The organism is Vibrio sp. Vb339 (assembly GCF_902751245.1).
GTDB classification, from domain to species: Bacteria; Pseudomonadota; Gammaproteobacteria; order Enterobacterales; family Vibrionaceae; genus Vibrio; species Vibrio coralliirubri.
The window spans coordinates 634,253-749,595 of sequence record NZ_CADDIS010000002.1 but is presented as its reverse complement, the minus strand read 5'-3'; the positions used below and the strand labels follow the sequence as shown (position 1 = coordinate 749,595).

The following is a 115,343-nucleotide window of genomic DNA, read 5'->3' as shown; positions in this document are numbered from 1 at the left end:
GTCGCGTACCTACCCTCAAGTGGTTGCCTCTGAATGCAGTCGACTGTTTACGTTTGGTTTGTCTGAGTCTGGTATCTCTGATGTTTTGGACCAACTAAAGCTGCCAGAAGGTTATGAGTTGGGTTATCGCTCTTATCTGCCATTCATTGAGGTTAAACTGTTTGGTCCTAAGGCAGACCTAGAAACTCGCGTTAAGCTTCTGCAGATGGTTTACAAGCTGCTAGAGAGTAATGTCGTTAGTGTCGATGAGCCGATGATTGACCATATTGGACACATCATGGCGGAAAAAAAGAAGACGTTATCTGTGTCTGAAGTGTCGACCAAAGGTTCACTGTCAGCGTGGCTGCAGTTGAATGAGCAGATAGAAGATTGCTTCGGACACTCGTGGGTGATGGCTGAGCCAAAAGAGAGCGAGCTTGAAAAAAGCGATCCATTAGCCGCGACCTTTGCTCTGGCTGGAGCAACAAGAGAGAAGTGCGGAACCGAATTGGCTTTGGTGACTGGTAAGCTGGAAGGCAACACATTCAGCGTTGCATTGTCGACTGAAGCAGGCGAGTGGGGTCAGGTACTTGAGTTTTATCGTCAGTACTCGCGTGAAGACCAACGCAACGTGATTAAGACCGTCGCCGCCGATATGCTGAGAAGGCATCTAGACAATAAGCCGATGTTTGGTACTTACTCTTCGGTTAAGCGATTGAAAGATATGTTTATTCCAGCGGCTATCATTAAGTAGCTATGTAAGCTAACGATGTAAGTGAACTCGTTAAGTCTGTACTAAAAACGCTAGAAAAAATGAAATAAAAAGGCCCAACATCTAAATAGGTGTTGGGCCTTTTGTTTATCTAGCCTTCTAGATAACCAAACAAGCAGCGATGTTTATACGCAACTCATATCTCTAAGAACTCGATTACAAACCGCTTGTCATATGTAGGCTGTAGAACAAACCACGGCCGATTAACTCTGAAGCCAAGAACAATACTAGTGCTAAGCCAAGGTTAACTGGGTTCACTTTTGCTTTGTTCAGCATAGGTAGAATCCAAATCAACAAGCTTGCCATTAGCAGTGCCACTTGAAGAATCACATAGCTACCTAAACCATCGACTAACTCCGACGCTTTTGCCGCTGAAGTTTGGATGTCACCGATTAGGTTCAGTTTTCCTACTGTCACAAGCAAGCTGATAGCAACTGCGATAACAGCCAGCATGGTGATGTTACGGTCAACCGTAAAGCGACTGTCGTTTGCGAACACAATCACGAACTGAGATAGCAGCAAGCCACCCACAACCATCGTCATGATGAAGCTCAGTGGTGTGTAGATGTTGTCCCACGTCGGTACTGTGTTGATCATGTATACGTTGATCATCGCGTACATGAAGATAACACCCAGTACCATCGCGCCAACCATCAGTGCTTTCTGGATAGCTACGCCACCTTTCTTAAGCACAGACAGTAACCATTGCAGGCCGCCTACTGCGAAGAATGCCGCACCGAAGAATACTTCGTTAGACAACCAAGCAGAACCTAACTGGTTAAAGGCATTGAACGCGCGCAGTGGCGAACCAAGGTGCGTTGTCGAGAACATGAAACCAAGACCCATTAATGCCCATAGAATGAACATTGGAACCTTGTAGCTGTTCAGCTTCTCTTCGTCATGACCAAGTACCAGCGCGCGTGCGCCAATCAGTAAGTAACCACCAACCGCAGTTTGCGCCAGCACCGTAAAGAAGATTAAAGACCACTCATGAAAAATCATCTTAAACCTCCTTCGGGTTTGCTAGGTGACCACTGGTATCGCCAGTAGGCTTCGCGTTTTTGTTCAGTTTAATCACGATGTTTGGTAGCGTTTCTGTTGAAGATGGCAGTGGAGCCACATCCGCCCCAGAGCCGTACTTCTCGCGAAGTGTATTGATTTCACCAAACTCCAATGCACGAAGTGGGCAAGACTCAACACAGATAGGTTGCTTGCCTTCAGAAACACGTTGGTAACAACCATCGCATTTGGTCATGTGACCTTTCTTCGCATTGTATTGCGGTGCGCCGTAAGGGCATGCGTTACTACAGTGCTGACAACCAATACACACGCTCTCATCAACCACAACCAAACCGTCTTCATCACGCTTGTGCATCGCGCCCGAAGGGCATACTTTCACACACGCAGGGTTAGTACAGTGGTTACAAGCGATAGATAGGTAGTAAGAAAAGACATCTTTCTGAACCCAGGTATCACCATCTTGAGTGAAGCCACCACCTGCGTATTCGTACACGCGACGGTAGTTCGTTTTGATGTCTAGATCGTTATAATCTTTACAAGCAAGCTGACAGGTTTTACAACCCGTGCATTTACTTGAATCAATGTAAAAGCCGTATTGTTTCATTCCAACCTACCTTATGCTTTCGTTAGCGCTTTGATTTGAACTAGGTTTGTATGCTGAGGGTTGCCCTTAGCAAGTGGGCTCGGGCGCTGAGTGGTCAGCACGTTGATAGAGCCTGCATGGTCGACCTTCTGACCATCTGGTGCGTACCATGCACCTTCGCCTAGTGCGACAACTCGAGGAAGGATCCTAGGTGTCACTTTCGCTGGAATATGAACTTCGCCACGGTCGTTAAAAATACTCACCATGTCGCCATTTTTAATACCGCGCTCTTGAGCATCAATAGGGTTGATCCACAACTCTTGTGGTGCTGCTGCTTTGATTTCTGCAACGTTGCCGTAAGTCGAGTGAGTACGAGCCTTGTAGTGGAAACCAGTTAGCTGAAGTGGGTACTTCTCTGCTAGTGGGTCGTTGTGGCCTTCAAAAGAATCGGCGTAAATCGGAAGAGGGTGAATCACTTCGTCTTCTTTCAGTTTCCAAGTCTTCGCGATATCAGCCAGTTGCTCTGAGTAGATCTCGATCTTGCCACTTGGTGTGGTCAGTGGATTCGCTTCAGGATCTTTGCGGAAATCTTCGTAAGCGATGTAGTGGTGGTCATAGCTACGTTTGTAGATACCCAACTCTTTCATCTCCTCGAAGGTTGGCAGTGTTGGATCGTTCTTACGAGTTTCTGCGTAAAGGTGCTCAATCCATTGCTCTTGAGTACGGCCTTCGGTGAACTCTTTTTCTACGCCCATTCGTTTCGCAAGCTGAGTACACATCTCGTAGATAGATTTCGCTTCAAACTGAGGCTCAATCGCTTTCTGCGCGTAGATGAAGTAAGGCATGTTCGCCGCTTTACCGTCCATACACCAGTCATCTTGCTCAGACGTTGTTAAGTCTGGCAGGATGATATCGGCGTATTTCGCTGAAGAAGTCATATGGTTATCAACCACGACAATCATTTCACACGCACTTTCATCTTGAAGAATCGCGTGAGTCTTGTTGATGTCTGAGTGTTGGTTAATGATGCAGTTACCTGCGTAGTTCCAGATCATCTTGATTGGGTTCTTAAGGCGCTCTGCACCGCGAACACCATCAGTGATGTCGGTCATTTCATGGTGACGGTAAATCGCGTCTGTCCACATGAACATTGAAATAGACGTTTCAACTGGGTTTGGCACAGTAGGGAAGCGCACAAACGGAATGTTGATGTCACTTTCACGAGCACCTGTAGAACCACCTGATACACCCACAGAACCGGTGAGTAGCGACAGCATTGCGATTGCACGACACGCTAGCTCGCCGTTCGCAGTACGTTGTAAGCCCCAACCTTGGTGGATAGCACACGGTTTTGCTGTGCCCATTTCACGACCAAGCTTAACGATGGTATCAACTGGAATACCAGTGATCTTAGAAGCCCACTCTGGTGTCTTCTCTACGCCATCTTCACCTAAACCTAGGATGTAAGATTTGTAGTCGCTGTTTTTAGGCGCTGATGCAGGCAGAGTCTTCTCGTCGTAACCTACGCAGTATTTGTCTAGGAACGGTTGGTCGACAAGGTCTTCAGTGATCATCACGTGTGCAAGACCTGCTACCAATGCAGCATCCGTAGATGGACGAATTGGAATCCATTGATCTTCACGACCACCGGCAGTATCGGTGTAGCGAGGGTCGATGATGATCGTTCTTGCGTTCGATTTGTTTTTGCTTTCTACATAGTGGTGGATCAGACCGCCGCCAGACATACGAGTCTCAGCAGGGTTGTTACCAAATTGGATATTAAGCTTTGTGTTCTCTAGGTCAGAGAAAGAGTTGTTGTTTGCCCAACCACCGTAGGTGTAGCTCAAGCCTTTCGCGATTTGCGCTGTTGAGTAGTCACCGTAGTGGTTTAGGTAACCACCACTTAGGTTCATTAGACGAGCAATTAGCGTTTGTGCTGGTGGCCAAGATTTAGTAACCGTACCGCCAAGGGTGCCTGTACCATAGTTTAGGTAGATAGTGTCGTTGCCGTAGTCTTTGATAAGGCGTTGCATAGTACCAGCGACTTCATCATAAGCTTCTTCCCAGCTAATGCGTTTAAATTTGCCTTCACCACGTTTACCAACACGTTTCATTGGGTATTTTAGGCGATCTGGGTTGTAAACACGGCGGCGCATTGAGCGACCACGTAGACATGCACGAACTTGGTGATGACCGTATTCGTCAGTACCTGTGTTGTCGGTTTCTACGTATTTGATTTCACCGTTTTGTACATGCATACGTAACGGGCAGCGAGAGCCACAGTTTACTGTACATGCACTCCATACGATTTTCTCATCCACATTCTCAGCAACTGCAGCCGCTACAGGTTTGGATTTGAAAGGTAAAGCGATACCGCCCGCAAGTGCGGCTGCACTACCTACCGCAGAAGAAGCTTTCATGAAGCCTCTTCGAGTAAGATTCATTACCCCAGATTCTTTCTTATTCGTCATTCTAAGATGCCTATTGTTATTGATGACTAGCACTTTATAGGTAGTTTTGGTTTTGTCTTTTAATATATAAATGTTGATTGATTAACATCAAATAAGATCGAAATTTAAATCTTATAAATCGAATGTATAAAATAGATCAAAGAATGAAATGGATTAATTAATATAATTATCTTTAAACCTATAACGGTATAAATAATAATGATTATCGATACGCATAAATTATTGGGTTCGCTATTTTATCAAGCGACAAGTAAAGAACAGTTAATCACCATTGTCGAAGCTTTGGTTGAGAGCGAAGTGCTCTCTGAAGAGTGCCAGCAGGCATTGAGAAGCGAAGACGAAGATGCGCTCGCAGCAGAGTTTAGCCGCCTGTTTGAAGGGGTTGGGGATATGCCAGCTCCGCCTTGGGGTTCTGTGTACCTAGATAAAGACCGCGTTGTGTTCGGCGCTTCTACGGTTGAGTATCGTCAGTTTTTAGAATTGAATCAGATTGAATTAGACACTGGGTTAAGAGAGCCGGAAGATCAATTTGGTTTAATGTTATTCGCTCATGCGTATTTGTTAGAAAATAATAATATTAATTCAGCTGGTGAATTGCTCGAAGGTCACTTATTAAATTGGTCTTCTGTTTATTTAGAAAAACTAAATAAAGCATCAGAGCTATCTTTTTATAAAAAGCTATCGGTTGATGTAATAGATTGGTTTAAGTACTTAACATCTGAATATAATTTAAACGTTACTACTAAAAAGTTATATGTCGACTAATGTCTGAACAAATAAATTCAAATAGACGCGGTTTCTTAACTCGACTTTCTAAACCGGTTAAAGCAGCCGCGAATTATGAAGAGATATCACAGCGCTTGCATGCAAGACCGCCAAGAGCGGTCGATGAGGTGCTGTTTGAGCGTCTTTGCGACGGCTGTGGGCTGTGTGAGCAAGCGTGTCCGAATAGCGTTATTGAGATGCTAGAGGGCAGTGCGCTGCTGAATTTGGATTACAACAGTTGTTCTATGTGTAACAAATGCACTGAAGTGTGCCTGACTGGTGCACTTCATCCAACGGTCACGCCTTATATCGACCTCAAGCCGAGCTTTGCGGATAGCTGCAATAATTACATGCAAATGGACTGTTCAGCATGCCAAACGGCGTGTTCAGCTGGTGCGATACACATCGAAGTAGGAGAGTTGCCTACAGTGGATAAAGATAAGTGTAACGGCTGTGGAGAGTGCCGAAGCGCTTGTTATATTGGCTCTGTGACTCTTAACCTGACTCAACAATAAACGTTTGGTTTTGTATGGACTAACCAACGGGAAGACGTTGGTTGAGCGATAGACGAGTCGTCTTACGATACCTAAAGACATAAATAGAAAAGGGTCCGCATTCCTAAAGGAAGCGGACCCTTTTTAATTCTTATTGACGATATTCGAATAAGGTGACTTAAAGCCAGTTGGCTTACGCGCGTTTTTGCTTGCTTCTATGAATAACGTTACTCAGCGATAGCTCAGTCTTTGCTTTACAGATACAAGGCAATATTTCATTACCTTGCGTGTAAGCCATAGCAAAACCAACGTACTCGACCTCTCCAGAATCCAACGTGCAACGGCAAGCGCCACAGTGGCCATCTCGGCAGTTGTATTCTGGCTCTAACCCCGCTTGTTCCATTGTTTCCAATAGAGTGTTTGAAGGGTTAGATTCAATAGAAGTCAGCTTGTTGATTTTGATTGTTGGCATTACAGCTCAAATCCTTCAAAGTCGTCAGCTTTTACTTCGTTGTCAATTTGGCCAACTAGGTAAGAACTGATTTCTGCTTCTTGTGGAGCAACTTGAACGTTATCTGAAGACAACCAAGCGTTGATCCATGGAATCGGGTTCGACGTTGCTGCTGGGTAAGCAGTACCTAGACCAACAGCCTGCATACGGATGTTGGTAATGTACTCAACGTATTGGCAAAGTATGTCTTTGTTTAGACCAATCATAGAGCCATCTTTGAATAGGTATTCTGCCCACTCTTTTTCTTGCTCAGCCGCTTCTTTGAATAGGTCGAAACACTCTTGCTTACACTCTTCAGCGATCTGCATGAATTCGAAGTCATCTTGACCGTTACGAAGCAAGTTGATCATGTGCTGTGTACCAGTAAGGTGAAGTGCTTCATCACGAGCGATTAGCTTGATGATCTTCGCGTTACCTTCCATTAGCTCACGTTCAGCGAATGCAAATGAACATGCGAAACTTACGTAGAAACGAATCGCTTCTAGTGCGTTTACAGACATTAGACATAGGTAAAGTTTCTTCTTCAGGTCGTGAAGTGAAATCTTAACGTCTTCGCCGTTGATGCTGTGGTTGCCTTCACCGTAGCGGTGGTAGTCAGCCGTCAGCTTGATTAGGTCGTCGTAGTAGAAAGCGATGTCTTTAGCACGCTTTAGAATCTCTTCGTTTTCAACGATGTCGTCGAATACTACGCCTGGATCATTCACGATGTTACGGATGATGTGCGTGTAAGAACGAGAGTGAATCGTTTCAGAGAAAGACCAAGTCTCAATCCAAGTTTCAACTTCTGGTAGAGATACCAATGGAAGTAGGGCAACGTTAGGGCTGCGGCCTTGGATTGAATCTAGAAGCGTTTGGTACTTCAAGTTAGAGATGAAGATGTGCTTTTCATGCTCAGGAAGCTTGTTGTAGTCGATACGGTCGCTAGACACGTCTACTTCTTCTGGACGCCAGAAGAAAGAAAGCTGCTTCTCGATAAGCTTTTCGAAGATTTCGAATTTCTGTTGGTCGTAACGTGCAACGTTTACCGACTGACCCAAGAACATTGGTTCTTTTAGTTGGTCATTTTTTTGCTGAGAAAAAGTACTGTAAGCCATAAATGCCTCAAATCCTTTAAAGACCCGTAATAAAACGGACCCTGTTAATGCTTTAAACCCAGAGAAGATAACTCTTCTCTGGGGTCTTAATGTTTATTGCGGTTTAGATCTTACAACCGCCGCCTTCACAATCTTCTTCCGGCACTTGAACTGCATCGCCTTGGTCGTCTTTAGCACCATCACGAGTGTTATGGTAGTAAAGCGTCTTAACACCGTACTTGTACGCTGTTAGTAGGTCTTGAAGCAGCTTCTTCATTGGTACTTTACCGCTGTCGTAAACACTTGGATCATAGTTAGTGTTTGCAGAGATAGCTTGGTCAACGAATTTTTGCATGATACCCACTAGGTGTAGGTAACCGTCGTTAGAACCAATGTTCCAAAGTAGCTCGTAGTTCTCTTTAAGATTTAGGAAATCAGGAACCACTTGCTTAAGGATGCCGTCTTTCGATGCTTTCACTGATACGTAACCACGTGGTGGCTCGATACCGTTAGTCGCGTTCGAGATTTGAGACGATGTCTCAGAAGGCATAAGCGCTGTTAGCGTAGAGTTACGCAGACCGTGCTCCATGATCTCTTCACGTAGAGAATCCCAATCGTAATGCAGTGGCTCTTCACATACTAAGTCGATATCTTTTTTGTAAGTATCGATTGGCAGTAGGCCTTTCGCGTAGTTGGTCTCGTGGAAAGATGGGCAACGGCCTTGCTCTTTCGCTAGTTCAACAGATGCTTTTAGCAAGTGGTATTGAATTGCTTCAAAAGTACGGTGAGTCAGGCCATTCGCGCTGCCATCAGAGTACTTAACACCATTCTTCGCTAGGTAGTATGCGTAGTTGATTACACCTACACCTAAAGTACGACGGTTCATTGTCGACTTGTATGCAGCTGGAAGCGGGTAGTCTTGGTAATCAAGAAGAGCATCTAGAGCACGAACAACCAGCTCAGAAAGCTCTGCTAGGTCGTCCAGTTCATTGATTGCGCCAAGGTTGAATGCTGAAAGCGTACATAGTGCAATTTCGCCTTCGTCATCTTCTACGTTAGAAAGTGGCTTAGTAGGAAGCGCGATTTCTAGACATAGGTTCGATTGACGAACAGGTGCAACTTCAGAATCAAATGGGCTGTGTGTATTACAGTGGTCTACGTTCTGAATGTAGATACGACCAGTAGAAGCACGTTCTTGCATTAGCAGAGAGAACAGCTCAACGGCTTTAACCGTTTCACGCTTCACTGAAGGATCGTTTTCGTACTTAACGTATAGCTCTTCAAAACGGTCTTGGTTTTCGAAGAACGCATCGTAAAGGCCAGGTACGTCTGAAGGTGAGAACAGGCTGATGTTGCCACCTTGAACTAGGCGAGAGTACATAAGCTTGTTCAGCTGTACGCCGTAATCCATGTGACGAACACGGTTCTCTTCAACGCCGCGGTTGTTTTTCAGTACTAATAGAGACTGAACTTCACCGTGCCATAGTGGGTAGAACACTGTTGCTGCACCGCCACGAACACCACCTTGAGAACAACACTTTACTGCTGTTTGGAAGTATTTGTAGAAAGGGATACAGCCGGTGTGGAACGCTTCACCATTACGGATTTCAGAACCAAGCGCACGGATACGACCTGCGTTGATACCAATACCAGCACGTTGAGATACGTAACGAACAATTGAGCTTGCTGTTGCGTTGATTGAATCAAGGCTGTCACCACACTCGATCAGTACACAAGAACTGAATTGACGAGTAGGCGTACGTACACCAGACATGATCGGTGTAGGCAGAGAAATCTTAAACGTAGACGATGCGTCGTAAAAACGTTTGATGTAGTCAAGACGAGTCGATTTCGGGTATTTAGCGAATAGACACGCAGCAACTAAAATGTAAAGGAACTGAGCACTCTCGTAGATTTCTTTCGTTACACGGTTTTGCACGAAGTATTTACCTTCGAGCTGCTTAACCGCTGCGTAAGAGAAGTCTAAGTCACGTTTGTGGTCGATGTACTCGTCAAGCTCTTCGAATTCAGCTTTCGTGTAGTCTTCCATAAGGTGGCTATCGTATTTACCCATATCAACCAGTTTTGCAACGTGGTCATACAGTGCAGGCGGCTCGTATTCGCCGTACGCTTTTTTACGTAGGTGGAATACAGACAGACGTGCTGCTAGATATTGGTAATCAGGAGTCTCTTCAGAGATTAAATCCGCTGCTGACTTGATGATAGTTTCATGAATGTCAGTAGTGGTGATGCCATCGTAAAACTGAATGTGAGCTTTCAATTCTACTTGTGATACAGAAACATTGTGCAAGCCTTCAGCTGCCCATGTAATCACGCGATGGATCTTCTCTAGATCGATCGTTTCTTTGCGCCCGTTACGCTTGGTAACAGTAAGTTGTTGGTTCATTCTGCTTAATTTCCCTAACAAAACTGAACAAGGCCGTGTTTTTGTGTATTTCTGTGTAATTTTGTAAATTACGTTTCGGCTTTGTGATCTTGGTCTACCCATACATTGTAGTTCAAACACAACATATAGGGGTCATTTGTTTGTTGGGTTACAAGATAGTGCTACAACTGATATTTTTCAAGGTAAAGAAATGGGGTTGCTTGTGGATAAGTGGTGGATTGAAAAAAAACTGTAAGTGACCACTAACTGATGAGGTTAGATGTGACTTGATTGTATAAAAGTCGGCTTTTAATGATGCTTTATTTTTGCACGCCCATAAAAAAAAATCCCTTGATCTTTGAGCAAAATGGGCGATGGATTTTAGGCGATTAAATTTAAATCGAGGTGGTCAAAATGGAAGCTAGCGCACGAAATTTAGACTGAAAAAAGTCGCAAAGTTATGGTAATTGCAACTCTTTTCATTCGTCTTTTTTACAAAAGGTTTTACGGTAGGGCTACCGATATTTTTTAGCCAAAGTTTTGTGTGTGAACGATGTAGTTCACATCGACTTTTTGGCCTAAACGGTAAGTGTTCGTCAACGGGTTATAGTGCAGGCCTGTAATGCCTAATTCTTGCAGCGGAGTGTTATCAACCATCTTGATAAGTTCAGCAGGGCGAATGAACTTCTCGTGTTCATGAGTGCCTTCTGGAACGATCTTCAATAGCTTCTCTGCACCAACAATCGCAAACAAGTAAGATTTGAAGTTACGGTTCAATGTAGAAAAGAACACGTGGCCGCCCGGTTTTACCAATTTTGAACAGGCAGTGATAACAGATTGCGGGTCAGGAACGTGTTCAAGCATTTCCATGCACGTTACCACATCGTACGTCTGTGGGTTCTGTTCTGCGTGGTCTTCGATAGTGCTCTGGATGTAATCGAGCTTAGTGCCAGTTTCCAATGCGTGAAGGCGCGCAACTTCTAGCGGTTCTTTACCCATGTCTAGGCCTGTTACTATCGCACCTTCAACCGCCATGCTTTCTGCAAGAATACCGCCGCCGCAGCCAACATCGAGGACTTTCTTGCCAAACAGGCCTTCAGTCTTCTCTAATACGTAATTTAGGCGCAGTGGGTTGATTTGATGTAGCGGCTTAAATTCGCCTTCTAGATCCCACCAGCGTGACGCCATGTCTTCGAATTTCTTGATTTCTGCTGGGTCTACGTTCTGTGATTTAGTCATAATCGGCATTTCCAAGTTAAATAATGCATCCATGAAATTGCAGGCATTATAACTTGCCTTTTCGCGCTGACCAGAAGATCTACAATTTTGCTAGTTTATTGGATGTAAAGTGACCATGTTTCAGCAAGATATGATGCGGAGGTGCAATTTCTCATCAATTGATTGGCTACAAGGGTCACAAGATGGTAAAAGGAGAGGGAAAGTGATGCCTCCGTAGGTAAATTTGTGTTATATTTTTCGGTCTTATACGTATTCAAAAATACGATCTGACTATAGAGGGAAAATGGCTCTATGAGCGATCTAGCGAAAGAGATCACGCCCGTAAATATTGAAGATGAGCTTAGAGGTTCATACCTAGACTACGCGATGTCCGTCATCGTTGGTCGTGCCCTTCCAGATGTGCGTGATGGCCTAAAACCAGTACACCGCCGCGTTTTGTTCGCGATGAATGTACTAGGTAATGATTGGAACAAACCATATAAAAAGTCTGCTCGTGTAGTAGGTGATGTAATCGGTAAATACCACCCGCATGGTGATAGTGCTGTATACGATACAATTGTTCGTATGGCTCAACCGTTCTCACTGCGTTACATGCTAGTTGATGGCCAAGGTAACTTTGGTTCTATCGATGGCGACTCCGCGGCTGCAATGCGTTATACCGAAGTTCGTATGGCGAAAATTGCTCACGAGCTACTGGCTGACCTTGATAAGGAAACTGTGGATTACGTACCGAACTACGATGGTACAGAACAAATTCCAGCAGTACTTCCTACAAAAATTCCTAACCTATTGGTAAACGGTGCTTCTGGTATCGCAGTAGGTATGGCTACCAACATTCCACCACATAACCTTGGTGAAGTTGTTGATGGCTGTTTGGCTTACATCAATAATGAAGAGATCACTATTGATGAGCTAATGGACTACATTCCTGGTCCTGACTTCCCAACAGCAGCACTTATCAGTGGTCGTAAAGGCATCGTTGATGCTTATAAGACTGGCCGCGGTAAGGTTTACATGCGTTCAAAAGCGGATATCGAAGTAGAGAAGAATGGTAAAGAAACCATTATCGTTACTGAGATCCCTTACCAAGTAAACAAAGCTCGTTTGATCGAGAAGATTGCTGAACTGGTTAAAGATAAGAAAGTAGAAGGCATCAGTGCACTGCGTGACGAATCTGATAAAGATGGTATGCGTATTGTTATTGAATGTAAGCGTGATGCAGTAGGCGAAGTGGTTCTAAACAACCTATACGCTCAAACGCAACTGCAAACGACTTTCGGTATCAACATGGTTGCGTTGAACAACGGTCAACCACAGTTGTTCAACATCAAAGACATGCTTAAGTGCTTCGTAGACCACCGTCGCGAAGTTGTGACACGTCGTACTATCTTCGAACTGAAGAAAGCGCGCGATCGTGCACACATCCTTGAAGCACTGTCTCTAGCACTTGCTAACATCGATGAAATTATTGAGCTTATCCGTAACGCTCCAACACCAGCTGAAGCAAAAGCTGGCTTAGTTGCACGCGGTTGGGATCTTGGTAACGTTGCTTCAATGCTTGAGCGTGCTGGTACTGATGCGGCTCGTCCTGATTGGTTGGAAGACCAATACGGCATCCGCGATGGCCAATACTTCCTAACGGAAACACAAGCACAAGCTATTCTAGAACTTCGTCTTCACCGCCTAACTGGCCTTGAGCACGAGAAGATTCTAGACGAGTACAAAGCACTTCTAGAAGAAATCGCTGAGCTAATGCACATTCTTGCAAGCACTGAGCGTTTGATGGAAGTTATCCGTGAAGAACTTGAAGCGGTACGTGAAATCTATGGCGACGAGCGTCGTACAGAAATCACAGCGGCAGTTCATGACATCGACATGGAAGAGCTGATTGCTCAAGAAGACGTTGTAGTAACGCTTTCTAACGCAGGTTACGTTAAGTACCAAATCCTAAGCGACTACGAATCTCAACGTCGTGGTGGTAAAGGTAAGAGTGCAACTAAGATGAAAGATGAGGATTACATTGAGCGTCTGCTTGTTGCTAATACTCACGATAACATCCTATGTTTCTCTACTCGTGGTAAGACATACCGTCTGAAAGTTTACCAACTACCATTAGCAAGTCGTACTGCTCGTGGTAAGCCTATCGTTAACATTCTTCCTCTAGAAGAAGGTGAACGTATTACGGCTATCCTGCCTGTTTCTGAGTTCTCTAACGAGAAATTCATCTTCATGGCAACGGGTGACGGTACAGTTAAGAAGACATCACTGGATCAATTCGCAAACGTACGTGCTAACGGCCTAATCGCAGTTAACCTACGTGACGACGATTCACTGATTGGCGTTGATATTACTAACGGTGATAGCGACATCATGCTGTTCTCTAAATCGGGCAAAGTTGTTCGCTTTAACGAGGACAAAGTACGTGCAATGGGCCGTACTGCCTCTGGTGTTCGTGGCATGAAGCTTCCAGAAGACGATCAAGTGGTTTCACTGATTGTTCCTTCTAACGAAGGCGATATCCTAACTGTGACTGAAAATGGTTACGGTAAGCGTACTGAGCTAGCTGAATACCCAACGAAAGGCCGTGCAACGCAAGGTGTAGTATCTATCAAAGTCTCTGAACGTAATGGCCCAGTTGTTGGCGCTGTTCAAGTTGAAGAAGGCGATGAAATGATGATGATCACCGACGCAGGTACGCTAGTACGTACTCGCGTTGCGGAAGTTAGCCAAGTTGGTCGTAACACTCAAGGTGTAACACTGATTCGTACTGCTGAAGACGAGAATGTTGTAGGTCTACAACGTATCGACGAAGTAGAAGAAGCTGAGATTGTAGAAGGCGAAGCTGAAGAAGCTGGTGCAGAAACTATCAACGCTGACGTTGCTGAATCAAGTGAAGAGCAAGCATCAGATGCTTCTGACTCTGAAAGTGATAGCGAGCAAGACACTGAGTAATCTCGATTACGCTAAGTAATTAAGCTTACCATTGAAAAAACCGAGCCTAAGTGCTCGGTTTTTTATTACCTGTTATTTGTGGAGCTTGGTGTGACTTTATAACAGAGCTGTGATCGCTAAAATCTCGATAGCTAAACCTTGATCAATATAGAGGAGAGATGAAAACGATAGAGTAGGGAGTGAATAGAAAGGAGTGTGGAATGGACATCTGGTTGTTGGTTGCGTTGGTACTAATGAGCTTGTTTTTGATTGTGGTCGTTATTGCGGCGAACAAAAACAGCGGTCACCTAAAAAGCAATGTAGTGATTTCGATTACTGCGGTAGCTTTGAGTGTGTTTGTTTGGTCTCAACTGAAACAAGAGATACCTCAACTTCCTTTAGATGATAACAATAGTTACACGGCAACAGATTTCGAAGATGAGCTTCAGCAAAGCCTCAAACAAGATCCGAATCAATCCGATTTGTGGTTTAAGCTTGGTGGTGTGTATATGCAGAAAGGGGAGTTTGATGCTGCGTTCACCTGTTACGACTACGCGATTCGATTAGACCCTCAAGCACCTTCTGGGCTCTATGCTGCTAAAGCAACCGCACTTTATTACCTTAGCTCTCAAGCGATGAGTGATGACGTGAATGCGTTATTGGATCACTCAATGCAGCTTGATCCCAATGATCGTACGGCATTGATGCTGATTGCGACCGATCACTTCATCAGCATGCGCTATCAACAAGCGATTGATGCATGGACTCAAATCCTCGATTCCAATCAAAAGGGGATAGATCGTGTTTCGATTATTCACTCGATCAACCAAGCCAAACAGATGATCCGTTAAGCTTGGCATAATCGCTAGTTGTTAATCGTTTGTTTTTAGTTATTTACTTTCCTGCATTTCAATCAACCCACCGGCGTTATGGATTTGGGTAAACCCTTGAGCTTGCAAGAATTGATAGGCTTGACCCGAGCGATTACCACTGCGGCAATACAAAACGATGGGTTGGTCTTTATCTATCTTAGCGAAGTGAGTAGCCACTTCAGAAAGAGGGTAGTTGATGGCGTTGTCTAGATGCCCTTGTTCGAACTCTGCAGGTGTTCTGACATCAACCACTAATGCGCCTTTCTCTATTAATTCCCACCCGGTCTCAGCACGCTCAGAGGCGTAAACGCCTGAACTGAGTAGTGTGATACATAATGTTGAAAGTGAAAGTAAGGTTTTCATTATCTATTCCTTGAATTGGCGAGTGGATTGGGGAGGAGATATTGATGTGTATTACCCCAAACCTGAAAAACCAGCCACACAATAATAGTGTGACTGGTTTTTACGTAATGGTCTAATTGAAGAAACTAGTATTCGTAGTTGGCTTCACGCTTTTCAGCTTGCTCTTCCCATTTAGGAACAACCGTGTCTAAGAAGTGTTGTTTTTCAGCGTTCATCTTATCCATGTCCATTCCAAGTGCTTTTTGAGCCGCCTCTTTGGTTGAGATGTCTGGAATCTCGATTGGATCAGTGATGCCTTTCTTCGCCAGTAGACGAACAATCTTAGTACGAGCATCGGCTGCGCGGTCAACGGCAGTGCCTAGCACTTCTAGAGCGATTTCAGGCGCATGCATATGTACGCCGTGAGACGCAATAGCGTAGTCCCAACGCCATTGAGCGTGACGGATATCCAGTAGGATAGGCTCCATCTCTTGCTCTGTCGCACCTGCTTCCCATGCCGCGCCTGCTTCAAAGTGAGCGGCAACGATTTGTTTCTCAGCGGTCAGCTTCATGTTTAGCACTTGAGCTTTACGGCTTGAAACGATGTTACGCATGGTTTCTTTAGATTGAGTGTGACAGTTTGCACACGTATCTTCGAAGCGGTCGAATGGGTTACCCACTTTATGGTCGGTATAAACGGTGCCATCTTCTTTGGTTACTTTCGGCATATGACAGTCAGCACAAACGACTTTGTTCTTACCGTGGATGCCTTCACGCCATGTTTCGAAACCTGGGTGCTGCGCTTTCAGCATGGGTGCTTTCGATACTTTGTGCGTCCAATCTTTAAAGTTGATTGCATCATAGTAGCGTTCCATATCGCCAACCGTTGTGCCTTGATCCCAAGGGAACTTCACGCCTTTGGTTGGGCCGGTGAAGTAATATTCCACGTGGCACTGAGCACAAACAGAAGCTTGCTGGTCTAAACGGCTTTGCTCATCAAACTTTTTACCAATCGCTTCAAATGCACGTTCAACATAAGGACGTGTCACCTTCAGTGCTGGCTCACCATTTTTAAAGCCTTCGCTTTGGGTATCGTGACAATCTGCACAGCCAATAGGATTCACAATCTCGTTGCCAAGACGTGCCCATTTACCTTCAAAGTAACCGTCTTCACCACGCTCTTCGATAACACGTGCTACGTCTGGGCTTTTACAGCTCCAGCACGCCATTGGCATAGGGCCAGAGTTTTCGTCCGTTGGGCCGCCAGTACGAAGTGTTTGTCGTACATCGTCAATCGCATAAAAGTGACCACGTGCCTTGTTGTAATCTTTTGCGAAGCCGTAGCCAGCCCACATGATAACCATGTTGGGATCTTCTTTTAGTGCGTCTTCAATGGTTTCGCTTTCTGAAGTCTGTCTCCATGAATGATATTGATCTGGGTGGTTTTGCTCGAACTGGTCGTTACGAGGGTCGCCAATTTCTTTTTGTTCAGACGCAGCAAAACTGGTTGCGCTTGCTAGTGATGCGCTAACCATTAATATTGCTGTGACCGAATTACGTATCCAATGCTTTTTCACAGTGATATCTCCAATATACTGATTCTTATACCAAGCGTTGTGAGTTTGCTATTCAAATTAAGAACTGGAGAATTCCTGTTTATATTAATTCATAAACAAACACATTTTGTTACGTGTTGGATATAGCTTGTCTTAGATCAATTAATGATAGTGACTTCAATCACGTTGAAGTTTATATAACCCTAAAGGGGTACTGCTGGGTAGGGGTATTAAAGTTCAATTGATAATTATTATCATATATAACAATCAATTACCTAGATTGACCATGATATAAATAGGGTGATTGCGTTCACAGATTAACCCATTCAAATTTCGTATTACCCAATTAGAGGTATATTCTAACTATAGAAAGCGTTGTGGCTTATCCAAAATAAGAATTGATATCATTTAAGCGGTAATAATATCGTTTAAGGGTACTTTTGTTTAACCGGAATATTATTTAGTTGAGAGTTAAATAATGCCGGTATAAGGAAAGGATAAAATGGGCAATATTAAATTGGCCATAGTCATAATGCTTAAATCCCTTCTAGCATTCTGCCTCTATGGTTATTCCATTCATGCTGTTGCTGAGCCTGCTGTTACGCCAGTAGGGGAATCAACAAGACATGAAGTCGAATTAATCCGTGACAAAGACTACAAGTGTGTTCAGTGCCATAAAGATTCAAAAGAAACGGTATTGGGTTCACATGGTGAAAGTGCACACGCTTTGCTTGGCCGTGAAGTAAATTGTACCGACTGTCATAGTTCTATTAGCCCCGACCACCGCGAAGGCGCGCCTAAAGTGGTGAAGTATCGTGAGGCTCAATCACAACCAGGTACCGACAAGGTTTACCTAGATCCTAGCTTAATTTTAGATGCCAATAGCCAGTGTATCGATTGTCACAAGCCTGATGAGCTGCGCGAAGCGAGCTGGACCCACGACGTTCATGCGCAAAACTTAACGTGTTCAAACTGCCATGATGTTCATGCGACAGAAGCAAAGGTGTTGGGCTTAGATAAGAAGCAAACCATCAAGCTGTGTGTGGATTGCCATTCAGACTTCAACCAGAAGAAAGAAGGGGAGTAATCTATGAGCTGCTCAAGAAGAAACTTTTTAGCTGGCGCGGGTGCCGTTATTTTTACTACAGGTGTTGCGGGGACGGCGGCGGTGACAAGTCGTAAAACGTTGGCCAATGTTCAAGAGGATGGGGCTAAACGTTATGGAATGATTCATGACGAGACCGCGTGTATTGGTTGTACCGCTTGTACAGAAGCTTGTCGTGAAGTGAACAAAGTGCCTGAAGGCGTATCGCGCTTAGAGATTATTAAGAGCGAACCCCAAGGCGAATATCCAAATGTTGATTACCGTTTTACTCGTAACTCTTGCCAACATTGTGATAACGCGCCCTGCGTGATGGTTTGCCCAACAGGGGCGGCTTACAAAGATGAAAAAACCGGCATTGTTGATGTTCATCAAGAGAAGTGTGTCGGTTGTGGCTACTGCTTATTAGCTTGCCCATATCAAGTGCGCTTTTTCCATCCAGAGAACAAATCCGCAGATAAATGTAACTTCTGCCGTGATACCAATCTTGCACAAGGGAAGTTACCGGCTTGTGTCGAATCTTGCCCGACCAATGCGCTAGTATTTGGCGATCTAAATGACCCTAAGAGTGAGATAAATCAGGTGCTTAAATCTGAGGTGGTTTACAGAGATAAAGCTTATCTCGGTACTCAACCAAAACTCTATAAAGTGCCACACCAAAAAGGGGAGATTTGATTATGAGTGCATGGGACGCAGCTTTTCAGTCTGGTACCGTGGTATGGGACTGGATTATAGCTATCTATCTATTTCTCGCGGGGATGTCGGCAGGTGCCGTAATGATCTCCATTTACCTAAAACGTAAGGTCATTGAAGGCGATCCTGCTCATAATGGTGTGTTAAAGGCGACCGCTTTTCTTGCGCCATTTGGGATCATTTCAGGCCTACTGATCTTGGTTTTCCATCTGACAAAACCGTTATCCTTTTGGAAGATCATGATCTTCTATAATCCAACGTCTGTGATGTCGATGGGTGTGATCTTATTCCAAGTGTATATGGTGATCTTATTTCTTTGGATCGGCATTATATTTAGAGATCAAATCGTCGTATTTTTAAATGACCAAACATGGTTAAAAGGACGACTCGATTTCGTCGGTAACTGGATTGGCAAATTAGAAGTGTTTGAGAATGCTCTGGAAATATTCTTAGCTGTTCTTGCTCTAATGCTTGCCGCTTATACCGGGTTCTTGCTGTCAGCTTTAAATACCTTCCCACTGTTGAATAACCCCGTGCTGCCGATTTTGTTCTTATTCTCGAGCTTATCTTCGGGAGCGGCGGCGTGTATTTTATTTGGTGTGTTGGTCTTTAAAGAATCACCTCATAGCCCGAGCATTTCATGGATCCACGGGTTCGAACGTCCGGTCGTGATGTTTGAGTTGTTTGTTCTGATTACTTTCTTTACTGGGCTTATCTTCGCTGGTGGTCAAAGTGAGCAAGCCGTATGGAACGCAATCGGCAGTGGTTTCTGGGCGAGTTGGTTCTGGTACGGCGTTATCGGTGTTGGCATGGTTCTACCGTTGTTGCTGAATGCCGTTACACCAACCTCGATCCGCCATAGCTCGGTGTATATTTTCTCGGTGACTTCGTTAAGCCTAATGGGCGTATTAATGCTGCGAACTTTTGTCCTTTATGCAGGGCAGTTAACGATAGCTTAATTTCGCTCAAGTTTATTAGTGAGCAGATGTTGGATACTAAATATCTGCTTATTAATGAACATGTTCTTAATAAACATGAGATGCGTGTTTAGATCGGCTCTGCTCAGGTAGAGCCTTATTGAGGTGATATGGTCGGTTCTTTGGGGCTGTTTAGTTTGGTGTTGGTTGCTGTACTCAGCAGCATTATTGGTGTGCATTCGTTTTACCTAATGCTAAATAAACGGCCGCAAAATCTAGGTTTAATCCGCAGTTTCTCTCTTTCAAGCGCGTTGTTTTCTCTCACTTCTGTCGCGTTGCTTGGCTATGCCTTTGTCAGTGATGATTTCTCTATCTTATACGTCGCTGAACATTCAAATACTCAATTACCCTCATTTTTTAAGTTAGCAGCCGTATGGGCAGGCCATGAAGGTTCGTTGCTGTTTTGGGTACTGACGATCAGCGTCTGGTCTGGCGTTATCGCCTTACAAAAACACTATTCGAATGAATACCAAAGCCGAGTGCTATGGGTGATGAATCTACTGCTCGCGATATTTGCTTGGTTCACGCTATTCGCATCAAACCCATTTGAAATGAACACGACATTACCGCTAGAAGGGCGTGACCTTAACCCAATGCTGCAAGATGTCGGGCTGATTTTTCACCCTCCATTGCTTTACCTTGGCTATGTCGGCTTTTCTGTGGTGCTGGCATTTGCTGTCGCCGCTTTGCTGGTTGATCCTATTGAGTTTGATTGGGTTGCCCATTGTCGCAGTTGGTGTTTAGTTGCTTGGATCTTTTTAACCGCAGGGATCATTCTTGGTTCTTGGTGGGCGTATTACGAATTAGGTTGGGGCGGCTGGTGGTTCTGGGACCCGGTTGAGAATGCCAGCTTGTTGCCGTGGCTTACTTCGACCGCTTTGCTCCACAGCCTAGGCGTTGCTAAGGGCAAACAACAGTTACTGAAATGGTCTCTCAGTCTCGCTTTCATTACGTTTTGTTTGAGTATCTTAGGCACCTTTATTGTTCGTTCTGGCGTACTCACATCGGTACACGCTTTTGCCGTCGACCCAACCAAAGGTATCGCACTGCTTCTTATATTAGTTCTGGTACTGGTGAGTTCATTTTCTCTGCTTATCGTCAGAGGAGAGTCTTTTGAATCTAATCCGATTACCAGCTTCGCCAGCAAAAGCTTTTTGAGCTTAGTTGCGGTGCTTATTTTTGTTCTGGCGACTGCTGTCGTGGTGTTCGGCACGTTTTATCCAATGGTCTTTGAGTTGCTAGGCCTAGGAAACATCTCGGTCGGTGCACCTTACTTTAATCTCTTGATTGCACCTTTGGCTTTGCTCGCGTTAGCCGTCGTCGGCCTTGCCCCATTGCTGAGCATTAAGCCTCAAGCATCGAAAGGCGTTATTACGTTGATCGCTCTAGTATCTATTTGTCTGGGGTTCGCCTGTTACGCTTTGCAAGTAGAGAAGATTCAAGTGATGGCACTAGTGACATGGTCACTCGCATTGTGGGTTTTACTCACTCATGTGTATGGCTTGGTGGTAACGCGCAGTTCCAAGTTCCAACGCAAAGTCTGGGTGATGACCTTTGCCCATGTTGGGGTTTCGGTGTTAGCGGTAGGTGCTGCCATGAATAGCTACCACTCGTTTGAGCGCAGCTATAAGTTAAGCCCAGGCGTAGAAGTCGAATTCATGGATTGGACGCTTTCTCATCGTGATACTGAGCTGTATGTCGCTTCAAACTTTACCGCAGAAAAAGCGATACTCAGCCTAGAGTCTGGCGAGCAAAGTTTTTCTATTTCTCCGGAAAGAAGACATTACCAAGTTCGAGTCATGAACATGAGTGAGCCCGCAATGAAATGGTTCTGGCATGGTGATGTTTATATCACCATGGGCGAGAAAGTCGATTCCACCGCTTACGCGTTTCGTGTTCAGTACAAGGCGTATGCGCGCTGGATCTGGTTTGGTGGACTGTTCTCTATTATCGGCGCTTTGCTCTCATTGACTCATCGTAAAAAGAAAACTGTTAAGGCGTCACAGTATGCATACCAGCGTTCGTAACAAGCTAATTAGTCTAATTGCCTTAGCATTCATTGTGGTGCTGGGGTTTGTCTTTGCGCTTGATAACAAACAGCAAATCACCACAGTATCGACACAACAAAGAGTTTTTCCTGTATTCACCTCTACAGCGTTAGTGGATAGCGAAGGCATCAGAAGTAAACAGGAACTGACGCGAAAGGACGTAACTCAGCACCCTTACCAGTTAGTGAATGTATGGGCTTCATGGTGCGGGATCTGTAAAACCGAACACGCCTTTTTGCTTCAACTTCACGATAAAGGCATTCCCATCGTTGGGCTCAATTATCGAGATAACTCTGCGGCAGCAATTAACGTGTTATCGAGCGACGGCAACCCGTACTTAACCGTGATCAGTGACCCGCAAGGTAAGTTAGCGTTAGAGTTGGGCGTAATCGGCACACCTGAAACGTATTTGGTTGATGCCAATGGCCAGATCATTAAGAAGCTATTGGGCGTGATTAATGAAATGGTATGGAAAGATGAGCTTGCGATGTATTTTGATGGTGTGAATGGATGATGAAGTCTCTAATACAAGCACTCGTTGTGCTGTCTACGCTTATGGTTATTAGTTTTCCGACTTTGGCAGAAGATCTGTTTACTGCCAGTAATAAAGAGACGAGTATTCAAGTTGAACTGTTTGAGTTTGAAAACCCAGAACAACAGCAACGTGCTATTAGCTTGGCGAAAACGTTACGCTGCCCACAATGTCAAAACCAAAATCTGATTGAATCCAACTCACCGATAGCAAAAGACTTACGCCTTGTCGTGTTCAATATGGTGAAAGCAGGTAAGAGTAATAGTGAAATCACTCAATATATGACGGAAAGATTTGGTGAATTTGTACTTTATAAGCCGGCGATGAAGGTTTCAAATCTATTACTTTGGTTGCTACCGAGCCTATTATTTCTCTTATTTATATATTTATCAGTAAAAAGTGTTAGGAATGGCTCATAAAAATTGTGTATTACTGTTTACCAATTGACCTGTATTTTGTAACATTAACCGATTATAAAGGCTAAGCACTGCTATATAAGGATGTATCTGTGGATAACGTAATCTCAAATTTAAAGAAAGAGTTCCATACTCGTGTCCAGTCAGATAAATGGGCAGAGAGATACAGTGCTAAGTCGAGCATTTCTACGCTTACGCAAGAAGAGCTAACCGAATTAGAGAATGCTTGGGTGCAACTTGTCATCTGGAAGCAAACTCAAGTAAGTTGAGCGTTCTGTAAAAAAGTGTAGTTTTAGCCGCAACTGTTTACTTTATAACCCCATGTTGGTCATCCCAATGTGGGGTTTTTTCTTATCTGAAAAATAATTGTTATATTATAACAATTTGTACAAGGTCGACCTTGAAAAAAATTGTTAACAGCCTCATAGTGTCTATCATTAGATAGTTAGCTACAAAATATTGCCTAGACATATAATGTAGCGTCGTTAAATACATCGAATTTTCAAGTGAGTATAGCTATGGCGGAAGTACGTGCCAGAATAGATTTCAAAGTAGGGGCAACAAGCAGTATTGATGCTGAACTTCTGTCTTTTCATGGGTTGAAAACAGATAAAGAGCATGTTGCTGTGATATTTAAATCAGCAGACAAGACACAAGACATACCTCTTGTTCGTATGCACTCTGAGTGTCTTACTGGTGATGTTTTCCATTCTTCTCGCTGTGACTGTGGTGAGCAGCTAGACGAAACCATTAGAATTATGGGTGAGACGGGTGGCGTGATCCTTTATCTTCGTCAAGAAGGTCGTGGTATTGGTTTGTACAACAAAATCGATGCGTACCGTCTGCAAAGCGAAGGCATGAACACTTATGAAGCCAACAACCACCTAGGTTTTGGCGATGACCTACGCGATTTTACTGAAGCTGCTGAAATGCTACGCGCTTTAGGTACCACAAAAATCCGCTTAGTCACCAACAACCCTAAGAAGATCAATGAGCTAAAATCCTTTGGTATTGAGATTGAAGAAGTGGTGAATACCTCTGCTCATATCAAATCGGGTAATGAAAGCTACCTAAAGGCGAAAGTCTCACACGGTAAGCATAACCTGGATATCTGATTAGCCTCCTTTGTTGCGCATAACACAAAAATGTTCAAAGACCTCACAAATGTGAGGTTTTTTTGTATTTATCTTGCAATAAAATTGTAAGTTTGTATTATTCCAATCCGTAGTGTAAATGATAATAGTTTGCACTATTACTACGAATAATAATTTAAAGCTCAACAAGGATGCTTCATGACCATTAAATCTTTAGTGACAAAAGCCGTAACTTCGTCACTCATTTTTGCCTCTGCTTCTTCTTTCGCAGCAGTAACTCAAGATCAAGTTGTAGAACATTACGCAGATATTGCGCATGCAGTGTTTGCAGATTCAGTAATTACAGCAAAAGCGTTGAACTCTTCTATTGATACCTTCTTAGCTTCTCCTTCTGCTGGCAACTTCGAACAAGTAAAACAAGCTTGGCTTGAGTCTCGCGTACCATACCAACAGTCAGAAGTATTCCGCTTCGGCAACGCTGTTGTTGATGATTGGGAAGGCCAACTAAACGCATGGCCACTAGATGAAGGCCTGATTGATTACGTTTCGACTGATTACCAATATGAACTTGGTAACGAAGGCGCTAGCGCAAACATCGTGGCTAATAAGACTTTCCAAATTGGTCAGACTACGGTTGATGCAACTAACATTACTCCAGAGCTAATCGCAGACTTGAACGAGATCGGCGGTTCTGAAGCGAACGTAGCGTCTGGCTACCACGCAATTGAATTCCTACTTTGGGGCCAAGATTTAAACGGTACAAACAGCGGTGCAGGTGAGCGTGCTTACACTGATTTCGTTGTTGGTGCTGAGTGTACTAACGGCAACTGTGACCGTCGTGGCGCATACCTAAAAGCATCAGCTGAGCTACTTATTCAAGACCTAGAGTGGATGGAAAAGCAGTGGGCTGAAGGCGAGAAAGGCAACTACCGTCAAGAGCTTCTTTCTGAATCTAGCGAGAATGGTCTTCGTAAAATGCTGTTCGGCATGGGTTCACTGTCTCTAGGTGAGCTAGCGGGTGAGCGTATGAAGGTTGCACTAGAAGCAAACTCTACTGAAGACGAGCACGATTGTTTCTCTGATAACACGCACAACTCTCACTACTACAACGAGCAAGGCATCTACAACGTTTACACGGGTCTATACAAGCGTGAAGACGGTACTCTGCTTTCAGGTCCAAGCCTGTTCGACCTAGTAGAGCAAAAAGATGAGCAAGCTGCGAAAGAGATTCAAAAGCAGTTTGACTTAGCGCGTGCACAAGTAGGCGAACTAGTAACGTCTGCAGAGAAAAACAACCAGCACTTCGATCAGCTAATCGCTGCTGACAACGCTGCGGGTAACGCACTAGTTAACAAAACAATTGTTGCGCTAGTATCTCAAACAGCTGCTATTGAGCGTGCTGCGGGTGTGATTGGCATTGATAGCCTAAACCCAGACACAGCGGATCACGAGTTCTAAGAACCCGAGCGAACACAAATATAAGGGCTCTCATAGGGCCCTTAATTGTTTGCTAATTAAGAAAGTCATTTCCACATAAAAACTAAAATCAAAAACACAGCAAGGCAATGTATGAAGTCGTATCTCTCAGCCTCACTATTAACCGCACTGTTTTTCTTATCTCCGCTACACGCCCATGAAACCTACTCTGGTGGCAAAACGACCGTGAAGAAAGAGGGAGCGAACGCTTTTTCTCTTCCTGCTGCCAATTTACCCATGAGTAAACGCTTAGATTTCAGCGTAGGTAACAGCTTTTTTAGAAACCCTTGGGTACCCGCGCCTTCATCAACCGATGCTCGTGATGGACTTGGCCCACTGTTCAACACCAACGGCTGTCAAAATTGCCACATCAAAGATGGCCGTGGTCACGCGCCAGAAAAAGGCGATGAGAATGCGGTTTCAATGCTGGTTCGCTTAAGCATTCCAGCAGAAACGCCAGAGCAGAGACAAGCCTTCATTCGTGATGGCGGTATTCCAGAACCGACCTACGGTGGCCAGCTACAAGATTTTGCGCTTCAAGGTGTAAAACCAGAGGGCAAAGTGAATATTAGCTACACGGATGTTCCTGTTGAGTTCAAAGACGGCACTGTCGTTACTCTGCGTAAACCCATTTTAAAGATTACTGAACTTGCTTTCGGTGAAATACACCCTAAAACAGAATTCTCAGCTCGAGTCGCGCCGCCAATGATTGGCCTTGGTCTGCTTGAAAGTATCCCACAAGAAACGATTCTAGGATTTGCAGAGCAGCAATTGGCTGACAAGCAAGGCGTGTCGGGTAAAGCTAACTATGTTCTTGATGTTCAAACCAATGAAATGGTGCTAGGTCGTTTTGGTTGGAAAGCTGGGCAGCCAAACTTAATGCAGCAAAACGCGGCGGCATTTAACGGCGACTTAGGCCTGACAAGCAGTTTATTCCCGAATGAAAACTGCACATCAGCGCAATCAACCTGTGATGATTTCCCAAATGGTGGCGAGCCAGAAGTTAGCGACAACATCTTAGATTTTGTTGAGTTCTATTCGCAGCATCTCGCGGTACCTATTCGTCGTAATGTCGAGAACCCAGCGGTTGTTCAAGGTAAAAAGCTGTTTAAAGAGATTGGTTGTCAAAGCTGTCACCAAGCTGAAATTCGCACAGCAGAACGTGAGGGTCTGCCTGCTCTTTCGAAACAGTTGATTAGCCCATACACCGATATGCTTTTGCATGATATGGGTGAAGGTTTAGCCGACAATCGCCCAGAATATCTTGCTAATGGTCAAGAGTGGCGTACCACACCACTTTGGGGATTAGGCTATACCAAAGAAGTTAATGGTCATACGTTCTTACTTCATGACGGTCGCGCAAGAAACGTTATGGAAGCGGTACTTTGGCATGGTGGCGAAGCAGAAATGGCAAAACAAAAAGTATTAGCTTTGAGTAGCAGTGAACGCGAAGCACTACTAGCGTTTTTGGACTCATTATAGGCTGTCTTGAATTCAGTTAAGCCAACGGCTTAGTTACTTAAGAAAGCCGCTAACAAAAGACTGACTACCGCTGAACTTGTAGCAATACGAGGTCAGCGGTCGTTTCATATTTATTGAACTCATATAATTAAAAGAAAAACTAGGAAGTAAGGTAACAGCATGGCACATAAATTTTTGTTAATGCCTTTATCGGTATTAGTCATAGCAGGCTGTCAATCATCGGGTGAGCAAGCCGCTTCATCTGAGGTTAACGGTGTCTCTTATCAAGCAGACACGACGAATCATATTAGTCGCAGTGTTTATCAGCAGGAGTTTAATTCTGCCGTCCTATTCGCCAAGCAAGCCAACGAGCTGGAAGTCTTGATGCAAGGGTACTGCCAAACTAATGATGTTGAGTTAGATGCTTTGAAAAATCAGTGGCAGCTCACTATGAACAGTTGGATGGCACTGCAAGGACAAGAAAGAGGCCCAACAGCGGCATTAGAAGAGAGCTGGAATGTTCAATTCTGGCCAGACAAAAAGAACACTACCGGCCTAAAAATGCGCCAGCTGACTCAGCAAGATAAAGCTTGGTCTCAAGATGAAATTGCTCAGCAGAGTGTGACTGTTCAAGGGTTAGGTGCGTTGGAGTGGTCTCTGTACGACGAGCAATCTCCACTACTGCAAGATAAAGCGTCTGGCTGTCTATCTTCACAAGCTATCGCACAAAACTTGGCGATGAAATCGGCCTCTATTGCTGAGGCTTGGCAGGTTAACCCTTGGTTAGCGTTAGACGAGATGCGTTGGGAATCTGAATACATCGCTTTACTAACTAACCAACTTGATTACAGCATGAAAAAGCTGAGTCGCCCAATGGCTAAAATTGGTCACCCACGCCCTTATTTCTCTGAATCTTGGCGAGCTCAAACCTCAATGACTCAGTTGAAAGCGAACGTAGCCGCGCTAGAGAAATTGTACTTAGCTGATGGTAATGGTCTTGATGGTTTATTGAGAGACAAGGACTTAAATGACCTTGCCGATCGTGTAGCAGCCCAGTTCGCTCTAACGTTAGATACTTGGCCTACAGATTCTAGCTTGTTTACTCTACTACAGAGCAAAGAAGGCTACCGAGATGTGCTGACTCAATACAACAAACTAGAACGTTTGAAGTACCTGATTCATGAAGAAGTAGCGATAGAGCTTGGCGTGGTAATAGGATTTAATGCTACCGATGGTGACTGATACTACACGAAGAACGTTACTCAAGGCCGTACTGGGTTGCGCAGCTGTTCCGGTTCTTCCATTTGGGTGTGCAAGTCAAAAGGATGGCATGAGCACATCTAATGATCCCCAGTTGATTGGTTGTGCTCTTAATGGTCGTGGTCAATATTCAGCGGTTGTGGCTGACGAATTTGGTATGCCACTGAGCCAACTTCCGATCCCCGATCGTGGTCATGGCGTAGCAATTTGCCCAACATCATCACATGCGGTGGTTTTTGCTCGTCGTCCTGGTGACTATTTTATGGTGTTTGACTATAAAAGTGGTCAGCAGATCAAAATGGTCGTCAAAGGTAACAACCGCCACTTCTATGGTCATGGCGTTTACTCATTGGATGGTAAGTTACTGTATGCCACCGAAGGGAAAGCGGACAGCAGCCAAGGCGTAATTGGCGTGTACGATGTCGCGCAAGGCTATCGTAAGGTTGAGGAGTTCACTGGTTTCGGTATCGGCCCACATGAAGTGATCATCATGCCTGATGGTAATCTCGCGATTGGCGTTGGTGGCGTTCATACTGATGGCAGAACACCGAAAAATTTGGACTCCATGCAACCGAGTTTGAGTTATGTTTCTCCTGAAGGTGTGTTGCTTGATCAGGTTGAATTGCTAGACAAGAAGCTGAGTATTCGACACTTAGCCCATGATGGTGCTGAAACCGTGCTTTGTGGTCAGCAATATCGTGGTGAGCCAGACGAGTATCCTTCGCTTTTGGCGATGCATACCAAAGGCGGGCAGTTTGAATCACTGAACGCTGAGCCTGAGCAATGGGCAAGATTTAATCACTATATCGCAAGCATTGCGGCGTCAGATGATTGGATTATCGCGACCTCGCCAAGAGGGAGTTGCTACGGTATTTGGTCTAAAGAGAGCAAAGAATTAGTCGAGCTTTCTGCGCTGTCAGATGCCTCTGGTGCCGTGTTACTTGATGGAGAGTTTCGACTCAGCTCTGGGGCGGGTAGTGTGGTCAGCCAACGCAAGCCTTATGAGAAATCAACTCAGCAATCCTCGGTCCAGTGGGATAACCATTGGAGTTCTATCTGATTTATAAAGCCGCTTAAAAATAACATGCTTACTCCTATATCTTTGCCATACTTATGGGATGATTGATGATGGAGTTAAGCATGTTCGCGAAATACTTCTGTGGATTACTAGTTTTAGTCTCTGTGCATGCATGGAGCTATACGAGTTCTGACGAGAGCCGTTTCATTCCGGCTGATTCAGAGCTCTCTTTTATGCTGATTTATCCAGAGCTGACACAGAGTATCTATCAAGACACTTCTCTGCCTATCCTTTGGGATTCTCCTGAGCTGGTTAAAGCGTTTGAGTTCCAATTGTCGCTTCTTGAACAAGCGCAAATGGCACCGCTTTTTGAACGACAACTCAAGCAAATCCGCCAGTATCAATCTCGTCGTCAATGGCAAGAGTTAGACATCTTACTCACTGATACCTTTATCTATTATCTTAGCTACGTTGAAAACGCGCCGCTTGCCGGTAAAGAGTGGTACTTCTCGGGTAAGTTGCATTCTAAATTGCCTCAACCTTCGCCACATATTTTGATGAGACTGAAAAGCAGCGTTGCTAATGATTACTTATTAGAGATGGTGTTGTCTTACGCGCCGCCTGTTGGGGACTTTGACCAATTTAAGGCGACCTATTCCGTGTTGGAAACCGCGTCTGAACTCAATATTGAACGATACAGACAGAAAGGATTGAAACGCTTGGGAGACTCGCTCTCGGACAAAGCGACTTTGGTTGAGCGTATTGCATTGGTCGGCGTTGATACCTCGATGATCGCGGTCGATTTCCCTGAGTTCGATCGAGATCTGCAAAAGGCGATTAAATCTTTCCAACGCATGCACGGCCTTACGGATGATGGGATCATCGGGCCAGACACGATCAAGTGGATCAATATGGGTTTTGATGAGCGGTTGAGTTCTTTGGCTCTGAATGCAGAACGCGTTCGTTTGTGGCCAAGAGACAGAGACTCTCTCATCGTGGTCAATGTCCCTAGCTTTGACATGAAGTACTGGGAAGATGGCGAGGAGGTGTTTGAGTCGAAAGTCGTGGTCGGCAGAAAATCGCGAAAAACGCCGCTTTTAGAGATAAACCTAGATTCGGTCATTCTAAACCCGACTTGGAACGTGCCATGGAAAATCATGGTCAAAGACATCCTGCCCAAAGTAAAAGCCGACGAAAGCTATCTTGAAACGAACAACTTCCAAGTGATTGACGGTTGGCGTTCAATGGAAACCGTCGACACCACAGAGATCGATTGGCAGACCATCAACTTCAATTCTTTCCCATATCGAATGCGTCAGCAGGCAGGCTCACGCAACGCACTAGGCTTGTACAAATTCAACACTCCCAATAAGCGCGCGATCTATCTGCACGATACACCAAGTAAAGGTCTGTTTAATGACGACTTCCGAGCTTATAGTTCAGGTTGCATACGTGTTGAGCATGCAGAAGAACTGGCTGAGTTGTTGTTTGCGACCAAGGTAAGGAAGGTACCGAACCAAAATAGCGACCTTGCACCGAATACCAAGGTTCGTCTCAAGAAGCGAATTCCAGTGCATATCATCTATCAAACCGTGTTGTTTGAAGAAGGAGGTATACAATACCGTGGTGACATCTACCAATATGACAAAGAGGGCGGTTGATTAAAATACGACCAATAAAGGTGATCTTGACCGAAAAATGACAACCAAGCTTCTATTGATAAAATTATAATGAGTATCAATAACTAACCGTGTAAAGGTTACAAATACTAACGTTTTGCACGGTTTTTGTACGTTGACGCAGCAAATTCCATTATGTATCGTGCATTTTTCGTTCGATCTAATTGGTTTTTTTGCTGTATGTCTCAAAGTTTATTTTCACGCCGTCAGTTTCTGACTTACGCTGGTGGTACTGCTGTTGTCGCCTCTCTTACTCCTTCTATCGCTTTTGCTTCATACCCGGATCAACCAAGAACGATTAGCATGAACAATCTTCACACTGGTGAACGATTAGAGACTTGTTATTTCGATGGCACTAACTATGTTGGTGACGAGATGGCACGCCTTAGCAAACTGTGTCGCGATTTCCGTCGCAATGAAATCCACCCAATGGATAAGAACCTGTTTGATCAGATCACTCAGATTCAAAACGTGTTGGGTATTCAAAAAGAAGTTCAGGTGATCTCTGGCTATCGTTCTCCGGCGACTAATGAAGCCCTTCGTTCTAAGTCGAGTGGTGTCGCTAAGAAGAGTTACCACATGCTAGGTAAAGCGATCGATTTCCGTATCGATGGTGTTGACCTTAAAGAGTTGAGAGACGTAGCGAAAAGCTTGAACGCGGGTGGTGTCGGTTATTATGCGCGTAGCAACTTTATCCATATCGATACTGGTCCAGTCCGCAGCTGGTAGCGCTAAGTTGAGTTATTGAGTGATACGGTAGGCACTTGTCAAAGTAGACATCCAATGTCATAGTTTGCCCAAATTTCAGTTTGTTCTAATAACTCGGTTTATTGCTGCTCAGTTTGTTGCTGTTTAGTTTGTTATTGTAGGGTTTGTTACCAATAACATAGCGATATTCGAGTTGTTCACCAGATTCGCTCTTTAAGGTTTGTATATGTCTCTTAAGTATCAAGTTGTACCTGTTACCTCTTTCTCTCAGAACTGCTCGATTGTGTGGTGTGATGAAACCATGGAAGGCATCGTTGTCGATCCAGGCGGTGACGTTCAACAACTCGCGGCTATCATTGAAGAACTCGGTGTTAAGGTTGTGAACTTGGTACTGACGCACGGTCACTTAGATCATGTTGGCGGTACGGTACCACTTGCTGAGATCTTGAAGGTGAATATTGTTGGCCCACATAAGGCTGATAACTTCTGGCTACAAGGTCTAGAGAATCAAAGTCAGATGTTTGGTTTCCCACTGTGTAAAGCTTTTGAACCAAACACTTGGTTAGAAGAGGGCGATAAAGTCACTTTTGGTCATCAAGTGATTGATGTGATTCACACGCCGGGCCACACGCCAGGTCACGTTGTATTGTTCAGCGAGCAAGCTCGTTTAGCGTTTGTGGGTGATGTGTTGTTTAACGGCGCAATTGGCCGTACTGATTTCCCACAAGGTGATTTCAACACGCTTATCTCTTCAATCAAGACTAAGCTTTGGCCGCTAGGCAGTGACGTAACATTCGTTCCGGGCCATGGCCCTGAATCGACATTCGGTCGCGAGCGTTCATCAAACCCGTTCGTCGCAGATGAAATGCCTCTGTACTAATTAAGCCTTTGATTAGCTGACCAATTATTTGTGTCGATTGATTGAAAATGAAGCTTAGCTTTTGTTCTGAAAGCTAAGCTTTTTTATTGCGTGTTAACTTACTGGTAAACCTTAATCAGAAAGACGTTCAGCGGCAGCCAAGTAGCGTCGAGCCAGCCCTACAAACTCTTCTCCACTCATATTCAAATCATGGGTTGATATGAAAATGTCATATCCGTGGAAGCCTCTTTGATATTTCATTCTGTTGGCAAGCATCGCCTGTAATCCAGAATAGTCTTTAATCACCGCGTTTTGACTGTTTGTCTCACTCGGTGAATCAAGGTTGTCTTGTAATTGGTTATCGTTGAAATTAACGTCGTCGGTATTCTGCGACTCTTTGTATTGGCTTAGTTCGACACAGCCACTTTCAGTACAACGCGCATGGTAATGCGATGAGTCGAGAACCATATCCTCAAAGTTGGACTCTTTGCCCGCTTGCTTGGCTCCTAAGTACAAAAGTGCTCGTTGGCTGAGCAGTAATTCACAAGTTATTTTAGGGCAAATCGAATCGAGGTAGGGAGAGTAGTCTTTTACCTTAATTCCGACCCAAGGCAGGGGCTGATGCCAACCATCTTGTTCATAAGTGCAAAGACCAATCTTTTGGATGTTACTCCATTTTAAAACCCAACCCCCTTTGTAAAAGTGCTGCTGAAAATGAGTCGGGGTGAGTGTGAACATCACTCGACTGCGCAGCATCAAATAGTAGCCGGTTCCCAGAAGCGCAATACTGCAAAAAGCACCCACGATCAGTAACTTTGGATTGTCACTGTAGAGCGCAACGATCAAGCAAATGAAGCCTAAAATAACCGCGAGGATACGGTACGAGCGAGTGAATGAAGGCAAAGAGAAATTAGTAAGGTGACGAGTGTCCATAGGCAACACCAAGTTTTCATATTTTTGTCTGGATGGATAACCAGTGTATATGACCCTGAATTGATAAGTCGATGTTTAAATAATAGACGCTAGTAGACAATATCGGTATTTTTCGTCGACTTTCGACGCTTCACTCTACAAATAGCTCCTGTTTTTTGGTATAAATCGCGCTTCAAATTTTCACCACTGCGAAAAGAGCAGTGAACTGGAGAAATATTCAATGAGACTTGCTCATAAGCGTAAGGTGCAGGCTAAACTGCAGAAACGCACTAAAGCGGCTGTAGTTAAAGCAGTGGCAACGCCGAAAAAAGCGAAGCCTGTCGCAGAGAAAGTTGTAGCAGAAAAAACTGTAGCAGCAAAACCAGCGGTAGAGAAAGCAGTAGCAGCAACTAAAGAAGTTGCAGTAGCACTGACTCCTAAGCAACAACAAGTTCTAGACATCGTTGTTAGCAATGCTGAAGGCATTAACCCTAAAGGTATCGGCCTAGCAGCTGGTCAAGAAGACGCGAAAGCAGCTTCATGGGCAACAGGCGCATTGAAAAAACTTCTTGAAGAAAACCTAGTAGCGAAAGAGCAGCTAGCAGGTAACAAGGTTATCTACAAAGCTATCTAATCCTGTGGGATTACATTCGCTTCGTTAAGTTTTTAAGCCTCGATTTTCGAGGCTTTTTTGTATCTGGCACATTATTCCAAGGCCAAGGCCAAGGCCAAGGCCAAGGCCAAGGCCTAAATCTAAACTCAAGCCAAAACCTAGGCTCTATAATCTCAATTCCAATTCGATATACGGCTTAACTGATTACTCTTGTCTCGTGTTTGAGCTTCGAATCAGCAAGCACTAAAGTAGGGCGTTAGCTAGGTAGATTAAGAGAGCAAAGCCTTGATTGTTTTCCCTAAAATACAGCAATGAATAGAGCTTTATCACGAAATGGCAATCAATTGTTAATAGTATTTAATTATTAATACTTAGGTATTTATCAATAAGCATTTTCATTATGAATGATCTCAATCCTTTAAAATCGACATTACCCACGCATCTCCTACGTAGTTCTACGTAATCCTTTGGTCTAATACGCAGTTGGTGTGCGCCCGTCGTGCGTGCTCTCCCTGATATCTTGTTGCCTCATCACGGTGCACTCTTATGTTGAATCATAAAAAATGCTCATAGAAAGAGTGTTAACCCAACAAAGGACGTGAACATGAGTCTCATTTCTAACTCCCTCACACGAGTTTTTAAAAACGTTGCAGTAACTGCTGCGGCTTGTTTAGCTTTGGTCGCTACTGGTGCTACAGCCGCTGATAAGGTTTACCGTTTAAAACTTGCGGAAACTTGGGGACCAAATTTCCCAGTTTTCGGTGATGCAACCAAAAACATGGCGGCGATGGCTGAGAAGATGTCGAATGGTCGACTGCAAATCAGAATCGATTCAGCAAACAAACACAAAGCACCTCTTGGCGTTTTTGACATGGTTAAATCTGGTCAATACGACATGGGTCACTCAGGCTCTTACTACTGGAAAGGTAAAGTTCCAAACACTCTTTACTTCACTTCTATGCCTTTCGGTATGACGCCAGCAGAACAATACGCGTGGTTCTATCACGGTGGTGGTATGGAGTTGATGGAGCAGGTTTACTCTCCACATAACTTGATGTCTTTCCCAGGTGGTAACACGGATATCCAGATGGGTGGTTGGTTTCAAAAAGAGATCAACAGCGTCGAAGATCTACAAGGTCTGAAAATGCGAATCCCAGGCTTTGCGGGTGAGATTCTTGCAGAGCTAGGTGCTAAACCGACAAACATTGCTCCGGGTGAGCTTTACACCTCTTTGGAGCGTCGCACAATCGATGCACTGGAGTGGGTAGGTCCATCACTTGATCTACGTATGGGTTTCCACAAAATCGCGCCTTACTACTACACAGGTTGGCATGAGCCGGGTTCAGAGCTTCAATTCCTAGTGAATAAGCGTACATGGAACAAGCTTCCTGAAGACCTACAAGAGATCTTGCGTGTTGCCATGCGTACAGCGGCTTACGACATGTACACACAAGCTACGCACGAAAGTGGTAAGAACTGGGTTTCAATGAAGACAGAGTACCCAGATGTACAAGTAAAAGATTTCCCGCCAGAGGTAATGTCGGCACTGAAAGAAGCGAACGATCGTCTTCTTGCTGAGCACGCTGAGAAAGATGCATTGGCAAAAGAGATTCAAGCTTCACAAGCAAGCTACCTAGAGCAAGTGCGCTCATGGACGGATATTTCACACAGAGCTTATCTAAATAGCCAAGCGAAATAATCGACAGTTGTTGAACTGAAGTTAAATGAACCCAAAGCTTTTCTTATTGAGTATTTAAGAGTGAATAAGCTGAGGGTTCATTTTAAACATAATAACTAAGCAGGATAAATCCTGTATTACGCTCAAGAACCCTTTCTACGTCGTGCCTATTGCTAGCTATAAACTGAATCGTTTTTAGTTGGGTTAGCTGTACTGCAAGATGTCTTTTCAAATTCCATGGAGTCGGGAATGCGAAGTCTAATTTATATTGAACGCGTGTTTAATCGTATTGGTGATGCACTGGGATGGCTTTCCAGTATGTTGTTTATTCTACTTATCGCTAACGTTGTGTATGACGTTGTCATGAGATATGCCTTCAATGATGTCTCAATCGCTTTCCAAGAAATGGAATGGCACCTCTTCTCAGCCGTTTTCCTATTAGGTGTTCCTTATGCCATCAAGGCTGGTGGTCATGTGCGAGTGGATGTGTTCTACGAGCAACTGAGCTTCAAGGCACAAGCCATTATTGACCTGCTCGGCACACTGATCTTTCTGATGCCTTTCTGTTTACTGGTTGCTTGGTTTGGAATTGATGTGGCCAAAGAGAGTTATAACCTTGGCGAAACCTCAGGGGATCCGGGTGGCTTGCCATATCGCTGGATCATCAAAGCCATGATCCCGCTGTCATTCTTCTTAATGGCACTCAGTGGCTTGGGTTTAATCCTGCACTCACTGAACAAGATTTTTAATCCGCACCTTATCCATGCAAACAATACTCATACAAAGAATAAGTAGAGGCTGAACATGATTGGAATAGTAATGTTTTTCGTAGCCTTGTTTGCACTTTTACTTGGCTTCCCAGTGGCGTTCACCTTTGGTGGTATCGCGTTAATCTTTGGTGTTTGGGCTGAGGGCATCGAAATGTTTGCCTTTATGCCATATCGAATTCAATCAATCATGGAAAACACGGTGCTGATGGCCGTTCCATTGTTTGTCTTCATGGGGCTTGTTCTGCAAAAGACCAAGCTTGCTGAGCAGTTGCTTGAGTCTATGGGACGACTGTTTGGTGGTGTTCGTGGTGGTATCGCAATCTCGACGGTACTGGTAGGTTCACTGCTTGCCGCTTCAACTGGCGTAGTAGGGGCTTCGGTAGTGGCGATGGGTCTTATCTCGTTACCCGTAATGCTCAAGTACAATTACGACAAAGGCTTAGCCTGCGGCACTATTTGTGCGTCTGGTACGCTAGGGCAGATCATTCCACCCTCCATCGTATTGATTCTATTGGGTGACGTACTAGGTGTTCCAGTAGGCGACTTGTTCCAAGCGGCGATTTGGCCGGGTGTGATGCTGGTCGGCGCGTACATCGTTTATATCTTAATATACGCGAAGCTACACCCTGAAGCGGCTCAACCGATTGAACGTGATGACTCCATCAGCCGTAAGCAAGAAGTGTTTAATGCACTGAAAGCGATTCTTCCGCCTTTAGCGCTCATTATTGTTGTACTGGGCTCTATCTTCGCAGGTGTTGCTACGCCAACAGAGTCAGCGGCATTAGGTGGCGCGGGTGCGATGATACTTGCACTGCTTTACGGTCAGTTTAGTTGGTCGATGGTGTACGAGGCGTCGAAAGAGACGGTGAAAGTAACCGCGATGGTATTTGCTATCTTGTTGGGTGCAACGGCATTCTCAATGGCGTTTACCTACACTGGTGGTGATTATCTGGTTGAAGAGTGGATGCTACAACTGCCAGGTGAGAAATGGGGCTTCCTGATCATTACCATGTTGGTGATTCTGATTCTGGGTTTCTTCATCGACTTCGTAGAGATTTGTTTCATCATCGTGCCGATCATTGCGCCAGTTGCTGAACTGATGGGCATCAACATGACATGGTTCGCTATCCTGATTGCGATGAACCTACAAACCTCCTTCTTAACGCCGCCATTTGGTTTTAGTTTGTTCTATTTAAAAGGCGTAGCACCTAAAGGTGTGACAACTAAGGACATCTACCGAGGCGTGATGCCGTTCATCTTGATTCAAATCCTCGTACTTGGATCACTTCTCGCTTTCCCATCTTTCTATGGAATGTGAGTGAAGCCAAGAATGTGAATGATATGTTTCAACGGCTATCTATAAATTGCTAAAGTAAAACGGCTTATTGATGTTCAGTAAGCCGTTTTTTGTGAGGGAAAGGAATGCCTCTAAAAGCCAAGCTGATTTTGCTGACGCTGCTCCCGTTGCTGCTCGTAACGGCGAGTATTAGCTGGATCTCGCTGCACCAGACTAAGACGTTAGGCGCTAAAGAAGTCGAGATCTTTAGAGATAGCCTAATCAAGTCGCGTGAAAACGCTCTCAAAGACACGGTTGACCTCGCGTTCGACGCCATAGAACACGTCTATAACGATCCAAATATCCAAGAAGCCCAAGCCAAAAAAAAAGTTCGAACCATATTGTCTAAACTTAGATATGGCTCTGATGGGTATTTCTTCGCATACGATCGCCACGGGACCAACTTGGTTCATCCAATTCAGCCAGAATTGATAGGCCAAAACCTACTCCAACTGCAAGATGAAGATGGCGACTTTCTGATAGAAGCTCTGTTAAGAGAAGCGCAAACCGGAGGCGGGTTTCACCAGTATTTGTGGCAAAAGCCTTCGACGGGTGAGGTGGTATCTAAGCTGAGCTACGCCGCTTGGTTAGAACGTTGGGACTGGATGATTGGCACAGGCTTGTATATTGAAGATGTACACCAAGAAGTGGCTTCGATGCAGGCCGCGATTAACAATAATATTGAAACCACGTTCTTTTCGATTGTGGTGATTCTGAGCGTGACGGTCGCGGTCATCATCGTGCTGACCTTGGCCATTAACATGCATGAACATCGGATTGCGGATAACAACCTAAAGGAACTGGCGCATAAGACGGTGATGTTCCAAGAAGACGAGAAGAAGCATTTAGCGCGTGAGCTACATGATGGTATTAACCAATTATTAGTGTCGAGTCGTTGCCACTTAGAACTGCTCGGTAATAAGCTACAAAATGAAGACCTTAAAGCACATTTGAATAAGTCGCAGCATTCACTGATGCGAGCGATCGAGGAAGTGAGGCACATCTCGCATCAACTTCGTCCAAGTTCATTGGATGACATAGGCTTAGAAGCGGCGTTGTCTTCGTTGTTATTAGATTTTCAGGCGCACTCGGGTATTGAAGTAGAAACCTTGTTTAGCACTCAACAGGGCAAGTTGAAATCTGAGGCCGCGACAACCTTGTATCGAGTAGTGCAAGAGTCGCTGAATAATATCGAGAAACACGCGCAAGCGACCAAAGTAACGGTTATCGCGCAGCAAATTGGTAATGTGCTGCAGCTATTGATTCAAGATAACGGTGTCGGTTTCAACACCTATAAAGCGATGGAAAAACGAGGGATCGGGCTGCGTAACATGAGAGAGCGAGTGGAGTTCATCGGTGGTGACTTTGAATTGATGAGTGAGATTGGCCTCGGAACGGAAATTACAGTGTTACTGACACTAGAGGGATTAATGAATGAGTGAAGTTATTCGAGTTGTGATTGCTGATGATCACCAAGTGGTACTGGATGGCTTTATGGCGAGATTGGAACTCGAGCCTGATATTAGCGTTATAGGTACCGCCAGTAATGGGCTAGAAGCGGTAGAGGTGGTTAAGTCTCTGCGCCCTGATGTGGTGTTGATGGATATCAGCATGCCTATCATGAATGGCATTGATGCCACCCATCTGATCAAAGAAGAAGACCCAGAAGCCAAGGTGTTGATGTTGACCATGCATAACAACCGTGAATACATCATGAAGGTGATGCAGTCGGGTGCTGTCGGCTACATGTTGAAAGAGATTTCGGCTGAAAAAATGGTGCAGGCAATCAAAACGGTCAATCAAGGATCGACCTATTTCTGTGAAAAAGTCACGCAGAATTTGTTTACTCAGCCGATTACTCCCACGCCATCGGTCAAGAATCCATTGAGCAGACGTGAAGAGGCTGTGCTGAAATTAGTCGCAAAAGGGGAGAGCAGTAAAGAGGTCGCGAAGGCGCTGAATATCAGCTATCGAACGGTAGAAACCCATAGGCAAAATATTAAGCATAAGCTCGATATTCACTCTACGGCAGAGCTTGCAAAATATGCGGTCAGCTCCGGCCTTGTGGACTGATCTTACGCTAAATAACGTTAAATGTGTAATTTAATTACTAAATGTGTAATTTACACCTCCTTTATGGAGGTTTTTTTAGTATTTTTGCGACAGGTTGATATTCTTCTTTTCGAAATTTAAGCGCCGAATGCAATGTTGCAAACTGTGCGCTGCAAATTAGAGAGGAAGCATGGAGCCTGTAAAAGATAGGTATAGTATTGAAAATACCGATTATACAGTAGGACAAGATAACGTTCAGAAATGGGGTTTTGATGTTCATAACCCAGTATTTGGAATCAGTGCAGGGGCGATCATTATCTTCCTGTTGGCACTTCTAGTCGCAGACCCTGAAACCGCAAAAGCGGCGCTTGATGGAATCAAATGGAAAGTCATTGGTAACTTCGATGGTTTCTTCATGTGGGCAGCAAACATCTTCGTAATTTTCTGTTTTGCCCTCATTGTCTCCCCGTATGGCAAGATGCGTATTGGTGGCAATGATGCCAAAGCAGAGCACTCAAACCTATCTTGGATGTCGATGTTATTCGCCGCAGGAATGGGTATTGGCTTAATGTTCTGGGGTGTGGCTGAGCCAGTGGCTTACTTCACTGGCTGGTATGAAACGCCATTAGGTGTTGAAGCTTACTCTCCTGAAGCGGCTAAGTTGGCTCTTGGTGCAACCATCTACAACTGGGGTCTTCACGGTTGGGCGATTTACGCGGTTGTTGCTCTAGCGCTTGCCTTCTTCACCTTCAATAAAGGTTTACCTCTATCAATCCGCTCTATTTTCTACCCTATCTTGGGTGATAGAACTTGGGGGTGGTTTGGTCATATTGTTGATATCGTCGCTGTGCTTGCGACGCTATTTGGCCTTGCAACTTCATTGGGCTTAGGTGCTCAACAAGCAACAAGTGGTATTAACCATGTATTTGGTACCGATGGCGGTATTGGCATGCAGCTGATTGTTATCGCAGTGGTTACTTTCTTAGCAACAATGTCAGTGGTTCGTGGTATCAACGGTGGCGTAAAGCTTCTGAGTAATGTGAACATGCTGGTTGCTTTGGGCTTGCTTATCTTCGTTACCATCGCTGGTGGCATGGCGGGCATTAAAGCAATCCCAACCGCGCTAATGGGCTACATTGAAAACTTCATTCCTTTAAGTAATCCTCATGGTCGTGATGATGAAACGTGGATGCAAGGTTGGACGGTATTCTACTGGGCATGGTGGATGTCTTGGTCTCCATTCGTAGGCATGTTCATTGCTCGTATCTCTAAAGGTCGTACGATTCGTGAATTCATCGTTGCTGTATTGTTCATCCCAACGACTGTAATCATCATCTGGATGGCTATTTTTGGTGGTATTGCGATTGATCAAGTGGCGAATAAGGTGGGTGAGATTGGTGTGAATGGTCTGCAAGATATTACACTTTCTCTTTTCCATACTTACGATGCACTGCCAATGAGCTCTGTGCTTTCCGTTGTATCGATTGGTTTGATTATGGTGTTCTTTATCACCTCGTCTGATTCAGGCTCATTGGTTATCGATAGCATTACCTCTGGCGGCAAAGTGGATGCACCGGTTCCACAACGCGTATTTTGGGCGTTGATGGGCGGCGCGATTGCAGCGGTTCTACTGTGGGTTGGTGGTACGGAATCTATTCAAGCACTGCAAGCTGGAACGGTATCAATGGCGCTACCATTTGCCTTCATATTATTGCTTATGTGCCTAAGCTTATTGCTAGGTTTACGAACTGAAAATCAATTGGTTAAGCACCAAAATGCTTTGAGTTAAAAGTATTTTTGATAAAAAGGTCGACAGGGTCGACCTTTTTTTCGTCATAAACTTGAGTAATTACGTGAATATTGTTTGAAATTCCATCGAACCGATTCTGGTTTACTGAAAACAACAAGTTAACCTGCTAAACTTCAGACATCCAAGTATTTGAATTATTGTGACAACAGCTTGTACTACTTGGATCGTAGGTTCGAGTTTGTGATTAAGTCGCAGGTAAGTAAGGAATACGAGGTCAATAGACCCTAATAGTATTCCGTAGAGAGGGATAATGACTAAAGGTATAGATAAATACAGTATCGACAGTACGGATTACACTGTCGGTCAAGATAACGTCCAAAAATGGGGTTTTGATGTTCATAACCCAGTATTTGGTATCAGTGCGGGACTTATCGCTTTGTTCCTGATCGGTGTTCTTATTACAGATACCGCTTCAGCAAAGGCTGCACTAGATGGCGTTAAAGGCCAGATTATCAATTCGTTTGATTGGCTTTTCATCTGGTCGGGTAATATTTTCGTAATTTTCTGCTTGGGCTTGATTGTTTCTCCATACGGCAAAATCCGCCTTGGTGGTGTTGATGCGACGGCAGATTACTCATTCATCTCTTGGCTATCGATGCTGTTTGCCGCAGGTATGGGTATCGGCTTGATGTTCTGGAGTGTGGCTGAGCCTGCTGCTTACTTCACGGGTTGGTTTGAAACTCCGTTAGGTGTTGAACCAAACACACCAGAAGCTGCAAAACTGGCATTGGGTGCAACCATGTATCACTGGGGTCTACACCCTTGGGCTATTTATGGCGTAGTAGCACTGTCACTTGCGTTTTTCTCTTACAACAAGGGATTGCCTCTTTCTATCCGTTCTATCTTTTACCCAATTTTAGGTGATAGAGCTTGGGGCTGGGCTGGTCACATTGTTGATATTCTTGCTGTACTTGCAACGCTATTTGGTCTGGCGACATCGTTAGGTCTTGGTGCACAACAAGCGGCAAGTGGTATTCAGCATGTATTCGGCATTGAAGCGGGCCTAGGTCTGCAAGTTATTGTGATTACAGCGGTGACTTTATTGGCGGTAGTATCAGTACTTCGTGGTATTGATGGTGGCGTTAAAGTTATCAGTAACATCAACATGTTGGTTGCTTTCCTACTGCTTATCTTAGTGGCTCTAATCGGCTACGCGGTGACTTTAGGTTCTATCCCAACAACATTGATGGCATACATTGAAAACATCATTCCGCTAAGTAACCCTCACGGTCGTGAAGATGAAACGTGGATGCACGGTTGGACTGTATTCTACTGGGCTTGGTGGATCTCATGGTCTCCATTCGTAGGTATGTTTATCGCACGTGTTTCTAAAGGTCGTACCGTTCGTGAGTTCATCACAGCAGTACTGATTGTACCGACTACAGTGACTATCATTTGGATGTCAGTATTCGGTGGCATGGCGATTGACCAAATCGTGAATAACGTTGGTATTCTTGGTCAAGACGGCCTAACAGATGTATCACTAGCAATGTTCCAAATGTTTGATGCACTGCCGTTCGGTACTCTGCTTTCAATCATTGCGGTTGTATTGGTTCTAGTATTCTTCATTACATCGTCTGACTCAGGCTCTCTAGTAATCGACAGCATCACCGCGGGTGGTAAAGTTGATACGCCTGTGCCTCAACGTGTGTTCTGGGCGTTCCTAGAAGGTGCTATTGCTGTTGCTCTATTGTGGGTTGGTGGTACTGAAGCAGTACAAGCTCTACAAGCGGGTGCAATCTCGACGGCATTACCATTCACCATCATTCTATTACTGATGTGTGTGAGCTTGCTAATGGGTATGCGTACAGAAAAACGCTAGGCTTTTAAGCTGAAATCTACTGCAATTTATACGCAGTAGAGCGGTAAATAATATGAAGGCAGAAGAGGACACTCTTCTGCCTTTTTTGTTTCTTTTTCACCATGTTTTCTGACCATCTTTATCGTGTGAGGTGCGATAAAAATTCTAATAACCGTAGAGATAATGCCGCCTTAAATTTGGCGACAAGCCAAGGAATTGACATTAGGTAAGCTTATGGTTTGATTAAAATTATATTCCGATATTAAATTGTGAAATCGCTCGAATTTAATACTGATATTGGGTAGTATGCGCGGGATTTCCCACCACTCGTGAAACTTTGACATGAAACTAACACTAAAGCAGAAGTTGATAGGTGCTAGCCTATCTGCTGTTGTCGTTATGGCTACAGCGTTGACTTGGTTATCAGCAAACCAATTATTTGAACAGACTCGTAATGGCGTATACCTACGAGCTGAAAGCGTATCTGAAGCAGCATCTGAAGGTATTAAAAACTGGATTGATATCCGCACGGATATCGCATCAGCATTTAATGAGTTTTCACGAGAAGGTGATGTTGTCCCTTTCCTGAGACAAGCTCGTGTAGCGGGTGGCTTTGACGATATCTTTTTAGGTACTCCAGAAGGTGGAATGTACCGTTCACATCCTGAACGTAATCGTGCAGATTACGATCCTCGTCAACGTCCTTGGTACCAAGAAGCAAACGCTGCAGGTAAGCAAATCATTACTACGGCTTACCAAGATGCAATCACTAAAGCACTGCTAGTAACGATCGCAGAACCTGTTCGCCACAACGGCCAACTTGTTGGTGTTGTTGGTGCAGACGTACTTATCGACCAATTGGTTAACGATGTAATCAGCCTTGATGTTGGTGACAACGCTTACGCAATGCTAATTGATGCCTCTGACGGCACATTCCTAGCACACCCAGATTCAGCACTAAGCTTGAAGCCAGTAAGCCAGCTTTCAAACGATATCTCTATGCCTATCATCGAAAACGCAGTGCGTACGGGTAGCATCGAGATCATCAAAGAGCGCGGCGCAGACAAGCTGCTTTACTTCACGAAGGTGCCTAACACTAACTGGATCTTCGCGGTTCAGATGGACAAAGCAACAGAAGAAGCGAACCACTCAACGCTACTTACTCAGCTGATCATCACTGCTGTCATTATTACGCTAATCGTAATCGTACTTGTGTCTTGGTTAGTAAGCTTCCTATTCCGCGACCTAAACCGCGTTTCAGCAGCACTTGAAGAAATTGCTTCAGGTGAGGGCGACCTTACTCAACGTCTTGAGCCTAAGAGCGACGACGAAATTGGTCAGCTTGCTGCAAACTTCAACCGTTTTGTAGGCAACATGCACACCATGGTGATCAAGCTAAGCGAAGTATCTGCTGCGCTGGGCAACCAAGCACGTCAAACGGCTTCTCAAGCTGAAGAACGTAGTGCTCGTATCCAAATGCAACAAGACGAGATCAACATGGTAGCAACAGCCGTTAACGAAATGGCTGCAGCAACACAAGAGATCGCGGGTAACGCAGACCATACTGCACAGAACTCATCTGAAGCGGTTGGCGCGTGTGAGCACGGTACTGGTCAAGTGACACAGACTCAAAGCTCTATCCAAAACCTTGCTCAAGAAGTTCAAATCGCAACCAACGTGATTCTAGAACTTGAAGAGCACGGCAACAGCATCAACGCTATCTTGTCTAACATTCAAGGTATTGCAGAACAAACGAACCTACTTGCACTTAACGCCGCTATTGAAGCTGCACGTGCCGGTGAGCAAGGTCGTGGTTTCGCAGTAGTAGCGGATGAAGTTCGAGTTCTGAGCCAACGTACACACGGTTCAACGCAAGAAATTCAACAAACGATTGAGTTGCTGCAAGGTACAACAGGCAAAGCGGTTAACATCATGAACGATAGCCGTACTCTTGCTGAAACCAGTGTTGATGACGCGAACTCAGCGGCTGCAAGCCTAACGCAAATCCATGCTGCTGTTGAACGCATCAGCGACATGGCAACACAGATTGCTTCTGCTGCAGAAGAGCAAGCGTCAGTAACGTCTGAGATTACTCGTAACACTGAAGGAATCCGTGACGTATCTAACGAGCTAGCAGACGAAGCACACCAAGCTGCAGAGCAAGCTGCTCAACTTTCTGAGCTGTCTCACGAGCTAGAAAGCGAAATCAGCCGCTTCAAGCTGTAAGCGCTAACTGATAATTTGAAAGCCGAATGTGAATATCACATTCGGCTTTTTTGTGCGTGCTAATTAGAGTTGTGACCCAAACTAGTTATTCGGGTAACCTGGAAACTTAGCTTTAAGGGCCGCACGAGTCGGGAAGTACTGCTCCATAAATTTCACCATCGCAGGGTCGTTCGCTTGTAGCTCTGTGAACGTTGCTGAACTTAACTCTTGCGCGTTGTAACCCTTATAGTTCAGGTCGTAGTAGGCATACAAAGAATAGGCTAGGTACTCTTGGTCGTATGACTCTGCGTCTAAATCCGCTTCGACAATCGTAGAGTCTTTACCGTTTGGAAAGTAAGAGCCTGAAAGAATCGCTTTCTCATTGAGCACATCTAATTCTTTTTGCATCGTAGCCCATTTCGATGAAGATGATTGTACCGCTAGGTTCATCACACCGTAATCGTGAACAAAGTGAATGATCTCTTCAAACGCAGCGTCTCGTTGAGTCACTAGACCTGGCTTATTCTCGCCTGTTGTCGTGTCTGTGGTTTCAGTCGCGAATAGATCTTGGAAGCGGTAATTTTCTTCTAAGAAGTCACCAACTCTCTTGTCCCAGTTGCCATCTGATAGAAATGCCATCGCAGCTTTGCTGTCGTAAATTGCCTTAGTCACTTCAGCGGGGAAGTTATCAAGGTAGTATTGCATGATGTTTTTAACGTGAGCGACCTTTGCTTCCGAATTGTTTTGAGATTTATCTTCGATCAACAGTGGGATCTTATAGCCATGAGCTTCTACGCAAGTTCGTTGCTTGATGCCGTTTGCAAGCAGGTCACCCGTTGTATTTGAGATTACAGAACAGTCAGTTGCAGGCACTCGTGCGAATGCCTCTGAGGCACTTTGCGCGAAGGATGGAACAAATTGGATACCATTGCTTAGAGTGTTGCCAACACGAACATAGAGGTTCATAGGCCTCATTTGGTCGATATTAAATTTGACGCCTATGCTATCAATAATGAATTGCTTATTGATGGTCACTGTGTCCGATTTTTTCCATCGAATGACGTTGTTTATGTTGTTTTCAACTTCTGCAATCGCAAGCTTTTCAAGGGTGGTCGTTGAGTTAAAGTTTTCGTAGTAAATACTGAAGTTTTCAACGTCGAACGTCTTACCCGCTGAGTCTGTTGCCGTTACAGAGAAGGTAATATCAGCATCATTTTGGGTTTTATAATTGCGCTCAGGAATGCCGTGAACTTGTGCGAAGCTGCCGCTAGATTTTAGATTATTACCATACTGAGTAATATCAATGTTCACGTTTTTGTCTGTACCCGCAGCAATCGATTTCACGCTGAATTTTAGTGAGTAATTGCTTCCTAAACTAACCACTGAGCTAGCGCTTGATGCATCGATTACATTCTTTGACGCGCTCGTGTTATTGCTGTCGCTGCCGCCGCATGCAGTGAGCATCGTAGTCAGAACAAGAGTTGGAATTGTGAGTTTGTATACCATAGGGGACCAAGTTATCTGCAAGCTATAAAGCCTGCATGTTACAAGAAATGGCATTTGTTCTTAGTAAGCTTTTGTAAGCAATGTATTAGCGTGACTTACAAATTAGTAGATTGTTATTTGTTTAGGTTATTGGTTGAGGGTTGTTCGGACTAGAATTACAGGCATAAAAAAGCCCGAGTATGAACTCGGGCTTTGAATGGTTTTCTTTATAGCTTAAAGAGAAGCTATAAAGGGGTTAGATTGCCTGACGAAGTTGGAAATAGCGTCCTTCTTCGTTCAACAGTGTCTCGTGAGAGCCGTTTTCTACAATCTCGCCTTGTTCAATCAGAACGATAGAATCCATCGATTCCAGACCAATCAAACGGTGCGTAATGAAGATAACTGTCTTGCCTTCAAAGTGCTTCTCGAACAGCGCCATGATGCTCTGCTCAGTTTGCTTATCTAAGCCTTCTGTTGGCTCATCAAGAAGCAGGATAGGGGCGTCATGAAGGATTGCACGCGCAATACCAATACGGCGCTTCTCACCACCAGACAGTTGACGACCGCCGTCACCTAACCAGCTATCAAGTGCGTTATTCTCAAGCAGCTTTTCTAGGCCAACGTCTTTAAGGATGTTAGCTAGGTGATCATCATTGGCGTCTGGTTTTGCAATCAACAAGTTGTCACGCAGAGTGCCGTTTAAGATGTCGACACGCTGGCTTACCACACTGATAGATTCACGAAGTTGTGATTCGTTCCATTGTGTCAGCTCAATGCCCGCGATAGAGATGTAACCCTTTTTCGGATCCCAGTAGCGAGTTAGAAGCTGAATCAGTGTCGATTTACCAGAACCCGTTTGACCCACAATCGCAACCTTGTTCGTTGCTGGGATAGTTAGGTCAACAGCGTTCAGAACACTGCGCTCAGAGTCAGGGTAGTTGAACGTCACGTTTGAGAACGTAATATCAAGCGGCTTGTTGATGTCGAGCTTCTCTTCAGCGAACTGAACTTCAGGCTCTGACAGAATAACCTCGTTCAAGCGACGTGCTGAAGACAGAGTTTGACCTAAATGCTGGAACGCACCTGCAATTGGCATCAACAATTCAAAACTTGCCATAGTAGCGAACGCCATTAGCGCGATGAACGGGTCTGGTGCATTACCACCCACACCGTCAGCCGCAAGCCAAAGCATAAGAACAAGCGTCAAACCATTGAAAAGCATTAGCGCTGCTGAAGCCATACCGGTTAGGTTAGCGTTCACAAACTGATTCGCCATCAGCTTGTGTTGTGTTTCTAGAATCGCATTACGGTAACGCTCTTCCGCACCGAACAGAGTCAGTTCGCTGTAGCCTTCAATCCAATCTAGCGTAGTCACACGAAGATCCGCTTTGTTCTGTGTCAGTTCGCCGCCGTTACGCTTGCCCAGTTTGTAGAACAAGATTGGCCAAACCAACAGCATGATCAGAAGGATAGAACCTAAGATCAAACCTAGTGAGCTATCGAACCACATCAAGAACAGAGTCAGGAAGAAGATACCCAACACACCCACTGTCACAGGGCTTACTAAGCGCAAGTAAACGTGGTCCATTGCGTCGACGTCAGCAACTAAGCGGTTAAGTAGGTCAGCGTCACGAAGGTTTGAGATACGACCTGGGATCAGCGGAGCCAGCTTCTTGAAGAAGAAGATACGCAGATCCGTCAGTAGTTTGAATGTCGCATTGTGGCTCACAACACGTTCACCCCAACGACCAGCAGTACGGCTCATTGCCAAACCACGTACACCACCGCCCGGTAGCATGTAGTTGAAGGTTTCACGCGCAATCGTAAGACCAGCAACCGCTGAAGCTGAAATGAACCAACCCGATAGCGTTAACAAGCCGATAGAAGCCGACAAAGTAGCAAAAGCCAATAGCATGCCTAGCGATAGGCCAAACCAATGCTTTTTATAGAGTTTCAGGTAAGGCAGTAAATCACGCATCTAAATTACCCTTATTGTCTTGTTGAGCTAAGTTCGCGTTTAGCATCTCTTCGAATAAACCACCCGCAGTCGAGAGCTGAGAGTAATGACCTTGTTCCACAAGACCACCATCGCGCATAACCAGAATGTTATCGACCGATTGAAGAGGAGCAAGTTGGTGCGTCACAAGCAGGGCAGTGCGACTTTCGATGTTGCTGTTGATGCCTTTCATCACGAGCTGCTCACTGCGAGTATCTAGGCTGGCAGTGGGTTCATCTAACAACCAGAATTGGCCGTCTTGAATCATTGCACGAGCCAAAGCCAAACGCTGAGATTGACCAACAGATAGGCCACCTGAACGGTCAGAAATCATGTAATCCAAGCCATGCTCATTTACGAATTCGTTAGCAAAAGACTGCTCAAGCGCATTCTCGACAACTTGGTCAGTGATATCGTGCTTCCCTAGAGTGACGTTGTCACGAATTGTGCCATGCAGTAGCAACGGGTTTTGACCAACCCAGCTAATGGTTTTACGCCAAGAGGCCAAGTCTAGGTCACGCAGTTCAACGCCATTGATTTTCAAGCTTCCTTCATAAGGCATGAAACCAAGAATAGCGTTGATCAAACTCGTTTTACCCGCACCACTTGGGCCAACTAACGCAGTCGATTGGCGAGTATTCAGTGCAAACGAAATAGGGCCAACTAGTTGAACACCGTCAGGGCTCAATACTTTCAGATCTTGAGCTTCAATATTGATGCCTTGAGCCGGATCGAGTTGAGTGTCGCCTGATTTAACCTTAGTGATGTCGGTTTCTAGGAACTCGACAATACTTTCGGCTGCGCCAACCGCTTGTTGCTTCGCGTGGTAGAAAGTACCTAAGTCACGTAGAGGTTGGTAAAACTCTGGCGCTAAGATAAGGATAAACAAACCAGCGAATAGCGTAATGCCTGCACCGTAGTGGCCAAAGTTCAGCTCTCCAATGTAGGTGAAACCAAAGTAAACTGCCGTCATCGCAATAGAGATCGACGTGAAGAACTCAAGCACAGCAGAAGACAAGAAAGCGATTTTCAACACATCCATGGTGCGCGTTCTGAACACTTCAGATGCACCTTTCAATACTTCTGTTTCAGCGTTGGTACGATCAAATAGACGGATGGTTGTCATTGATTGCAAACGGTCGTAAAAGTGACCTGAAAGACGCTGAAGCGCTTTGAAGTTTTTACGGTTTGCATCGGCTGCTTTCATACCAACCAATGCCATGAACATCGGCACCAGTGGCGCAGTAATCAAGAAGATCAGACCCGCTGCCCAGTTTACAGGGAATACTACGACCAAAATAATGAACGGAATCATTACCGACAGAGACATCTGAGGCAGGTAACGAGAGAAGAAATCTTGCATGTCTTCTACTTGTTCTAACAATAGCGTTGCCCACGTACCGGCAGGTTTACCTTTAATGTAAGCAGGACCTAACTCGCGTAACTTATCAAGGATGAGTTGCCTGATGTAGACACGGATTTGTTCACCACAGCGATAACCTGCGATTTCACGTCCCCATGTACAGCCAGCACGGCCAACGACCGATAATGCCAAGCCTGCGAAATGACCAACCAGTTCAGATTTATCGACATTCTCGATGATAAGCTGGTGAAGAATAGAGGCGAGAAGAGCTGCTTGAGCAATTAAAAACACGCTTGAAAGTACGCCAAGGCTAATCGCAATCATAAGCCAGCGCTTCGCTAACTTACTCTGTTGCTTAAGCCACTTGTTCAAGCTGCGTTGTTTTTTCTTATCCATTATGAAGGCTTAATGATAATTATTATTTGTTGAGGGCGGCTAGTATACAAAAGAAAGCCCAGTGGATATACCACTGGGCTCTAGGGATTTACAACAAAATGTGATGACGCCCTGCATCTACTGAGGCGAGAGCACCGATAATCAAATCTGCAATCTCAGATTTACTTATCGTTAAGGCCATCTAGGAAGCGTTCAGCATCCAGTGCAGCCATACAACCTGTACCAGCAGAAGTGATAGCTTGGCGGTAGTTGTGGTCCATTACATCACCCGCAGCGAATACGCCAGGGATGCTTGTCTGCGTCGCGTTACCTTCAAGGCCAGACTGAACGATGATGTAGTCATCTTTCATGTCCACTTGGCCTTTGAAGATTTCAGTGTTCGGCTGGTGACCGATAGCAATGAACGCGCCCATTACTTCGATGTCTTCTGTTTTATCAGACTGAGTATCTTTAATACGAACGCCCGTTACGCCCATGTCGTCACCTAAAACTTCGTCTAGCGTGCGATCAGTGTGAAGAACAATGTTGCCGTTCTCTACTTTGTCCATTAAACGCTTAACTAGAATCTTTTCAGCGCGGAACGTGTCACGGCGGTGAACTAGGTGAACTTCAGACGCGATGTTAGATAGGTAAAGTGCTTCTTCAACAGCCGTGTTACCGCCACCAACAACTGCAACTTTCTGGTTGCGGTAGAAGAAACCATCACACGTTGCACAAGCAGAAACGCCGCGGCCTTTGAATGCTTCTTCAGAATCTAAACCTAAGTACTTAGCTGATGCACCCGTTGAGATGATCAACGCATCACAAGTGTACTCGCCAGAATCGCCTTTAAGACGGAAAGGGCGGTTTGAAAGGTCGACTTCGTTAATGTGGTCGAACAGGATCTCTGTTTCAAAGCGCTCTGCATGCTCTTTCATGCGTTCCATCAGTGCAGGACCCGTTAAACCTTCAGCATCACCCGGCCAGTTTTCCACTTCAGTTGTGGTTGTAAGCTGACCACCTTGCTGCATACCAGTAACCAGAACTGGGTTTAGGTTTGCACGAGCAGCGTAAACTGCAGCTGTATAGCCAGCAGGGCCAGAACCAAGAATCAATAAATTACAGTGCTTTACGTCGCTCATGAGGACTCCGAAATTGAATTTGTTTTAATTTATAATTGCTTAGGATTGTATGGAAAATATGGAGGCAATAAAAGTGTAAACAAGGGCTGAAGTGTAATTAATCGTTATAGTTTAGAACTTAATCGAGACAAACGTTTTCGTGGCTGGAAGATCAGCGAAACCACCGTCTTCTTTATGGGTTACTGCTGCCGCCTTTTCGATTTCGAACCGCCATATCAAAATACGCCAAAATAACTGTATATAAAAACAGTATCTAGTTGTAAGATTGCATGCATGTTTGATAGGCAACGTTAGAAAGATGAGGAACGAGCGATGAACTTACTCCCAACAGGCACACAGCTAGGTAAATTGGAACTACTGGAAGTGTATCAAGACATCTTAGGGCCGAAGTGCTTCACGGTTAAGAATGAAAATACCCAAAGGTTCATGGTGTATTGGAGTGGGGACTATGACAACGGGCAGTGCATCAAGTGGGCTTACATTCCGGTAACCAAACCATTGCTGGCCAGCTTGTTAAATAAAGATGTGAGTTTTCACGATGCGTTCCACCGTTCAGACAAGCTTTATTTAGCGACTATCTACACAAACGAAGTAGGGAAGCCAGCGAAAGTCGATTTACTGAATGATACGAGCAAGCACTTAGTAAACCTGCCGCCCATTGATTTTGAAATCGATCTTGAAGAAGCCTGTGTGTTTTAGCGGGTGCAGGCGAGTTGCGGGTTCTGAAGCTCACAATTGGATAGAAGCTTGTTACAAGCTAGAAGAAATTTTTACTCTTCGGATAACTTCGGTGGGGGCTCTGAATAAGTAAATTGTCTCAGTCAATCCTAGTTAGGTGACTCCCCATGCTTTAAATAAGAAATAAACCTTTAAAATCAACTGCTTATTTATAATCTAAAAGTTGCAGAGAGATAGGGGTTGATCTGCCCCAGCTACACTGGACACACGGTTAAGCGACATTCTGTTTTTCAAAGTTGATTGGACTTAGATACTCAAGAACACTGTGCCTTCTTGTTTGGTTATAACCAACTTCATATATTCAAATACGGTTTGACGCACCTTTTCTCGGGTTAATATTGGATAGCTTCTACTTTCAATGAATGGAAGAAGCTTTCAATACAAGCGTTATCCCAGCAATTACCTTTTCGACTCATACTTTGTCTTAGTCCATTGTTTGCCGGTGTTCTAGCTTGTTATAAACTCTATCATCAAGCAGTATAGCTTTTAGCTTCGAGCACATCTCGTCTGTGAGGATTAATCGGGGCACGGCAATGTCGTTTGGTATGTTTTTGGCGAAATAAATTATACGAGATTGCCATCAATGACCCAAATTCAAACAAAGATCAACATCCCCTAGTCAACTTGAGTTTTTAACTTCATCTCGAACTGAGGCTTTTAAAGCTGCATGTATTCAAAGAATTGCCCGGTTTATTGAACGCTATGGGTAATTATTCCTGTCTGAACTATTGGTTAGAAGCTTTTTAATGCTAAGTTTTACTCTACCTATGCCATAGCCCAAATAAATGAAAACTGCTCGTTGGCTGACGAGCAGTTTTTTATATAAGACAAGCTATAGAGTTTAATAACTAAGCGTTAGGTGTTCGATAGTGGCGTTAATATTTGCAATCTAGCTTCGTTACAGGCTGTTTCTAGTTTATGGGGTAAAGCGTCATCAGAAATCAGATAATGGAAATCGAGTAAATCCCCAATCTTGTACGTTGCCGTTTGATTTATGGTCTTTTTTTCTACGATGAGATACTTCTTCATGCTTCGCTCCATAACCAAATTGGCGATATTCGAAACCAATCTGTCTGAAGCGGTTACACCAAACTTATCGTGCACGCCAGCTGACGAAATAAACACCTTTTGAAAGATCATTGAGGTTAATACGTCATTAGATGTTGAAATGAAAATATCATGCAACGCATTGTAATCGCCACCTTGTAAGGTTGCTTTGCAGTTAGGCTTATTCTTCAGAGCAAGAAAAACATTCATTGACGCCGTAACGCCGGTGAACTTAACGTGATCGGGAATTGAACCTATAATATCTGCATTAAGCACACCGTTATCAAAATAAACAACATCATTCATCTCAATAAAATCTGAGACGACAGTTGATATGTAGTTGTTAACCTTTGCTGGTGGATAAACGTTAACTGAGTTAACTCTATCTTTTGAAGGCATGTTACTTGACGTAATCGAAAAAGTTGAAGGTGATCGATCTTCATTGATCGGCTCTTGATCTTCCCATGTGTCGTCATGGACGATCGGATTACCACGGCGGATGTATCCACCGTAGTATTCTAGAGGAAATGAATGCGCAGCATTGGAGCTTAAATCCCGACGAACGGTCATTTCTGACACCTCTAAAAGGCGAGCGACTTCTTTTAAGTGAATTTTATCGCTGTGTTTTAGGCATGCTTCAATTCGTCGAAGTCTTTCTAACTGCTTCGTAACCATGTTTCTCCATTTCCGACCTTTTACAGCCGAATGTTTCTTGCTATTAGTAACCATCATTCGTTGGAGTTGTGCCAGAGGTTATACCAACACTTGCACTGGCACCGATTCGGGATGCCCCGGCATCAATCATTGCTTGTGCTGTTTCTCTTGTGCGAACGCCACCAGATGCTTTCACTCCCATTTGTTGGCCAACAGTATCACGCATTAATCTAATATGCTCAACTGTTGCACCTCCTGTCGAAAAACCTGTTGAGGTTTTCACAAAATTGGCGCCCGCACGTTTGCTAATGTTACATAACTGAACAATTTGCTCATTAGTGAGCAAGCAAGTTTCGAAGATCACTTTGAGCAATATTGACCCACAGGCCTCCTTAATTGCTCTTATCTCTTTTTCAACGCTATCCCAGCTCCCATCAAGCACATCACTAATGTTCACTACCATATCAATCTCATTAGCTCCTAGCGCAATAGCATTTTGAGTTTCGAATACTTTGGTTGCCATTGTGTTTGCGCCAAGTGGAAAGCCAATTACTGTGCAAATTTTCACATTTGATGTTATTAACCGTTCAGCACAATGCTCGACAAACCTAGGGCTTATACACACAGAGAAAAACTGATGTTCATGTGCTTCATCACATAACTTATTGATTTGATACGTGGTTGCGTTAGCTAGTAGAAGAGTGTGGTCAATGTAGTGATTCATGTTATTACCTTATGTTTAATCCTAAGATGGATATTATGTTACTTTTCTAACATTTTAAAGGTGTAATGTTTCCATGTTAACTTGAGTTTGTGATCAACTACTTGATTTCTCACTTTGCAGCCGATAATAACATCATTTGAGTGACAAAGATCTCGGAAAAGAGATGTTAAAATAGATTAATGTTAGTTTCATAACATTGATGAGGAATAAAAAATGAAAACAATTGCTGTTATCGGCTCAAATATGGTCGATCTCATTTCATACACGGAACGTATGCCAAAAGAGGGGGAAACACTAGAAGCCCCATCATTCAAAATGGGTTGTGGTGGGAAAGGAGCGAACCAAGCTGTTGCTGCGGCAAAGATGGGAGCTGATGTCGTAATGGTTAGTAAGGTAGGTGATGATATGTTCGCCGACAATACGATCAGAAATTTCCAGTCTTATGGAATTAACACCCAATACGTCAGTAAAGTGCCACAGACTTCAAGCGGAGTTGCTCCAATATTTGTTAATCCAACATCTCAGAACTCAATCTTGATCATTAAAGGAGCAAATGAGTTTCTGAAACCTGCTGATATTGATAAAGCGGAGAGTACGCTTGTTGAATGTAGTTTGATTGTTCTGCAACTCGAAGTACCACTTGAAACGGTTTACGCTGCCATTGAATTTGGCAATAAACACAATATCCCCGTGCTTCTTAACCCTGCGCCAGCTGTACCTGAACTTGATATTGAATATGCATGCCGATGTGATTTTTTTGTTCCGAATGAAACAGAGTTAGAAATTCTAGTGAACAAGCCTGTTGAGACGGTCGAGCAAATAAAAGAAGCCGCGAAGATCCTTCTTAATAAAGGCCTAAACAACATCATTGTGACTATGGGTTCAAAAGGCGCATTGTGGTTAAGTAAAGACGGTAAAGAAGTATTTATTGAGCCAACAAAAGTGAATGCTGTGGATACGAGTGGAGCCGGAGATGCATTTATAGGTTGTTTCTCGCACTACTTTATGCAAACCCGAGACGTGAAAGAGTCACTAGAAAAAGCCTCGCTATTTGCTGCATTCAGTGTCACCGAAAAAGGAACCCAATTCTCTTACCCTAGTATCGAACAATTTGAAGAGTTCGAAGCTAAAAATAAAAAATAATATAATGGACTGAAATAACAATTAATCTGGCTCATTATATTTAATGAGCCAAAAATAACTTGTTCTAAAAGGAACCCTACAATGATAAAAAATAATACAATCCAAGGCTCTGATGGATATTTAGATAAAACACCCGTATTCCAATTTATATTATTATCCTGTCTATTCCCTTTATGGGGGTGTGCTGCGGCGCTTAATGATATTCTAATTACTCAGTTTAAGTCCGTTTTTGAATTATCTAACTTTGCCAGTGCTCTTGTGCAGAGTGCATTTTATGGTGGATATTTCTTAATAGCGATTCCTGCTTCTATCGTGATCAAAAAATCATCATATAAAGTAGCGATTATGATTGGTTTATCACTTTATATATTTGGGTGCGCGGCTTTCTTCCCAGCTTCTCACATGGCTACTTATACAATGTTCTTGGCTGCGATTTTTGCTATTGCAGTAGGCTTGTCATTCTTAGAAACCGCAGCGAACACTTATTCTTCAATGCTTGGGCCTAAGTCACACGCAACACTGCGTCTAAATATCAGCCAAACTTTTTATCCTGTAGGGGCGATTGCCGGTATCCTTCTTGGTAAGTACCTGATTTTCCAAGAAGGTGCTAGTCTAGAGTCACAAATGGCCGCAATGTCTCCTGATCAAATTCATGCGTTTCGTTTAGAAATGCTAGAGCACACCCTAAAACCTTATAAGTACATTATTTTTATTCTTATTGGTGTTCTCACTTTGTTTGCTTTTACGCAATACCCTAAATGTAAAGTGGCTCAACAAAGCGGTAAAAAGGCACCTTCTATTGGTGAAACTCTGAAGTACCTATCGACTAACTCTCGATTCAAAAAAGGTATCGTTGCACAGTTTTTATATGTTGGTATGCAAGTTGCCGTATGGTCATTCACAATACGCTTAGCGTTAGAAATGGCCGATATTAACGAACGTGCAGCATCGAACTATATGGTGTACTCCTTCGTTTGTTTCTTTATCGGTAAGTTTATTGCCAATATCTTGATGACTAAATTCTCGGCTGAGAAAGTGTTAATTGCTTATTCGGTTATTGGGATGGCGTTCTTAGCTTACGTATCTTTAGTTCATGATTTCAGCGCGGTATACGTTGCGGTAGGTGTGAGTGTTCTCTTTGGTCCTTGTTGGGCGACTATTTATGCTGGCACATTGGATACAGTTGATAATAAATACACAGAAACGGCGGGTGCGGTCATTGTTATGGCTATTGTGGGTGCCGCAGTTGTACCTGCAATTCAAGGCTTAGTCGCTGACGTTGTTGGCATGCAATTATCTTTCTTAGTGAACTTTGTCTGCTTTGGTTATGTTGGTTATTACTTTGTTGGTGAAATGAAAAACAAAAACCAACAGCAACCTGAATTAACAGAACAAGCTAATTAATATAATAAAGCCACTGTTATAGTGGCTTTTCTCTTTTGGAGATCTAAAATGTATACTCTACCGCTAAAAAGAAACCAGTTTAATAGCCAAGAAAACATTATTATTCAATCTGAAGGGTTTAAAGTCTCTGGTTTTAAATATAATTCAGAAATTGAAGCATTAAAAATAGAAAACTCTCAGGGTTATTTGGTTATTTTACCTTATATGGGGCAAATGATATGGGATGCAAAATTTCTTGGTGAAGATTTATGCATGGAAAATATGTTTTCTGAACCAAAACCAGGCAAGGAAATTGTCGCGACATATGGGTGTTTTGCTTTTCACTCGGGGCTAATTCGTAATGGTTGTCCTAGCCCTGAAGATGATCATCCTCTTCATGGCGAAATGCCGTGTGCGAATATGGATAAGGCTTGGTTAGAGATAGATGAGCAGAAAATTACCATTAAAGGTGAGTATGAATATGTCATGGGGTTTGGTGACCATTACCTGGCGATACCGTCGGTCACGTTGGGTAAAGATGCCTCTTTATTTGATATTAAAATGAAAGTGCAAAACCTCGCATCGGTTCCTATGCCACTCCAGTATATGTGTCATATGAATACAGCTTATTTTGCTGATGCTAAACTGAAGCAAAACATTCCCGATGGCGCCGTAACATTGCGCGAGTCTATTCCTGGTCACGTTAAACCAACACCAAAGTGGCTAGATTTTAATGAATCTTTAAAAGCACAAGAAAAACCAATACAGCAGTTATCAACCCCAGGCATGTATGACCCTGAAATCGTCTACTTTATGGATGACTTGTCTCAGTACACTGAGAATGCTCAATTTGAAATGGAGATCGCCAACGGGAAAACATTAGTTACTAAGTTTGATACATCCATGCTGAATTATGCTACCCGTTGGATTTTGTATAATGGCGACCAAAAGGTAGGAGCTTACGTACTACCAGCAACATGTCGTCCAGAGGGCTACCTTGCAGCTGAAAGAAACAACACATTGATTCACCTACAACCACAAGAAATCAGAGAGTTTTCAGTGACTACGGGGATTGTTCTATAACATGAAACCATGTCAGGTATATTGCAGCTAAAGCAGGGTCAGAAACAGTCGGTTATAAAGGACTGTTTCTGATTTGGGTGTGGTTCTTTTGAATCGACGTGCTAAATATTAGCCATACAGTCTTTGTTTAGCCTCCTGAAGTAACGCCTGTTGTTATGATTGACTTCAAATGCTTCATGTTTTTAGTTGTCAGAAACCATTAAGTAAATTCCTTTCGCAATATTCCACTTCAAGCACTGCACATAAACCAAATCACCGATTCGAATTAGGCGCATGCCATTTGAAGTTGTGCGTCGTCGGCAATTAGCTATTTTATTGATTAGAGAGATGATAGTTGCTTTGGGTTGGAACTTAATAGGGAAAGAAGGCTTGGTGTCGGAAAGTTAAGTGTTTAAAGAAAGTCAGTTGATTTGAGGGCGGCCGAGTTCCCCCCGAACTCGACCTGTTCCAGACGCGCAAGCAAAGGCGTTTGGTTTCTGGCGTACTCATAAATTAACCAATTTCAGTTTGTTGTGTAAATAATCAATAGCTTGCCAATTGATAGGTAGGTCGTATTTCGTTATGCAAAAGCATAGAAATGAATGATGGCGAGTGTGATGCCTGAACTCAGGCAAGGAGGCTGGCGTATTAAAGGGAAAGGGCTGACACAATATGAAACTTGGCTTTCTAGTTTATAATATCGTTAAATTTAAATTTGCAGGGATTTATAACTAGCTAGTGGAGTGTGCTAGTTTTAAGAGTTGGTCATCTTTTATTCTGGTGTTATACACTGCTTTTTATTTCTCGATTGGATTTAGTGTCTGAATTATTAAATCTGACGGGATAAATGATTGTTTAATGTTGATTTGGCAAGATCTTCAAGTATCCTTTATGTAAATAAAACGTTAAATATCGAAAGTTAATTAACAATCATTAAGGAGTCGATGATGTTACATGCTCACGAAAATACCCTACATATTACCCACCTCAGTAACCACGCGGTTAAGGAGTTGTCACCTTCATTCTCTAAGCTACCAAGCACAGAGCATGCGGATGGCCAGTTCCGATTGAGAAGGTACTCAGTGGTTGAATTCAGTAATGGACAAGTCGTTGAGCTAGACAAACATAACTTTGTTCAGTCTGAAGACATTAATCACTTTCAAGGTGACGTTGTTCGTCAATTCGAGCCGATTGAAGCACAAATCCTAAGCAGCGAAGGCATGCAAGAGATGTGTGAACTGTTTATTGAAACCAACGGGCTTGAAGACGGACAAGAAATCGAAATCCATCAAATCCGCATTGCCGCTATTTTTGAAGAAACTCAAGTTGCACCAGAAGGTGTTCACCAGGACGGTTTTGACCACATCGCGATCATTGGTGTTACTCGCCACAACATTGTGGGTGGTGAAGTGATGCTTTATCAAGATAGCCACGAAGCACCGTTCTTCAGAAAAGTGTTAGGCGATGGTGAAGTGGCAATGCTTGCTGATAGTAAGCTTTGGCACAATGCACAACCGATTCGTACCATAGACCACGGCGAGATGGGCTACATGGATGTGTTTGTTCTAACGGCTAAGGATGCGCGCAATGTCCTTCACTCTTAATGATGTGCGCCAACAGTTTAGCGCGTTAGGTCAATATCATAATGGCAAGCCTGTGACCTTTTTTGATGGGCCGGGTGGCTCTCAGGTGCCTGAAAATGTTTTAGCTTCAATGACCGAATACCTAGGGCATTTCAATTCAAACTTAGGCGGCCACTATTTTTCTAGTCAAAAGACCACAAGCTTAATGCAGCAAGCGCGAGAAGCGGCGCAAGCACTGCTTAATGCGGAGTCTTCTGGCAACGTTGTGTTCGGCGCGAACATGACATCGCTGACCTTCCAACTTAGCCGAGCGATCAGCCGCGATTGGAAAGAGGGCGATGAAGTTATCGTCACGGCGTTAGACCATTACTCAAATGTATCGAGCTGGCAGCAAGCGGCAGACGACAAAGGCGCGATTGTTCGCCAAGTTCGCGTAGACGAGTCGGATTGCAGTTTGGATATGGCGCATTTTGAGTCGCTGCTGAACGAGAAAACCAAACTTGTCGCGGTGACGTTTGCTTCGAACACGACTGGCTCTATTGTCGACATGGCAAAAGTTATTGAGCTTGCACATCAGCATGGTGCGCAGGTTTATGTCGATGCCGTGCATTACGCACCGCATCATTTGATTGATGTTCAGCAACTGAATTGTGATTTCTTAGCGTGTTCAGCTTATAAGTTCTTCGGCCCGCATGTGGGCATTGCTTATGTTGCGCCTCAATGGCTACACACGTTAAAACCTTACAAGGTAGAACCTGCTACAAACATTGGCCCAGGCCGTTTTGAAACAGGTACGCAAAGCTTTGAAGGCCTTGCCGGTGTGATTGCTGCGGTGGATTACTTGGCGCAGTTTGGTGAGCCAACCGATTCATTGCGTTCTCGTTTAGAGCAAAGCTACGCGCTGTATAATAAGCACGAGAGCCAACTGAGTGAGTACTTCCTTAAACGCTTGTCTGATCTTGAAGGGGCAAAGCTTTACGGAAAAACTGAGTTTGACTCGAATCTAAGAACGCCAACCTTTGCGGTTACCTTTGAAAACCATTCTCCAGAGTTCATCGCTAAGAAGCTGGGTGAGCATAATATCTGTGTGTGGAATGGTCACTTCTACGCATTAGGGTTGGTGAAGCAGTTGGGTATTGAAGAGCAGGGTGTGGTGCGTATTGGTTGTATGCATTACAACTCTATTGAAGAGATTGACTTGCTGTTCAATGTGCTTGAAGGGATCTTGCGAAGTAACTAGCCACTAGCACTTAATAGCGACAGAATTAGAAAAGAGCATACTTCTCTCATGAATATTGAGGTGTAAGTATGCTCTTTTTGTTTGATTGAGCTTGTTTGTTCAACGGCAGTTATTCCATTAAGCTATTGATTTAACAAAGCGATTCATTTAACTAAGAAAGTTGTTTAACCAGAGCTGCGCCTATAGCGTGTGCGCTAGTCGGGTTCTGGCCTGTAATCACTCGCTCATCAACAATCACAAGCTCTTGCCAAGGTTGAACCTTGTTGAAACGCGCTGCGCTGCGAGCTAGCGACTCTTCCAGTAGGAATGGAATGTCGTTTATGGTGCCAAAGTCGATCTCTTCTTCACGTGTAAAGCCAGTCACCGATTTAGAACTTAGTAACTTCTCACCGTTGCTCAATACAATCGGAAGCAGCGCCGCTGGGCCGTGACATACTGATGCGATCACACCGCCATCTTCATAGTGCTTTGCTGCGATGCTAGCGAACTGTTCATTGGTTGCTAAATCTGAAAGCAAACCGAATCCACCTGGGTAGAAGATAGCATAGTAGCTTTCAGTATTGATTTGGCTTACTGGAATCGTATTGTTGATGCGGTTCTGGAAGTCATCATCCGCCAAGATATCAGCGTTAACCACATCTCCTTCAATATCCGTTCCGTAGAGTGGGGCTTTGCCACCATTGATAGAAGCGATGTCGTATTCGAATCCAGCAGCCATGATCTCTTTCAGAGCGTGGGTTAGTTCTGGAGCGTAAGTACCGTTCGCTTGGTCTGTATCGCCAAGTGTTGCGTGGTTAGTTACTGGAATTAGTATTTTTTTCATGATTCATCCCTTTGAGCTGCTGTTTTTTTATTTAGAAACGATGCCTGTAATTAGATGCTGACGCTTTTCGTTAAGCGCTAGGTATCGTGTTGTTACTTAGCTATCGCCGTCTTGTTGTATCTAATACTAGTTCCAAACCAATTAGGTGATAATATACTAAACAGGCAAAACATTGTTGCTATATAGCAAAGATAAGATACGGGTAGATTAAGTATGGACAGCTTTGAAGGTATTAATGAGTTTGTTGCGGTAGCCGAGTGTCACGGCTTTTCTGCAGCAGCAAAACAGTTGGGTTGCAGTACTAGTCATGTCAGTCGCCAAGTTTCAAGGTTGGAAGAGAGAGTTGGCGTGGCGTTGCTTGCGCGTTCAACACGGATGGTGAGCCTGACCGAATCGGGTCATACCTATTATCAGCAGTGCAAAGACTTGGTCATTGGGCTGCAACAAGCGAATGAACAAGTCACGTCTCAACAAACTCAGCTTAGCGGTACATTACGTGTTAGTGCTGCGGGTGCATTTGCAGAAAATCATGTTGCGACAGCGCTGATGGAATTTGCCAAAGATCATCCTGAACTCACCATAGAAATGAACTTCAATACTAAGATGGTGAACTTCATCGAAGATGGTATCGACTTTGCCATTCGTTATGGTCGATTAGACGATTCAGGGCTGGTGGCAAGAAAGTTGGTCGATCGTCCAATGGCGGCTGCAGCCAGTAAAGACTATATAGAGCAATTTGGTTCGCCTACTCATCCAGAGCAGTTGAAAATGCATAGCTGTATTATCGCTAACAGTGATCAGTGGTTATTTGAGAAAGAGGGAAAATCGTTAAATGCAGTACGAGTACATGGGCGCTGGCGCAGTAACAATTCGAGCGCAGTACTCAAAGCATGTGAAGAGGGACTTGGTGTTGTCTACCTACCCAAAAGCAGTTTCAATGGCGGTCTGACTAATGGAAAGCTTGTCCCGGTGCTTGAAGAGTATTGGGGAGCAGGAACCAGCAGTTGGATCGTATATCAAAATCGTCGTTTTTTACCCCAGAGAGCACGGCTAGCAATCGACTTCTTAGTCGCTTATTTTTCGGATTGGAATGAATAATCGACTAGGTTTCAAGCGGACAGCCAACAAGATAGAAGTGAATAATGAACGGGTTTGAAAAGAGTCGTGATTAGCGCTAGCTACCTAAGTTAACGCCCAAAACAGAAAAGCTAATACTTACATAGATATACGTTATCTTTTTTTGTTTTTTGACGCGCGTAATCGGATTGAGAGACTTGTCTACTTTTGATAACTCGTGTTAGCGATTGAATTGTAGAGAAGCCCGCAACAGTACGATATACTAGATACCATATTAATGTCCCTAACGCGTGATAGATTCTGTGGAAGCGTTGGCAGGATGTGTTGTTATGCTCCAGTTTATGAAGTATAGCTAGAGTGCGGAGTTGGCAATGTCTTCAATAAATTTCGAATCCACGTACGGTGTAATAACTATTCAAGATATGAATGTAGTTAGTGTTGACGCTAACTATGCTCGCATCTATGGATACCAATCGCCCGAAGAACTACTTTCTAATATCGATAGCTTTCTAGATCTAATCTCAGAAGATTATCATGTTCTCGCCTATCAAAATTACCTTGAAACGGTCAGTGGTCAACGCGACCCCCAGGTTCACACCTATACCAATGTTGATCGCAATGGCAGAGAGTTCACCGTGTTTTCTATCGACCATGTGACGGAGTGGCAGGGAAGACCTGCACTGCAAGTCACGGTGATCGATCTTTCTCCTGCGATTCAGCTGCAAAATGCGGTGCGTGAGCAAGATAAGATGTATCACGATATGATCATGCAATCTGGGCAGGGCATCTTGGTTCACCGAGATTTCAAACCGCTGATGGTCAATCAATCTTGGGTCAACATGCAAGGCGCTGCTTCTATCGAGCAAGTATTAGAGTTGGACTCTATCCTTGAACTGGTACCAAAACAGAATACTGATGGTATCAGCAAGCACTATCACGCGATCGTGTCGGGTGAGTTGTCTGGAACGAGTACCGTGGTTGAAAACATTGGCTTTGACGGCGTTCATCGGTTCTTCAATATTTACGACAATGCGATTACTTGGAAAGGTCAGCCAGCCGTTCAGGTTGTACTCGAAGATGTGACGCAAAAGGTGATGTTGGAAAAGCAGTTGGTTCACCAAGCGAACTACGATGAAATGACCGACTTACTTAACCGTAGAGCGATTTATGAGTGGTTGAGAGAGCATATGTCATCTAAGAGCTACCTTGTGTGTATGCTGCTTGATATCGATGATTTTAAGTCGATTAATGACACTTACGGTCATATGGTCGGTGATGAGGTCATTTGTGCTTTGGCTAATATTACCAAGCGCAATGCTGAGAAAGTCGGCGGAGTAGTAGGCCGTTGGGGTGGTGAAGAGTTCATTATATTTATCCCAAATGCGTCTCTTGAAACTGCACACGAGGTGTCAGAAGGGGTTCGCCAACAGTTCCATCAAGTCGAGTTCAAAATCGATGAACAGATTCGATTTAATTCGAGTGTCAGTATCGGAATCAGTGATAGCCGAGCCTGTGAAGACGGTGTCACGATTGATGCTCTCGTGAATTTAACCGATCAGTCTCTCTATCGCGCGAAAGCCAAAGGTAAGAATTGTGTAGACGGAGATGTGGTTGCGCTTTAATGCTATAACCATGATCCATTGGCCAATAGAATCGACAACGAAAAATGCCCTCAAGTCATCACTTGAGGGCATTTTAGTTTTTGGCGATTAACTAAACGCTTCTCACAATGAGAAACGCTTAAGTTCTACAATTTATGCAGACACTTCCACTTCGTAAGAACCAAATTTACGGATGTTAATCACACCAGTATCTAGGATAAGGTATTGACCTTTAATGCCTTGAAGTACGCCAGTCACCTCAGGGTTCTTATCAAAGTTATGCGATACAATCTTCACTGGGTGCTGCTCAACTGGGTAGCTCAATGAAGTAATGTTTTCGCTCAGAATCTCGATAGCATCGTCGCCAAACTTCGCTCTGATCTCTTGGATTTTATCTTCAACCAATGGCAATAGCTCTTTGGCTTTTTCTACCAACTCCATATCGTCGCCGTCGCCTTTTAGCAGCGTGCGCCAGTTGGTTTTGTCAGCAATGTGCTTCGCTAATTCAACTTCGATCAGGCCAGAAATCTGACGTGTTTTTACCTTCAAGATCGGTAAGCCTTGAGTCGCGCCTTGGTCAATCCAACGGGTAGGGATTTGAGTGTGACGAGTGATACCTACTTTTAGGCTTGATGTGTTCGATAGGTAAACGAAGTGATCAACCATGCAGTTCTCTTCACCCCATTGAGGCTCACGACAAGTGCCTTCATCGTAATGGCAAGTCTCTGGTTTCATGATGCACATGTCGCAGCTTGCTAGCTTTTTCATGCACACAAAGCAGTGGCCTTGAGAGTAGCTTTTCTTGGTTTTCTTACCACACGAACAACAAAAAATATTGCCGGTATGGGTAAGGTTGATGGTTTTACCAATCAGAGGGTTTAGCTCTACAAACTCTTCACCTACAGGTAAACGGTAAGTAACCGCACCATCAAGGGAAGCACTCATCTTCTTGAGTGTACCTTTTGCTAATAAAGACATGACATTACTCGTTGTATTTTGATTATTATTTCGTCCACTCGCTCGCCTTGTGAACAGGCGATACGGTGAACGATGATTTGCGATGAGTATAACAAATAGAGTCTGCTTTTATACGCAATATTGCTCGATTATTGCGATGGATAATTGATGGTAAACACTCAGTTTAAATTATGGTATGACATTTTTTTCAGGCGTGATATAACGCTTTTTAGTGGATTATTGGCATCAATATCACTAATCCACTCAGATTATTTTTTATCATGAAATCCCAACGATAGGGACCTTAAGCCGGAAGCTTAGACGTGAAGTGGATCCATAAGATTGTTATCTTTCTAGTTATCGCAACACTTGCCATTGTGCAGTATTACCGTGTGAGCGGAAATCGTGTGATAACGGCAATTACCCCTGATAAATATGAATTTATCGCGACCAGTGATCAAGTTGATAAGGGAGTCAGTACGTCCCAGTTATCCTATGAAAATGGACAGTACATTCTCGATTGTGAGCTTAAAGAATCTGAGTATCCATGGCCTTACTGTGGTCTGTCGATTCGTATCGACCGAGACATCACCGCGGGTCTTGACCTTTCTCAGTACCACACCTTTAGAGTAAACATTGATTACCATGCGGAGGCTGACTCTAGCGGCCGTTTGAGAACCTACCTACGTAACTACAACCCTGCTTATTCGGTGCCTGATAACGAGTACACACATAAGTACAATGGGATGGAATTTTCTCCAGGAATCGATGGTGGTGTGATTGAGATTCCGATCAAAAATCTGCAAGTGATGACGTGGTGGTTAGCTGATAACGATATTGCGTTAGAGCATTCGGCCCCTGAGTTTTCGAATGTGAATATGGTTGAGTTTGCGACTGCGTCTGGGGCGAAACTCGGTCACCACAGAATCGTCATCCGCAGTATTGAGTTCGAAGGTTCGTATATCACCGCAGAAAGCTTGTTCATGATCCTACTGTTTGTGTGGGTGGGCACGGGCACCGTATTCTTGCTGTCAGAGTTAAACCGTTCAAGAAAACGCATGGTGATCGCAGAGAAAAGACATCACCACTTAAAGAACGTCAATCGCGCACTGAGAGAACAGAATTTTGAGTTTTCAGAGATGGCCCATCGTGATGAGTTAACCGGAATACTAAACCGCCACGCGATTCGTGATTGGTTGAAAATGCAGTCACAGTATGTGAAGCAAGGGCATGGCAAGCTGGGTATGTTGTATCTCGATATCGACTACTTCAAGAGCGTGAATGACAAGTACGGGCACCAAATGGGTGACCATATTCTACGTGAGTTCAGCATGGTGGTGGGCAGCTCAATCAGCGCTACCGACAAGTTGGTGAGATGGGGTGGTGAAGAGTTCATTGTTTTTTGCCCTGAGACTGATCTTGGCGAAGCACAAAGAAAGGCCGAGAAAATCCGGCTTTTAGTCAGCCAGCACCTTTGGGTTCATGGCGATCCACTGACATGCAGTATTGGTGTTGCCGAGATGAAGCAAGAGCGGGTGACAGAAACTATTGCTCGCGCTGATGAAGCTTTATATCAAGCAAAGCATTCAGGTCGAAATCAGGTGATCTTGAGTCACTAATCTGAAAATTGTTTTGATTAGTTTATAAGCCACACGTGCATATGTGACGTGTGGCGTTTTTATGGCTGCTCGATGAGTTTACCCTCTAGAGCCTTTGTTGGTTTGCTTGGATAACGTATAAAAAATGATTTCACTGTTCTTTAAATGTCTGCTGGGTGCCGCGGCAGTTTTGTTGATTGCGCTGTTGTCGAAGAGTAAGAGTTTCTACATCTCTGGTTTAGTGCCGCTGTTTCCTACCTTTGCTCTGATTGCTCACTACATTGTCGGCACGGAACAAACCATGGTCGAGTTGCGCACCACAGCGCTGTTTGGTCTGTTTTCGCTTGTGCCATACGCCGCTTATCTTGGCGCAGTGTACGTGTTCAGTTATCGCTATAACTTGGTATCGACTCTCTCGTTAGCGACTTTAGTGTGGGTATTGTGTGCTTCTATGTTGTTGCTAGGTTGGACGCGTTTGGTGCCAAGTGTGGCGTGAGAACCAGATCTTAAAGTGGTAATGATAGGTTGATGGCAAGCTGAAACAAAAAAGGTGGCGCGGGGCCACCAAAAGGGAAAAGCGTTTCTTGTTTTTATGTGCCCGTTCAGTGCTTGCTTACGCTGAACGGGCATTTTTTGTATTGGTTGAACCGGGGGAAGTTCAACCAGTTTAGGGGAGTATTCCTGTAAGCATGCGCTTATAGAAGGTTAGTGTTTACCAGAAGATCCAAGCGAACAGAGTTAGGACTAGGATACAAACTAGGTTCAACACCATACCGATTCGCATCATCTCTTTCTGCTTGATATGACCCGAGCCAAACACGATTGCATTAGGTGGTGTCGCTACTGGCAGCATGAAGGCACAAGATGCAGCAACTGCAATCAGTGCAGACAAGATAACCGGAGACATACCCAGCGCTTCAGCAATGGTCGCAAATACAGGAACAAGCAATGCCGCACTCGCCGTGTTACTCGCAAATTCCGTTAGGAATACCACGAACGCTACCACGGCTAGAATCGTAAGCAGTACGCCAGCTGTTTCTAAAAATCCGCTTAGTGAGTGTGCTAGGAATACGCTGGTTCCTGTTGCTTTCAGAATGTTACTTAAACAGATACCACCACCGAACAGGATAAGAACACCCCAGTCTGTTGTCTTCTCAACGTCTTTCCATTCCACCGCTCTAGAAGCGCCAAGCAGTACAATTGCGCCAATCGCGACCAAGCTATCAAATTTAGAGAATCCGCCAATCATTGCGTTGATTGGTTTGCCGAATATCCAAAGCGTTACGGTTAGAAGGAAGATAGACAGTGTGATTTTCTTGCTGTTTGTCCACTCAACGGGAGCGTGGTCTAGCTCGAATTTGTGGTCTAGTTTCGGCTTAGTCATCACGTAAAGAATGATCATAGCGATTGGCAGTAAGATCATTGAGATAGGTAGGCCAAGTGCCATCCACTCTGTGAAGCTCAAGCCAACTTCTGCCGCCGCAATTGCGTTTGGTGGGCTACCAACCAAGGTTGCGATGCCGCCGATTGAAGCACAGTAAGCGATACCCAGTAGCACGAACACGTAGGTGTTGCGGTCTTCACTTTGGTCAACCTTGTTCATGATGCCAAGAACAAGAGGAAGCATCATTGCTGTGGTGGCTGTGTTTGAGATCCACATTGATAGACCCGCACTCACACCGAACAACATGAACACAGCGACCGACATTCTGCCTTTTGCTATCAGCAGTACTTTGTCAGCAATTGCTTTGTCTAGTTCTTGCTTGTTCAGTGCGGCTGCTAATGCGAAGCCACCCATGAATAAGAAGATGATTGGGTTTGAGAAGTTAGCCAGCGCTGCGGGCGTGTTGAATACACCAAACAAGACAGCCAATAGGGGAACGAGCAAAGCGGTGATGCTGACGTGGATAGCTTCTGTTAACCATAGAATGGCAACGAACACGAGAATACTTAAACCTGTATTCACTTGCGCTTCGAATGGCAGGGTATTGAGCAAAACTGCAAATAGCGTGAAATTACCAATTAATATCATGCTGTTGCGGGTAAACAACCAGTGTTTCAGTGTAGTAACAAGTGCCGTCATAAGACGCTCCTTCTGTTTATCCTCGTTGTATTGGTGCACGACTTCATTGAGTTGTGCTTATTATTTTCGAGGTATATAGCTTGATGTAGGGTCAGACTTTGTTGGAAGAATGTTACTCAAGTTAATAAAGGAGTGTTGGTGTGTTTTTGCTTAACAATGGGGAAGTGTGAGGCAACAAATTCAAAATGTGTAGTTTTCTACACATCGGTCTCTGATGGGTCTGCAATCGGGCTTGTTGCAGGGTCTACAATAGGGTTTACAGTGGGGTCAGTGATAGGGTTTGGAATCGGAAATGATTCCGGTTTTGGACTCGGTTGAATGGGCTCTTTAGGTCCAAGGAACTTTGGCGTTGTCCCCATAATATACAGATCAAGGAATGCTTTGGTGCGCGCAAACACTTCACGCAAACGTATTGAGCTTCCCGAGTGATGGGTTGGCCCTGAAACGGCTAAACACTGCGCGTGAATATCGTAAGAGTTGGCGATGAACAGCGCTCTTTCACAGTGGAATTTTTGAGTGATGATCAGAAAGTTATCGGTATCGAATATCTTTTTGGCGCGAACAATCGAGTCTAAGGTTCTGAAACCCGCATAATCTAGATTGATACGTTCCTCGGGGACGCCCGCTTTTAACAAGTCGCGTTTCATTGTCCACGGTTCATTGTAAGAGCGATGAGCGTTATCGCCACTCAGTAGAAATTGGTCCACTTTTTCACGATCGAACAGCTCAATCGCGGCTTCGATTCGGTGTTTATAATAGTCGTTGAGTGTTCGACCCAAATATTTGCTCGTGCCAAGCACAACGGCGACCTCAAGCTCGGGTACTTCATCTATATCGTAGATGATGCGATCCTCCGCTTGCCATGAAACCCAATAATCGATCGCAATAACCGCAGCGCTGCCTACTAAGAACACGAGGAAAGCGCCAAACAGAAAACCTTGCAGTTTTTTGTAAGCTTTTTTTATGTAGCTACGGATAATGTGAGAATCAAATTTCACTCTCGGTATGGTCCTTTCACTGAGCATTAATTTTTGAGTGCTCGATAATACCAAATAAAAATGAGAAAAATCAGTTAAAAAGACAAGACAGTGTAAAGAAAAAAGCCCCTGCAATTGCAGAGGCTCTTAGAAGAGGAGTTAACGCTCTTTATTTAGAATGCTGTGCGCTTGTAGCGACGGTAAACTGGCTGCCAGAAGTGCTGGTCAATCGCTTGTTGCAGTGCATCTTCAGTGATCTCTAGAGCAACGCCCTGTTCAATCGCCTTCTTACCTACAGCAAGAGCAATCTTCTTAGATACCGTGTGGATCTCTTCCAATGGTGGAAGTAGAGCGCCTGTGCCATTGATTGCTAGTGGAGAGCACGTTGCAAGTGCACGGCTTGATTCCATTAGCATTTCGTCAGTGATGCGTGAAGCATTCACAGCCAATACACCAAGGCCAATACCTGGGAAGATGTAGCTGTTGTTACATTGAGCGATTGGGTAAGTTGTGCCGTTGTGAACGACTGGCTCAAATGGGCTACCTGTCGCAACAAGTGCTTGGCCATCAGTCCAACGAATAATGTCGTTTGGCGTTGCTTCAACACGGCTTGTTGGGTTCGACAGTGGGAACACGATAGGGCGTTCACAGTGTAGGTTCATCTCTTTGATGACTTCTTTGCTGAATAGACCTGGAGCACCAGACACACCAACCAATACGGTTGGTTTCGCGTGGCGAACAACGTCTAGTAGAGAGAAACCAGTGCCGTCGCTTTCCCAGTCTTTGGTGTTTTCGTTGGTTTGAACCAGACGCTGTTGGAAATCAAGCAGGTTTTGCATGCCTTCCTGAAGCAGACCCCAACGGTCAACCATGTAAACTTGAGAGCGAGCTTGTGTATCGCTGATACCTTCAGACACCATTTGAGCAATGATAGCTTCAGCAATACCACAACCCGCAGAACCCGCACCTAAGAAGGTGATACGCTGATCTGACAGTTTGCTGTTTGCTGCTTTACATGCTGCAAGTAGAGAACCAACCGTTACGGCTGCTGTGCCTTGGATATCATCGTTGAAACAACAGATGCGATCTTTGTAACGTTCAAGCAGTGGCATTGCGTTCTTTTGTGCGAAATCTTCGAACTGAACTAATGCATCAGGCCAACGGCGTTGAACCGCTTGGATGAACTCTTCAACGAATGCATCGTAGTCAGCACCCGTAATACGAGGGTGACGCCAGCCCATGTACATTGGGTCAGCAAGACGTTGAGGGTTGTTGGTACCCACATCGAGCACGATTGGTAGCATGTAAGCTGGGCTGATGCCGCCACACGCTGTGTACAGTGCTAGTTTACCGATTGGAATACCCATGCCACCGATACCTTGGTCTCCCAAACCAAGAATGCGCTCACCATCCGTAACCACGATAACTTTAACGTTGTGGTTTGTCGCATTATTCAGTAGATCATCGATACGATCACGGTTCGGATATGAAATAAACAGACCACGACCACGACGGTAAATATTTGAGAAGTTCTCACATGCTGCGCCAACCGTTGGCGTGTAAATGATAGGCATCATTTCAGAGATGTGGTTTTGAACTAAACGATAAAAAAGCGTTTCATTAGTGTCTTGGATGTTACGAAGGTAGATATGCTTATCCATATCACTTTCGAAGTTACAATATTGTTTGTATGCACGTCCTACTTGCTCTTGGATTGTTTCGGTTGTTTCCGGTAACAAACCTTCAAGGTTGAAAGAACTACGCTCTTCAGCAGAGAATGCGCTGCCTTTGTTTAGAAGAGGGGTACTTAGTAGAGCAGGACCAGCATAAGGGATATATAGAGGGCGTTTATCGTTGTTCATTGGATGCCTAATATGGGAGAAAGGGTAACTGAAAAATGATAACGGTTTAGTTATTCAATTGTAAATAGTTTCTCCACGATCTGAGCAAACAAAATGATATTCTTACCTCTGCCCCACACTTATCAAATTTCAACACGATAATTCGTTATACTTTGCTCACACTTTTTCGCGACGCTCCCTTTTTATGTCATTACTTCCCATCGATGCTTATCAAAATGTATTCCACCAACAAATCGTTAATTCTCACCTTGTCGTAGAGGCTGAAACCGGATCAGGTAAATCTACGCGGTTGCCAATTTGGGCTTCCCAACATGGGCGAGTTCTGGTGGTTGAACCAAGACGCATCGCGTGTACTTCACTGGCTAAATATCTCGCACAACAATCGGGCGAGAAGCTTGGTAGCAAAGTGGGCTATGCGATTAAGCTCGAATCGGAATATAACGAGCAAACTGACGTTGTTTTTGTGACACCCGGTATCGCGCTGCGTTGGTTATCAGAAGATGGACTCGCTGGCTTTGATGTAATTGTGGTGGATGAGTTTCACGAGAGGCGCTGGGATATCGACTTGCTGGTGGCGATTCTGAAACAAAAAGCGAGTCATCGTTTAGTGATCACATCAGCAACCATTGAGGGTGAGCGCCTTGCTCAGTATTTGGATGCGAATCGCATAAGCTGTGAAGGGCGTACTTATCAAGTGGAGATTGAGCACCGAGCGAATGAATCCAGAACACTGCCTGATAGTCGACATCTAGAACAGAGCATCGCGGAAGAAGTGAATCATCAACTGATTGCTTCACATGGCGATATGTTGGTTTTTCTGCCGGGTAAAAAAGAGATCGTGCAATGTGAACAAGCCTTAGCGAAAAATCCAGATATACAAGTTGTTAAATTGCATGCGTCAGTCAGTGATAAAGAGCGAGATTTAGCGTTATCGGGTCGTAATATCAATACTGAAGGTAATGGCCAGAGAAAGGTCATCCTTGCAACCAACGTTGCAGAAACCTCATTAACCATTCCTGATATTGGCGTAGTGATAGATTCAGGATTAGAGAGACGCACCGTTCAGCGTAATGGTAGAACCACACTGATGCTTAAATCCATATCACGAGCGAGTGCCAAACAGCGAGCTGGCCGCGCGGGTAGGGTAATGGACGGCGTTTGTGTGCGTTTATATGGTGAGCATGCGGCGTTAGAGTTAGTCACACCGCCTGAATTGCAGCGTGAAGAGCTGACCGAACCTATGTTGGCGGCCGCATGTTGTGGTGCGACTCTTGATAGTTTATCTTTCCTCGACCCTATTCCTGAGAAGTCGCTAAATAGCGCAACTCAAATCTTGCTGACGATGGAAGCGATTAACGCCGACCATCAAATTACCGAGCACGGCAAAAAGCTGTATCCACTGCCGATTGATGCTTTGTATGCAGACATTGTAACTCGCATCAAAACCAAAGCACTCAAAGAAGCGATGGTCGATCTCACAGCGGCGTTGTCTGTGCCTGCTCGCTTGTATCAATTACCGAACAGTGCAGAACATCTGGAAGCACTGGCGCAACAGGAGAAAGAAGGGTGTGATTTAAGCCTGTTGATTCAGATTGTGCGTGGTCGCGAATATCCGCATTTAGAGATAAACCTACAGGCACTGAATGAAGCTCAAGGTCTAGCTAAGCAAATGCGTGAGGTATTTGAACTTCCTCAGCTAGAAGTCGCGTCACGTTTTCAACGCATTGAACTACTTAAGACTATTGTGGATCTTCATCCTGAACTGGTGTTTGTGCGCCGGCTGAAAAGGAATGAGGCCTTTGCTAATGGAGTGTTAGAGGTGGTACTTGGTCGCCAGAACCGTTTCCCTGATAATGCACAAGCGATGTTGGTGTTGGATACTCACAGCTTGCCGGGAAGAGGCGTTAAGCAAACACTGACCTTAGCGACGATCACGGCACCCATTCCTCTTGAGCTTATCATTGATGCTGAACTAGGAGAGTGGGAGCAAGGTGAAACCGTTGTGAATGATGATGGCGTCTTTACCGAGATGGCGTTGGTGTACGCAGGCCGCACGATTACAACCAAGCTTGTCGCGGCTGAAGGGCAACTATCATTAAAGCCTATCGTCGATCTCGTGGTAAGTGGTGCTCAACTTCCTGGTTTTGCAAAGGTTCGTACTCAAGAGATTAAGCATTGGCAGCTGTATGTGAAACTCGGTCTCGATGAGCAAACACAATACACACCAGAAATTGAGAACATTAACTTTGAGCTATGGTTTATAGAGCAACTTGAAGTGTTAGGGGTTACTGATGTCAGCGAATTGGAAATGTTTGACCACGCAGACATACCGTTCGATGGCATTCCAACTTGGCTCTATTCAGAATTTTCGGAAAAATACCCGTTTGCATTGAGCCTTGCCGACTTGCAACTCGATGTAGAATACTTGCCCGCGAGAAAGCTGATTTACGTTCACTATCAATCGGGTAGTCGAAAGTTATCGCCAAAACGTTGGGAGCTGCCGACATGGTCAGGCTGGCGCATTCAGTACAAAAAAGCGAGCCGAATAATTGATATCAAATAGATGGATAAGTTTTATCTCTAAAATATTAATCAAATAGGTGCATATATGATTTTTCAGTGCTTATTTTGTTACAAGTTTGATTTTTATATGCCTTTTTAACCAATCAAAAGGTCATAAAAGACTATTCTTCTATATCCTATTGCTATAAAGAAAGAGTTGATAGATATTGAGTATATTGTGTTGCCAAAGTGTCGGGGGACATCATGGATAAACAGGAAGAGACGCGTGTAGAGTTCGATTACACAACATTTCTTGGCGCCTCATGCAGTAAAAAATGGACTTTTCTGGAAGCACTCACCACAATTGCGCCAGTGTTCAGTACCGTCTGGCGAGATAGCATTAAAGAGCTAGCAAGCCCTGAAGATCGTTTATGGCAGATGGCATTGAAATCAATGTCGACGCGTAAAAGTGATGAGTCGAATATTGTGACCTTACTCAAGCTCGCGAAGCTGGAAGGAATCAATGAGCTCAAAGTAGTGATGCCATATTCTCTTGAAGAAGAGCAGATCGAGTATATTGAATCGCGCAGTCATTTAGTGATTGCGGGTAATTCTGGAGAAGAGTTCACGATTAGGCTGTAACTTCAGTTCGCCTATAATCTCTCTCGAGGAATAGTAAAAACGTACACGTAAAAAGGGCCTCAAATATTGAGGCCCTTTTAGTATCTAAAACTTGAGTCTACGAGCTTATTAGCTTTCGAGCTTTTTATTTTGAGATTAAGCAATTAGCAATTAAGCGACTAGTCGATTAGACCATAGTCAGCGCGCAGAACATCAATGATCTCTTGCTTAGGATTTTCGCTCAGTACGATCTCCGCACCTGTGATTTTCGCAGCGATATCAAGGTAAGTACGAGACAGAGACATTAGCGAATCAAGAGGTAGTTCATTGTCACGAGCTAGTGCTTCACGTTCTGGCATACGTTCTTTGTTCAATAGAATGTCGGCATCAGGGAAGTAGTTAAGCAGGAACTGACGGAAGCCTTCTTTTGAGTTCTCAACGATGTTGCCGTTGTTGTATTCCTGAGTATCCCAAATGCGAGATGAATCTGGAGTACCAACTTCGTCCATGTAGATAAGTTTTTCTTTGCCCTGAGCATCGTTGACGTAACCAAATTCAAATTTGGTATCAACAAAGGTTTGGTCTACTTTTGCTAGCGCTTGGCTGATTACGTTGAAGCCTTCTTTAAGAAGTTTTTCGTAATGCGCGATGTCGCTTGCTTGAGTAAAGTTGAATGCTGCGAAGTTATCTTCGATGTTGTTACGTGTGATGTTCACATCGTCAGCTTCTGGAACGCCAGGAATACCTTTCAGAATCCCTTTTGTTGAAGGCGTGATCAGTAGCTCAGGCAACTTCTTGTCTTTCTCAAGGCCTTCAGGCATCTCGATACCACAGAATTCACGTTCGCCGTTCGCGTACGCACGCCACATTGAACCAGTGATGTATTGACGACAAATCGCTTCGATCATGACTGGGCGAGCTTTTTGTACAATCCATACGAACGGGTGAGGGATATCAAGAATATGACTGTCAGCAAGTCCGTTGTCTTTAAACAATTTGAACCAGTGGTTAGAGATAGCATTCAGAGCCGCTCCCTTACCTGGAACACCTTTAAGATTCCCTTCACCACGCCAGATACAATCAAATGCGGAGATACGGTCACTGATCACCATGATTGCTAAAGGCGCATCTGGTGCTACATCGTAGCCTTTCTCTTTAATTAGTCGTTGGCTATCTTCTTCAGTTAACCAGTAGACCGAACGAACCTTGCCGCTGTGGACAGGTTTATCAGTACGGATTGGTAGGTCATCATTTACGGCAAGAACTTGATCAGCAAGGCTCATTTAGACATTCCTATCTTTTATCAAACGTCATACAGAGAAGTGCGGTGTGCACATGATTAGACGGGCATTATACCCAATCTACTATTTGCTTCCAGAGAAAAAGCAAACGATTGCTAAATCTGTTGTTTAAATAAAAACCCCCGCCTAACAATCCGCTAAAAATTTGGCGAATTGTAGGGCAGGGGAAGGCAGTATGTTTGGACTGTGTTTTGGCGAATTGTTTATTAAGTTAACTTAAGTTTGTTAGCTAAAAGATTAAGCTATGTTTGTGGACCATGTTTTTGAGCCAAAATGTTATTAAGCAATATGGCTTAGTGAATACGCTCTGAATTTGCATCCATAAAGAAGACTTCACATTGAAAGCGTAATCCTAATGTTCTTAGGTACTGTTGGCTGAACTGATCTATCAATGCACTTGCAACAATCGCACTTGCATTCTTAGAGCGGATTGCTTTCTCGACGGTCTCTACCTCAGTCATTTGATGAGAGGCTTTCATATGAATAACGCGGTCGCAGCAAACATTATGTTGCTTAAGCTGTTTAGCCGATGGTCTTGGTGTTTGAGCCGTAAACAGTAACCACTGATGTTGATTGGACAGCAACGCCATTCTTGCAAACAACGCTTCCTCGTTTGACTTTTTGCTTTTACGAGAAACTGATGTAAATGCGCAGTGAACTAGCGGGCTAGAGTGTTGTGCTTTAACGTGTGCTTGAATCATTTTGCTGTCCTTATATACATGCTGTATGTGTATACAGTAGTTTTAGTTGCTTATAAGATCAAGCGTTTTTTGCGGGATTATTGGACGATTTCGTTTGGAATTATGGATGGAAAACAATTAAATCATTGAAATTGTTCGATAAATTAAATTTGAATGAATTTGCTGTTTTGTCTCATAAGTTGAAAAAATGTGAGCTTTATACAGGTGTATACAGTGGTTTTTACAGAAAAGTACTGTATACACCTGTATAGAAGATAGAAGATAGAAGATAGAAGATAGAAGATAGAAGATAGAAGATAGAAGATCTAAAACCGCAGGCACAAAAAAAGCGCCTTAGGCGCTTTCTTATATTTCACGGTGTTGCTTATCTCAATGTCGCTTGGGAGAGTTTTGCTCTCATTTCCATTTCACCAATATTGAACTGGCGAACATCAATGGTTGCAATATCATTGCACTCTTTACATGCATGATGACACTTACCATCTAGGTAGTCGTGCTTTTTAACTAGGCTTGGCTTTTTGCACCAATCACAAACGCCTTCTATTGTGAACATATTCTCTCCTCACCTGTTTAAGTCAGGTGTATTTTCGGCGCAAATTATGACACAAGTAAGACCTATTAGTTAATAGTTTGTTACCCATTTTTGAGAGGGGGATCGATTGCAACACCAATAAAATCGATATCTTTGAGATCTTGAAAAATGAAGATGTGTGTTTGTTTACGGTTTTGTAACATTTTGTAAAATGGTTTTTAGCGCATTGTTCAAACGTTTCATTTCTTCGTCACATCCGTGACCATCTGGATGGTAGATCTTTGATAGCTGTTTGTATCGGATCTTGATGCTTTTTTGGTCAGGGATTGAACTAGGCGTATAGCCAAATAGCGCGCAAGCCACCTGAAAATTACTTAGACCTTTGCTGTTTTTCTGCTTCTTCAATTCGTGGAACATAGTGTGCAGCTGACGTTTTTGCTGCTTAATCGTCAGGTCCTTCGAGGCAAGCTGCGCTTCAAGTGATTGTTGTTGCTGTCGTGAATCACCCGACTTTAGAGCTTGTCTTCTTCTTGAGATAACAAAAGTCGCAATAATGCTGATGATTGAAATCAGCACGGCCAACGCAGCACCAATCATATAGTCAGAGCTAGTTAGGTTAGAACTGGAGAGGTTAGAACGTGATGCTTGGTTAGATGGCATTTGGTTAGATTGAACGTGCTTAGATAACCCCTGACTGGTGTCTATTTCAGAGTCGATGCTGTCATCGAGCTGTTCTATTGAAGAGATCTGCTTGGCACGTTGCTGGTTGAATTGTGCTTCCAAAATGCGGTTGTAGCCGTCTTCTGCTTGTGGATTATCTTTTAAGGCTGCTTCATACCATAGCTGCGCTTTATCTAATGGTTGAAGGAGCTCCTTATCAAGTGAGGTTTCGTAGAGCTTTGCGACCTGGATAGGCGCGCGCTGGTTACCTTGCAACGCTGCTTTAATAAACCATTCCAAAGCAAGCTTGTTACTTTGTTCAACACCTGTTCCTGCTAAGTACCATTCCCCCAGTCTAAATTGCGCGTTTGGGTTGCCATTTTCTGCTGACTGCGTGTACCAATACAATGCATCACTGGTGCTAACAGGAACGTCGACACCCGATTCATAAGCTTGAGCCAATTGGTATTGAGAAACTGGATCTTGAGGTTGTAATTCTAGTGAAAATTCATCACTGTTTGTTGCGTGAACGAAACGTGTGGTGGACAGTTGAATCGTGGAAAATATGAGGGCTAGAAATAGTGTTCTAAGAAATGATGATGACAGAATGTTGGATAGGATCAGCAAAAGATAAGTCTCGTAAAAAAGCCCAGAATCGATATGTCAGTATGAATACGCTTTATGGTCGTTGATTATTATTATCACGTTAAATGAGTAACATAACTGATAAACAACTATATAGAGGTTAATTCAATAGATAAAGACGGACTGGGCTTTAATCGTGCTACTTAAGCGGCAAGATTTGAATTTCTACGCGACGGTTACAAGCACGACCTTGAGAGGTGTTGTTGTCACATAGAGGGTAGCGCTCACCGTTACCACGAGCAATAGCACGACCTGCAGCAACGTCTTGAGAGATCAAGAATGCACGAACAGATTCAGCACGACGCTCAGAAAGGATTTGGTTCGTCGATTCGCTGCCAGTGCTGTCAGTATGACCTTCAATCACTAGGCTAGTGTCTGGGTATTCAACGAGGATGCGAGCAACGCCGCGAAGTGTATTGTGAATGCTTGATTCCAAAGCGTACGAGCCAGAATCAAAACCGATGCCGTTTTCTAGGCGAAGTAGAAGTTGGTTTTCGCCGACACGTTCAACTTGAACGCCTGAATTCATTAGCTCTTCACGGAGGGCTGCTTCTTGTCGGTCAAAGTAGTAGCCAATACCACCACCAACAGCCGCCCCACCTGCTGCGCCGATAAGTGCTCGTTTACCACGGTCTTTAGAGTCACCAGTTGCAGCACCAGCAACGGCACCAGCGAGTGCACCAATTAGAGCGCCTTGAGTTGCAGAGTTAGTCTCAGATTCGCCAGTTGTCGCGTTTTGGCGTTGAGTTGCCTGACAACCCGTTAAAGCGATAGTAAGCGCTAGGGCTAGTGTGATTTTTTTCAACGTATTTTCTCCATCATGTACTTCTGTCAAACGAATGAATTCGAGTGACAAACATAGTCCTGTAAATCTTATTGATGGTTTTTATCAATACGTCGAAGTAATGTAAAGTGGCTCTATGATTTAGTTATCTTTTTAGCTGCCTGGGTACCGCCAACTGGTCGATTAACAGACAATTTGCGACCTTTCTTCAAACCAACTTCATAATCGGCGGTGAGGTTTTTCATCGCTTCTCTCAGTTGCTGCTTGAACGTTTCACGGTCGATATTTTTGAATTCTTTATCAATGTAGTTATTGATCTTGTTGTTTGATTCGTCGTCGGGAGTAATGGTTGGTAGCTTTTCAAGCGCACCTTCAACCCAGCCTGAAACAAACGAGTTCACGCGGCGTGTCACTTCTAAGGACCCTGTGCCAGAGCCAGCAAAACTATTTCTGAATTGGCCGGTGTGTTCATTCAGTTCACGATAAATGATATCGAAAGCGAACGCTGCGAAGATCGCGCGGTCGGCTTCACCAATGAACTCAACACGCTTGAGGCCTTTATGATTCAGCAATACGGCTTCTACGCCAAATTTGGTGTTGATACCGCGAATAACACGCAGCAGTGTAGAACTGATATTTGCAGGTAACAGGTGACTGGACTGAGTTTTCCCCATCTTGATAAATTCAATATCGTCTTTTTCGAGACCATATTTCAGCATCAAGTTATGCGCCATTTTTATCGCATTGGCAGCTTCATTGACGTTCGCAGAATTTCCAAGCTCAAGACACTTGGCAATTTTCTTTAGGGCTTTTTTCTTATCCATCGACAATTTAATCAGTACCGCAAATTTTTAAAAGTCCAACATTTTACATGTTTTCGCGGGTAACAGAAAGGCAAAACTGGTTTGATGAACAAGGAAGGCGGTGAACATTGAACTGCATGAGCCCAGTTGGCGGTAAAAACAAAAACGCCATCAAGCGTATTGATGGCGTTAGTGACACGATTTTCCTGATTAACTAGAGCATTAGTAATCTAGATACCCAGTTCATCGAGTAGATCTGCCGCAGAATCATTGCCTGAGCTTTGAACTGGCTTGTTCGCTTCTTGCATTTTTTTCTGAGTCGCCTCAAGAATGCTATCTGGACATTCGTCTTCTGCGATTTCAAATTCTTCTAATTGAATGAATTCAGTCTTATCCATCGCAAGCTCAAGGTAGAAGATGTTGTTATTAGCGGTAGAGAAGGTCACACGACGAGCTTGTGGACGATCGAGATTGGTATCAACAGAAAGGTTTACTTGCTTGTTCAGAGCCAGCATTTTCGGTTGGTTTTGTGTGATGTTGGTTTGCAGCTCTTTGCGGATTTTATTGGTGAAATCGCCAACCAATTGGTTCATCAGCTCACCTAATACATCACCCACTTCGTCTGAAGTATGAAGCACAGCGAGCTCGTTTTCAGGCATGCCCATATTGCGCATGTAATTGGTGTAGATCTCTAGCGCTGCTTTGGACGTAAAATTAATAACAACGAGACCAGAAAAGCCACCATCAAATAGAACGAAGCAGCCAAAATCTGGCTTAAGGCTTGTCTTGTTGATCTTTTGAACCATGGCTGAATAGGACACCTGAGAAGCCGTCGCTGAAGTTAGTACGCTTGAGACTGATTGGCATAGTTTAAGAAGGATATCTTCAGTTGTGACTGTTTTGTTTTTTTTCATTGTGATGTGCTCGTGGAGATGTCTTAAACAAAATGTTATTCAGTATATTGCTACTGAATTAAGACGAAAGTGACTATTTCTCCATTCTTGCACTGAGATTCTGATTTGATCACCTTTTTATATGATCTTAATAGTAGTAAAGTGACGAAATTCAAAGAAAATTATTAAAAATCTCAGATAACCCAATGCTGATAGGATCAGCGAAGTAGGGGCAGGAAGCAAATGTTACCAAGACTTCAACTCAATGCTGATGTCGATCCAGTTGTCGTACGCTTTTTAGATGAACTAAAAACAGCGGGCTTTACTGGCGACATTGAATCTCAATATTCTAGCCGTTTGGCTGTGGCGACTGATAACAGTGTCTATCAGCAATTGCCGCAGGCGGTCATCCTTCCTAAAACAACGCAAGACGTTGTGCTTATCGGTAAAGTGGTTTCTAAATCCGCTTACGAACGCGTGACTTTTTCCCCTCGTGGCGGTGGTACGGGAACCAACGGACAATCTTTAACAAAAGGTGTCGTGGTTGACCTGTCGCGATACATGAATAAGGTTCTTGAGATTAACGAGAAAGAAGGCTGGGTAAGAGTTCAGTCTGGTGTCGTTAAAGATCAATTGAACGACGCTGTTCGCCCTTATGGTTACTTTTTCTCTCCAGACCTTTCTACCAGTAACCGAGCAACCTTGGGTGGTATGATCAATACCGATGCTTCGGGTCAAGGGTCATTGAAGTACGGTAAAACCTCAGACCATGTATTGTCGCTGCAAGCGGTGTTTGCAGATGGTTCATGTCTAGAATCTGATTTATCACACGGCTTACCCGTTGAGGGTGAATTCGCTCACCATGCACTTGCGGTAACTGAGGCGGTTTGTCGAGACAAGCGCGCTCAAATCTTAGATAAATTCCCTCCGCTGAATCGCTTCTTAACAGGCTATGACCTAAAGAATGCAATCAACGAACAAGATGACAGCTTTGACCTAACTCGCGTTCTATGTGGCGCTGAAGGTTCTTTAGCATTTATCACGGAAGCAAAGTTAAACCTAACCAAGATTCCAAAAGCGCGCACACTGGTTAACGTGAAATACAACACGTTTGATTCTGCGCTGCGTAATGCGCCGTTCATGGTGGAAGCGAAAGCCCTATCTGTTGAAACGGTTGATTCAAGAGTATTGAACTTAGCGAAGCAAGACATTGTTTGGCACACCGTGAGCGACCTGCTGACTGACGTTCCGAACAAAGAGATGCTTGGCATCAACATGGTTGAGTTTGCAGGCCAAGATGAAGCGGAAGTTGAACAGCAAGTTCAAGCGCTGACTGCACGCCTTGAGACCATGGTTGAAAGCGAAGAAGCCGGCGTGATTGGTTTCCAAGTGTGTAGCGACTTGGCGAGCATTGGCCGGATCTACAACATGCGTAAGAAAGCGGTGGGTCTGTTAGGTGCGGCGAAAGGCCGAGCTAAGCCCGTCGCTTTTGCTGAAGATACTTGTGTACCACCAGAAAACTTGGCGGACTTTATCTCTGAATTTAGAGTGTTACTCGATTCAAAAGAGTTGAACTACGGCATGTTTGGTCACGTTGACGCGGGCGTACTACACGTTCGTCCTGCTTTAGATTTGTGTGACCCGATGCAAGAAGCCTTGATGCACGAAGTCTCTGATGAAGTGGTTAAGCTGGTGGCGAAATACGGCGGCTTAATGTGGGGTGAACACGGTAAAGGCTTCCGTTCTGAGTATGGTCCTGACTTCTTTGGTGAAGAGCTGTTTACCGAATTAAGACGTGTTAAAGCAGCATTCGACCCGCATAACAAGATGAACCCAGGCAAAATCTGTACGCCTTTAGAAAGTGACGCTGAGTTGGTGAAAGTCACCGATACTAAGCGTGGTTTCTACGACCGTCAGATCGACGTACAAGTTCGTGACAGCTTCAAGCAAGCAATGGAATGTAACGGCAACGGCTTGTGTTTCAACTACGACACTAGCTCGCCAATGTGTCCTTCAATGAAAGTTACGGCTGACCGACGTCACTCACCAAAAGGCCGCGCAGGCTTGGTAAGAGAGTGGTTGCGTCAACTGACTGAACAAGGCGTTGATATTCTCGACCTTGAGCAAGAAGCGTTGAAAGACAACACACCCGTTAAGACTATGATTGAGCGTGTTCGCAATACGATGAACAAACGCCATGAGTACGATTTCTCGCATGAAGTTCATGAGGCGATGAATGGTTGTTTGGCGTGTAAAGCGTGTGCGAGTCAATGTCCGATTAAAGTTGATGTTCCAAGTTTCCGTTCTCGATTCTTAAACATCTACTACTCGCGTTACCAACGCCCAGCAAAAGATTATTTAGTTGCCAACATTGAAACCATGCTGCCGCTGATGGCGAAAGCGCCAAAAGTAGTGAACGCTGCATTAGATCAAAAGTGGATACAAACGGCAACGGCTAAAACGGTTGGTTATGTTGATGCACCATTGATGTCGGTGCCTACGCTCAAAAATCGTCTAGCGAGTAAAGAGCTGCAACTCTTCGATTTACAGTATTTAGAAGGCTTGTCTTCTGAACAGAAGAAACAGCATGTGCTGATCGTTCAAGACCCGTTTACCAGCTTCTATGATGCTGAGGTGATTGAAGATTTCGTCACTCTGGCTCAAAAACTTGGCAAAACTCCGGTACTGCTGCCGTTCAAACCGAATGGTAAAGCGTTGCACATCAAGGGCTTCTTAAATCGATTTGCACGTGAGGCGAAATCGACTTCGGATTTCTTGTCGATGGTGGCGGATATCGGTATTCCTTTGGTCGGTGTTGATCCTGCTCTTGTGCTTTGTTACCGCGATGAATACGTCGAGATCTTAGGTGATAAGCGCGGCGACTTTGATGTGCTTACTGTGCATGAATGGTTAATGCCATCGTTAGGTGAGTTCGAAGCGCGCTCAGCAAGTGAAGAAATGTGGTACTTGTTTGCTCACTGTACTGAGAAAACCAAAATGCCGAACGCTGAAAAAGAGTGGGGCACTATCTTCAAACACTTTGGTGCGGTGTTAACCAGCGTTCCTGTCGGTTGTTGTGGTATGGCGGGTACTTTCGGCCACGAAGTCGATAAGCTGCAAATGTCGAAAGATATATACGGTTTAAGCTGGAAGCCTCAAATGCAGGACTTACCAAAAGATCGTTGCTTGGTGACGGGCTATTCTTGCCGTAGCCAAGTGAAGCGTTTTGAAGGTGAGAAGCTTGCTCACCCATTACAGGCGCTAGCAAAAATTCTCTAATACATTTAGCCCAGCAATTGCTGGGCTTTTTTCTAAACTAACAAAGGAATGTTAATAAGGAAAAGTATGAAATTTCTAGAATTAAAAGTACCACCCGTTGCACTGTTCATTATTGTATTCGTAGCATCATACTTCTGCGCTCAGCAGTTGAGCCAAGGGACACTGGCATTACCTTATGGAATGGTTGTGTTAGGTATCGGGGTCGCATTGAGTGGTGTGATTGGAATATCCGGCATATTGGAATTTCGAAAACAGAAAACCACCGTTAACCCGATCAAAGTCGAAACCGCTTCAGCCGTCGTGGACAGTGGAATTTTTGGCTACACGCGAAACCCAATGTATCTAGGGCTATTCATACTTCTGTTTTGCTTTGGCTACTTCTTCCAGAATATCTTTAGTGTATTACTCAGCTTTGGTTTCGTGATCTACATGAATTACTTCCAAATCAAACCCGAAGAGCGAGCACTAGAACAATTATTCGGCGCGGAATATGTTGATTACAAACAAAAGGTTAGGCGTTGGATTTAGTGATGGTTTGAGTGCAGGCTTAATGGCTTAGTAATCGAAATAAAAAAGCCCAGCTTGAGATTATCAAGCTGGGCTTTATTGATCTTGTTCTAGAGCTGATTAAGCGGCAGCTGCGAACTGAGCTAGAAACATCTCTTTACGTTCGTTGAAGCGGTTTACTAGGTCATCGACAGAAGCTTGGTCGTATGGCTTAAGGCCACTTGCTACCATGCGCTTCACGCCTTTACCGACTACTTCGCCGTCTTCTTTGAAATCGAAGTTTAGAGTCACGATGCCACGTTTGCCTTCAACATCAAAAGTCGCGCCAGAGAATTCAACTTCTGGGTGAGACAGGTCTAGGCGAGTAAATTCAACTTCCATGCTCTCGTAAATCACAAGAGGACGTTGACAGTTGATCATCATTTGTTGTTCTTCCATAAGAGGAACCATGATGTGTGGGAAGTTCATGCCAGAGAACTTAACGTAGTTTGTTACTACGTGCTCGATGAATGCTTGGTCGTGGCTCTTTTCACCTTCACAAGACATGTGTAGGTACTCTTTGCCTTTCTCGTCAACCAGTGAGCTTTCTTTCTCACATTTGTTGTCAACGCTTAGCGCAATACCGTTACCAACCATACCTGAAAAATCAAAACGCATTTTTTGGCTGATGCCTTCTTTCTGCAGAAGAACTGCAAACAAAAGGTCGCCAGGCACGCAGAAGCGCTTGTTGTCTTCATCGTGAATTGGGTTGAAGTCAGCGGCTACTTTTTTAGCAAAGTGGCTAGCTTGTTCACGAGTGAATTGAAATTGATTGTCTTCAGTAGAAAAGTAAGGTGTCAGAAACATAGTATCGCTATTAGTCATCAAATCTGGGGTGGATTATAGCTAACTAACTTCGCTCTAATGGTCTATCCAGTTAACTTTGCTTATATATCAATCGATTAGATAAATACGTTGGATGGTATGTGACGATTTTAAGGGGAATATGGTCTTTGGCTCAATGCAACAAGGGCTAATCAATAACCCTTGTTTATATAACACTCTAATGGGTGTTGTTCAGGTTGTTTCTGTCTTAAAAGCTACACAGAATACCTTCTGGCATTAGGTGATTGTGCACTGATAATTTGAGCAATAGGTTCGCTTGCTCGATATCTGGTGAGAAGTAACGGTCTTTGTCGTAGAAGCTCACTTTTTCACGCAGAATCTGTTTCGCTTCTTCTACTCGAGGTGACGATAGGTTTGGCGCTCGGAAGTCTAAGCCTTGTGCTGCTGCTAAGTATTCAACAGCCAAGATGCCACGGGTGTTTTCTGCCATGTCACGCAGTCGACGACCCGCAAAGGTGGCCATAGACACATGATCTTCTTGGTTTGCCGATGTTGGAAGGCTGTCTACTGATGCTGGGTGTGCCAGTGTTTTATTCTCGCTTGCCAGAGCAGCAGACGTTACTTGAGCAATCATAAAGCCTGAGTTAACGCCGCCGTTATCGACTAAGAAAGGTGGCAGTTTGCTTAGTGCGCTATCAATCAGCAGCGCCATTCTACGCTCTGACAAGCTACCAATTTCTGCAATCGCAAGTGCTAGGTTATCCGCTGCCATTGCCACAGGTTCTGCGTGGAAGTTACCACCTGAAATAATGTCGCCGTCTTCAGCAAATACCAGTGGGTTATCCGATACCGAGTTCGCTTCAACGTTTAACGTTTCTGCTGAATTACGAATTTGCTGTAAACAGGCACCCATCACTTGAGGCTGACAACGCAGCGAGTAAGGGTCTTGAACCTTTTCACAGCAAGTGTGTGACTCACCAATCTCACTCTTTTGATCAAGCATATGGCGATAAGCAAGCGCGGCATCCATTTGACCACGATGACCACGAACGCGGTGTATACGAGGGTCAAACGGGCGACGACTACCCAGTGCAGCTTCTACAGACATTGCACCACAGACAGTCGCAGACGCAAACAAGTCTTCTGCTGCGAACAGACCTTCTAATGCAAAGGCAGTCGATGCTTGTGTGCCGTTTAATAGTGCTAAGCCTTCTTTCGGCGCTAACGTGATTGGCTCAAGGCCTGCGATCTGCATTGCTTCTAAGCCCGTGATGATCTTGCCGTTGTGGCGTGCTTGGCCTTCACCTAGCAGAACGGTACTCATGTGGGCGAGGGGAGCAAGATCTCCAGATGCGCCTACTGATCCTTTTTGTGGAACACATGGGTAAACCTGCGCGTTCACAAGATCGATAAGAGCATTAATCACTTTAAGGCGGATACCCGAGTAACCGCGAGACAAGCTGTTAATCTTCAATACCATCATCAAACGCACGGTTTCATCAGACATGAACTTGCCGATGCCTGCTGCGTGAGAAAGCACGATGCTTTTCTGTAGAACTTCGAGATCTTCAGGTGCAATCTTGGTGTTTGCTAGTAAGCCAAAACCTGTGTTGATGCCATACACAGTGCGGTCTTCAGCAATCACTTGCTCGACAACCTGCATGCTCGCTTCAATATCAGGGATTGCTGCAGGATCCAGTGAAAGGTTCACAGGGCTACGGCTGATTTTTCGAAGTTCAGATAGGCCAAGAAGTCCTGGTTTAAGTAATAAGTTCAACATGTTCTCTCCAGACATTAAAGGCGACGAAGTTCTTCGTTTAGCATAGGTAAATCAAGCTTCTGCTCTTTGGCACATTGCTTGGCAATATCGTAACCTGCATCAGCATGACGCATAACGCCGGTTGCTGGATCATTGTGAAGTACGCGAGCAATGCGCTGCGAAGCATCTTCACTGCCGTCACAACAAATCACCATGCCTGAGTGTTGCGAGAAGCCCATACCAACGCCACCACCGTGGTGCAATGAAACCCAAGTTGCGCCGCCCGCTGTGTTCAGAAGGGCATTCAATAGAGGCCAATCTGATACTGCATCTGATCCATCCATCATGCCTTCTGTTTCGCGGTTCGGGCTTGCTACTGAGCCCGAATCTAGGTGGTCACGACCGATAACAACTGGTGCTTTCAGTTCGCCATTTTTGACCATTTCATTGAATGCTTGGCCTAAGCGTTCACGATCTTTCAAACCAACCCAACAGATACGAGCTGGTAGACCTTGGAACTGAATGCGTTCACGCGCCATATCTAGCCAGTTATGTAGATGTGGGTTGTCTGGAATCAGTTCTTTCACTTTTTGGTCTGTTTTGTAGATGTCTTCTGGGTCACCAGATAACGCTGCCCAACGGAAAGGACCAATACCTTCGCAGAATAAAGGTCGAATATAAGCCGGAACGAAACCAGGGAAATCAAACGCGTTTTCTACGCCTTCTTCCAATGCCATTTGGCGAATGTTATTACCGTAATCCACGGTCGCTGCGCCGCGGTATTGCAGGTCTAGCATCGCTTGTACTTGAATCGCCATCGATTGTTTAGCGGCTTTCACCACTTTCGCTTCATCAATGGTGCGCTCTTGTGCTGCTTTCTCCATCGTCCAACCTTGCGGCAAGTAGCCGTTAAGAGGATCGTGGGCAGATGTTTGGTCAGTCACCACATCAGGTGTGATATTGCGTTCAACTAACTCTGGGAAGACGTCTGCGGCGTTACCTAATAAGCCAACAGAGATTGGCGTGTCTGACTCTTTAATCATTGCCATCGCTTCATCTAAGCTGGTGGCTTTTTTGTCTACATAGCCAGTACGTAAGCGGTAGTCGATTCGTGATTCATCACATTCTACGGCGATCATAGAGAAGCCAGCCATAGTAGCCGCAAGAGGTTGAGCGCCGCCCATTCCACCAAGACCGCCCGTTAGAACCCACTTGCCGTTTGCTTCGCCTTGGAAATGCTTCTTCGCAATGGCAACAAACGTTTCATAAGTGCCTTGAACGATGCCTTGTGAGCCAATGTAAATCCAGCTGCCTGCTGTCATTTGCCCGTACATCATCAAGCCTTCTTTATCGAGCTCGTTGAAGTGTTCCCAGTTCGCCCAGTGTGGAACAAGGTTCGAGTTAGCGATCAGTACGCGAGGTGCGTTTTTATGAGTCGGGAACACGCCCACAGGTTTACCGGATTGAACAAGTAACGTTTGGTCGTCCTCTAAACGCTCTAATACTTCAACAATTTTGTCATAACATTTCCAATCACGTGCCGCGCGACCAATACCGCCATACACAACCAGTGCATGTGGGTGTTCTGCCACATCAGGGTCTAGGTTGTTCATCAGCATACGCAGTGGTGCTTCTGTTAACCAAGATTTAGCGCGCAAAGTGGTGCCATGAGGTGCGCGAATTTCGCGAGTCGTGTCGAGACGAGGGTCACTGTTGTGGTGTTCCGTCATTTTGGAATTCCTTCTGTTTCACGTTATATCGTTGTGGTTGTAGTTGTAGTTATCGGTATAGCTGGATTAGTCGCTGGCCATTGCACTGGCTATATCCCAACATAAACGAGCCGCCAATCGAGCCGTTTGGCCATCAACGTCATAGTCTGGGTTGTATTCCGCAATGTCCGCGATAATGAGTTTTTCGCTGTGTTGGAAAATCTGTTCTAGAAAAGGAGCGAGCGCTTCATAGCTCACGCCTCTTGCCGCTGGTGCACTTACGCCCGGCGCAGTCGCAGCTGGGAATACGTCTAGATCGATAGTGAGATAGAGGTAATCACACTCAGCGATGAATTTTTGTAACTTAACCAGTTGAGCGACTTGGTTTACTTGGGTCATGTCGCGGTCGTGTTCATACCACACGCCCAGTTGGTCAGCTTTGTTAAACAGCGCTTTGGTATTGCTAGCTGCGCTAACGCCAAGACAAGCGTAATGAAACGGCCATTGATACGCTTGGCAGTAGTCACTTATCTGGTTAAAAGGCGTGCCTGAGCTTGGTTTAACATCAGCAATGTCGCTTTCAAATTCACGAAGATCAAAGTGAGCATCAAAATTAACGATGCCAATCTTAGGTTGTTGCTCTGGCTGATCTTTATCAAGGCGTTCAGCTTTATGTAAATGCTCAGCGAGACCTTGAAAAGATGCCCAAGCCACTTCGTGACCACCGCCAAGGGTAATCACTTTGTTAGTTGATAGGGCATTGGCAATCACAGAAGCACACTGCTTTTGGCTGACTTCTAATTGGCCATCATCGCACTCGATATCACCCAGATCTGCGATGTGAGCGTCACTGTGCCAAGCCATATTCGCCAATGCTTGACGAATTAGGTTAGGTGCTTGTTTCGCGCCTACGCGTCCTTTATTTCTTGCAACACCGGCATCGCTGGCAAAGCCAACCAAGGCGATAGCGCTGTCAGTCAGCTCGTCACTTAAGCCACTACTTTGTACTTGCTTGGTAATGTGATGAACGCGAGTACCGAGTGCGCCATCTTCAAGATCATTACGCCCTGTCCACACAAAGTTATGCATGGTTGTTGCGTTCTCTTGGATACCGTTGGATTTAGATTGAGTCATGACACACCTCGCCATTAACAATGCGTTTATGCAGATGAGGAACACCGACTTGATAGCTTAGATCTGCAGGGTGGTCGATGTTCCAGATAGCCAAATCTGCGGCATAACCGATTTCGACTTTGCCTTTGGTTTGTAACTCACCAATGGCAGCGGCAGCGTTACAAGTTACACCACGCAATGCTTCTTCAGGCGTTGTACCAAACAGGGTACAGCTCATGTTCATCATCAGGGTTAAATCCGCAAAGGGAGATGTGCCGGGGTTTAAGTCGGTCGCGATCGCCATTGGAATGTTGTGTTCACGAAGTAGGGCGATAGGCGGCTGTTGAGTCTCTTTCAAGAAGTAGAAAGCCCCGGGTAATAAGGTGGCGACTGTGCCTGATTCTGCCAGTGCTTTTACTCCGGTTTCATCAAGGTACTCAACATGGTCAACAGAGAGTGCGCCGTATTTTGCTGCAAGTGCGCTGCCACCCATATTCGAAAGTTGTTCAGTGTGGCCTTTAATCGCTAGCCCATGTGCTTTGGCAGCTGCAAAGACGCGTTCGGTTTGTTCTAGGTTGAAGCCGATAGATTCGCAGAACACGTCAACGGCATCGGCGAGCCCTTGCTCTGCAGCTTTAGGAATGATCTCTTGGCAAACCAGACCTATGTAACGATCTGGTTGTTCTTTATATTCAGGTGGCACAGCATGCGCAGCAAGGAGAGTGGTAGTGATCTTAATACGGCGATGATTCTCTAACGCTTTGGCTGCACGCAGCATCTTGAGTTCATCTTCAAGGGTTAAACCATAGCCCGATTTTACTTCGATGCTCGTTACGCCACTTCTTAGCAGGCCATCAAGTCTAGGTAGCGCCATTTCAACCAGTTCAGACTCTTGTGCTGCGCGTGTTGCAGTGACTGTCGCAAGAATCCCGCCGCCTTGTTTCGCGATGTCGGTGTAAGAGACACCATTCAAACGCTGTTCAAATTCGTTGGCGCGATTGCCTGCAAATATGAGGTGAGTGTGGCAATCAATCAGACCTGGGGTGACGAGCTTGTTTTTGCAATCATAGGTGATGTAATCCGCAGAGTTATCAGTGCTCGGTTGTTCTACCTCAGAAGCATGAGCCTCATGGTTTGAACAAGAGATAGACACGATCTTACCGTCTTCGATAACGATATCTTGAGGAGAAGAGGGCTGATAACCGTCGTCTCCCGAGCTCATGGAGACCACTCGTGCGTTTTTGAGGATCAAATTCATAATCACCTAGATCTTTGCTAAACATTAAATGTATATACAAATAAATAGGCTAAACGCTGACCTGAATCAAGTTGATGTTGCAAAAATGTGATCGGCGATCAGGATGATGTTCTTTAATCTAGAAGTATCTTGGAGCTTAATTTGTACTTAGAACCAGGATGGTAGAGCAATGCAAAGCTGATTAGGCGCTCTTTACTCCATGTTCTTCTATTCAAAAGTAGGCAAGGCTCTGATTCAGATAGCTTTAGTGATGTTCTGATTTGCAAGTCTGGGATAATGGCTTCAACCGTGTGCTCGATAGCACTCAACGGGCAGCTTTTTGAAAGGTATTCATTGGGTGTCGAGGTTGAAAAGTCTTGCTCTAGATATTTTGGAGCGGCTTGAGAGTTCACCCAGCGCGCTTCCAATTGAATCGGTGTGTTGTCAGCAAAGTGGATGATTTCACTATAGAATACTTCGGCATTGATCATCACACCTAACCGTGTGGCGGTGCTTTCATCAGCCTTGATGCTCTTGTGCTTGATAACTTGGCTAGCATACGTTTGGCCTCGGTCTTTGATCTCTTGCGCGATATTGTTGATATCAAGCAGTGGAGATTGTGCTTTTTCGTCTGGTTCACAAACAAAAGTACCCAGCCTTGGTTTCCTGATTAGCTTGCCTTCAGACACAAGATCGCGAATGGCTTTATTGACTGTCATTCTGCTCACTTTGAACTGCTCAGTGAGTTCTAGCTCTGTGGTTATCTGGTAACCCACTGGCCAGTGACCACTGGTGATATTCTCGTCTATGAACTGTTTTATCTGAAGGTAGAGCGGCGCTTTCGACATAATGAAACCTAATTTGACTATACAAATAGAGTAACGGAATTTTTCACGATTTCAACATTTCCTCGGGCAATGTGACCTTATTCAACATAGATGGGGCAAATTGCTTGATTCTGTGAGGCAACTGTCGCAAATTGTCACGCAATAACTAGTAGGGCATGTTGATCTTTCGAGCTGGTTTTTGCAGCGAGTTGCTGGGTATTTATACAAGGCAGAGGCTTTGATGTGTAGCTAGCCTACATGAGAAGCCGATAACGCAGTAGAAATGACCAGCAAACGCTGCCCGAAGGGTTCGGCTAAAAGCGTTTTACTCTTTGTTGAGGGAGATTTGCTTAGAATGACTAGGCTACTTCTCCCTCGCCGCGATTAAAACGCTTTTATCTCGAACAAAACTCAACCACGAAAGGTCAACACGCCCTAGCTAATCAGATAATTAGAAAGGGAAATAATATGTTTAAGAAATTAAAGGCCTCGTTGGGCATTGGTGCAGCAAAGGTTGATACCGTCTTAGATAATATTGAAGTTTTCCAAGGTGGCGAGTTGTCTGGCAATGTTCACATTGTTGGTGGCGACGTTGAGCAACAAATCGACCTGATTGACTTGGTTCTCAACACAGAAGTAAAAGTCGAAACGGAAGATAGCACCAGTTACGAAACTTTTTCACTAGGTCGTATTCAAGCCGTTGAGCCTTTCGTGATCCAACCAGGTGAAACCAAATTGGTGCCATTCCGTCTTAAGTTAAATGATGAAACGCCAGTCACTGCGTTGAACGCACAAATGAACCAATGCCATGTATGGATTGAAACTAACCTAAATATCGGCTTCGCGATTGATCCTAAAGACCGTGATTTCATTTCCGTACACCCACTGCCAACAGTGGCTAAAATCATCCAAGGCATGGAAGCATCGGGTATGGCGATGGTGAAAGCAGACGTAGAAAAGGGCTTCTTGAAAGGCAACAGCTTTGCTTCTCGCTCGGGCTGTTACCAAGAGATTGAATTTCGCAGCGGCGGCTTTATGAATAACAAAGAGATCGAGCTGTCATTCATCGTAGATGGTTCTATGGTTCACTGCCTAGCAGAAATCGACCGCTCAATGAGCTTTCGTGGCGACCAATACATCTCATTCAGCTTGCCAGCTAACGCGGCCGACTCAGACATCCGCAACGCTGTATCAAGAATCATGAGTGCGTAGTTCCCTCTCTGTTAGTAGTTGCTCTGTCTATTAATAGAGCGACGATAATACGATTTCTAAAGCCGAACTTAACTGTTCGGCTTTTTTGATTCTACTATCTGTCCCGTCCTGAAATGGGTTTACCACTGGTGCCGATAGGCCAATTGAAAAGCAACATCGGTGGAGTTGTCCATGTTGAAGATGTTCTCGATTATGGATATCTCGACTGCTGAGCGCTGCATCAGATAGCGATAGCCAAACATCATTTCATTCGCGGCTTCTGAAAACTCAGTGTCACCATCTTCTGCGCCTTCATACCAACGGTATTCAAGGTGCAACTCATGGTTTTCAAATAGGGTGAGTTGATAGCCGCCCATCCATGACCATGTCGTTTTCTTATGTGAAAAACCGTTCTCTACCTCTCGATTAGACTGATTCGCCAACCCTAGGCTTGTATAGAAGGTATTGATATCGAGTTGGTATGCATAGTTGAATTGAGCGCTTTGCTCGGTACTGCTTCCTTCGAAGGCGCCGTGGCTGACATTGTTATGATAGAGGGAGACACCAAAGGATAATCCGTGGTTTTCAACATCTATGATTTGGTATTGAGTGTAGAGGGTGAAAGCGCTAGTTAGCGTGTCGCCGGAGAAGTTTCGAACATTGATGTCGTGGTCAGGTGCATAGATGTCGAATTGGTGTCTGTCTTTCTGGTCTCGACCTGCTTGGTCGATGCTAAATAGGTCGTGAAAGTTAATGGTGATTTTGTCGAGATGATTATTGGCGGCGTATAACCAGCGGTAATTGAGCTCTACTTGCCATGCTGGAGTCAATTGCCATCGTAGGCCTGTTTGAAGTTGGTTTTGATAATAGTCTAAGTGATAGTCGTGGGAGTGGGCCCAGATACTCGCGGCAGTTAAGGCTGTAAATACTTCCACCTTATTCTCTTCAAGGGGAAAGCCTGAACGGAGTGTCGGGGTGAGACGAACCGACTGCAGTGGTGCTTGGGTATAACTGATTAAGGGGCCGTAATCTTTGTTGGCCCATGTGTTTGGCGCAGAAAACATGGCGGCTATTATTAGCGGTAAAGGTCGTATGAGCGATATACAAGTAGCCCGTTTCTCCATATGCACCTCATCTGCATTCCGTTGCTTTTATATAGCTTAGTTCTAAATGACTCGTTTGTAAGAGATAAGTTGGATGAGCGAATTCGGAACAGGAGGGTGCAGTTGTTTAGTTGATGCAGTTTGGCAATCAAAGAGGACTGGAGAGCAGGTAAGTCATCACAAGCATGGTTAACCTTATCCAACGAAGCCGTTGGATAGCTTGCGGGTTCGCTCTGTCATTGTCATTTCATATAATTTCGTTACAATGTTCGGCTACTCACAAGTGGGGCATCTGTATTTGCTTCTATGTGGGTATATTTATTATGCATATATCTCCGGTCAACATACTCGTTGACTGACAAACATATATTAAACATTTTCATGTGTTGCTTGGTGTGCAACACCACTGTAAAGGACAAATAATGCCAATTATTACTCTTCCTGACGGTAGTCAGCGTCAATTTGACAACCCTGTATCAACTCTAGATGTTGCCCTATCAATCGGTCCTGGTCTTGCGAAAGCAACCATTGCTGGTCGTGTAGACGGCGAGCGTGTTGATGCTTGTGATCTTATCGAAAACGATGCAAGCCTAGAAATCATCACAGCTAAAGATGAAGTTGATGGCCTTGAGATCGTTCGTCACTCTTGTGCTCACCTTTTAGGCCACGCGGTTAAGCAGCTTTTTCCAGAAGCGAAAATGGCGATCGGTCCTACTATCGATAACGGTTTCTACTACGATATCGACCTTGAGCATTCTCTAACGCAAGAAGATCTAGAAAAGATCGAAAAGCGCATGAAAGAGCTAGCGAAGACCAAGTACCAGGTTGTTAAGAAGAAAGTTAGCTGGCAGGAAGCGCGCGACGCATTCGAAGCTCGCGGCGAGACTTACAAGATTGAAATCTTGGACGAGAACGTTTCTAAAGACGATCGTCCAGGCCTGTACCATCACGAAGAATACATCGATATGTGTCGTGGTCCACACGTGCCTAACATGAGCTTCTGTCAGCACTTCACTCTACTTAACGTAGCGGGTGCTTACTGGCGTGGTAACAGTGACAACAAGATGCTTCAACGTATCTACGGTACTGCATTCCACGACAAGAAGGCGCTTAAAGCTCACCTTGTGCGTCTAGAAGAAGCGGCTAAACGTGACCACCGTAAAATCGGTAAAGCGCTTGACCTATTCCACATGCAGCAAGAAGCACCAGGCATGGTGTTCTGGCATCACAACGGTTGGACTATCTTCCGTGAGCTAGAAGTATTTATTCGTCAAAAACTGACTGAGTACGATTACCAAGAAGTTAAAGGCCCATTAATGATGGACCGTGTTCTTTGGGAACGCTCTGGTCACTGGGATAAGTACGCTGAAGCGATGTTCACTACTTCTTCAGAGAACCGTGAATACGCTATTAAGCCAATGAACTGTCCTGGTCACGTTCAAATCTTCAACCAAGGTTTGAAATCTTACCGTGATCTACCGCTACGTATGGCTGAGTTCGGCTCATGTCACCGTAACGAGCCGTCTGGCGCACTTCACGGCATTATGCGTGTTCGTGGCTTCACTCAAGATGATGCTCACGTATTCTGTACTGAAGACCAAGTTCAACAAGAAGTTAAAGCTTGTATTGAAATGGTTTACGATACTTACACAACTTTCGGCTTCGAAAGCATCGTTGTTAAGCTATCTACTCGTCCAGAACAGCGTGTAGGTTCAGACGAAATGTGGGACCGTGCAGAGGCTGACCTTAAGCAAGCGCTAGAGGCAATGGACATTGCATACGAGATTCAAGAAGGCGAGGGTGCGTTCTACGGACCTAAGATTGAATTTACTTTGCATGATTGTTTGGACCGCGCTTGGCAATGTGGTACAGTGCAGCTCGATTTTGCATTACCAGAACGTTTAGGTGCTACTTACGTAGGTGAAGATAACGAGCGTCACACGCCAGTTATGATCCACCGCGCGATTTTAGGTTCACTAGAACGCTTCATCGGTATTCTTATTGAAGAATACGCTGGCTTCTTCCCAACGTGGTTGGCGCCAGAACAAGCAGTTGTAATGGGCATTACAGACAAACAGTCTGAATATGTACAAGAAATTACGAAAAAACTGCAAAAAAGTGGATTTAGAGTCAAAGCAGACTTGAGAAATGAGAAGATTGGCTTTAAAATCCGCGAACATACTTTGAAACGTGTACCGTTCATGCTTGTATGTGGTGACCAAGAAATGGAAGCCGGCGAAATTGCAGTACGTACACGTAAAGGTAAGGACCTTGGCAAATTTAAAGTGGATGACTTTATTTCATACATCCAAGCCGAGGTTTCAAGCCGTAAGCTCAATCTGGAGGAATAGCTATTAAAGGCGGAAGACGTGGCCAACAACCGGCCAAACAAAACCAGCACCGTTTAAACGGTGACATTCGTGGCGTTCGTGAAGTGCGTCTAACTGGCGCAGACGGCGAAGCTGTTGGTGTAGTATCAATCGCTGAAGCGATGGAAGCTGCAAATGAAGCTGGTATGGATCTTGTAGAGATCAGCCCTAACGCCGAGCCGCCAGTTTGTCGTGTGATGGACTACGGTAAGTTCCTCTTCGAGAAGAGCAAAGCTGCGAAAGAGCAGAAGAAGAAGCAAAAGCAGGTTCAGATCAAGGAAATTAAATTCCGACCTGGAACTGATATTGGAGACTATCAGGTAAAACTACGCAACCTGACTGGTTTCCTAGAAGACGGCAACAAAGTGAAGGTAACAATTCGCTTCCGTGGCCGCGAAATGGCTCACCAAGAAATCGGTGTTGACGTTCTTAATCGTTTGAAAGTAGATACTGAAGAATTTGCAGTTGTCGAATCTTTCCCAACGAGAATTGAAGGTCGCCAGATGATCATGGTGTTGGCCCCTAAAAAGAAGTAATTAACGGCTTTGCAAGTAATTAAACCCTGCAGCCTCAGGTTGCGGGGTTTTATTCGCCCTAATTACTATGTTATTAACAACTCAACAATGCGGAGTTATTCATCATGCCTAAGATGAAAACCAACAAAGGTGCTGCTAAGCGTTTCCAGAAAACTGCTGGTGGTATTAAGTTTAAGCACGCTGGTAAACGTCACATCCTGACTAAGCGTACTACTAAGAACAAGCGTCAGCTACGTCCGAACTCGATCCTTCCTAAATGTGAAGTTGCTCAAGTTCTACGTATGATGCCATACGCTTAATTCTTTTTAGTTTATAAATTCGTTTAGTTTAGGAGAAGCATAATGCCTCGCGTAAAACGTGGTGTACAAGCTCGTGCACGTCATAAGAAAGTTCTAAAACAAGCTAAAGGTTACTACGGAGCACGTTCACGTGTTTACCGCGTAGCTTTCCAAGCAGTTACCAAAGCTGGTCAATACGCTTACCGTGACCGTCGCAACAAGAAACGTCAATTCCGTCAACTTTGGATTGCACGTATCAACGCGGCATCTCGTCAAAATGGTCTATCTTACAGCCGTTTCATCAATGGCCTTAAGAAAGCATCTATCGAGATCGACCGTAAGATTCTTGCTGACATCGCAGTATTCGACAAAGCAGCATTTGCTGTTCTAGTTGAAAAAGCGAAAGCATCTCTATAATTTAGAGTTAGCTTAAAGGTTTAAGAAAAGGAGAACTTCGGTTCTCCTTTTTTATTGCCTGTAATTTGGGCTCTAGAGATTCCCAACTCCTTCCTCCGTCAGTCTTGAGAATGACGAGATAAACTTCCGCATCTAATTTTTATTCGCTTGGACAGGCATTCTGGTATATAAACATCTACCTAACCCTTAATGCTAAGCGACTGAATAAATGACCGCACCAACTACTATGACGTTCTTCGAACGTTTTGAAACTGACATCCTTTCTGGCAAAAAGACGATTACTATTCGCGATGAATCTGAGCGTGACTACCAGCCAGGCAGTGTTGTGGAAGTATCAACGCTAGAGCAAGGACGTGTGTTCTGTAACCTTAAGATCATCAGCGTTGAGCCAATTTTGTTTGATGACTTAGGTGAGTTCCATGCTCAGCAAGAGAACATGACGCTGCAAGTACTGAAAGACGTGATTCAAGATATCTATCCGGGTATCTCTCAACTGTATGTGGTTTCTTACGAGCTTGTGTAGCCCGCTTTAAATAGAATTTGTTGATCAATACAACGTCTAACGCAGAGCAATGAGAAAGGGAAGTCACAATGAGTGAATTACAGAGCGAAACAGTTCAGCAAATTTTGCTCCAACTTTATTGTCGTGAGCAAAATGAGCAGCCGTTAATCTCTAGAACTGATCTCGACATTGCTCTTTATGATAGCGAAGGCTTTCTAGCGTGGCGTGATACAAAGCGTGACTTCATTGTCAGTGATATCGAGAATCGAGTTTGGGTGAAGAGCTGCCCCGGCGGTTACATCACTGAAGTGCACTTCAATGCTGACGGTTCTCTCATTGAATATCGTTTGTTCGACCGATTTGAAACGACAGGGCAGTGGCAACTAAAAGACGGTTTGTTACACGTCGAGATTTTAAAGGGTGAGAACAGCTACCAGTTTGCTGTTGTGGCTCGTGCTGACCTTAATATTCACTCTGCGGTGGAATATAAAAATGGTGAGCTGCATTCGTATCTGAAATTGGTGCAGGCTGAGCGTTAATCCTTTTTAGCCGAGCTTGCTTGCCCATGAAAATAAGTGATGTTCCAAGAATAACAAAGCCAACAGTGATGTTGGCTTTGTTGTTTTCAATTCGACCGAGTACTTCTAATCAACGCGCCATTAGGCCATTAGGCCATTAAGCTTCGAAGTTCGCCAGTTGACTATAAAGCTCGCTGTCTTGATCTTGCTTTGTACAAATCGTCAGTAGGTCTTCAATAAAGTACTTCAATGCACGTGCTTCGATACGACGAATACCTTGTTGCTGCTCTTCAGTCAGATAACCGTAGATGGTCGCCGCTCCAAAGTCACCAAAGATCATTTGGCCTTGCTCATTGACTAGGGTGTTGTGCGCATATAAGTCACCGTGACAAACCTTGTTGTCGTGTAGGTGATTAAATACATCAATCATTTGAGTAACGATGTTGTCGATTTGCGCGATTGGAAGTTCGAAACTTTCTGGGAAAGTATCACGCGTGCAAGTATCAAGTGTCGGTGGTAAACCTAGGTTGTAATAGCTGCTTGGGATAAGCTCCATAACCAAAGCTAAGTAGTCTTGCTCGTTCACTTGGGCGATAGACTTCACTAGGTTGCTATGATGACCGGCCTGCAGACACGCTTCGAGCTCATCGTGTGGGTAACCGTCGCTTGTCACTTCACCTTTAAATACTTTTACAGCGACTTCCTGTGGGAAATCAAAATCGCCGTTCACCCAGTTAGCATGTGAAATTACGCCAGACGCACCCTGACCAAGTACTTGATTTAGTGAGTAGCATTGCGAGCTTACAGCAGGCACGCTATCTAAGCTGCTAGGGTGTTTGCAAAACGGGTTACCCGCAAATGCTAACCAAGCAAGTTTTGGTAGCTTAATAAGGAACTCAGGGAATTCAGTAAGTTGGTTTGCAGACAGGCGAACCAGTTCAAGGTTGGATAGGTTTTCCATGCTTTCTGGTAACACGCGAATCTTGTTACCCGCCAATGCCAGTTTCTGTAGTCGTGGTCTTTCACCTAGTGAGCTAGGCAGAGCCTCAATCTCATTGTCGGTCAGGATCAACCAACGTAGTTGAGTCGGCAGAGACTGCTCGCTAACGGTTTTGATTTGGTTGGTTTTGAAGCCAACCATTTCGAGCTTAGGAAGAGTACCTAGAACATCAGGCAGGTGCGTAAACAGGTTATTCGACGCGAAGATAATACGCAGGTTAGTTAGCTTTGATAACTCGGCTGGTAGGTCTGACAGCTGATTACCTGAAAGGTCTAGGATCTCAAGAGAATCTGCAAGCTCTATGATTTCTAGAGGAAACTCGGTGAGACCTTCTGATAGTTTTAAGCGCTTAATACCTTTAAGTTGCCCTGATTTTAATTGTTCTAGAGTATGCAAACCTTAGCCTTATGAATAGATGTTCGAGGCGCGTAGTTTACTTGTCTCAACCGAGAAAGGCGAGCATCAGTAATGAAGCTCGCCTAACAGGCTTAAGACTCAAGGTTTAGGGGCATGGACTAAAGCTTTATATGGTTTTGGCTAACGCCGACTTCCTCAACAAAATCGCTATCATGACTGACCAAGATGAATGCACCCTGGTATTCACGCAGAGCCGAAGCCAATATTTGCTTTGAGTCTATGTCCAAGTGATTGTCTGGTTCATCAAGTAGAAGAAGCGGGGCATCCTGTTTATGGCTGACGATCAACATCGCCAGCTTCATTTTCTCGCCACCACTGAGGTGAGCGACTTTGCGATATACAGACTCTCGCCTGAATCCAATTCCTGCTAGCAGGGTTCGCGCGTCGCTCTCTGTTAATCCAAAGCTGTGCGTCATTAAGCTATCGAACATCGTCTCGTTGGTGTCTAACAGGCCAAAGTGTTGGTCCAAATAGACGGTCGCCCCCAAGCGCTTAATCGAGCCTTTATAATTGGTGTGTTGACCGTGAATCGCTTTTAACAGTGTCGACTTTCCACACCCATTAGCACCGGTTAGATAACACCGTTCCCCTTGTGATAAAGAGAAACTGATGGGCGCACCAGAGCCGTAAATAAGGCGGCAGTTTTCAACGGTTAACAAAGAGCTCTTTTTACTGCTATTACTTTGCTGTAGATACAAAGCTTGTGGTTTCAGCCGTTCCTTCTGTTCTTTAAGCGACTGAAGTTTATGTTGGTTTTGGTCAATGACATTCCTTTGGCTTGTCGCAGACGCGGCTTGGCTTTGTCCTGCTTTATCTTTCATCGCATCCAATAAGATCTTGGGTTGGCTACCTGACTTTCTGAGTCGGTTTCCCTGAGATTCTCGCTGCTGCGCCTTTTCCTTGTTGGCTTGAGCTTGACGCTCGAGTCGTTTCTTTTCGGACTGATGATGCGCGACCTGTTTGTTGAGCGCTTCGCTTTGGCTAGATACTTGTTTGAAGTAATCATCATAATTTCCTTTATAGAAACGTACGCCTAAGCTGTTGAGGTGGTAGATCCCTTCCATTCGTCTCAATAAGCTTCGATCATGGCTGACGACAAGTATTTTGCCTTCAAACATCAGGCATTGTTCTAGTAGCCAATTGCGTCCATCGTTATCCAAATGGTTCGAAGGCTCATCGAGGATCAGTATGTCGTTATTTGATACGAACAGCTGATGAAGCTGTAGCAAGGCGAGTTGTCCACCACTCAAAGAGCAACAGGGCGTGTTCAAATCACGAGTGATCTTTAATGTACCTAGCAACTGCTGGGTACGTGCCTCTAGATCCCAATCATCACCAACGATATTGAAGTGCTGCAATTCACAGCTACCTTGTTCTATGGCGCTTAATGCTTCTAACTTTTCGGTGAGCCCTAAGAAGTCAGCGATGGTGATGTTGGTATCCAGTAGCTTTGATGGTAACTGAGAGTAAAAGCCGATCGAACCTTGGTGCGAAACACTGCCTGTTGTGGGCTGTTTTTGTCCCATGAGCAATGAAAGTAACAATGACTTTCCAGCCCCATTTCTTCCGACTAGGCCGGTGAGGCGAGTGCTCAAATTGAAGGTGATGTTTTTGAATAACCACTCACCAGTATCGAGTTGGAATGAGAGATTGTTGGCTAATATAGTAGGCATAGAAATACCTCCCTTTACGTGTAAACGAGTAAAAGGGGTGAGGCGCTTTTTCTATATAGAACCCTACACAGAATTCTATATATAGATCGCCAAAGACGTTACTTACTTAGCATGCCAATCAAAGATAGGAAATAGGGTGTTGATGTAATTTCTGTCTTTGAGGTATTGATCTTAAAGATGTTTGTTTGTCAAAAAACGGATCTTTAAGAGCTTGATTTGTCGCGAAAATAGATGACGAAGTAACGCCCACTAACCCCGAGTGTCCAAATGATTTTTATAAAAATAAATCGGATGTCAGGATGTTAGTACTTCATTATGGCGTTATTCTCTTTTGAAATGATGGTGGGATGGTACTGAAAGAACGTACTCTGAGTCAACATGCTGAGGTGATTAAATTGTGTTCAAATAATTAAAGCGCCTGTGTGGCGCTTTAGTGATCATTATTGGAAATAAGTTGAGTCTAGAACTTATATCTTTGGGTTTAGAGCTTAGAGCTTAGAGCCTTGGGCTTAAAGCTAAAGCTACTTGGTTTGCCCACCAACGGCGCGCCAACACATATCAAAGCTATCGTTGATGTACTTCGATGTTTGCTCTGGTGGAGACTCGCTTTGTTCAATCAGCCAGTTTGCACAAATCAGAAAGTGGCTATGGATGAAGTGTCTAACAAGGTTAATGTCCAACACCATCAATTCACCATCTTCTTGCCCTTTCAAAATGATCTCGTCTAGCGATGCGAACATCTGTGAAACAATCACTTCTCGAGTTTGAGTCGTTGGGTCGAAATGAACATTGGTAAAGAACTTCATCGCAACCGGATTCTCTAATGCCCATTCAATTCCTGTGATCCACATGAACTTAAAGGCTTGGTAGCGATCTTCTACTGCCACATCAGTGTGCGGTTGAAGGGTCGAGAATAGCTCTAGCTTCAGCTCGCGAAACAGCTCATCAATCAATAGAGATTTGTTCTCGAAGTGGTGAAACAACGTCGCTTTTGCCACGCCGGCTGTTTTCGCTATTTGTCCGGTAGATGTGCCCTCTAGCCCTTGTTGAGAGAAAAGCAGGAGTGCAGCATCTAGGATTTTTTGTCTTTTGGTGATCATCTATTGAGTACTTTGAACATCAGTTTCTTGATTGGGTTGTTGTAAGGAGGATGCATTAACTTGGTGAAGTTGATTTTTCCTCTGCTTAGAACGGTTTTGGCATGGCTAAAGGTCTTGAAGCCTTCAATGCCATGGTAGTGTCCCATGCCTGAAGGGCCGATGCCACCGAATGGCGCGTCTTCTGCAGCCACGTGCACCAAAGAATCATTAATACACACGCCGCCAGAGTGCGTGTCTGACAAAAACTTGTTTTGGGTTTCTTTATTATGGCTCATTAGGTACAGAGCCAGTGGGCGTTCTCTCTCTGTGATGTAGCTGATTGCTTCTTCGATGGAATCATAAGGCACGATAGGCAGAACAGGACCAAACAGCTCTTCTTGCATCGCGAGCATCTCATCGTTCACTTCGGTGAGAAGGTGTGGCGTCATTCTGTGGTTTACATCGTCCTGTGCTTGTTCGGTTACCGTGTGTATCACAGCACCTTTTGACTTCGCATCTTCAACCACACCTTTTAATCGATTGTACTGGCGCATGTTAACCACTGAGGTTAAGTCTTTGCTCTCAATACCGGCTTTATAAAGCTTCTTGAAATAACGCTTATAAACTGTGATGAACTCGTCCGTTTTTTCTCGCGGCAATAAGATGTAATCAGGCGCTACACATATTTGGCCAGCGTTTAAGCTCTTGGCAAACAGGATACGTTCAACAGCGTCCGCCACATCAAAGTCAGGGGCAATGATGGTTGGAGATTTGCCGCCTAATTCCAGGGTAACTGGTGTTAAGTTGTTAGCCGCTGCTCTCATAACGTGTTTACCCACAGCGGTTGAGCCTGTGAATAGGATATGGTCAAACGGCAGTTGACTAAATTTAGCGGAAACATCAGCTTCACCTTCGATGATCGCAACTTGATCTTCACTAAAGCCTTCAGCCAACATCGCTTTTAAAACTCGGTTGGTTGCTGGAGTAAACTCCGACATCTTAAGCATCGCAGTGTTGCCCGCTGCTAATGCTGTGATCAGAGGCCCTAAAGAGAGCATGACTGGGAAGTTCCATGGAACAATGATGCCTACAACGCCCACAGGCTGATAATGAACCGTGATCTTAGCTGGCGTTAGCATCAAACCAGCTTTGCGGCGTGATGGCTTCAACCACTTCTTAAGGTTCTTCACGCTGTAATTGATCTGGTGAAGAGAAGGGGTGATATCAGCAATCAAGCTGTCGTGCTTTGCTCGATGGCCATAATCTTCAGATACTGCCTCAATCAACTGCTCTTGATAGCGCATTAACAACGCTTTTAGTACTGAGAGGTTTTCTCTTCTCTGCTCAAGCGTAGGATTAACATTATTGCGGTAGTGATCTTTTTGTCGGTTGAACATTTGATCCATGTCGTTGGTTCTCGACGTGTTTGGTTCAAGGTCTAGATTATGGCTCATAGTATCCCCTAAATTCGAAGGCTGACCGATTGGTTGGTCAGTTAAAATTACAAGAAGATCGAATCGAATACAAGGTATGGACGAGAAAAGTTTATTTTTTGTTCAGTTGAGCGGGTGCTGAGTTGAGATGGTTAGGAAGATAAAAAGTGCCTTTGACGCAATCAAAGACACACGCGATTTACTTGCGGGCTAGGCAGACACTTTTTCGCAACGCATAAAGATGAAGTTAACGTTTTTCGATAGGCGCTCGTACGTTTCTTCAGAGATGGCCTTGGCCTTCTCGTCGATTGTCCCTTCAGTGATTTGTGAAATCAGCAAGCCAGATTGGCTGACAGCTTGGCAAAGCTCGGTTAATGAACGGCGGTAGAAGCTTACCTGAACGGGTGTGCCGACCGTGTTCCACTCTTCTTGAATGAATTCGCGCTCAAAGTAGTTACCTGAAAGGGTGCACTCAAAGTCAGCAAAAGGGTGGTGAGTGGAAAACACGATGTAGCCGCCCGGTTTTAGAACGCGATAAATGTCATCAAAGACAGGTTTTAGATCTTCAATGTAATGCAGTACTAATGGGCACACGATGACATCAGCGCTGTTATCAGCCTCTTTGGGTAAACCCAGAGCTGCATTTTGTGCGTATGCGGTCACATTGGGAATTTGTTTTCCGTTCACTAGGTCAACCATATCTTGAGACAGGTCGGTACACGTGACTTTGTTTGCACCTTGGTCAATAAACCATTGCGCGTAAATACCTGAGCCACAGCCAAGGTCGACAATGTCGAGCCCTTGAACATCGTCTAGTAAGGCTATGGTTGATGGGCGTTCTAATAGGGCATTATAAATATTATCGCGAGCAGCAGAGTCGTATTGCTTTGCGTAGGTCGTGTACATTTCAGACATGATTTAACACTCATCAATAGGTATGAGGTAACAGGATACAAACTGTGTTGGTGATAGCGAGAGTTCAGATTGTGAAGTGCTTATATTTGTCACAACTCTGACTTAACCTCACTCAATTTGCTAAAAATCTTATGGTTCCTGCACATTTTTTCTCCCTAATTTAATGTGAGAAATTGCTTTATATTTAATGCGCTTCAGCCTGTTTTTTACCCTAAAACCTTGTAATTCCTTACCTGTCACTTTAAGTCGATCTGTCGATAAAAAAACGTAATCGTAACCACAAATATCAATGGTTGGACTCGCTCTTAATAATATCGGTTAATGCAGCCAACAAATCGTTTTTGAACGCTTTTTGTTGGGTTATACCTCGCTATTCCAAAGAGGTATCTTCTGTCGATGGCCCTATAGTGTGAGGTCTCTAGAATTGGAAAATTCGGTTAATTTGGAACGCATCCGTGCTGAGTATAATGTAAAGCACTGGAGCCAAGGTTTTTATGGAATTGATGATAACGGTGAGGTGTATGTTTCACCGAGCGAAACCGATCATCAAGTTCCGCTAAGTCAGATCGTAAAACAGTTAGAGCAGCGAAATATTGGTTTGCCTGCTCTTGTGCGTTTTCCTCAAATAGTGCATCAACGTGTGCACAATATCTGTAACGCATTCAACCAAGCGATCGACGAATATCAGTACGACAACCGTTACCTACTGGTTTATCCGATTAAAGTTAACCAGCAAAAAGAAGTGGTTGACGAGATCTTAGCAAGCCAAGCTCAATTAGAGCAGAAGCAACTAGGTCTAGAGGCGGGCAGTAAACCTGAACTATTAGCGGTATTGGCGCTGGCTCAAAAAGCGAGCTCAGTGATCGTGTGTAATGGTTATAAAGACAGAGAATACATCCGCCTTGCGCTTATTGGCGAAAAGCTAGGCCACAAAGTATTCATCGTTTTAGAGAAGTTGTCAGAGCTTGACCTTGTCCTTTCTGAAGCAAAAGCGCTTGGCGTGAAACCTCGTTTAGGTCTACGCATTCGTCTTGCATCTCAAGGTGCAGGTAAATGGCAAGCAAGTGGTGGTGAGAAGTCGAAATTCGGTTTGTCTGCATCACAAGTATTGACCGTTATTGAACGCTTGAAAGCAGAAGACCAACTGGACGTTCTTGAACTCGTGCACTTCCACCTAGGTTCACAAATGGCAAACATTCGTGACGTGCGAAATGGCGTGAGTGAAGCGGCTCGTTTCTACTGTGAACTGCGTGATATTGGCGCTCAACTGAAGTTCTTAGATGTTGGTGGTGGCTTGGCGGTCGATTACGACGGCACACGCAGCCAATCTTCAAACTCAATGAACTACGGCTTGCTTGAGTACGCTCGCAATATCGTGATGACAGTAGGGGATATTTGTAAGCTCTACAATCAACCACAGCCTGTGATTATTTCGGAATCTGGTCGTTCACTGACTGCGCACCATGCAGTACTAGTGACTAACGTGATTGGTACCGAAAGCTACTCGCCAGAAGACATGGCGCCGCCAGAAGCAGACGCACCACTGTTGCTAAACAACATGTGGAAGAACTTCTTGGAGTTAGATGCAGGTAATGATGACCGCGCGCTGATTGAGATCTACAACGACACGCAAAGTGATATCGCAGAAGCACACAACCAGTTTGCGACAGGCATGCTGAACCTTCAACACCGTGCTTGGGCAGAACAGATGTCTTTGCGTATTAACTACGAACTTAGTTCTCGAATGAGCACTAAGAACCGTTACCACCGTCCAATCTTGGATGAGTTGAGCGAGCGTTTGGCTGATAAGTTCTTCGTGAACTTCTCTTTGTTCCAATCGTTGCCAGATGCTTGGGGTATCGATCAGGTGTTCCCTGTATTGCCTCTAAGTGGTTTGGACAATGCGGACGAGCGACGCGCGGTAGTACTGGATATCACATGTGATTCTGACGGTACGATCGATCAGTATGTTGACGGCCAAGGCATTGAAACAACGTTGCCAGTGCCTGCATGGAACCCAGACGAACCTTACCTGATGGGCTTCTTCTTAGTAGGCGCATACCAAGAGATCTTGGGCGATATGCACAACCTATTTGGTGACACGCACAGTGTCGTGGTCAACGTTGATGAAAATGGTGAAGCGAATATCGATTACATCAACGAAGGCGACACGGTTGAAGACATGATGCGTTATGTTCATATCGATATGGACCTAATTCGTCAGAACTACAAAGAATTGGTAACGGCGAAAGTACCAGCGCAAGAGCAGCAAAGCGTACTTGAAGAGTTAGAGCAAGGCTTGATGGGTTACACCTATCTTGAGGATTTTTAATGAACGATCTATTTACGAAACCAGATTACTCGCTGTATTCCAATGCGATGACGTTTATGCGTCGTCCATTGGTGCAAAACCCAATCGATAACGATGCTGATGTGGTTGTGTTAGGCGCGCCGTTAGATATGGCGACGTCTGGTCGTCCGGGTGCGCGTATGGGACCGGATGCGATTCGCCGTGCGTCGGTAAATTTGGCGTGGGAAGGTAAAAAATTCCCTTGGGACTTCAATGTATTTGAACACACCTCGGTCATTGATGCTGGCGATCTTGTGTTTGATTGTGGTGATGCAGAAGATCTAACTCAACGTTTAGAAGCGGCTGCTGATGCGATTCTGAATAGTGGTAAAACTCTGTTAGGTTTAGGTGGCGATCACTTCATTACACTGCCTTTGTTAAGAGCATACGGTAAGAAGTACGGTGAGATGGCTCTGATTCACTTCGACGCGCACACTGACACTTACAGTCAGGGCAGTCGTTACGATCACGGCACTATGTTCTACCATGCGCCAAATGAAGGTTTAATTTCGCCTGAACATTCAGTGCAAATTGGTATTCGTACAGAGTACAAGCAGGAAGGCCACGGCTTTAACGTTATTAACGCGATGCAGGCGAACGACATGAGCGTGGACGAGATCATTGCTCAAGTGAAAGGCATTGTTGGTGATAAGCCAGTTTACTTAACGTTTGATATCGACTGTCTGGATCCTGCTTTTGCTCCGGGTACAGGTACTCCGGTATGCGGCGGTTTGAATTCAGATAAAGTTCTGAAAATTATCCGTGGCTTGCAAGGTATCAACATGGTTGGTATGGACGTTGTAGAGGTTTCTCCAGCGTATGACCAAAGCGAGATTACAGCATTGGCTGGTGCGACGATTGCTCTCGAGCTACTTTACGTCTGGACTGCAAATCGCCTTGCTAAATAATAGTGTGTCATTGCTAACAGCATAACGCTATATACTGATTTTAAAGCCCACTATGGTTTAACTTAGTGGGCTTTTTTTTGGATTCCTCGAAATATCCATTTGCAACTTCTACTCATTGTCCCTGCATACCTATTCAATACTCCAGCAGTTGCGCATGTAATTGGCGCCATATATGGTGTTTGAACGGTTTCTCATCAGCTTTGTGCTGAACCTTGTCTCAAATATGGGATTTAGTTCTTCTTTGGGGTTTAGGTATACCTCTACCTTATTAATTGCCTATAAATCCTAATGATTTATCAACTTTATTACTGTATATATTTATAAAAATTTGAGGTGTAATTAAGATGTGCATCTTATTGCACATTAATCAACACCCTATAAACTTTTGCTTAGTCCATGAACAAACTAAAGTGAATGCCTAGATTTGTGAAAAGAAGTCACTTCGAACAGACATGACATTTCGGATAAGGAAGACTAGGCTTAAGGTTAAGTAAACTATAAAAAAAACAGGCGAAACGGAACTGACTCATCACATACATCAGTCTACGTAATTGATTGTTAATGCAGAGAATAAGTTCTGAATATAATTTAAGCCTGAAACCGTTATTACTATCATTTTCACGATGTTGAGCAATACAGCATTTTGTGACCTCGGGGGATATATGGGTATTGAAGTTTCGCGCCAAGCTGCAGTTGTAGAGGCAGTGAGTGGAGAAGTCATTGCGGTTAAGTCTGACGGAAGCGCACGAAAAATTTCAGTTGGCGATATTATTCGTGAAAACGAGATTGTTATTACTGCCAACCAAGCAGAGCTTTTATTAGGTACCCCAAACGGTGTCACTGAGGTGGCAAGTAATTGTGTTGGCTGTGTTGATCAAGACTTAGCGTGGGCTGATGCTCCGATCGCTGGAGAAGTTAATTTTGACTTGCAGCAAGCCGATGCTGGAGATTTTGATGATGATGAATTTGCTGCTATCCAAGAAGCCATTTTAGGTGGTGCCGACCCGACCCAAATCTTAGAAGCAACGGCTGCGGGTAGCGGATTAGGTTCTGCAAACGCTGGCTTTGTGACGATTGACTACAACTACACCGAAACTCATCCGTCGACATTTTTTGAGACCGCAGGTCTAGCAGAACAAACGGTTGATGAAGACCGAGAAGAGTTCAGAACAATAACTCGTTCATCGGGCGGTCAATCAATCAGTGAAGTGCTCACTGAAGGCTCCATTTCTGATAATACCTATCCCCAATCTATTAAAACTACCGAAACGATTATTGCTGGTAGTTTAGCGCTCTCCCCTGATTCTTTCGCCCCAGAAGCACTGTCTCTCGCTTCGCTACTCACAGAGCTAAACAGTGATATTACCTCAAATGGTCAGCCCGTTACCTTTACTTATGATGCGGCGACGAACTCTATCATTGGTGTTCAAGGCACCGATGAAGTATTACGCATCGACATCGATGTTGTTAGTGTTGGAAATAACGCTGAGCTTTCACTGACCACAACGATTTCTCAACCAATTGATCACGTAACGTCTGTTGGTGGTGGTCAGGTTTCCTATACAGGCGATCAAATTAACATCACTTTTGATATTCAAGGTGAAGACACCGCGGGAAACTCATTAGCAACACCAATCAATGCACAAGTTGCCGTGGTTGATGGGGTCGATCCGTCTGCTGAAAGTGTGAATATCACTAACGTAGAAACAAGCAATGTTCCAATTGAAGGGACATTCTCCAATATTGGCAGTGATAACCTTCAATCAGCCGTTTTTGATGCGAGTGCGTTGGACCAATTTGATGGAATACTCAGCGATAATCAAAATACGCTTGCAAGGCTATCTGATGATGGGACAACGATCACTTTGTCCATTCAAGGCCGAGGTGAGGTTGTTCTTACTATCTCACTAGATACCGATGGTACTTATAAATTCGAGCAATTTAATCCAATCGAACAAGTGGGTACCGATTCACTGACGTTCGATTTACCGATCACGATTACCGATTTCGACCAAGATGTTGTAACCAATAACATCAACATTGTTATCTCTGATGGCGATAGCCCAGTTATTACCAATGTCGACAGTATTAGTGTCGATGAAGCAGGCATCATTGGTGGCTCGCAAGAGGGAACCGCGCCTGTAGCGGGGAGCGGAAGTATCACTGCCGATATTTTCGAAAGCGACATCATCGACCATTATGAACTGGAGCCGACGGAGTTTAATACGGGTGGCACCTTGGTTTCTAATGGTGCGGCGGTGCTACTCGAGTTGGTTGACGAAACTAATGGCGTAAAAACTTACGAAGGTTATGTAGAGGTCAATGGATCGAGAATTACGGTCTTTGACGTTAAAATTGATAGCCCTTCACTGGGTAACTACGAATTTAATTTATATGAAGAGCTTTCTCACCAAGGCGCTGAAGACGCGTTGTTGACCTTTGCTCTGCCTATTTATGCTGTTGATGCGGATGGAGATCGTTCTTCACTATCTGGCGGTTCGAACACACCAGAAGCCGCTGAGATTCTCGTTAATGTCACAGATGATGTTGTTGAATTAGTGGATAACGTTGTCTCTGTCGATGAACCAACGTTGACTGGTGATACAGTTGTTTCGTACAACCTATTTAATTTCGAAGGCGCTGATGGCTCGACAATTCAATCGTTTAACTATGATGGTGTTGATTACTCACTAGATCAGAGCTTGCTTCCAGATGCTGCTCAAACATTCAGTTTTACTGAGGGTGTCGTAACCATCTCACTGAATGGTGATTTTAGCTTTGAAGTTGCGCGCGATATTGACCACACAAACAGTGAAACCATTGTCAAACAATTCTCATTTTTAGCTGAAGATGGTGATGGAGACACTGACACTTCAACGCTTGAGCTAAGTATCACTGACGGCCAAGATCCAATCATTGATTTGATCCCGCCTGTTACTCTCTCAGAAACCAACCTTACTGATGGATCTTCTCCAAGCGGAAGTGCGGTCAGCGCTACCGAGACGATTACCTTTACCGCTGGTAGTGATGATGTAGCTAAATTTCGTATTGAACCAACTGAATTCAATGTCGGTGGGGCACTGGAATCGAATGGGTTTGCGGTCGAGATAAAAGAAGACTCTGCTAATCCGGGCACTTACATCGGTTTTATTACCAACGGTTCTGGCTCTGAAATCCCAGTATTCACCATTAGTTTCTCTGCTACTACGTTAGGTGAATACACCTTTACCTTACTTGAAGCGCTAGACCATGTGGATGGCCTAGATAAAAACGATTTAAGCTTTGAACTTCCTGTTTATGCGGTAGACAGCGATGGCGACGATTCATTGGTCTCGCAACTCAATGTGACTATCGGTGATGACGTTCAAATCATGCAAGACGGCACGTTAGATATCATCGAGCCAAATCTTGCTGACGGCACTGTAACAACCAACACCATTGATGTGATGCCTGATCAAAGTGCAGATGGTGCGACCATCACTCAGTTCACTTATGACGGTGTCGTAAACACACTGGATCAAAGCATTTCAGGCGAGCAGCAGTTTAACTTCGCAGAAGGTAGCTTGTTCATCACCCTTGAAGGCGAAATGCGTTTCGAGCCCAACCGCGATCTCGACCATACCACGAGCGAAGATATCGTGAAGTCGATTGTGGTGACCTCAAGTGACTTCGATAAAGATTCAGTCTCTTCAACGGTTACATTGACGATCACCGATGGCGATATCCCAACCATTGATGTTATTCCAACGGTTAGCTTATCTGAAACGAATCTGAGTGATGGTTCGAACCCGAGTGGTAGCGCGGTTAGTCAAACAGAGACGATCACTTTCACCAACCAAAGTGACGATGTTGAGAGATTCCGTTTAGAGCCTAGTGAATTTAACGTTGGCGATTCTCTTACGTCCGATGGTCTGGTGATTGAGCTTAGAGAAGAACCTGCGGGGTCGGGTAGTTATATCGGTTTCACGACTGATATTTCGAATACTGAAACTACCATTTTCACTCTTGATTTCAGCAGTACCAATTTGGGTGAATACACCTTTACGCTTCTCGAAGCGATTGACCACACGCCGATTCAAGGCAATAACGACCTAACATTCAACTTGCCAGTTTATGCCGTCGATAGCGACGGTGACGACTCTCTGATGTCTCCGTTGGCGGTGACGATCACCGATGACGTTCAAGTGATGGTCAATAGCTCACTCAATATTGAAGAGCCAACGGTCTCGGATTTAGCGGCAGGCACGCCGACTACGACAACGGTTAATGTTCTCGATGAAGAAGGCGCTGATGGAACGACCATTACTCAGTTTACCTATGATGGTGGAGCGGTACTAACACTTGACCAAAGCGATACGGGTGAACAGAAGTTTGATGTTGCTGAGGGTTCGCTGTATATCACCCTGCAAGGCGACGTGCGTTTCGAGCCTAATCGCAACCTCGACCACACTGGTGGAGACATTGTTAAATCGATAGTGGTGACCTCAAGTGATTCTGATAACGATCTTGTTTCTTCAACGGTTACGCTGACCATTACCGATGGCGATATTCCAACGATTGATAATGTACCAAGTGTTACGTTATCTGAAACCAACCTGAGTGATGGTTCTGCTCCAAGTGGCAGTGCGGTCAGTCAAACTGAGACGATTACCTTCACCAATCAAAGTGATGACGTGACAAGTTTCCGTATTGAACCTACTGAATTCAATGTTGGTGGGGCGCTTAAATCAAATGGGCTGGTGGTTGAGCTAAAAGCAGACCCAAGCACACCAGGTGGTTATATCGGTTTTGTGACGGATGGTTCGAACGTTGAAACCAACGTGTTCACGATCAGTTTCTCTAGTACTACCCTCGGCCAATACACTTTCACGTTGTTGGAAGCATTAGACCATGTGGATGGTTTAGCGAACAACGATCTTAGCTTTGATCTTCCTGTTTATGCGGTAGACACCGACGGCGACGATTCATTGGTGTCACAGTTGAATGTGACCATCGGTGATGATGTTCAAATCATGCAAGATGGAGCGTTAAATATTGTCGAGCCAACAGTTGCTGATTTGGCTGCGGGCACGCCCACGACAACGACCGTTAATGTATTTGATCAAGAAGGGGCAGACGGCGCGACCATCACACAATTTACTTATGATGGCGGGACTGTATTAACGCTTGACCAGAATAATACTGGCGAGCAGAAGTTCGTAGTTGCTGAAGGTTCACTGTATATCACTATTCAAGGTGACGTTCGCTTCGAGCCGAACCGTAATCTTGACCATACTAGCGGAGATATCGTTAAACAGATCGAGGTCACCTCAAGCGATTTCGATAAGGATACCGTGACATCGACAGTCACCCTGACGATTACTGATGGTGATATCCCGACCATTGATACGGTGCCAAGTGTTACTCTGTCTGAAACTAATCTTGCTGATGGCTCAGCGCCAAGTAGCGGTGCTGTAAGTCAAACTGAGACGCTTACTTTTACTAATCAAAGTGATGATGTGACCCGTTTCCGTCTTGAACCTACCGAGTTCAATGTCGGCGGCGCACTG

Annotated in this window: 93 protein-coding genes and 1 pseudogene (2 of these 94 running past the window's edge); 53 read left to right on the top strand and 41 right to left on the bottom strand. The window is 44.5% G+C overall.

Annotated elements, in window-relative coordinates:
- Nucleotides 1-733 carry the 3' portion of a CinA family nicotinamide mononucleotide deamidase-related protein gene (locus HRQ85_RS11980; RefSeq protein ID WP_081231417.1) on the top strand. The gene continues 506 nt to the left of window position 1, outside the view, so 733 of the gene's 1,239 nt are visible here — the last part of the coding sequence; its start codon lies beyond the left edge, outside the window; it ends in the stop codon at nt 731-733.
- A gap of 174 nt (nt 734-907) precedes the next feature.
- Here HRQ85_RS11980 and HRQ85_RS11975 read toward each other — a convergent pair whose 3' ends face one another.
- Genes HRQ85_RS11975 through HRQ85_RS11965 form a run of 3 tightly spaced genes read right to left on the bottom strand, consistent with a single transcriptional unit; the run spans nt 908 to nt 4,825 of the window.
- A complete protein-coding gene (locus HRQ85_RS11975; RefSeq protein ID WP_048613147.1) occupies nt 908-1,753 on the bottom strand; it encodes a dimethyl sulfoxide reductase anchor subunit family protein in 846 nt (281 codons plus the stop codon).
- Between the two features lies 1 nt (nt 1,754).
- Nucleotides 1,755-2,375, bottom strand: a complete 621-nt coding sequence (locus HRQ85_RS11970; protein WP_004733360.1) for a DMSO/selenate family reductase complex B subunit — start codon at nt 2,373-2,375, stop codon at nt 1,755-1,757.
- Between the two features lie 11 nt (nt 2,376-2,386).
- Entirely contained in the window at nt 2,387-4,825 is a 2,439-nt protein-coding gene (locus HRQ85_RS11965) for a DmsA/YnfE/YnfF family dimethyl sulfoxide reductase (protein ID WP_172379708.1), read from the bottom strand.
- Between the two features lie 198 nt (nt 4,826-5,023).
- Between HRQ85_RS11965 and HRQ85_RS11960 the strand changes: the two genes are divergently transcribed.
- On the top strand, nt 5,024-5,590 hold the full coding sequence (locus HRQ85_RS11960) for a TorD/DmsD family molecular chaperone (RefSeq protein ID WP_172379707.1): 567 nt from the start codon (nt 5,024-5,026) through the stop codon (nt 5,588-5,590).
- Nucleotides 5,590-6,105: a ferredoxin-type protein NapF gene (napF, locus tag HRQ85_RS11955; protein ID WP_050653718.1), complete on the top strand. Its 516-nt coding sequence runs from the start codon at nt 5,590-5,592 to the stop codon at nt 6,103-6,105. Before HRQ85_RS11960 ends, napF begins: the two co-directional genes overlap by 1 nt.
- A 172-nt stretch (nt 6,106-6,277) precedes the next feature.
- Here napF and yfaE read toward each other — a convergent pair whose 3' ends face one another.
- The 4 genes from yfaE to ubiG form a co-directional block, all read right to left on the bottom strand.
- Nucleotides 6,278-6,556 (bottom strand): class I ribonucleotide reductase maintenance protein YfaE, encoded by a 279-nt coding sequence (gene yfaE, locus HRQ85_RS11950; protein WP_048659582.1) that lies wholly within the window; start codon nt 6,554-6,556, stop codon nt 6,278-6,280.
- A complete protein-coding gene (gene nrdB / locus HRQ85_RS11945; RefSeq protein WP_017063554.1) occupies nt 6,556-7,689 on the bottom strand; it encodes a class Ia ribonucleoside-diphosphate reductase subunit beta in 1,134 nt (377 codons plus the stop codon). Before nrdB ends, yfaE begins: the two co-directional genes overlap by 1 nt.
- A 103-nt stretch (nt 7,690-7,792) precedes the next feature.
- Nucleotides 7,793-10,075 carry a class 1a ribonucleoside-diphosphate reductase subunit alpha gene (nrdA, locus tag HRQ85_RS11940; RefSeq protein ID WP_017060992.1) on the bottom strand — a complete coding sequence of 761 codons (2,283 nt, stop codon included), beginning with the start codon at nt 10,073-10,075 and terminating at the stop codon, nt 7,793-7,795.
- Nucleotides 10,076-10,582: 507 nt separating this feature from the next.
- Entirely contained in the window at nt 10,583-11,326 is a 744-nt protein-coding gene (ubiG, locus tag HRQ85_RS11935) for a bifunctional 2-polyprenyl-6-hydroxyphenol methylase/3-demethylubiquinol 3-O-methyltransferase UbiG (RefSeq protein ID WP_172379706.1), read from the bottom strand.
- 258 nt (nt 11,327-11,584) lie between these two features.
- Here ubiG and gyrA point away from each other — a divergent pair, with 258 nt between their 5' ends.
- Both gyrA and HRQ85_RS11925 read left to right on the top strand, forming a co-directional pair.
- Nucleotides 11,585-14,245 (top strand): DNA topoisomerase (ATP-hydrolyzing) subunit A, encoded by a 2,661-nt coding sequence (gene gyrA / locus HRQ85_RS11930; protein WP_048607208.1) that lies wholly within the window; start codon nt 11,585-11,587, stop codon nt 14,243-14,245.
- 200 nt (nt 14,246-14,445) lie between these two features.
- The gene (locus HRQ85_RS11925) at nt 14,446-15,075 is read left to right on the top strand and encodes a TPR domain-containing protein (RefSeq protein WP_172379705.1); all 630 of its coding nucleotides are present in this window, start codon (nt 14,446-14,448) and stop codon (nt 15,073-15,075) included.
- A 39-nt stretch (nt 15,076-15,114) separates the two neighbouring features.
- Here HRQ85_RS11925 and HRQ85_RS11920 read toward each other — a convergent pair whose 3' ends face one another.
- Entirely contained in the window at nt 15,115-15,459 is a 345-nt protein-coding gene (locus HRQ85_RS11920) for a rhodanese-like domain-containing protein (RefSeq protein ID WP_172379704.1), read from the bottom strand.
- Between the two features lie 125 nt (nt 15,460-15,584).
- Nucleotides 15,585-17,015: an ammonia-forming nitrite reductase cytochrome c552 subunit gene (gene nrfA, locus HRQ85_RS11915; RefSeq protein ID WP_172379703.1), complete on the bottom strand. Its 1,431-nt coding sequence runs from the start codon at nt 17,013-17,015 to the stop codon at nt 15,585-15,587.
- Between the two features lie 481 nt (nt 17,016-17,496).
- Between nrfA and nrfB the strand changes: the two genes are divergently transcribed.
- The 15 genes from nrfB to HRQ85_RS11840 all read left to right on the top strand — a co-directional run bounded on the left by nrfB (nt 17,497) and on the right by HRQ85_RS11840 (nt 32,338).
- Complete coding sequence (gene nrfB / locus HRQ85_RS11910) at nt 17,497-18,081, top strand: cytochrome c nitrite reductase pentaheme subunit (protein WP_172379702.1); 585 nt, start codon at nt 17,497-17,499, stop codon at nt 18,079-18,081.
- Nucleotides 18,082-18,084: 3 nt separating this feature from the next.
- Complete coding sequence (gene nrfC, locus HRQ85_RS11905; protein ID WP_048613593.1) at nt 18,085-18,771, top strand: cytochrome c nitrite reductase Fe-S protein; 687 nt, start codon at nt 18,085-18,087, stop codon at nt 18,769-18,771.
- Nucleotides 18,772-18,773: 2 nt separating this feature from the next.
- Entirely contained in the window at nt 18,774-19,748 is a 975-nt protein-coding gene (gene nrfD, locus HRQ85_RS11900) for a cytochrome c nitrite reductase subunit NrfD (RefSeq protein ID WP_029223547.1), read from the top strand.
- Nucleotides 19,749-19,876: 128 nt separating this feature from the next.
- Complete coding sequence (locus HRQ85_RS11895; RefSeq protein ID WP_172379701.1) at nt 19,877-21,793, top strand: heme lyase CcmF/NrfE family subunit; 1,917 nt, start codon at nt 19,877-19,879, stop codon at nt 21,791-21,793.
- Nucleotides 21,774-22,328, top strand: coding sequence for a DsbE family thiol:disulfide interchange protein (locus tag HRQ85_RS11890; protein ID WP_172379700.1), 555 nt, complete (start codon nt 21,774-21,776; stop codon nt 22,326-22,328). The genes HRQ85_RS11895 and HRQ85_RS11890 overlap by 20 nt, the downstream gene beginning before the upstream one ends.
- Nucleotides 22,325-22,765 (top strand): heme lyase NrfEFG subunit NrfF, encoded by a 441-nt coding sequence (gene nrfF / locus HRQ85_RS11885; RefSeq protein ID WP_172379699.1) that lies wholly within the window; start codon nt 22,325-22,327, stop codon nt 22,763-22,765. The genes HRQ85_RS11890 and nrfF overlap by 4 nt, the downstream gene beginning before the upstream one ends.
- An 89-nt stretch (nt 22,766-22,854) precedes the next feature.
- Entirely contained in the window at nt 22,855-23,031 is a 177-nt protein-coding gene (locus HRQ85_RS11880) for a hypothetical protein (RefSeq protein WP_017632056.1), read from the top strand.
- Between the two features lie 249 nt (nt 23,032-23,280).
- Entirely contained in the window at nt 23,281-23,877 is a 597-nt protein-coding gene (locus tag HRQ85_RS11875) for a GTP cyclohydrolase II (RefSeq protein ID WP_017632055.1), read from the top strand.
- 177 nt (nt 23,878-24,054) lie between these two features.
- Nucleotides 24,055-25,314 (top strand): imelysin family protein, encoded by a 1,260-nt coding sequence (locus HRQ85_RS11870; protein WP_017063566.1) that lies wholly within the window; start codon nt 24,055-24,057, stop codon nt 25,312-25,314.
- A gap of 111 nt (nt 25,315-25,425) precedes the next feature.
- Nucleotides 25,426-26,814 carry a di-heme oxidoreductase family protein gene (locus tag HRQ85_RS11865; RefSeq protein ID WP_172379698.1) on the top strand — a complete coding sequence of 463 codons (1,389 nt, stop codon included), beginning with the start codon at nt 25,426-25,428 and terminating at the stop codon, nt 26,812-26,814.
- A 159-nt stretch (nt 26,815-26,973) separates the two neighbouring features.
- Nucleotides 26,974-28,035: an imelysin family protein gene (locus tag HRQ85_RS11860; protein WP_172379697.1), complete on the top strand. Its 1,062-nt coding sequence runs from the start codon at nt 26,974-26,976 to the stop codon at nt 28,033-28,035.
- Nucleotides 28,025-29,113 carry a DUF1513 domain-containing protein gene (locus tag HRQ85_RS11855; protein WP_172379696.1) on the top strand — a complete coding sequence of 363 codons (1,089 nt, stop codon included), beginning with the start codon at nt 28,025-28,027 and terminating at the stop codon, nt 29,111-29,113. The genes HRQ85_RS11860 and HRQ85_RS11855 overlap by 11 nt, the downstream gene beginning before the upstream one ends.
- Nucleotides 29,114-29,193: 80 nt before the next feature.
- Nucleotides 29,194-30,732 carry a L,D-transpeptidase family protein gene (locus HRQ85_RS11850; protein WP_172379695.1) on the top strand — a complete coding sequence of 513 codons (1,539 nt, stop codon included), beginning with the start codon at nt 29,194-29,196 and terminating at the stop codon, nt 30,730-30,732.
- 198 nt (nt 30,733-30,930) lie between these two features.
- The gene (locus HRQ85_RS11845) at nt 30,931-31,479 is read left to right on the top strand and encodes a YcbK family protein (RefSeq protein ID WP_048613171.1); all 549 of its coding nucleotides are present in this window, start codon (nt 30,931-30,933) and stop codon (nt 31,477-31,479) included.
- Between the two features lie 205 nt (nt 31,480-31,684).
- Complete coding sequence (locus tag HRQ85_RS11840) at nt 31,685-32,338, top strand: MBL fold metallo-hydrolase (RefSeq protein WP_172379694.1); 654 nt, start codon at nt 31,685-31,687, stop codon at nt 32,336-32,338.
- Between the two features lie 111 nt (nt 32,339-32,449).
- On the opposite strand, the gene HRQ85_RS11835 is transcribed toward HRQ85_RS11840, so the two are convergent.
- Nucleotides 32,450-33,250, bottom strand: coding sequence for a DUF2982 domain-containing protein (locus HRQ85_RS11835; protein WP_172379693.1), 801 nt, complete (start codon nt 33,248-33,250; stop codon nt 32,450-32,452).
- Between the two features lie 220 nt (nt 33,251-33,470).
- Here HRQ85_RS11835 and HRQ85_RS11830 point away from each other — a divergent pair, with 220 nt between their 5' ends.
- The 9 genes from HRQ85_RS11830 to HRQ85_RS11790 all read left to right on the top strand — a co-directional run bounded on the left by HRQ85_RS11830 (nt 33,471) and on the right by HRQ85_RS11790 (nt 45,515).
- Complete coding sequence (locus HRQ85_RS11830) at nt 33,471-33,863, top strand: hypothetical protein (RefSeq protein ID WP_004733388.1); 393 nt, start codon at nt 33,471-33,473, stop codon at nt 33,861-33,863.
- Nucleotides 33,864-34,446: 583 nt separating this feature from the next.
- Nucleotides 34,447-35,541, top strand: a complete 1,095-nt coding sequence (locus tag HRQ85_RS11825) for a TRAP transporter substrate-binding protein (RefSeq protein ID WP_048613174.1) — start codon at nt 34,447-34,449, stop codon at nt 35,539-35,541.
- 228 nt (nt 35,542-35,769) lie between these two features.
- Entirely contained in the window at nt 35,770-36,315 is a 546-nt protein-coding gene (locus HRQ85_RS11820) for a TRAP transporter small permease subunit (protein ID WP_253918856.1), read from the top strand.
- Nucleotides 36,316-36,324: 9 nt separating this feature from the next.
- On the top strand, nt 36,325-37,608 hold the full coding sequence (locus HRQ85_RS11815; protein WP_029235146.1) for a TRAP transporter large permease: 1,284 nt from the start codon (nt 36,325-36,327) through the stop codon (nt 37,606-37,608).
- 104 nt (nt 37,609-37,712) lie between these two features.
- Nucleotides 37,713-39,068: a cache domain-containing protein gene (locus HRQ85_RS11810; RefSeq protein WP_050621238.1), complete on the top strand. Its 1,356-nt coding sequence runs from the start codon at nt 37,713-37,715 to the stop codon at nt 39,066-39,068.
- On the top strand, nt 39,061-39,699 hold the full coding sequence (locus tag HRQ85_RS11805) for a response regulator transcription factor (RefSeq protein ID WP_017060961.1): 639 nt from the start codon (nt 39,061-39,063) through the stop codon (nt 39,697-39,699). Before HRQ85_RS11810 ends, HRQ85_RS11805 begins: the two co-directional genes overlap by 8 nt.
- A gap of 169 nt (nt 39,700-39,868) precedes the next feature.
- Nucleotides 39,869-41,467 (top strand): BCCT family transporter, encoded by a 1,599-nt coding sequence (locus HRQ85_RS11800; RefSeq protein ID WP_172379692.1) that lies wholly within the window; start codon nt 39,869-39,871, stop codon nt 41,465-41,467.
- 271 nt (nt 41,468-41,738) lie between these two features.
- Nucleotides 41,739-43,310: a BCCT family transporter gene (locus HRQ85_RS11795; RefSeq protein ID WP_048607163.1), complete on the top strand. Its 1,572-nt coding sequence runs from the start codon at nt 41,739-41,741 to the stop codon at nt 43,308-43,310.
- A 321-nt stretch (nt 43,311-43,631) separates the two neighbouring features.
- Nucleotides 43,632-45,515, top strand: a complete 1,884-nt coding sequence (locus HRQ85_RS11790) for a methyl-accepting chemotaxis protein (RefSeq protein WP_048613181.1) — start codon at nt 43,632-43,634, stop codon at nt 45,513-45,515.
- Nucleotides 45,516-45,596: 81 nt separating this feature from the next.
- Here HRQ85_RS11790 and HRQ85_RS11785 read toward each other — a convergent pair whose 3' ends face one another.
- The 4 genes from HRQ85_RS11785 to trxB form a co-directional block, all read right to left on the bottom strand.
- Entirely contained in the window at nt 45,597-47,000 is a 1,404-nt protein-coding gene (locus HRQ85_RS11785) for a hypothetical protein (RefSeq protein ID WP_172379691.1), read from the bottom strand.
- 235 nt (nt 47,001-47,235) lie between these two features.
- Nucleotides 47,236-48,957, bottom strand: a complete 1,722-nt coding sequence (gene cydC / locus HRQ85_RS11780) for a heme ABC transporter ATP-binding protein/permease CydC (protein WP_132981632.1) — start codon at nt 48,955-48,957, stop codon at nt 47,236-47,238.
- The gene (gene cydD, locus HRQ85_RS11775) at nt 48,950-50,734 is read right to left on the bottom strand and encodes a heme ABC transporter permease/ATP-binding protein CydD (RefSeq protein ID WP_172379690.1); all 1,785 of its coding nucleotides are present in this window, start codon (nt 50,732-50,734) and stop codon (nt 48,950-48,952) included. The genes cydC and cydD overlap by 8 nt, the downstream gene beginning before the upstream one ends.
- A gap of 161 nt (nt 50,735-50,895) precedes the next feature.
- Nucleotides 50,896-51,855 (bottom strand): thioredoxin-disulfide reductase, encoded by a 960-nt coding sequence (gene trxB, locus HRQ85_RS11770; protein ID WP_086969595.1) that lies wholly within the window; start codon nt 51,853-51,855, stop codon nt 50,896-50,898.
- Nucleotides 51,856-52,167: 312 nt separating this feature from the next.
- On the opposite strand from trxB, the gene HRQ85_RS11765 reads away from it, so the two are divergent.
- A complete protein-coding gene (locus HRQ85_RS11765; protein ID WP_172379689.1) occupies nt 52,168-52,554 on the top strand; it encodes a DUF6575 domain-containing protein in 387 nt (128 codons plus the stop codon).
- A gap of 250 nt (nt 52,555-52,804) precedes the next feature.
- Here HRQ85_RS11765 and HRQ85_RS11760 read toward each other — a convergent pair.
- From HRQ85_RS11760 to deoC, 3 genes and pseudogenes are all read right to left on the bottom strand, one after another.
- Nucleotides 52,805-53,021: pseudogene (locus tag HRQ85_RS11760) on the bottom strand (IS3 family transposase); the annotation flags it as partial.
- A 427-nt stretch (nt 53,022-53,448) separates the two neighbouring features.
- Nucleotides 53,449-54,315, bottom strand: a complete 867-nt coding sequence (locus tag HRQ85_RS11755; RefSeq protein WP_253918855.1) for a DeoR family transcriptional regulator — start codon at nt 54,313-54,315, stop codon at nt 53,449-53,451.
- A gap of 43 nt (nt 54,316-54,358) precedes the next feature.
- Nucleotides 54,359-55,018 (bottom strand): deoxyribose-phosphate aldolase, encoded by a 660-nt coding sequence (gene deoC / locus HRQ85_RS11750; protein WP_172379687.1) that lies wholly within the window; start codon nt 55,016-55,018, stop codon nt 54,359-54,361.
- Nucleotides 55,019-55,231: 213 nt separating this feature from the next.
- Here deoC and rbsK point away from each other — a divergent pair, with 213 nt between their 5' ends.
- The 5 genes from rbsK to HRQ85_RS11725 all read left to right on the top strand — a co-directional run bounded on the left by rbsK (nt 55,232) and on the right by HRQ85_RS11725 (nt 61,429).
- Nucleotides 55,232-56,161: a ribokinase gene (gene rbsK / locus HRQ85_RS11745; RefSeq protein ID WP_172379686.1), complete on the top strand. Its 930-nt coding sequence runs from the start codon at nt 55,232-55,234 to the stop codon at nt 56,159-56,161.
- An 81-nt stretch (nt 56,162-56,242) separates the two neighbouring features.
- Complete coding sequence (gene fucP / locus HRQ85_RS11740; RefSeq protein WP_172379685.1) at nt 56,243-57,565, top strand: L-fucose:H+ symporter permease; 1,323 nt, start codon at nt 56,243-56,245, stop codon at nt 57,563-57,565.
- Nucleotides 57,566-57,613: 48 nt separating this feature from the next.
- Nucleotides 57,614-58,627: an aldose 1-epimerase family protein gene (locus tag HRQ85_RS11735; RefSeq protein WP_172379684.1), complete on the top strand. Its 1,014-nt coding sequence runs from the start codon at nt 57,614-57,616 to the stop codon at nt 58,625-58,627.
- Between the two features lie 926 nt (nt 58,628-59,553).
- Nucleotides 59,554-60,210 carry a 2OG-Fe dioxygenase family protein gene (locus HRQ85_RS11730; RefSeq protein ID WP_048607150.1) on the top strand — a complete coding sequence of 219 codons (657 nt, stop codon included), beginning with the start codon at nt 59,554-59,556 and terminating at the stop codon, nt 60,208-60,210.
- Entirely contained in the window at nt 60,194-61,429 is a 1,236-nt protein-coding gene (locus HRQ85_RS11725; protein ID WP_172379683.1) for a cysteine desulfurase-like protein, read from the top strand. The genes HRQ85_RS11730 and HRQ85_RS11725 overlap by 17 nt, the downstream gene beginning before the upstream one ends.
- A 151-nt stretch (nt 61,430-61,580) precedes the next feature.
- On the opposite strand, the gene HRQ85_RS11720 is transcribed toward HRQ85_RS11725, so the two are convergent.
- Nucleotides 61,581-62,252, bottom strand: a complete 672-nt coding sequence (locus HRQ85_RS11720) for a type 1 glutamine amidotransferase domain-containing protein (RefSeq protein WP_172379682.1) — start codon at nt 62,250-62,252, stop codon at nt 61,581-61,583.
- 213 nt (nt 62,253-62,465) lie between these two features.
- On the opposite strand from HRQ85_RS11720, the gene HRQ85_RS11715 reads away from it, so the two are divergent.
- Together HRQ85_RS11715 and HRQ85_RS11710 are read left to right on the top strand one after the other, a co-directional pair.
- Nucleotides 62,466-63,350 carry a LysR family transcriptional regulator gene (locus HRQ85_RS11715; protein WP_172379681.1) on the top strand — a complete coding sequence of 295 codons (885 nt, stop codon included), beginning with the start codon at nt 62,466-62,468 and terminating at the stop codon, nt 63,348-63,350.
- Nucleotides 63,351-63,700: 350 nt separating this feature from the next.
- Nucleotides 63,701-64,951 (top strand): sensor domain-containing diguanylate cyclase, encoded by a 1,251-nt coding sequence (locus tag HRQ85_RS11710; protein WP_172379680.1) that lies wholly within the window; start codon nt 63,701-63,703, stop codon nt 64,949-64,951.
- Nucleotides 64,952-65,083: 132 nt separating this feature from the next.
- Here the strand turns inward: HRQ85_RS11710 and HRQ85_RS11705 are convergent, their stop codons facing one another.
- The gene (locus HRQ85_RS11705) at nt 65,084-65,908 is read right to left on the bottom strand and encodes a DUF2797 domain-containing protein (protein WP_017063586.1); all 825 of its coding nucleotides are present in this window, start codon (nt 65,906-65,908) and stop codon (nt 65,084-65,086) included.
- A gap of 302 nt (nt 65,909-66,210) precedes the next feature.
- Between HRQ85_RS11705 and HRQ85_RS11700 the strand changes: the two genes are divergently transcribed.
- Both HRQ85_RS11700 and HRQ85_RS11695 read left to right on the top strand, forming a co-directional pair.
- Nucleotides 66,211-67,506 (top strand): GGDEF domain-containing protein, encoded by a 1,296-nt coding sequence (locus HRQ85_RS11700; RefSeq protein ID WP_172379679.1) that lies wholly within the window; start codon nt 66,211-66,213, stop codon nt 67,504-67,506.
- A gap of 124 nt (nt 67,507-67,630) precedes the next feature.
- Nucleotides 67,631-67,981 (top strand): GlpM family protein, encoded by a 351-nt coding sequence (locus HRQ85_RS11695; RefSeq protein WP_048663603.1) that lies wholly within the window; start codon nt 67,631-67,633, stop codon nt 67,979-67,981.
- Between the two features lie 216 nt (nt 67,982-68,197).
- Here the strand turns inward: HRQ85_RS11695 and HRQ85_RS11690 are convergent, their stop codons facing one another.
- The 3 genes from HRQ85_RS11690 to HRQ85_RS11680 form a co-directional block, all read right to left on the bottom strand.
- A complete protein-coding gene (locus HRQ85_RS11690; protein ID WP_048607137.1) occupies nt 68,198-69,568 on the bottom strand; it encodes an SLC13 family permease in 1,371 nt (456 codons plus the stop codon).
- Nucleotides 69,569-69,765: 197 nt separating this feature from the next.
- Entirely contained in the window at nt 69,766-70,566 is an 801-nt protein-coding gene (locus tag HRQ85_RS11685) for a SanA/YdcF family protein (protein WP_172379678.1), read from the bottom strand.
- A gap of 152 nt (nt 70,567-70,718) precedes the next feature.
- Entirely contained in the window at nt 70,719-72,407 is a 1,689-nt protein-coding gene (locus HRQ85_RS11680; protein WP_172379677.1) for an NAD-dependent malic enzyme, read from the bottom strand.
- A gap of 184 nt (nt 72,408-72,591) precedes the next feature.
- Between HRQ85_RS11680 and HRQ85_RS11675 the strand changes: the two genes are divergently transcribed.
- Both HRQ85_RS11675 and HRQ85_RS11670 read left to right on the top strand, forming a co-directional pair.
- On the top strand, nt 72,592-74,970 hold the full coding sequence (locus tag HRQ85_RS11675; RefSeq protein ID WP_172379676.1) for a helicase-related protein: 2,379 nt from the start codon (nt 72,592-72,594) through the stop codon (nt 74,968-74,970).
- Between the two features lie 203 nt (nt 74,971-75,173).
- The gene (locus HRQ85_RS11670) at nt 75,174-75,551 is read left to right on the top strand and encodes a hypothetical protein (protein WP_019821854.1); all 378 of its coding nucleotides are present in this window, start codon (nt 75,174-75,176) and stop codon (nt 75,549-75,551) included.
- Nucleotides 75,552-75,709: 158 nt separating this feature from the next.
- Here the strand turns inward: HRQ85_RS11670 and HRQ85_RS11665 are convergent, their stop codons facing one another.
- From HRQ85_RS11665 to HRQ85_RS11635, 7 genes are all read right to left on the bottom strand, one after another.
- A complete protein-coding gene (locus HRQ85_RS11665) occupies nt 75,710-76,813 on the bottom strand; it encodes a phosphoribosylaminoimidazolesuccinocarboxamide synthase (protein WP_017055177.1) in 1,104 nt (367 codons plus the stop codon).
- Between the two features lie 311 nt (nt 76,814-77,124).
- On the bottom strand, nt 77,125-77,532 hold the full coding sequence (locus tag HRQ85_RS11660; protein WP_172379675.1) for a SulA-like leucine-rich domain-containing protein: 408 nt from the start codon (nt 77,530-77,532) through the stop codon (nt 77,125-77,127).
- 364 nt (nt 77,533-77,896) lie between these two features.
- Nucleotides 77,897-78,085, bottom strand: a complete 189-nt coding sequence (locus HRQ85_RS11655; protein WP_004733419.1) for a hypothetical protein — start codon at nt 78,083-78,085, stop codon at nt 77,897-77,899.
- Between the two features lie 165 nt (nt 78,086-78,250).
- Nucleotides 78,251-79,351, bottom strand: a complete 1,101-nt coding sequence (locus HRQ85_RS11650) for a tetratricopeptide repeat protein (protein WP_172379674.1) — start codon at nt 79,349-79,351, stop codon at nt 78,251-78,253.
- 157 nt (nt 79,352-79,508) lie between these two features.
- Nucleotides 79,509-80,174: an OmpA family protein gene (locus HRQ85_RS11645; RefSeq protein WP_048607125.1), complete on the bottom strand. Its 666-nt coding sequence runs from the start codon at nt 80,172-80,174 to the stop codon at nt 79,509-79,511.
- 113 nt (nt 80,175-80,287) lie between these two features.
- A complete protein-coding gene (locus HRQ85_RS11640) occupies nt 80,288-80,977 on the bottom strand; it encodes a DUF2786 domain-containing protein (RefSeq protein WP_017059769.1) in 690 nt (229 codons plus the stop codon).
- A gap of 209 nt (nt 80,978-81,186) precedes the next feature.
- Entirely contained in the window at nt 81,187-81,870 is a 684-nt protein-coding gene (locus tag HRQ85_RS11635) for a DUF3334 family protein (RefSeq protein ID WP_050635104.1), read from the bottom strand.
- Between the two features lie 222 nt (nt 81,871-82,092).
- Between HRQ85_RS11635 and ydiJ the strand changes: the two genes are divergently transcribed.
- Both ydiJ and HRQ85_RS11625 read left to right on the top strand, forming a co-directional pair.
- Nucleotides 82,093-85,128, top strand: a complete 3,036-nt coding sequence (gene ydiJ / locus HRQ85_RS11630) for a D-2-hydroxyglutarate dehydrogenase YdiJ (RefSeq protein ID WP_172379673.1) — start codon at nt 82,093-82,095, stop codon at nt 85,126-85,128.
- A 66-nt stretch (nt 85,129-85,194) separates the two neighbouring features.
- Nucleotides 85,195-85,656, top strand: a complete 462-nt coding sequence (locus HRQ85_RS11625; protein ID WP_048607122.1) for a methyltransferase family protein — start codon at nt 85,195-85,197, stop codon at nt 85,654-85,656.
- 99 nt (nt 85,657-85,755) lie between these two features.
- Here HRQ85_RS11625 and HRQ85_RS11620 read toward each other — a convergent pair whose 3' ends face one another.
- The 6 genes from HRQ85_RS11620 to hutC all read right to left on the bottom strand — a co-directional run bounded on the left by HRQ85_RS11620 (nt 85,756) and on the right by hutC (nt 93,126).
- Nucleotides 85,756-86,481, bottom strand: coding sequence for a DUF3581 domain-containing protein (locus HRQ85_RS11620; protein WP_010438254.1), 726 nt, complete (start codon nt 86,479-86,481; stop codon nt 85,756-85,758).
- A 226-nt stretch (nt 86,482-86,707) separates the two neighbouring features.
- The gene (gene hutH, locus HRQ85_RS11615; RefSeq protein WP_048607477.1) at nt 86,708-88,240 is read right to left on the bottom strand and encodes a histidine ammonia-lyase; all 1,533 of its coding nucleotides are present in this window, start codon (nt 88,238-88,240) and stop codon (nt 86,708-86,710) included.
- A 14-nt stretch (nt 88,241-88,254) separates the two neighbouring features.
- Complete coding sequence (gene hutU / locus HRQ85_RS11610; protein ID WP_048615115.1) at nt 88,255-89,949, bottom strand: urocanate hydratase; 1,695 nt, start codon at nt 89,947-89,949, stop codon at nt 88,255-88,257.
- 66 nt (nt 89,950-90,015) lie between these two features.
- Nucleotides 90,016-91,062, bottom strand: coding sequence for a formimidoylglutamase (gene hutG / locus HRQ85_RS11605; RefSeq protein WP_172379672.1), 1,047 nt, complete (start codon nt 91,060-91,062; stop codon nt 90,016-90,018).
- A complete protein-coding gene (gene hutI, locus HRQ85_RS11600; protein WP_172379671.1) occupies nt 91,049-92,299 on the bottom strand; it encodes an imidazolonepropionase in 1,251 nt (416 codons plus the stop codon). The genes hutG and hutI overlap by 14 nt, the downstream gene beginning before the upstream one ends.
- A 113-nt stretch (nt 92,300-92,412) precedes the next feature.
- Nucleotides 92,413-93,126 (bottom strand): histidine utilization repressor, encoded by a 714-nt coding sequence (gene hutC / locus HRQ85_RS11595; protein ID WP_172379670.1) that lies wholly within the window; start codon nt 93,124-93,126, stop codon nt 92,413-92,415.
- 447 nt (nt 93,127-93,573) lie between these two features.
- Here hutC and HRQ85_RS11590 point away from each other — a divergent pair, with 447 nt between their 5' ends.
- Nucleotides 93,574-94,317, top strand: coding sequence for a sporulation protein (locus HRQ85_RS11590; RefSeq protein ID WP_172379669.1), 744 nt, complete (start codon nt 93,574-93,576; stop codon nt 94,315-94,317).
- Between the two features lie 119 nt (nt 94,318-94,436).
- On the opposite strand, the gene HRQ85_RS11585 is transcribed toward HRQ85_RS11590, so the two are convergent.
- Complete coding sequence (locus tag HRQ85_RS11585) at nt 94,437-95,360, bottom strand: DUF3187 family protein (RefSeq protein ID WP_172379668.1); 924 nt, start codon at nt 95,358-95,360, stop codon at nt 94,437-94,439.
- Nucleotides 95,361-95,821: 461 nt separating this feature from the next.
- On the opposite strand from HRQ85_RS11585, the gene thrS reads away from it, so the two are divergent.
- The 6 genes from thrS to HRQ85_RS11555 all read left to right on the top strand — a co-directional run bounded on the left by thrS (nt 95,822) and on the right by HRQ85_RS11555 (nt 100,040).
- The gene (gene thrS, locus HRQ85_RS11580) at nt 95,822-97,750 is read left to right on the top strand and encodes a threonine--tRNA ligase (RefSeq protein WP_016768282.1); all 1,929 of its coding nucleotides are present in this window, start codon (nt 95,822-95,824) and stop codon (nt 97,748-97,750) included.
- Complete coding sequence (gene infC, locus HRQ85_RS11575) at nt 97,747-98,304, top strand: translation initiation factor IF-3 (RefSeq protein ID WP_425598744.1); 558 nt, start codon at nt 97,747-97,749, stop codon at nt 98,302-98,304. The genes thrS and infC overlap by 4 nt, the downstream gene beginning before the upstream one ends.
- A 104-nt stretch (nt 98,305-98,408) precedes the next feature.
- Nucleotides 98,409-98,603, top strand: a complete 195-nt coding sequence (gene rpmI, locus HRQ85_RS11570) for a 50S ribosomal protein L35 (RefSeq protein WP_004738430.1) — start codon at nt 98,409-98,411, stop codon at nt 98,601-98,603.
- Nucleotides 98,604-98,645: 42 nt separating this feature from the next.
- Complete coding sequence (gene rplT / locus HRQ85_RS11565) at nt 98,646-98,999, top strand: 50S ribosomal protein L20 (RefSeq protein WP_004733517.1); 354 nt, start codon at nt 98,646-98,648, stop codon at nt 98,997-98,999.
- Between the two features lie 208 nt (nt 99,000-99,207).
- Nucleotides 99,208-99,522: a N(4)-acetylcytidine aminohydrolase gene (gene yqfB / locus HRQ85_RS11560; RefSeq protein WP_004733516.1), complete on the top strand. Its 315-nt coding sequence runs from the start codon at nt 99,208-99,210 to the stop codon at nt 99,520-99,522.
- A gap of 68 nt (nt 99,523-99,590) precedes the next feature.
- Nucleotides 99,591-100,040 (top strand): hypothetical protein, encoded by a 450-nt coding sequence (locus tag HRQ85_RS11555; RefSeq protein WP_050650678.1) that lies wholly within the window; start codon nt 99,591-99,593, stop codon nt 100,038-100,040.
- Nucleotides 100,041-100,176: 136 nt separating this feature from the next.
- Here HRQ85_RS11555 and HRQ85_RS11550 read toward each other — a convergent pair whose 3' ends face one another.
- The 5 genes from HRQ85_RS11550 to HRQ85_RS11530 all read right to left on the bottom strand — a co-directional run bounded on the left by HRQ85_RS11550 (nt 100,177) and on the right by HRQ85_RS11530 (nt 106,536).
- Entirely contained in the window at nt 100,177-101,415 is a 1,239-nt protein-coding gene (locus HRQ85_RS11550; RefSeq protein WP_172379667.1) for a leucine-rich repeat-containing protein kinase family protein, read from the bottom strand.
- A 119-nt stretch (nt 101,416-101,534) separates the two neighbouring features.
- Nucleotides 101,535-103,109 (bottom strand): ABC-F family ATP-binding cassette domain-containing protein, encoded by a 1,575-nt coding sequence (locus HRQ85_RS11545; RefSeq protein ID WP_172379666.1) that lies wholly within the window; start codon nt 103,107-103,109, stop codon nt 101,535-101,537.
- Nucleotides 103,110-103,630: 521 nt separating this feature from the next.
- A complete protein-coding gene (locus tag HRQ85_RS11540; protein WP_048607093.1) occupies nt 103,631-104,209 on the bottom strand; it encodes a TetR/AcrR family transcriptional regulator in 579 nt (192 codons plus the stop codon).
- Nucleotides 104,206-105,642: a coniferyl aldehyde dehydrogenase gene (locus HRQ85_RS11535; protein ID WP_172379665.1), complete on the bottom strand. Its 1,437-nt coding sequence runs from the start codon at nt 105,640-105,642 to the stop codon at nt 104,206-104,208. Before HRQ85_RS11535 ends, HRQ85_RS11540 begins: the two co-directional genes overlap by 4 nt.
- A 189-nt stretch (nt 105,643-105,831) precedes the next feature.
- Entirely contained in the window at nt 105,832-106,536 is a 705-nt protein-coding gene (locus HRQ85_RS11530) for a class I SAM-dependent DNA methyltransferase (protein WP_172379664.1), read from the bottom strand.
- Between the two features lie 424 nt (nt 106,537-106,960).
- On the opposite strand from HRQ85_RS11530, the gene speA reads away from it, so the two are divergent.
- The 3 genes from speA to HRQ85_RS11515 form a co-directional block, all read left to right on the top strand.
- A complete protein-coding gene (speA, locus tag HRQ85_RS11525; RefSeq protein ID WP_050650716.1) occupies nt 106,961-108,868 on the top strand; it encodes an arginine decarboxylase in 1,908 nt (635 codons plus the stop codon).
- The gene (gene speB / locus HRQ85_RS11520) at nt 108,868-109,794 is read left to right on the top strand and encodes an agmatinase (protein ID WP_017105806.1); all 927 of its coding nucleotides are present in this window, start codon (nt 108,868-108,870) and stop codon (nt 109,792-109,794) included. Before speA ends, speB begins: the two co-directional genes overlap by 1 nt.
- Nucleotides 109,795-110,456: 662 nt before the next feature.
- A protein-coding gene (locus HRQ85_RS11515) for a retention module-containing protein (protein WP_172379663.1) crosses the window boundary here: on the top strand, nt 110,457-115,343 show its beginning. The gene runs 13,035 nt beyond the window's last position; only the first 4,887 of its 17,922 coding nucleotides appear in the window; its start codon is at nt 110,457-110,459; its stop codon lies beyond the right edge, outside the window.

Excerpts from the sequence above, each read along its gene's own strand:
- HRQ85_RS11815 (WP_029235146.1), top strand. The coding sequence starts at position 36,325 with ATGATTGGAATAGTAATGTTTTTCGTAGCCTTGTTTGCACTTTTACTT.
- rplT (WP_004733517.1), top strand. The coding sequence starts at position 98,646 with ATGCCTCGCGTAAAACGTGGTGTACAAGCTCGTGCACGTCATAAGAAA.
- nrfC (WP_048613593.1), top strand. The coding sequence starts at position 18,085 with ATGAGCTGCTCAAGAAGAAACTTTTTAGCTGGCGCGGGTGCCGTTATT.
- HRQ85_RS11925 (WP_172379705.1), top strand. The coding sequence starts at position 14,446 with ATGGACATCTGGTTGTTGGTTGCGTTGGTACTAATGAGCTTGTTTTTG.
- HRQ85_RS11625 (WP_048607122.1), top strand. The coding sequence starts at position 85,195 with ATGAAATTTCTAGAATTAAAAGTACCACCCGTTGCACTGTTCATTATT.
- HRQ85_RS11825 (WP_048613174.1), top strand. The coding sequence starts at position 34,447 with ATGAGTCTCATTTCTAACTCCCTCACACGAGTTTTTAAAAACGTTGCA.
- nrdB (WP_017063554.1), bottom strand. The coding sequence starts at position 7,689 with ATGGCTTACAGTACTTTTTCTCAGCAAAAAAATGACCAACTAAAAGAA.
- HRQ85_RS11635 (WP_050635104.1), bottom strand. The coding sequence starts at position 81,870 with ATGAAAAAAAACAAAACAGTCACAACTGAAGATATCCTTCTTAAACTA.
- HRQ85_RS11850 (WP_172379695.1), top strand. The coding sequence starts at position 29,194 with ATGTTCGCGAAATACTTCTGTGGATTACTAGTTTTAGTCTCTGTGCAT.
- HRQ85_RS11830 (WP_004733388.1), top strand. The coding sequence starts at position 33,471 with ATGAGACTTGCTCATAAGCGTAAGGTGCAGGCTAAACTGCAGAAACGC.
- HRQ85_RS11715 (WP_172379681.1), top strand. The coding sequence starts at position 62,466 with ATGGACAGCTTTGAAGGTATTAATGAGTTTGTTGCGGTAGCCGAGTGT.
- nrdA (WP_017060992.1), bottom strand. The coding sequence starts at position 10,075 with ATGAACCAACAACTTACTGTTACCAAGCGTAACGGGCGCAAAGAAACG.
- HRQ85_RS11640 (WP_017059769.1), bottom strand. The coding sequence starts at position 80,977 with ATGGATAAGAAAAAAGCCCTAAAGAAAATTGCCAAGTGTCTTGAGCTT.
- HRQ85_RS11680 (WP_172379677.1), bottom strand. The coding sequence starts at position 72,407 with ATGAACAACGATAAACGCCCTCTATATATCCCTTATGCTGGTCCTGCT.
- HRQ85_RS11855 (WP_172379696.1), top strand. The coding sequence starts at position 28,025 with ATGGTGACTGATACTACACGAAGAACGTTACTCAAGGCCGTACTGGGT.
- HRQ85_RS11805 (WP_017060961.1), top strand. The coding sequence starts at position 39,061 with ATGAGTGAAGTTATTCGAGTTGTGATTGCTGATGATCACCAAGTGGTA.
- HRQ85_RS11730 (WP_048607150.1), top strand. The coding sequence starts at position 59,554 with ATGTTACATGCTCACGAAAATACCCTACATATTACCCACCTCAGTAAC.
- napF (WP_050653718.1), top strand. The coding sequence starts at position 5,590 with ATGTCTGAACAAATAAATTCAAATAGACGCGGTTTCTTAACTCGACTT.
- HRQ85_RS11845 (WP_048613171.1), top strand. The coding sequence starts at position 30,931 with ATGTCTCAAAGTTTATTTTCACGCCGTCAGTTTCTGACTTACGCTGGT.
- nrfB (WP_172379702.1), top strand. The coding sequence starts at position 17,497 with ATGGGCAATATTAAATTGGCCATAGTCATAATGCTTAAATCCCTTCTA.
- HRQ85_RS11890 (WP_172379700.1), top strand. The coding sequence starts at position 21,774 with ATGCATACCAGCGTTCGTAACAAGCTAATTAGTCTAATTGCCTTAGCA.
- HRQ85_RS11840 (WP_172379694.1), top strand. The coding sequence starts at position 31,685 with ATGTCTCTTAAGTATCAAGTTGTACCTGTTACCTCTTTCTCTCAGAAC.
- ydiJ (WP_172379673.1), top strand. The coding sequence starts at position 82,093 with ATGTTACCAAGACTTCAACTCAATGCTGATGTCGATCCAGTTGTCGTA.
- HRQ85_RS11960 (WP_172379707.1), top strand. The coding sequence starts at position 5,024 with ATGATTATCGATACGCATAAATTATTGGGTTCGCTATTTTATCAAGCG.
- trxB (WP_086969595.1), bottom strand. The coding sequence starts at position 51,855 with ATGAGCGACGTAAAGCACTGTAATTTATTGATTCTTGGTTCTGGCCCT.
- rpmI (WP_004738430.1), top strand. The coding sequence starts at position 98,409 with ATGCCTAAGATGAAAACCAACAAAGGTGCTGCTAAGCGTTTCCAGAAA.
- HRQ85_RS11590 (WP_172379669.1), top strand. The coding sequence starts at position 93,574 with ATGTTTAAGAAATTAAAGGCCTCGTTGGGCATTGGTGCAGCAAAGGTT.
- thrS (WP_016768282.1), top strand. The coding sequence starts at position 95,822 with ATGCCAATTATTACTCTTCCTGACGGTAGTCAGCGTCAATTTGACAAC.
- speB (WP_017105806.1), top strand. The coding sequence starts at position 108,868 with ATGAACGATCTATTTACGAAACCAGATTACTCGCTGTATTCCAATGCG.
- HRQ85_RS11795 (WP_048607163.1), top strand. The coding sequence starts at position 41,739 with ATGACTAAAGGTATAGATAAATACAGTATCGACAGTACGGATTACACT.
- HRQ85_RS11585 (WP_172379668.1), bottom strand. The coding sequence starts at position 95,360 with ATGTTTTCTGCGCCAAACACATGGGCCAACAAAGATTACGGCCCCTTA.
- ubiG (WP_172379706.1), bottom strand. The coding sequence starts at position 11,326 with ATGGATGCATTATTTAACTTGGAAATGCCGATTATGACTAAATCACAG.
- HRQ85_RS11675 (WP_172379676.1), top strand. The coding sequence starts at position 72,592 with ATGTCATTACTTCCCATCGATGCTTATCAAAATGTATTCCACCAACAA.
- HRQ85_RS11530 (WP_172379664.1), bottom strand. The coding sequence starts at position 106,536 with ATGTCTGAAATGTACACGACCTACGCAAAGCAATACGACTCTGCTGCT.
- hutC (WP_172379670.1), bottom strand. The coding sequence starts at position 93,126 with ATGTCGAAAGCGCCGCTCTACCTTCAGATAAAACAGTTCATAGACGAG.
- HRQ85_RS11555 (WP_050650678.1), top strand. The coding sequence starts at position 99,591 with ATGAGTGAATTACAGAGCGAAACAGTTCAGCAAATTTTGCTCCAACTT.
- HRQ85_RS11785 (WP_172379691.1), bottom strand. The coding sequence starts at position 47,000 with ATGGTATACAAACTCACAATTCCAACTCTTGTTCTGACTACGATGCTC.
- HRQ85_RS11870 (WP_017063566.1), top strand. The coding sequence starts at position 24,055 with ATGACCATTAAATCTTTAGTGACAAAAGCCGTAACTTCGTCACTCATT.
- HRQ85_RS11720 (WP_172379682.1), bottom strand. The coding sequence starts at position 62,252 with ATGAAAAAAATACTAATTCCAGTAACTAACCACGCAACACTTGGCGAT.
- gyrA (WP_048607208.1), top strand. The coding sequence starts at position 11,585 with ATGAGCGATCTAGCGAAAGAGATCACGCCCGTAAATATTGAAGATGAG.
- fucP (WP_172379685.1), top strand. The coding sequence starts at position 56,243 with ATGATAAAAAATAATACAATCCAAGGCTCTGATGGATATTTAGATAAA.
- HRQ85_RS11540 (WP_048607093.1), bottom strand. The coding sequence starts at position 104,209 with ATGATCACCAAAAGACAAAAAATCCTAGATGCTGCACTCCTGCTTTTC.
- HRQ85_RS11820 (WP_253918856.1), top strand. The coding sequence starts at position 35,770 with ATGCGAAGTCTAATTTATATTGAACGCGTGTTTAATCGTATTGGTGAT.
- cydD (WP_172379690.1), bottom strand. The coding sequence starts at position 50,734 with ATGGATAAGAAAAAACAACGCAGCTTGAACAAGTGGCTTAAGCAACAG.
- nrfF (WP_172379699.1), top strand. The coding sequence starts at position 22,325 with ATGATGAAGTCTCTAATACAAGCACTCGTTGTGCTGTCTACGCTTATG.
- HRQ85_RS11895 (WP_172379701.1), top strand. The coding sequence starts at position 19,877 with ATGGTCGGTTCTTTGGGGCTGTTTAGTTTGGTGTTGGTTGCTGTACTC.
- HRQ85_RS11695 (WP_048663603.1), top strand. The coding sequence starts at position 67,631 with ATGATTTCACTGTTCTTTAAATGTCTGCTGGGTGCCGCGGCAGTTTTG.
- HRQ85_RS11765 (WP_172379689.1), top strand. The coding sequence starts at position 52,168 with ATGAACTTACTCCCAACAGGCACACAGCTAGGTAAATTGGAACTACTG.
- HRQ85_RS11970 (WP_004733360.1), bottom strand. The coding sequence starts at position 2,375 with ATGAAACAATACGGCTTTTACATTGATTCAAGTAAATGCACGGGTTGT.
- HRQ85_RS11620 (WP_010438254.1), bottom strand. The coding sequence starts at position 86,481 with ATGTTTCTGACACCTTACTTTTCTACTGAAGACAATCAATTTCAATTC.
- HRQ85_RS11835 (WP_172379693.1), bottom strand. The coding sequence starts at position 33,250 with ATGGACACTCGTCACCTTACTAATTTCTCTTTGCCTTCATTCACTCGC.
- HRQ85_RS11965 (WP_172379708.1), bottom strand. The coding sequence starts at position 4,825 with ATGACGAATAAGAAAGAATCTGGGGTAATGAATCTTACTCGAAGAGGC.
- HRQ85_RS11705 (WP_017063586.1), bottom strand. The coding sequence starts at position 65,908 with ATGTCTTTATTAGCAAAAGGTACACTCAAGAAGATGAGTGCTTCCCTT.
- deoC (WP_172379687.1), bottom strand. The coding sequence starts at position 55,018 with ATGAATCACTACATTGACCACACTCTTCTACTAGCTAACGCAACCACG.
- HRQ85_RS11690 (WP_048607137.1), bottom strand. The coding sequence starts at position 69,568 with ATGACGGCACTTGTTACTACACTGAAACACTGGTTGTTTACCCGCAAC.
- HRQ85_RS11545 (WP_172379666.1), bottom strand. The coding sequence starts at position 103,109 with ATGCCTACTATATTAGCCAACAATCTCTCATTCCAACTCGATACTGGT.
- HRQ85_RS11710 (WP_172379680.1), top strand. The coding sequence starts at position 63,701 with ATGTCTTCAATAAATTTCGAATCCACGTACGGTGTAATAACTATTCAA.
- HRQ85_RS11535 (WP_172379665.1), bottom strand. The coding sequence starts at position 105,642 with ATGAGCCATAATCTAGACCTTGAACCAAACACGTCGAGAACCAACGAC.
- HRQ85_RS11790 (WP_048613181.1), top strand. The coding sequence starts at position 43,632 with ATGAAACTAACACTAAAGCAGAAGTTGATAGGTGCTAGCCTATCTGCT.
- HRQ85_RS11865 (WP_172379698.1), top strand. The coding sequence starts at position 25,426 with ATGAAGTCGTATCTCTCAGCCTCACTATTAACCGCACTGTTTTTCTTA.
- HRQ85_RS11735 (WP_172379684.1), top strand. The coding sequence starts at position 57,614 with ATGTATACTCTACCGCTAAAAAGAAACCAGTTTAATAGCCAAGAAAAC.
- HRQ85_RS11660 (WP_172379675.1), bottom strand. The coding sequence starts at position 77,532 with ATGATTCAAGCACACGTTAAAGCACAACACTCTAGCCCGCTAGTTCAC.
- hutU (WP_048615115.1), bottom strand. The coding sequence starts at position 89,949 with ATGACGGAACACCACAACAGTGACCCTCGTCTCGACACGACTCGCGAA.
- hutG (WP_172379672.1), bottom strand. The coding sequence starts at position 91,062 with ATGACTCAATCTAAATCCAACGGTATCCAAGAGAACGCAACAACCATG.
- HRQ85_RS11810 (WP_050621238.1), top strand. The coding sequence starts at position 37,713 with ATGCCTCTAAAAGCCAAGCTGATTTTGCTGACGCTGCTCCCGTTGCTG.
- nrfD (WP_029223547.1), top strand. The coding sequence starts at position 18,774 with ATGAGTGCATGGGACGCAGCTTTTCAGTCTGGTACCGTGGTATGGGAC.
- HRQ85_RS11875 (WP_017632055.1), top strand. The coding sequence starts at position 23,281 with ATGGCGGAAGTACGTGCCAGAATAGATTTCAAAGTAGGGGCAACAAGC.
- HRQ85_RS11920 (WP_172379704.1), bottom strand. The coding sequence starts at position 15,459 with ATGAAAACCTTACTTTCACTTTCAACATTATGTATCACACTACTCAGT.
- HRQ85_RS11975 (WP_048613147.1), bottom strand. The coding sequence starts at position 1,753 with ATGATTTTTCATGAGTGGTCTTTAATCTTCTTTACGGTGCTGGCGCAA.
- yqfB (WP_004733516.1), top strand. The coding sequence starts at position 99,208 with ATGACCGCACCAACTACTATGACGTTCTTCGAACGTTTTGAAACTGAC.
- HRQ85_RS11800 (WP_172379692.1), top strand. The coding sequence starts at position 39,869 with ATGGAGCCTGTAAAAGATAGGTATAGTATTGAAAATACCGATTATACA.
- hutI (WP_172379671.1), bottom strand. The coding sequence starts at position 92,299 with ATGAATTTGATCCTCAAAAACGCACGAGTGGTCTCCATGAGCTCGGGA.
- rbsK (WP_172379686.1), top strand. The coding sequence starts at position 55,232 with ATGAAAACAATTGCTGTTATCGGCTCAAATATGGTCGATCTCATTTCA.
- HRQ85_RS11860 (WP_172379697.1), top strand. The coding sequence starts at position 26,974 with ATGGCACATAAATTTTTGTTAATGCCTTTATCGGTATTAGTCATAGCA.
- HRQ85_RS11755 (WP_253918855.1), bottom strand. The coding sequence starts at position 54,315 with ATGGTTACGAAGCAGTTAGAAAGACTTCGACGAATTGAAGCATGCCTA.
- hutH (WP_048607477.1), bottom strand. The coding sequence starts at position 88,240 with ATGTTGAACTTATTACTTAAACCAGGACTTCTTGGCCTATCTGAACTT.
- HRQ85_RS11670 (WP_019821854.1), top strand. The coding sequence starts at position 75,174 with ATGGATAAACAGGAAGAGACGCGTGTAGAGTTCGATTACACAACATTT.
- cydC (WP_132981632.1), bottom strand. The coding sequence starts at position 48,957 with ATGCGTGATTTACTGCCTTACCTGAAACTCTATAAAAAGCATTGGTTT.
- yfaE (WP_048659582.1), bottom strand. The coding sequence starts at position 6,556 with ATGCCAACAATCAAAATCAACAAGCTGACTTCTATTGAATCTAACCCT.
- HRQ85_RS11665 (WP_017055177.1), bottom strand. The coding sequence starts at position 76,813 with ATGAGCCTTGCTGATCAAGTTCTTGCCGTAAATGATGACCTACCAATC.
- HRQ85_RS11655 (WP_004733419.1), bottom strand. The coding sequence starts at position 78,085 with ATGTTCACAATAGAAGGCGTTTGTGATTGGTGCAAAAAGCCAAGCCTA.
- HRQ85_RS11725 (WP_172379683.1), top strand. The coding sequence starts at position 60,194 with ATGTCCTTCACTCTTAATGATGTGCGCCAACAGTTTAGCGCGTTAGGT.